Genomic DNA, 112,924 nt, shown 5'->3' with positions numbered 1-112,924 from the left:
GGATGTGTCATTCTGCCCGACCGGCGGGATTGGTGCAGAGACCTATGGCGATTATCTCGAATTAAACAATGTTTTCGCGGTCGGGGGCAGCTGGCTCACGCCCGAGAAGCTGATGTCGGCACGGAATTGGCAAGGAATTAAGGACATCGCAGACGCCGTCCGGTCATAATTCACCGGCTTGGCTGCACTGAAATTCATCAGGCGTCAGAGGACAATCAATGACTGAGGCAGCATTGCAACAGTTCACTCACCGGGTAAAAAATATTTACGGTGATATGCAGGATGCAGGGCTGGTCGCCCGCGAAATACACACCATCTGCCAACACTTCTGCGAAAAAACCGGTCGCACTCACCGGGAGGAGGCCGTGCCAGCGGGCGCTGAACGCTGGAGTCAGGAAGACGTAATTCTGATTACTTACGGCAACAGCGTGCAGAAAGCGGATGAAATGCCGATGGCAACGCTGACACATTTTCTGAAAGAGCGGCTCGCCGAAGTCGTAAACTCGGTCCATATTCTGCCATTTTTTCCGTATAGCTCAGACGATGGTTTTTCGGTGATCGACTATTACATGGTGAATCCAGAGTGGGGTGACTGGAACCATGTAGCCGATATTGCCGCAGATTTTGATCTGATGATCGATCTTGTGATTAACCACTGCTCCCGTGAGAACCTCTGGTTCGTCGATTATATTGCCAACCGTGAGCCGTACAGCGACTATTTTATTGAAGTCGATCCGGCGACGGATGTATCCCTGGTGACCCGACCGCGCAATACACCTTTGTTAACCCCTGTGCATACCCACCGTGGCGTCAGACATGTCTGGGCGACATTTTCAGAAGATCAGATTGATCTGAATTTTGCCAATCCACAGGTGCTGTTCGAATTTATAAAAATTTACCTGATGTACATCGAACAGGGGGCCCGGTTTATCCGACTGGATGCGGTGGCGTTTCTCTGGAAGCAGATCGGGACGACCTGTCTTCACCTGAGTCAGACGCACGAGGCCGTTAAACTTCTTCGTGATGTCGTGAATTTTGTGGCGCCAGAAGTCGTCGTGATCACAGAAACTAATGTCCCGGTCAAAGAGAACCTCAGCTACTTCGGTCAGTCTGACGAAGCTCATATGGTGTATCAGTTCGGTCTGCCGCCTCTGGTATTACACGCGCTGAATCGTGGAAATGCCTCTTTTCTGAGTGACTGGGCAGATGCGATTCCTCCGTTACCAGAGGGGTGCTCGTATCTTAATTTCACCGCCTCCCATGACGGTATTGGTGTTCGTCCGGTTGAAGGTCTGCTGCCAGAGCGGGAAGTCCAGGATCTGATTGACTGCATGCACCGCTTCGGTGGCTTTGTCAGCATGAAGGCAAACAGTGATGGGACAGAGAGCCCCTACGAAATTAATATTACATTGTTCGATGCCTGTATGGGCACACGCCGGGGGGTTGATCACCATCAGGTTCAGCGTTTCCTCTGTTCGCAGGCTATTATGCTGGCCATGCAGGGAATCCCGGCAGTGTATATTCACAGCCTTACGGCGTCGCCGAATGATCTTGCCCGGGTTGAGCAGACCGGGCGTACGCGTTCTATTAACCGCAGGATCTGGGAAAAGAATGAGTTGGACTACCTGTTAGGTAATCCGGTAACGCACCAGGCCGAGGTGTTTACTGCGTTATCCCGTATGATAAAAATACGTCGTAAGCAACCGGCATTTCATCCTGATGCACGCCAGGATGTGGTGAAGATCAATACCGACCTCTTTATTCTGATAAGAAGCTGTGGTGAATCCGGACAACGCGTATTTGCGATCTCCAATGTCACAGAGCGAATTCTGAATCTGCCTCTCGCCAGTCTCGGATTTATGGAAAGTGGTTTGACGGATCTGTTGTCACTTGAGGAATCGGTGGTGGGAGACGAGCTGACTCTCTATCCGTATCAGACGGTCTGGCTCTGTCGCGACAGTGATGCAGTAAGATAAGAAAAGGAAAGCGACCCGCCGTTGGCGGGTCGCGCAGAGCAATCAGCCCGCGTTATCTTCTTCAACCGCCTCGTACAGGCGATCAAGAATATCAGGCACTGCTGAAATAACCCGGTTCCAGCTTGGAATGAACGGCGTTTCCATCGGGTTAGCCAGAAAGTATTCGCCAGCATTCATGATATTTTCTGCAAACATCTCCACTGCGCGTTCTTCGGCATGACGATCCAGATTCAGACCATTCATACGTGCATCGTTGTAATAGGTTTCAATAAAGTCGAGCGCGATGCGGAAGTAGGTCGCCTTGATGGTACGGAAGGTTTCGTTCGAGAAAACTTCGCCCTGGGTGGCGAGTTTACGGAAAATTGCCTTACAGATATCCATGCTCATTTTTGACAAGCCCGCGTTTGCATCTTCCTGAGACAGCGGCTGATGCTTGTGGTCATAAACATCGGCAATATCGACCTGACAAATGCGGTTTGTAGAATAATTCCGCTTCATTTCAGACAGGACGCCAATTTCCAGCCCCCAGTCGCTTGGGATGCGGATGTCGTTAAGTGCATCTGTGCGCATGGAGAATTCGCCGGATAGCGGATAGCGGAAACTGTCGAGGTACTCGAGGAAGTCCAGCCCACCATAGATTTTTTTCAGAGCCCGTAACAGCGGGGTGACAAGGAGGCGGCTGACGCGGCCATTCATTTTCTGGTCAGCAATACGGGTGTAATAGCCTTTGGCAAATACATAGTTGAAACCAGGGTTCGCGACCGGGTATACCAGACGCGCAAGCAGGCTACGGTCGTAGGTCACGATATCGCAATCGTGCAGCGCTACCGACTCTGCCCGCCCTGAAGCCAGAACATAGCCATAGCAGTACCAGACGTTCCGTCCTTTACCCAGCTCAGTGGGTGCCAGTCCTTTCTCCTGCAGCATGGCATCAATTTTCTGAAGACGCGGGCCGTCGTTCCAGAGAATACGGTGATGTTGAGGGAGTCGTGAGAAAAAATGCTTGGCGTGTTCGTATTGCTTTTCGTCAGCCCGGTCGAGGCCGATGACAATCTCATTCAGGTAAGGCACCTGAGCAACTTCCTTGATGATGTTGTCGAGGGCAGGGCCTTCAAGTTCAGAATAAAGTGAGGGCAGTACCAGTGACATAGGGCGAAGACGCGAAAAGCTCATCAGCTCTTTTTCCATGTCCTCCAGTGGGCGGTCCACCAGGTTGTGCAGAGTTGTTACTATCCCGTTCTGATAAAAATCAGCCACTTAAATCTCCTTAATCAGTCTTCAGACTGTGTATTATTTTCAGAGTCAGCGCTTATTGCGCCAGCAGTTTATTCAGCAGAGGGCCCATGACCTGTTGCCAGCCTTTGGGGCCCTCGGACGGCGCAGTAACGGCCGCAGAGTTCTTTATCGTCAGTGTCGTTTTTTTGCCCGGAATCACAACCGGAAAATCAGCCGCTTCGAGCATACCCACGTCGTTACCGCCATCTCCAAGAGCAATTGTGATGACATCCCGGCCAGTACTCTGGCGGTAATAATCGGCGACCTTTTTCATACCATCCGCTTTATCTGTCTGATTCATAACATGGTAGAAACGCCCACCCTGAACCAGACGCAAACCGTGGTGTTCAATCGCCGTGGTAAATTGAAGAAGTTCTTCTTCACTGCCTTGCCAGAGCAGGGGCTCTGTTGCTTCGCGCTGTTTTGCCAGAGTCGCGTCGTCGGTATTCAGTCCTGTCACTGCAGACACTTCACTGGCAGGCATATCGTTAAATCCACGGAAACGGAAGCCGTCTTTACGCAGCTGGCTGAGGACAGACAGTATTCCGTCGTAGCCACTGCCACTGACATGCGCAACAAAGTCTCCGTCACTGTCCGGAAGATAGACGGCGCTGCCGTTTTCACAGATAAACGGGAAGGTATTCTCCATGCGTCGGCGTAACAATTTTACTTCGGCGCGTGTTTTACTGGTGTTAAGAACGAGTGGGATATGCTGCTTTTTCAGAGTCTGCAGCGCTTTTTCTGCGGGCGCGTAGGAGTAGCTGGTGTGATCCAGCAGAGTACCGTCGAGATCGGTAAAAACCAGTATCTGTTTTTCTGTTGTCATTGCGATCTACCTCCGCACGTGACTGCATCTACTTCGTGCGACTGGTTGATGTTCAGTACCAGGCTGGCGTTCGCCGGAAGCGAATCCAGTGCCTGGCGTGTCAATCGTTCATAGTGCTGAATAAAGCGTACCAGAGCCTGATCACTAAAGCTTCTGTCTGTAGTTCCCTGTGCATTGGCACGATTTTCAGTTTCCTGTTGGGAGCGCCAACGGAGAACCGCATCCATATCAGGTACTTTCAGCATAATCAGTTCATCGATCAGGTCAAACCAGTCCCGATACAGAGTGGCGAGTTGCCGGTTGACCCATTCACGCCAGCGGCCGTCGCTGTCTTCGGTGGCCTCAAGGGGGTTTAACGGCGTGGATAGCGCCTCTGCAGAGACAGGGGTGCACCCTACACACCATCCTTCAAAGATAATCAGGTCGACCGGGCCCGACACTGTGTGCCAGTCAGTGGGGGGCAGACGATCATCACTGGCTTTGTCGAACGCCGGGAATTTCAGGGTTTCCCCGCTTTTCAGTGATTTCAGTTGTTGAAACAGGCGAATCCCCAGATGAGCGTCGTGGGTTCCGGGCACCCCCCGGGTACGCAGTAACGGATGTGTCGTTTCGCCCAATGCGGCCCGCTCCGCGTGGCTGAGATACAGGTCATCGATTGAGATAACGACAACGTTCCAGTCGAATGCCTCTTTATAAATCCCTTTCAGGGCGTTGCTGAGGGTACTCTTACCCGACCCCTGACCGCCGTGGATACCAAGAATCAGAGGCGTCTGTGAGGCGGTTACCTTCTCAGCCAGCCAGGCAGCGACAGGGCACCAGAGGTCGTCCCATTGACTCAGCCAGGTCGGGGGCAGTTGACCATCAGCGGGCTTTGCCTGCTTCAGCTGCGCAACCAGTGTTTCAGACACCTTGAGTGTTCCGGGCCATAGCGACATGCTGGTTTACCTCTGCTCTGCGCCTGACAGGTGTCCGGCGTGGGTTCTGGTGATAAGGATTTCTGAATACTTATGTAGCAGGCAGTGTGCCATCTTTGCAGCCATGCCATTTCGCGCGATACTGCGCCTGTGCGTGACACCACGTGCTTCAAAATGGGGCGCAAACGTTATCTTTGTCAGTTGTGCATCATAATGGTGCTTAGAGGAACCAGAAATGAACAGGGTCGCATATCAGGGAACCGGCGGGGCATACTCCCATATGGCCTGCACGCAGGTCTTTCCAGACTGGGAACACCTCGCCTGTGAAGATTTTCTCAGTGCCTTTGATCTGGTGCAGAAGGGATTTGCAGAGCGGGCAATGATTCCTCTGGAAAACTCTACGGCAGGGCGGGTCGAAGAAATTTACCGCCTGATTCCCCGTACACAACTGTTTATTACGCGCGAGCATTTTGAGCCGGTTAATCATTGTCTTCTGGCGCGGCCTGGCGCCCGTCTCGAAGATATCCGGTCGGTAAGTTCACATCCACAGGCGCTGGCGCAATGTCATCAGCGTCTGGTCAATCTTGGTATCAAAGCCGTAGCGGCGGTAGATACTGCGGGGGCAGCCAAAGCACTGGCCGCGAGCCAGAGTAACGACAGCGGTGCCATTGCCTCACGTCTGGCTGCTGAGCTGTACGGGCTGGAGATCCTGCAGGAAAACTTTCAGGACGTGATGGGGAATACCACCCGTTTTCTCGTATTTTCCCGTGAACAGGAGCACGAACAACCGCAGCCTCAGGTGCGCTATATCACCAGCCTGATTTTTGCAGTACGTAATATCCCTGCGGCGCTGTATAAAGCGCTCGGTGGTTTTGCGACCAACGGTGTCAATATGATCAAGCTGGAGAGCTACATGGATGGCGGAACCATGGAGGCCAGCCATTTTCACCTGGATATACACGGGCATCCGGCAGATATTCCGGTGGCCAATGCGATAGAAGAACTGAGTTATTTTGCCCGCGAAGTACGCTTACTGGGCAGTTACCCGGCCCATGGTTATCGCACCCGCACGGCCTTCGTCTGACTTATCCTGTCGTGGTGGGGGCTTTGCGCGACTCTTTATCGTTCGGCAGCCACATTTCAAATAACCGCCGCAGGTTCTGCTTGCGGATCGGTTTATTCAGTAGCTCATCCATGCCGGCATCACGTGAGTATTTCTCGAACTCAATGCCAAGGTGTGCCGTTAATGCAATCACCGGGATGGGGGGTAAGGCGTTGGTTATCTGCAGCTTACGTATCTGCCGGCTTGCTTCATAGCCGTCCATAACGGGCATTTCGCAGTCCATCAGTATCAGGTCGGGCTGATCAGGATTTGCCTCATAGGCCGATAATATCTGTGCCCCGTTATCGAAGATCTGAAACTCCATTCCCATATGTTTCAGCATACCCGCAATGACTTTCTGATTAACGAGGTTGTCTTCAGCCACCCAGATCACGCCGTTGCGGAAATCATTGTCGCCTTGTATTGGCGAAGCGTTTTGCAGATCAAGCAGGTTGCACAGCTGGTGGATCAGCACATGTGAACGTAGCGGTCGCTCAAGCTGGCGCTCGCTCCCCAGACGGGGCACCTGGCTGTTGACCACATAAAGGAAGCCCGGGGCGGGATCACTCTGCGGTGGAGGTACATCGGTGATGATGCAGGCCGGGTTTTCAAAATGACCATGTGCCGCTGTCATCCCCATTCCCGTCAGCGTCCGTACGACAAGGTCCTGTTCGTAGGGGTCGGAAAGCTCAGCGTAAAAACTGCGGTTGCTCAGATCCGGGTAGGTTATTAATCCCGAGGGTTCCGGATGATTCAGGGTGACAGTAAATCGCGAACCGGCTCCGGGTTTACTGCTGACATCGATGCTGCCCCCGAGAAGTTCCGCCAGCTTCTGACAGATGGTCAGGCCCAGGCCCGTGCCACCGTACTGGCGTTGTGTTGAGTCATCGGCCTGAGAGAATGACTGAAAGAGTCTGTCCTGCTGAGACAGGTGAATCCCGATTCCAGAGTCTTCCACCTGTATTACCAGTGCATCCTCTTTCCACTCAACGCGCAGAAGTACCCGGCCGTGCTCGGTAAATTTCACCGCGTTATTAAGGAGATTGTTGAGTATCTGTCTCAGGCGGATTTCATCCGTATGAATAAACTGGTGGTAGGGGGGCAGCATTTCCGCAATCAGTGTCAGATTCTTTTCTGCGGCCTGGCGGGTGTACAGGAGTATCGAATCATTAATCAGCGGAGCCAGGGCAACTTCGCGCTTTTCCATGGTCATTTTGCCGGATTCAATTTTCGACAGGTCGAGGATGTCATTTAACAGTGAGAGCAGGGTTTCACCGGATGAAGATATTGTTCCGACGTAGCGCTTCTGCTGGGAGTCGAGACGGGTGTGCTCCAGCAGCTCAACCATCCCAAGGACACCATTCAGCGGGGTGCGGATCTCATGACTCATCATCGCCAGGAAGGCAGATTTGGCTTTCGCTTCCTCTTCTGTGCGCTGAAGTGAACGTTCCGACTGCCGCAGTTTTTCTTCCGATTTACGCGATTCTTTCCGCGCTTTAATCATTGCCTTGCGGGTACGGACCTGTTCAAGGCGTTGCTCATAGAGTTTGAGTACGATCGCCAGACTGTGAATGGCGATCATGCTGCCAGCGCCCAGATGCGTCGCGTACTGAGAAATTTCGGTCGTAGCGATAAACCCCTGTCGGGACAGGCTATGAATAATGATGGCGATAGCCAGAGAGTAAATGCCGACGCTGTAAACGGCGACAGAAGGGCTTCGCAGAACGCCGCTCAGCGTTGCCATGGCAATCAGGCACACAGGAATCAACAGTGTGGTGACGCGCATGGTATTCAGGGCAATCTGATAGTCAGGAATCAATGTACAGGCGAGTCCCGTGACCGCGGCAACGATGGCCAGATGTTTTACATGAATTGCAGGTTTGCGGTGTCGTTTTGGCGTTGGCAGAAACGTGGCAGCGAAAAGCACCGCCATGAACATGGGCAAAGCCCCGAGAACAATACTTGCACGCTGTTCAAAGCCGTAGGCACTCGTCCACAGGTAGCTGAATCCCAGACCGGAATGAGCCAGAAAAAACAGCAGATAGGTCCCGACAAAACCACAGAACCACAGCATGTAGCGTTCGCGGATAACCACAAATACCGCGAGGTTGTAGAGAAACACGGCGACCAGAAACCCCGCATACAGACCGAAACTCAGATGGCGGTTCTGATTCGACGTTTTCAGCGTTTCCTGATCGAGTATTTTCAGCGGGAAATTAAGCAGACCACGGTTCTCGACGCGGAAGTAGATGTCATATTCTCCAGAGGTCGGCAGTACCAGTGGGAGCTCAAAGCACAGGTTTGGCCGGATGCCCGGCTCCCGCAGAACACTATTGCCGACCAGCGACTGCGACAGGAGATTCCTGCCCTGAAAAACGAACATTTCGAGGCGCTCGATCAGCGGATAACTGATCACGGCATAATGATCTGAATCGGGTTCCGGTGTGCTTATGCTCAGCCGGTACCAGGTGACATTATTTCCTACTCCGGGGTTCGGTATGTCGCTGTGACTGGGGTGCCACGTTTTTGTGCTCGCCAGAATGTCGTAGGGGGACTCCAGCGGTGCATCCTCTTCCCAGACCATCAGTTGTTTTCCGAGCAGGGCTCCGGGCGCAACCCCGGTGTCCAGGGCCATGCAGTGAAAAGAGGCAAGTAACAGCAGCAGTGTCCACAGAGGCCTTAACAAGAGGGGAATCCGTTCATGATCAAAACATGCGGGAGTGTACGATGAGCTGCCCCTGCCTGTCATGACATGCTCCTGTTTCTGGCCCGATACTGGCCCGGTGTCTGTCCCGTCCATTTACGGAATGCCCGCTGAAACGTACTGGTTTCTGTATAACCCAGCCGGGAGGCTATATCCGCAATGCGGATCGGTGATTCGGCAAGGAGACGCGTCGCTTCGTCCCGTCGTATTTCGTCTTTCAGCTGTTGAAACGACGTCTGTTCTTCCTTCAGGCGCCGGCGCAGGGTTGGTGACGATGTGCTCAGAGTGCGGGCCATATCATCCAGATCGGGCAGTGCCGCACAATCGTGTTGACGCAGGTAGTTGCGGATTCGGCCGGTCATGCTCTGATGTGGGTTAGGTCTGGCAAGCACATCAGCAGGGGAGTGCTTCAGAAACTGTCGCAGGCTGGCCGGTGTCTGCGTCACAGGGGAAGACAGCTCCCGGGCGGGCAGTATCAGAGAGAGCTCAGAGCTGCTGAATTCGACCGGGGTCGCAAATACCACTGAGTACAGATCCCGGTGCACGGGGATGGCATAGGGGCAGCGCACCTGCAATAAGGGAATGCCGTGGCCTACCAGCCAGCTGCTGAAGCGGTGCCAGATGGCCAGCAGCGACTCGCTGAGGAAGTGATCGGGGTCAGATGTCATGTCCTGAGTGACGACAATACGCGCGAGGTGTTCGTCCTGTTCCAGATGCAGCTGAGGGGCGTGTGGAATCAGGCGATAGAAGGCTGATGCCCGGCGCAGGGCATGCTCAAGTGTTGTGCAATGTATGACGGCCCTGCACATCATAGCGAATGTACCAAAGAGCACAGGCTCAGGGCTGAGTCCCATGACTTCATCATCGCTGGCCTGCCAGATACTGAACATCAGGCGGGCGTATTCCTGCTGACCGAGCGAGCCGTCTGCCGCAAAATCACTCTCAGCAATTCCGGCACGTTGCAGTAACGCTTCCCTGGTCAGCCCATGTTTGCGAGCCCCGGAGAGAGGTGCGCGTACAAAAGGCTCGGGTATCCTGAACCCTGCCATGTCATGTCCCCGTTAAACGTTATTCCTGTGTTTTGTACTGGTATAACGTAGTTTTGTTCTTTCCGCTTTCCTTGGCATGATACAGGGCTTTGTCGGCGCAGTTCAGCCAATCCTGCGCATCAGTGAGGGCATCATGTGACATTGCTACCCCGACGCTCGCGCTGATGTCGGTCCCGGCACTTTTTGTCAGGCCTGCAATTCCCCGTCGCAGACGCTCTGCGGTGGCAATGGCTTGCTCAGACTCTGTATTTTTCAGCAGAAGAGCAAACAGCTCACCACCAATACGTGCCGTGCAGTTTTCCTGAGCAAGCGTCGACAGGGCGGTGGCTATGCGTTTGAGTATTTCATCTGAGCGGACATGCCCCAGAACGCGGTTAACATCCCGGAAGTGGTCAAGGTCAACGACCAGCAGGGCCGATGACTGCTGGTGGTTGCGGTGCTCAGCGATCGCATGATCCAGCGTGGGTAACCAGCTGTCGCGGTTGAGCAGGCCGGTCAGGCTGTCTTTTGAGGTCACTGCCGACAGTGATTCATTGGCCTTGCTGACTTCGCCACGGCTGATTGCGGTATCTGTGACATCGTAAACAATCAGGCAGATGTGGTTGACCGTTCTGTCCAGTGATTCCAGCGGGATAATGGTCGTATTCTGGAACATAAGTTCCGATTGCCCGGTGATGGGACGGGAATTGTAAAACCGGAAAAGAAATGGCCGCTGTTCCCAGATCGTAAAGGTCCGGGTTCGTAGTTGAAATACGGGCTCGGCCTTCTGGCGGAACCAGGCCTCCGGGATCTCATCGAACAGGGAAAACAGAATCTGATCTTTCGCTTTCTGTGGACTGATGCCGCTGTGGCTCTCCATAAAACCGTTCCACAGATGGATCCGGTAGTCGCGATCGAGCACGACAAGACCAACGTCTATGTTCTGAAGAATATCCATCAGCCAATGGATATCTGTGATTTCGATTTGACCCTGTGTCATACGTCAGTCCAGCAGAAAATCAATTTTTTTGTTAAGCGTCTTAACGGATTCCTCCGTAAACAGCAGAAGCAGTTCACAGTCGATGTTCATGTGCTCAATGGTGTAGTGAATTTCGATCGCCAGGGTCCGTTGCCATGCCTGATTTCCGGAACGCAGAATGTCATCGGTCTGGCAGTGCTGACCGAGCACGACCGGATGGCTCTGGTTGAAATGGATCTCCAGCTGATCGCCAAGGCCCTGGACGCACGCACCGATAAGAACAGAAGCGGTGTCCATCAGCAGCTCAAGCTCGGCCTGATGATTCAGGGGACCAGCGTACTTCATCAGTGAGGCCAGACTCGCGAAGCTGGTGTCGTTGAACAGGAGCAGGGCTTCTCCGGCGATTCCGGCGCCGATGAAGCCCTGGCAGACAGCAGACACACTGTCGTCTGAACCAGCCTCATGGAGCGCCATATTCAACTCAGAGCATTCGATAATACTTACCCGTGGAATCGGCAGCACGACGTAGGCACCCAGAAGCCGGGCGAGACTGTCAGCGGCCTGACCCATGGCGACGTTTGTTATCTCCTGATAACAGTCGCGTTGGTCTTCGGTAAGAATTGCGGGCACTGAAGTCATGCTATACCCCCGTCAGGATGCCGTATTCGGTGAGCACGTCCCTGGCTTTGCCTGCATCGATGGGTTTCTTGATAAACGCCATGGCTCCCAGCGCTTTCACACGCTCCTGAGCATCAGGTTGAATATCACCGGATACCACAATGACCATAGCGGGCAGGTCATCTCTGCGGATGGTTTCGAGCACGCCGTAACCGTCGAGGTTGGGCATGGTCAGATCGAGGAAAACAACGTCTCCCTTGCCTTCGCGGATTGCGCTGACGCCCTCGACGCCATCGCCGGCAAAGTGGACTTCAACATTCCACTCCGGGGGCAGTGCGCGGGCCATCTGCTTGCGGGCAAAGCTTGAGTCGTCACAGATCAGTACATTGAGGTTCATAGAAAAGATAATTCATCGGTCCCTGGTCCTATAAGTAATAGTCGCCAGGAGCCCGGGGGGCAAATGCCGGCCAGTGTGTTTTAGTAACTGACCGGCACCTGGAAGGTTAACGCTTGTCGTAGACAGTCACCAGTTGGCGTGACAGAGCCAGTAGCAGGCCGTCGGCGCGATAGATTCTCGCTGTAGTGTGGGCATAGCCGCCGTGCGCCTCTTCAATCTGAGCTTCATACCAGAGCCACTCATCGCCCCCGAGAGGTGTGTCGAGTGATTCGGGAGAGGCGACCAGTTCAAGGCTCCAGGTGACGCTGGCGCAGGGCGCGACTTTGCGAAGCTTTTGCAGCGTGGTAGGGGGCCATGCGTCGATCAGGGCGACGAGGTGAACGGAAGTGAGATCGCTGGTGCAGTCGCTGAAGCGCATCCAGCCATGAATATGGTTGTCTTTGCTGCCACTGAAGGGCAGTCCACCACTGACGTAGCTGAAATCGATGTGGCGGACAAATTCCGGTGTCATTCCGGCGATGTAAGGTAAGCGTTGTCCGGCGCCGGGTTCTCCGGGGGCGACGTCTGCTGCCAGCACCTGAACGTCGGATTCGCGTGGGGTGCCGTAGCAGGCAGTGATGCTGGTGGCGCAGGCGTCGTTCTGATGAATTTCGGCGCTGATGTGACTGATCGACCGGCCGGCTCGCAGAACCCGGGTTGACGTGGTGAACTCGGCGTCCGTTGCCAGAGGGCCGCAGAAATGCACACTGATGGAGCGCAGAGGCGCGTCCTGTGGGTGATCCCGCTCAATCGCCGCCAGGGCGAGTGCGGCAGACATACCACCAAAGGTTGTCTTTCCCTGTCCCCAGCTGGCATCCAGAGCAACCGGCTCGCCAGTTCGTACGAGTTCATTGTAATGATTAAAGGGCTTCATAGAGTGTCCTGAAAATTCATGCCTAAAATGATCATATCTTTTGTTGTGGTGAGCATTTTTGCTAATCATGCAGGGCAGTTTTAGCATTGAGCGGCTAACCTGAGAATAGTAACTTCTGCCCAGTTCACCGCGAAGGCGGTGCTGATGCTTCACTATAGCTACGTGACACACAACAGCGGTTCGCCGCGGAGTATTTATGTCTGACACCCTGACGGTGAAAGCCAGTCGCTTTGTCTCAGTTCTGCCGCACTGCACAGTGCTGGGCATGACTGTACTTCATGGCGACGAAAATGGCGTGCAAATGTCTCTTCCATATTCGGAACAAATCATCGGAAATCCAGCCAGTGGCGTAGTTGCAGGTGGCAGCCTGACGACTCTGATGGATACCGCGTGCGGCACCGCGGTGTTTGTTGCCCTGCCAGGCAATGAGCTGTGTCCGACGCTCGATCTGAGGGTGGATTATATGCGTGCGGCCCGTCCGGGAAGTGACCTGATCGCTCAGGCGACAGTCGTGCGCGTGACGACAAGTGTGGTGTTTACCCGCTGTGACGTGTACCAGGAAATCAATGGCGAGCGCAAAGAAGTCGCGCGCTGCACTGCGAATTTTATGCGCATTGGTAAACAGATAGGAGGAGCTGCATGACGACCGAAGATTATCTGGCACTACTGCAGCAGGCCCGGGCAGATGGTGATTATTCTGCAGTTATCCGGGCGATTCCCTACGCAAATACCATTGGCGTTCAGTTATTTGAAATGGGATCGCAGCCAACCTTTCTGCTGCCGAAAAATAAAGACAATATTGGAAATCCTATGTTGCCGGCGATACACGGGGGCGTGATTGGTGGCTTTATGGAAATGTCGGCATCACTGCATCTGCTGTTGATGAATGAGACCGCCGCATTGCCAAAAATCATCGACTTTTCTCTGGATTATCTGCGTGCGGGCCGGCACACGGATACCTATGCGTCGTGCCAGGTCTGGCGTCAGGGAAACCGGGTCGCCAACGTGGCGATCAATGCCTGGCAGACGGATATTGATCAACCAATTGCCACTGCCCGTGCACATTTTCTGATGGTGTAACTGACTACTTCAGTGATTGCCGCCGTCAGGCGGAGAGATTACACTGCAAGCTCATCTGTCGGGGTGCCTGACCGCTGGTTCTGAAGAACTGGCAAACAGGCTGAGATCGCGAATGCGGGTCCCGTTGAACCTGATCTGGTTAGTGCCAGCGTAGGAAACAGAAGTCTCCAGCCAGTTTATGGCTGTCACCGCCGCTGGGTATCTCACCCGCGTGCGCGGATTTCCGTACCGCCGCTGCCTGCCCGATCCTGACACCAGGAGAAGAGCATGGCTGAATCCAAAAAACATCAGACAGAAGGCATCAACAGTCTTCTTACCCTTGAACCCTTTCCCGCCTCTGAAAAGATATATGTCTCTGGCGAGCGTAATGATGTACGCGTCGGCATGCGGCAGATCCATCTCAGTGACACCCGTTACGCCGATGGACGTAGTGAAGCGAATGCCCCTCTGCCGGTCTACGATACTTCCGGCCCTTATACCGACCCCGGTCAGACGCTGAATATTCTGGAAGGCCTGCCCGCGTTACGTGCGTCCTGGATTGAGGAGCGAGCAGACACTGAGTTGCTTGCGGAGCCGTCGTCCCGCGCGGCGCGCGCATCAGCGATTCCAGTGCGTCAGTCTGATTTCCGTCGTCGGGCACAGGTGCGTCGTGCGCTTCCGGGGCGGAATGTCAGTCAGCTCTGGTATGCGCGTCAGGGCATTATCACCCCAGAAATGGAATACATTGCGATCCGGGAAAATCTTGGGCTGTCGCAACAGCAACTCGAACAGGCAACGGCGACACAGCATCCGGGCGAGTCTTTCGGGGCTGCAATTCCGGCAGTCATTACACCCGAGTTTGTCCGTTCTGAGGTGGCGCGTGGACGCGCCGTTATTCCATCGAATATTAACCACCCGGAAGCAGAGCCGATGATTATTGGCCGGAATTTCCGGGTCAAGGTTAATGCGAACATCGGTAATTCTGCCGTGACGTCGTCAATCGCGGAAGAAGTTGAAAAGATGGTGTGGGCAACCCGCTGGGGAGCAGACACCATTATGGATCTCTCAACCGGCAATGATATTCATGAGACCCGGGAATGGATTCTGCGCAATTCACCAGTGCCTGTCGGTACCGTTCCCCTGTATCAGGCGCTCGAAAAGGTCGACGGTGTGGCCGAAGATCTGAGTTGGGAAGTGTACCGGGATACCCTGATCGAACAGGCGGAGCAGGGGGTCGATTACTTCACCATTCATGCCGGTGTACTGCTCGAATACATTCCTCTCACAGCCAACCGGGTGACCGGCATTGTCAGCCGGGGCGGTTCAATCATGGCCAAGTGGTGCCTCGCACATCACCAGGAAAACTTCCTCTACACCCATTTCCGCGAAATTTGCGAAATCATGCAGGCCTATGATGTCTGCTTCTCCCTGGGCGATGGTCTGCGTCCTGGCTCTGTCGCAGATGCAAATGATGCTGCTCAGTTCTCGGAACTCCGAACACTGGGGGAGCTGACAAAAATTGCCTGGGAGTACGACGTTCAGACCTTTATCGAGGGGCCGGGACATGTGCCGATGCATATGATTAAAGCCAATATGGACGAGCAGCTGGCGCATTGTGGAGAGGCGCCGTTTTATACACTGGGGCCGCTGACGACCGATATTGCGCCAGGATATGACCATTTTACCTCTGGAATCGGAGCGGCAATGATCGGATGGTACGGCTGCGCCATGTTGTGCTACGTCACCCCGAAAGAACACCTTGGGTTGCCCGATCGTGACGACGTGAAGCAGGGGCTGATTGCTTATCGTATTGCCGCCCACGCCGCAGATCTGGCCAAGGGACACCCCGGTGCTCAGATGCACGATGATGCTATGTCCCGGGCACGGTTTGAATTCCGCTGGCAGGATCAGTTTAACCTCGCTCTGGATCCGGAGACGGCACGCGCCTATCACGACGAAACTATGCCGAAGGAAGGTCACAAAACCGCACACTTCTGCTCTATGTGTGGGCCGAAATTCTGCTCGATGAAGCTGTCGCAGGATATTAGAGACAGTGCTGCAGGTAACGGCATGGCTGATATGGCCCAAAGTTTCCGCGATCAGGGGAGCGAGCTTTATCATCCGGCGGAGGCTGCCGATGTCAGCTGACATCATAGTGATTGGCGGTGGGCTGCTTGGCAGCCTCATCGCCTGGCGGCTGTCGCGACGTGGCGACAGAGTCAGAGTGTATGAGCAGGGTCAGCCCGGAACGCCCGTCAGTGCAGCTTATACCGCCGCGGCTATGGTCGCGCCTTTCAGTGAGCGGCCACTGTGCGGAAACCGGGTGTTTTCGTACGGTTGCCGGTCACTTGATCTCTGGCCACAGCTGTTGGATGACCTGCAATACGACACGGGAATCCGTATTCCCTACAACACGATGGGAAGCCTTCTTGTGGCACATCCCTCGGATCAGGCAGAGCTGACTCAGTTTGAAGCCGAGATGAGGCGCCATGGATTACTGGGCGCAGACTCGGCGCGCCGTCTGAGTGATGCGGATATCCAGACTCTGGAGCCCGATCTCGCCGGACACTTCAGCCAGGGATTCTGGTTGCCCCGTGAAGCGCAGATCGACAACCGGCAATTGCTGCAGGTGCTGCGCAGCGCGGCAATTGAAGCCGGCGCCGACTGGTTTTATGACTCTCCGGTGCATCGTCATGGTGATGCCTGGCTTCTTGGCGACACGTCACTGAGCTCTGATCGCGTTATTGATACCCGCGGAACAGGGGCGCGCAGAAGTGTGCCCGGGCTGCGGGGCGTTCGCGGCGAAACGGTCTGGGTGGAGTGTCCCGAGGTGAGGCTGCAGCGGCCCGTGCGCCTTCTGCATCCGCGCTATCACCTGTATCTGGTCCCGCGTGGTGAAGGGAAGTATCAGTTGGGCGCAACAGAAATCGAAAGCGAAGACCGATCTCCGGTCAGTGTCCGCTCTGCGATGGAGATGCTGTCTGCTCTCTGGGCGATCGCACCTCAGATGGCCGAGGCAAGAATTCTGTCGCTCGAAACTAACCTGCGTCCGGCGCTCCCCGATCATCTGCCCATGATTGATACGACCGGCGATACCATTACCGTCAATGGGCTGTTCCGGCATGGATATCTGCTCGCACCGGCATTACTGGAAAAACTGGCTCCCCATCTGGGTAATGGTTTTATGCCAGACAACATGATTACCGACGGGAGAGATGCATGGATGGTCTGCTGATCAACGGCGAAGCAACGACACTGAAGCCGGGTCTGACGATGCAGCAGTTGCTGGAGGAGCTTGGCTACGACCTCCGGGAAGGCAGGTTTATTGTCGCAGTGAATGGTTCACTGGTGCCTGTCGGAGAATGGGCTGAACATCGGCTGAATCCGGGTGATCAGATCGATATCCTGGGTGCAATCACTGGAGGTTGATGATGAAAGACAATAGCGATGCACTGGTCATCAACCGTGAAAAAATCGGTGGGCGACTCTGGTTGGGAACATCCCACTACCCGTCACCTGAGGTGATGCTTCGTGCTCTCGATGCGGCACAGCCGGGTTTTGTGACTGTGTCTCTGCGGCGTCAGACGGCTCTTGAGGTAGCTGACAACGGCTATTGGGCCGGATTGCAGGACTGGATGACGGCTTCGGACGCCCGGCTTCTGCCCAATACCGCTGGCTGTCAGAGTGCCAGCGAAGCTATCCGTCTGGCCGTTATGGCGCGGGAGTTGTTCGGTACCTCCTGGATTAAGCTGGAGGTCATTGGCGACGATTACACGCTGCAGCCGCACACACTGGAACTGGTCGATGCGGCGACTGAGCTTTGTCGTCAGGGGTTTGATGTTCTTCCGTACTGTACCGACGACCTGGTCGTCTGTGAGGCACTGCTCAGAGCGGGTTGCCATGGGGTAATGCCATGGGCTGCGCCGATAGGAACCGGAAAAGGTCTGTTGAATCCCTACCAGCTACGGACTCTGCGTGAGCGCCTTCCTGAGGCCGTTATCGTCGTTGATGCTGGCATTGGCCGGCCTTCTCAGGCAATGCAGGCGATGGAACTTGGTGTTGATGCTGTGTTGTTGAATACCGCTGTGGCCCGCGCTCATGATCCGGTGGCGATGGCTGCTGCCTTTTCTGCCGCCGTCGTCGGAGGCCGCCGGGCCTGGGCGGCGGGGCTGATGGCCGAGCGCGATATAGCCAGCCCGTCGACGGCGGTGGCCGGATTGCCGTTCTGGCATCAGCCGATGGGGAGAGACGCATGACCTCTCCTGTGATCTGGGCGGTCTGTGCGTCCGACAGCCGAGGCGGGGCAGGTCTGCAGGCGGCGTTGGCGCAGGCGGCTCTGCCGGATGAGAACGGCCAGGTCTGTCAGTGTCGCAGTATTGTGACAGCGGTGACTGCTCAGTCGAGTCACGGCGTGCGCTCAGTGCAGGCACTGCCCGTCAGCGTTGTCGAAGCTCAGTGGCAGGCGGCGATGGAAGATGGCCAACCCGATGCCATCCTGGTGGGATGGTTACCGCCCGACAGCGAACTCATAGAGTGGCTGGTGAACCAGTTACGCTGGATGTCGGCGCCAGTTATCTGGGACCCGGTAATCCAGGCGACCGGCGCCGGGTTACCTCAGGCACAGGCGTCACTGCGGTCTCTGATTGCCTGTGCGCGGGTTATCACGCCAACGCGGGAGGAGGCTTGTTGGCTGACGGGCATGAACTACGCAACAGACGCCGATCTGGCGCGGGGACTGCAGAACGCCGGGGCGCATACGGTTCTGATTAGCGGCGGCGACTCGGACCCTATGAGTGAGTGGGTCACTGACCGGGTGTATTCCCGGGTTCACCCCGGCGAGCCTGAAACTGCGGTGCTCAGTGACTTTGCCGTACATCAGAAGCGACTGAGCGGGTCGGCACATGGCACCGGAAGTCATCATTCAGCGGCCATTGCCGTAGCACTGGCACGCGGAGAACGTCTGTATGACGCTTTGTTGCGAGGCTCGGTGATGGCCCGCGCCGCTCTGAAGGCGGGGCGTGACGCAGGTTTTCCTGCAGATCACAGGCAGCCTTATCCGAACTGTATCGCGGCCATGCCTCCGGCGACGGGGGACGACTGGCCACTTGTGACCCCGCTGGATCAGTTACCCGTGGCGAGAGTTCGTCGCCCGCCACCCTTGAAAGACAATGAACTGGGGCTGTACGCACTCACTGATAACCTGGAGCATCTCGAATCTCTGCTGGCGCTTCCGGTTGATGCGATTCAGTGGCGTGTAAAAGATCGTGATTCAGAATATCGTCGACAGACGCTGGCCGCGCTTAATCTCTGCCGGAAAGCGGGGGTTCCGTTCTGGTTGAACGACGACTGGCGTCTGGCACTGGAGATATTTCCGGATGGTGTACACCTTGGCCAGGAAGATCTCTGCCGGGCCGATCTTGATGCACTCCGGCATGCGGGAATTGCCTTCGGAACCAGCAATCACACGGAATGGGAAATTGCCCGGTCACGAGCAATGACTCCGGCCTACCTGGCATTCGGGCCGGTGTATCCTCCCTTATCAAAGACACTGAAATACCCTCCTCTGGGGACAAGCAGACTCGCTGTATGGAGTCGCCGCTACCGCTCATGGAAGCAGACCTGCATCGGTGGAATTGTTCCGGGTAATGCCAGACAGACGGCCGCCTGTGGTACGGGGTCATTGGCCGTGGTGACCTGCCTTCAGCCGGGGGCTGATCAGAAAAACAATGCAGATGCCTTAATTTCAGCCCTTGAAAACCTTCGGAGCACCCCTATATCTGAAAGCAGTTGATGAAGTGGCCATTCCGAAGGAGAAGATAATGAACGCCGCCAGCAAAGAAACCCTGGGTTTCAAGACTGAAGTGAAGCAGTTGCTGCATCTGATGATTCATTCCTTGTATTCAAACAAGGAAATTTTCCTGCGAGAGCTGGTGTCGAACGCGTCCGACGCCTGCGACAAACTGCGTTTTGAAGCGTTGCAGAACGATGCTCTGTTTGAAGGGCAAAGTGAGCTTCGGGTAGATATCAGTTTCGATAAGTCAGCCCGTACCCTGACGATTGCTGATAACGGCATTGGTATGAACCGGGATGATGTCATTAATCATCTGGGTACCATTGCGAAATCAGGCACCGCGGATTTTCTCAGCAAGCTCAGTGGCGATCAGAAAAAAGACTCGCAGCTGATTGGTCAGTTCGGGGTAGGTTTTTATTCTGCCTTTATCGTCGCTGACCGCGTGACCGTAGAAACCCGCAGAGCGGGCGAAGCGTCTGATGCTGGCGTACGCTGGGAATCAGAGGGCGAAGGTGAGTTCAGTCTTGAACAGATTACGCAGGCAGAACGCGGTACACGAATCACTCTCCATCTGAAGGAAGACTGTGACGAATTTGCAGACACTTTCCGCCTTGAAAATCTGATCCGTAAATATTCAGACCATATTGCGATTCCTGTCTTCGTTCAGAAAGACGCTGAAGACGAGAGCGAAGACGCGTCTGTGCCAGAGGCCGTTAATCAGGCGAAGGCCATGTGGACCCGCCCGCGCAATGAACTGAAAGACGAAGACTACAAAGAATTTTATAAGCATGTGTCTCATGACTGGAATGAGCCACTGACCTGGATGCATAACCGTGTCGAAGGAAAGCTGGACTACACCAGCCTGCTGTATATTCCCTCGAAAGCGCCGTATGACATCTGGAATCGTGAAGCGACCCGTGGACTTAAATTATACGTCCAGCGCGTATTTATCATGGACGATGCCGAGCAGTTCCTGCCGCTGTACCTGCGTTTCGTAAAAGGCGTGCTGGATTCCAATGATCTGTCTCTGAACGTGTCCCGTGAAATTCTTCAACAGGACAAACAGGTCGACAGCCTGCGCTCAGCGCTGATTAAACGGGTGCTGGATACGCTGACAAAACTCGCGAAAAACGATCCGGAAAAATACCAGACGTTCTGGGATCAGTTCGGTGAAGTCCTTAAAGAAGGGCCTGCCGAAGATTTCTCTAACCGCGAAAAAATCGCTGGCCTGTTCCGTTTTGCGACGACCCGAAGTGAAGGCGAGACACAGAATGTCTCACTGGCGGACTACGTTGGTCGCATGCGCGAAGGTCAGAAAAAGATTTACTTCATTACCGGCGATAACTACGCAGCGGTTGCAGCCAGCCCCCACCTTGAGTACTTCCGTCGTAAAGGCGTTGAGGTGCTGTTGCTGACCGATCGGGTGGATGAATGGATGGTTGGCCATCTCAATGATTTCGATGGCAAAGCGTTCCAGGACGTCACCAAAGGCGAACTTGATCTTGAGGAACTGGCAGACGAGGCTGAAAAAGAGCAGCAGAAAGCTCTGGAAGAAAGCCACAAAGCCCTGATTGAACGCCTGACGGAAGCGCTTAAATCTGAGGTTAAGGAAGTACGGGTCAGCTCCCGCCTGACGGATTCCCCGGCGTGTCTGGTCGTCGGCCAGTACGACATGGGTGGGCACATGCGTCGCATGATGGAAGCTGCGGGTCAGGCTGTCCCGGACCCTGAAATGGCGCTGGAAGTTAATCCGGAGCACCCGCTGATCGCACGTCTCGATCAGGAAACGGACGAAGAGCGCTTTGCCGATCTGGCCAGCGTTATTCATGCCCAGGCGAAACTTGCTGAAGGCAGCCAGCTCAAACAACCAGCGCAGTATGTCAGTCGCCTGAACAAGCTGCTGCTCGATCTGATGAAGTAAGCAAGCCTCTGTTGCCGGAGCAGCGTGTCTGCTCCGGTATCCCTCCTTCTGTTACTGTCTGTTCCGACCTGTTCCGCTGCAGAACACGCTGGTATTATGCAACTTAGTTTCAAGCGGCTGGTCTCAGCGCAGCTACACCAGAAAAAGAATCACAACAGGACACTGTATGACCTTTAAGTTTTCAGCGGTTGCCCGCCTCGTTTCACTGTCTGCAATGCTTGCCAGCCCGGCTGCTCTGGCTGGAGGATCACTGGATATCAGTCTGGCGGATGATTCCGCTCGCATCGGTTGGGATGCTGCCCGTATGGACACCGGACTGCACCTGAATGCAGCGCTGCTCCACGAAACCGACGAAGGCGATATGCTTAACGCAGGTGTACACGTCGTCGACGTACGTAACCGTCAGTCAGACCTGTACATCGGTGCTGGTGCTAACCTTTACGGCTTCACCAATGACGATTACAACGGCGGTGCGATCGGTGTAGGCGGCTTCTTCCGCTACAACTTCCCGTTTAACCGCAACTTCGGCATGAGTGGTCACGCTTACTACGCTCCTCCGGTGGTTTCATTTGCCGAAATTGAAAATATGTTCGATGCTGATATCAGGCTTCAGTACAACCTGATCCCGAGTGCTCACCTGTACACAGGATTCCGGATGGCGTCTCTGAAGCTGGAAGAGCGTGGTGGACGCTTCAAACTGGGTGAAGGCCTGCACTTCGGTCTGCGACTGGATTTCTGATGAGTCAGTGGCTCGGATTCACCAATCAGAAGCTCTATCAGGCGCGTCTCCTGCTCGATCAGGCAGACCAGTCCAGAGGGAAAGCGCTGGTCGATGCTTTGAACGAAAGCGCTTTATACCAGATGTACGATGCCTGGGTGTCTTACCTCAATGAACTGGCGGGCATGGCGGGGTATCGCAAACCTGTGGCTACCCTCGAAAACCTGCTGGAAGTCACACCGCTCGTCACCGGTGAGATGACCGAGCTGCGGGTTCTTCGCGCAGACAGTTACTCATGGCTGGTGGGATTTCTCAGTCAGGTCTCAGCTCAGGCGCAGCCTGAGCCCGTGGGGCAGGGTGGTGTTGTTCAGTCCGGCAACCTGATCGCGGTTGCTGAAACGTCAAAGCCTGACGTCAGGGAATGGTGGCAGGCATTATCTGAACTGATTGATAGTCAGCGACAGAATCGCCAGGAAAGCTGATCCTTCAAAAAGAAGTGTTCAGAGGCTTCGGGGCCTGTGATAAACTCCCGCGCCCACTTGAGAGAGGCGGATATGGCTCGATTTTTTGAAATAGTAGAACTGTCTAATGGCGATATCGCTCTGCGTCGGGCCGACGAACAAGAGGGCGATGCCCTCGTGCGTATTCATTTCTCCGATGACGCGAAAGCCAGCCTGCAGGAGCACCACCTTGATGTTGCCCGTGTCATGCTGGAGGCGGGTGTTCGTCTGGTGGGTGAACTCTCTGGTATGGAAGTAGAGAGTGACGACTTCGACGTTCCTGAGCAGGATAAACGTCTGCATTGATAGGCGTTTGCGCCACTTTATTTGAGAATCCGGCCAGAGGCCGGATTTTTTTTGCCCGAAAGGAATCAGAATAAAGCGAAAGTGGTGCCCCAGCGAACGGGTTACCCTATGATGGCACGGGGGTTCTGCCCCGGATTGTTTTTATCGTTATTAAGGAAAGATTATGAAAACGTTGAATATTTTTGCTGTTTCTGTGGTTTCCGTCCTGCTCCTCAGCGGGTGTAGTGACGACGTAGAGCGTACTGAACTTCAGAAGGCGTACGCAGAGGCGCGGGCTGAAACAAAAGCGGCGATTGAGCAGACGAAAGATGCCATCGATTCAATGGAAGACAACCAGGCAGCGCTGGAAAAAGTGCTGAAGAAGCTGGATGCTGCGATGGAAAAGCTGGGTGAAGAAAACTCAGCAGCAGAAGCGCCCGCCGCTGCTGAATAAGAATGACGGTCGGGATTGGGCTTACAGCCCTTCCCGACGTATCAGAAACAGATGGGTACCATGCTGTTCGGCTAACTGACGCAAAGCTTTGCGTTCTTCCACTTCAAGTTCGCCTTCCCACTCCAGAATGATATGGCTCTTGGCTGAACTCAGGGCTTTGATCACCAGTTCCCGCTGTGTTGCGTAGCGTGTTGCCATATGGATCACTGGACAATCTTTTAATCCTGCACTGATCAACCATTGTTTGTTCATGGCCTGATCCGGACTCAACCAGAGTAACCAACGTTGATGAGCATTGCAGTGCGCCAGCACAGGAAGCAGCTGGAATGGCTGTAACGCACTGCCTTCGCTGACAATCACTTCGGTGTAGCTGCCTTTCGCCACTGCACCGGGAGCGGAGCTGAACGGAATAACATCGGCAGACATTTCAAAGGTTAGCTGGCGCATAGTTTTGCTCCTGACATCAGTGGCGGCGGATGACGCCGACGTAAAGGCCTTCGATAGCGAATTCCTGGTGCTTAAGATCGACTTCGATCGGCTCGTAGTCGTCATTTTCAGGGAAGAGCAACACCTGAGAACGGCTTTTCTGGTAGCGCTTAACGGTCACTTCGTTTTCGACTCTGGCAACGACCACCTGGCCATTACGCGCGCTCTCTGTTTTGTGGACGGCGATGTAGTCTCCATCAAAAATTCCGATTTTCTTCATGCTGTCGCCGTGTACCTCTAAAAGGAAATCGGCTTCGGGTTTGAAGAAGGACGGAGGGATCTCGCAGTATTCTTCAATGTGCTCTTCAGCAAGGATAGGCTCACCTGCCGCCACGCGACCAATGACCGGGAGTCCTGGGTTTTCCTCGCCGACAATCCGGATTCCGCGGCTGGCACCGGGCATCATTTCAATCGCCCCTTTACGTGCCAGTGCTTTCAGGTGTTCTTCTGCGGCGTTCGGAGAGCGGAATCCGAGCTCTTCGGCGATTTCCGCACGGGTCGGTGGGAACCCGGTCGCTTCGATAGCGCTGCGGATCAGGTCGAGTACCTGTTGCTGGCGAGCGGTGAGCTTTTCCATGATGTTTATCCAGTCTGTTAATTTATACAGTGGTTGTAAATATATACAGTAAATTTACCTGTGTAAACACCCAGTATCAGACAGATTGTCGCCAATGGTGTGAAGCCTGTCGCTTTATAGTGGGTTGCGCTACAAGTGTTTTAAACGTATGTTTGAAACACTTGTTAGTTGGATGGCTACTATGGCCCAGAAAGATACTGCGCGCTGCATTCTTGATGCTGCAGAAGAACTGTTTGCCGAAAGGGGATTTGCGGAGACCTCTCTGCGTAATATTACTGCGAAAGCGGGAGTGAACCTGGCGGCGGTGAATTATCACTTTGGCTCCAAGAAATCCCTGATACAGGCAGTATTTGCACGCTTTCTCAATCCGTTTGTGGTTGAGCTGGACAAAGCCCTGAATGAGTATGAAGCCTCAAGACAGAACAGCGAGCCTGACCTGATGTCTCTGCTTCATCTGCTGTCCATGACGTCACTACGTTCAGGGGCCGATAAACCTGGCCGGCTGAATATTTTTATGCGCCTGCTCGGCCTGGCATACAGTCAGGGACAGGGACACCTGCGTCGTTTCCTGCGACTTGAGTACGGTCACGTATTCCGTCGCTACTCTGAGCTTCTGTCACGGGCAACCCCGGAGCTGTCTGATGAAGACAGGTTCTGGCGTGTCCACTTTATGCTGGGTGCGACCATGTTTACGTTGAGCGGTGTCGATTCGCTGACGGCGATGGCTCAGCACGACCTCGGTAAAAGCACCAGCACGTCAGAAGTCATTGATCTGTTGTTGCCATTCCTTGCCAGAGGGATGCAGGCACCGGCACAATCACAGGATTCATGATCTGCCGGGGCGTGCATGTCCACTCTTGTTGAGATTTCCATCGACGACCAGATTCTTCGGGTTAAACAGAAAGACAGCTGTACTCTGTTTCAGGTGTCTACTGCGCTCAATGGCGCGGGTGAGAAAAATGGCAGTGGCTGTACTCCCCGTGGCTGGCATCGTGTTGTTGCCATGATCGGAAAAGATCTGCCGGTTAATTCAGTGTTTGTCGGCCGACGCCCTACGGGGGAAATCTACTCTCCCGAGCTCGCCAGTCAGTTCCCGGCGCGGGACTGGATTCTTACCCGTATTTTCTGGTTGCAGGGGCTCGAGGCCGGCGTTAACCGGTTTGGCAACGTAGATTCGATGAGACGTTTCATCTACATCCACGGTACTCCCGATTCAGAGCCTATGGGAATTGCCCGTTCGCACGGTTGTATCCGTATGCGGAATTCCGATCTGCTGGCATTGGAAAAAATGCTCACGCCGGGCTGTGAAGTCTGGATTCAGCAAGACAGTTTCAGGAGAATCCATTGCGTAAATCTGTGACCGACCTTGGTGTCATCAGCAACATTGAAGGGACGGTGCTGACGCCTGAAGACCGGGAGTTTATCTTCGCTCCTGAGCTTAGTGGCCTTATTTTCTTCGCCCGTAATTATCAGTCACCTGAGCAACTCCGCGCACTGACTGACGATATATCCTCTTTACGTCCGGATCTGCTCCTGACCGTTGACCAGGAAGGGGGAAGGGTACAGCGGTTTCGTGATGGTTTTACCCGCTTTGCACCTATGATGGCATTTGAGGGCTGTTATCAGCACGATCGTGCGGCGGCACTCAGCCTTGCCCGTCACGGGGGCTGGCTACTGGCGTATGAACTTGCCCGGCAGGGTGTCGATCTGACGTTTGCTCCAGTACTTGATATTGAACGGGATTGCTCCCGGGTAATCGGTGATCGGGCTTTCGGACACGATGCTGAGGCCGTTACCGAACTGGCGGGCGCCTGGTGTCAGGGATTAAGAGATGCCGGGATGAAAGCGGTGGGTAAACATTTTCCGGGACACGGTGCGGTTGTCGCCGATTCTCATCTGGAGTTGCCCGTTGATCCGCGGGCCAGAGAGGCCCTTGATTACGATATCCGTCCGTTTGCTTCCCTGATCAGGGACGGGATGCTCGCCGGAATCATGCCGGCCCATGTCGTGTATCCGGACGTAGACTCAGATAACACGGCGGGGTTCTCGCCAATATGGTTGCAACAGATTCTGCGTCAGCAGCTTGAGTTTGAAGGTGTCATTTTCAGTGATGATCTGTCGATGGCCGGTGCTGCCAGTGGCGGGGATTTCTATCAACGCTCTCTGGCGGCTGCTCATGCAGGTGCGAACGCGCTGGTAGTCTGTAATAATCGCGCCGCTGCGACAGAGGTGCTGCGTGCTGTGCGTGATCTGCGAGCCCGGGGGGCCGCAAGCCTTTCACTGCAGGACTGGAAAGTAGCTCGTCCTGAGCCGCAGGAATCAAAGAAACAACAGGCGCTCGGATTGCTCCGTGAAGCCGGACTGGTAATTGAATGACGACAGAAACAGTGCAGAAAGAGACTCCGGCGATTGCGATAATCGGCGGGACGGGGCTGACTCAGTTAGAAGGCCCTGAAATTCAACAGACTCATACGCCAGAGACACGCCTTGGGCAGCCTTCGTCTGCGGTCGAAGAAGGGCAGTGGAATGGACGTCGGGTACTTTTTCTCGCCCGTCACGGACACCCTCATGCGGTGCCTCCTCACAAGATTAATTACCGGGCTAACCTGCTGGCGTTGAAAGAACTCGGGGCCACGCACGTGATTGCTGTAAATGCTGTTGGCGGGATTCGCAGCGATATGGTCTCGGGCCGTATCGCGATACCCCATCAGGTTGTTGATTACACCTGGGGTCGGGAAGGCACGTTCTTTGACGGTGACTTTATGCCCCTTGATCATATTGATCTGACGCACCCGTACGACGAAGAGCTGCGTCAGCAGATTATTGCCGCGGCTGACCGTCGTGAGATGGCGGTCAGTGACGATGGTGTTTACGCCGCGACGCAGGGCCCAAGGCTCGAAACTGTGGCTGAGATCGTCCGGCTTGAACGTGATGGTTGCGACCTGGTGGGCATGACCGGCATGCCAGAAGCGGCATTAGCCCGGGAGCTGGGTCTGGCGTACGCCAGTATTTGTCTGGTTGTGAATCCAGCTGCCGGGAAAAGCGACGGGGAAATCACTATGGCCGAAATTAAGGCTGTGATTGACTCCGGGATGGGGCAGGTCAGGGATCTGATCGCTGAAACTCTCAAGGGGATGTGAGTTTCAGCGCTTCTGTATTCAGTGCCGTTGATCAGAACCCTGTCAGTTCAGGTCTGCCTCAGGCGCCGCACTCTCCTCAGAGGTTTCCTCTTCTGGCGGTGCTTCGTAAGGGGTAACTTTGACCACCATGCCCAGCAGCGGGTGGTCGAGGTAGTGCACCTCGTCACTGCGCATACGGCGACTGCGGTCGATGTGCGCAGCACGCAGCGGCATCCAGACAGGTTCTTCGGGTGCCAGCTCCAGCTCTGTTACTTCTGTTTCCTGTATCAGTTCAGGCTCCATACGGAATGCTGCAAATGGATGATCCTGTGGCGCAGCTGGCTCTGTGATTTCCGTCTCTGAGGTTTCTTCCGGGATGTCGGTTTCGTCCAGAGGAAAGCCCAGTACATATTGCTGAACCGAGAGGTCCGGTGTGATGTGGATGTAGCGGCTGCGATGCAGCCGCACTGAGCCCGAGACCTGAACTTTCAGCTCGCCTTCGAGCACAGTGTCGACATCGTGCAGGATCGCATTGTCTGCGTCCTGAATCTCTTCTACCCATGCCTGGTGCCATATAATGGCGATGTCATTGCGATACGCAAATCGCGCTGCCGCGTCGGCAAACTCGAGCTCTTCAAGTGGCTGATAGGGAAGCTCCGGCTCGGGAGTTTCTTCAGTCATGTCGTCAACAGGCAGAGACTCTCCGGCATACCCGTCATCTTCGGGCAGATCTTCTACCTCGGCATCCGGGATGATCTGTTCTTCTTCGGTTTCCAGAGTCTCCTGCCAATGTTCCTTCTGGGCGCTCTGTTCATCGAGATAGGCAAACATCATGACTTCAACACGGTACAGATCGGCGGCCTGAGCCACTGTCCCGGTTAATAGAAGCATCATTACAGCGAGTGAAGCTTTCACAGGTTGGGGTCCTTCTGCAGATCGGTCAGGACCTGCTCAATAGTGGTAAAGCGTTTGTCGACAGAGTCCATTGCGGCGTAGAACCGCAGTGAGCTGCCATCGTCGAGTTTAAAGGCATCGGGGCGAGTCTGCACCAGTTTGATCAGGGTGAAAGGATTGACGCCGGTCTCACCTGAAAATTCAATCCGGCCGGTGCTGTCGTTGGCGTCCAGTCGTGAAATTCCCAGTGGTTGCAGTCGCAGCTTCAGAGAGGTGACCCGGAACAGGTTCTTCACGGGATCAGGTAACAGGCCGAAACGGTCAATCATCTCTACCTGCAGCTCTTTCAGGGCATGGTCATCTTTCGCACTGGCAATCCGTTTATAGAGCGTCAGGCGGCTGTTAACGTCAGGGAGATAGTCATCCGGAATGCGTGCAGGAATGTGCAGGTTGACTTCGGCACCATGGCTGGCGCTCAGGTCGACTGAAGGCTCTTTGCCTGAACGGATGGCATTGACGGCCTGTTCCAGCATTTCCATGTACAGGGTGAAGCCAATGGTCTCAATCTGACCAGACTGCTCGTCACCTAACAGCTCGCCCGCGCCACGGATCTCAAGGTCGTGGGTTGCGAGCATAAAGCCCGCGCCGAGATCCTGCGCTGCCGAAATTGCCTCCAGGCGCTTCTCGGCATCTTTGGTTAACTGCTTCGGTGGTGGCGTCAGCAGGTAGGCGTAGGCCTGGTGGTGTGAGCGACCAACGCGACCACGCAGCTGGTGCAGCTGAGCAAGACCAAACTTGTCGGCGCGCTCAATAATGATGGTATTGGCTGAGGGGATATCGATACCGGTTTCGATGATGGTGGTACACACCAGCATATTGAAACGTTTGTGGTAGAAATCGCTCATCACGCTTTCCAGTTCGCGCTCTGACATCTGGCCATGGGCCACACCAATCCGTGCTTCAGGAATGGCCTCGCTCAGTTCGCGGGCGGTCTTCTCAATACTTTTTACTTCGTTGTGCAGGTAATACACCTGACCGCCACGAAGAATCTCACGCAGCACGGCCTCTTTGGTGGTGGCATCGTCCTGCTGGCGTACAAAGGTTTTCACACTCAGGCGTTTCGCCGGAGGTGTGGCAATGATCGACAGGTCGCGGATGCTCGCCATTGCCATATTGAGTGTCCGTGGGATCGGGGTGGCGGTCAGCGTAAGGATATCGACCTCGGAGCGCAGCGCTTTGATTTTTTCTTTCTGTGCGACACCGAAACGGTGCTCTTCGTCGATGATCAGCAGCCCGAGGTGGTCAAACTGCACGTCTTTCTGCAGCAGTTTGTGCGTGCCCACGACGATGTCAGTCTTACCTTCCAGCATGCGATCCAGCGCGGCCTGGGTCTCTTTCGCAGATTTAAAGCGCGACAGTACATCCACTTTGACCGGCCATTCGGCAAAGCGGTCGGCAAAGTTCTGATAATGCTGTTGAGCAAGCAGGGTCGTCGGTACCAGTACGGCAACCTGTTTACCGCTCTGCACTGCCATAAATGCGGCGCGCATGGCCACTTCGGTTTTGCCGAAACCAACGTCCCCGCACACCAGGCGATCCATAGGGCGCGGCGAACACATGTCACCGATCACGGCTTCGATCGCGGCCTGCTGATCAGGAGTTTCTTCGTACGGGAAGCCAGCCGCAAACCGCTCATAGTCTGTATCTGGCTCATCAAACGCAAAGCCCTTACGAGCCTGGCGGCGTGCATAGATATCCAGCAGCTCGGCAGCTGTGTCGCGGATTTTTTCTGCTGCCTTGCGCTTGGCATTTGACCATTTATCGGTCCCCAGTTTGTTGATGGGCGCCATTTCCTGTTCGGCGCCACCGTAGCGCGAAATCAGGTGGAGGTTAGACACAGGCACATAAAGTTTGTCGTTGCCGGAGTACTCGAGCACCACAAACTCATTGACCTGGCCGCCGGCTTCGAGAGTCTGCAGGCCAAGGTAGCGACCGACCCCATGATCAAGATGGACGACGGGGGCGCCTTCTTTCAACTCTGAGAGGTCGCGGATGACCATGTCGCTGTCGGTCTTCTGCTTCTGGCGGCGACGGGTCTGACGGATCCGTTGTCCGAACAGATCGTTTTCAGTCACCAGATGGAGCTGATGTCCGAGCGAGACGCCTTTTTCAAGCGGGGCAATGATGATCAGGTGATTGTTGTCTGAGGCGCAGGCTTCTGGCCATGAGTCTGCCTCCGGCGGCGTGAGGCTGATACGACGCAGGAGGTCTTTCAGTGCTTCCCGGCGTCCGGCAGATTCAACGCAGAAAATGACTTTGCCGTCGACTCCGGCCAGCCAGTTCTGTAGTCGCTGCAATGGCTGATCAAGCCGTGAATCGACGGACAGGTCAGGCAGGGCCTGAGTATCGTAAGCAACGGCACCGGCACGTTCCGGAAGATCGCTCTGATACCACTGCACACGGGGATAGTTATTAAGGTTCTGAAACAGATCCTCGACACCCAGAAACAGATGCGCGGGTGCAACCAGCGGACGCTGAATATCGTAACGGCGGCTTTCATAGCGGTTTTCGACATCATTGCGGAAATGACGCGCCGCATCTTCCAGTCGTGCATCCTGAATGATCAGTGTCTGGTCCGGAAGGTGGTCAAAAATATTGCCCAGATCATCGCTGAAGAACAGGGGCAGGTAATACTCAACTCCGGCGGGAGCTATGCCGCCAGCCACATCGGTATATACACTGCAGGCTTTCGGATCCTGTTCGAAGAAATCAAACCAGCGGGTCTTAAAGGTCCGGATTGCCCCTGTATCTAATGGAAATTCCCGGGCAGGAAGAATTCTGACCTGTTCAGTTTTATCCAGAGTTCTCTGGTTGTCGGGATCGAAAGTCCGCAGGGATTCGATCTCATCATCGAACAGTTCGATCCGGAAGGGCAGAGCCTGCCCCATTGGGAAAATATCCATGATAGAACCGCGCACCGCGTATTCACCATGTTCATAGACCGTGTCGACGCAATGGTAGCCCGCGTTCTCCAGCTGCCGGCGGGTATTGTCGACATTGAACGTCTGACCGACATCCAGAGCAAATGTCTGGCCCTGATAAAAGCTGGCAGGGGGCAGGCGATGAAGCAGGGTCGTGACGGGAACGATAAGTACACCCTGGCGGATGTCGTGCAACTGACTCAGGGTCGCGATGCGCTGAGAGACGATATCCTGGTGAGGTGAGAAAACGTCGTAAGCCAGGATTTCCCAATCCGGAAAGTGCAGGACTGGCAGGTCTGGCGCAAAGAAACGGATCTCTTCTTCCAGCCTGAGTGCGCTGCCGGTATCGGTGGTGGTCACCAGGGTCAGCCCTGTGTGGGTACTAGCTGCCGTACTGATTGCGAGTGCCTGGCTGGCACCTTCAAGTTGGCCCCAGAAACGGCGCTCGCCTGCGCGCTCAGGGGTGTCCGGCTGCATAGGGCTGACCATGCCTGCTCCGTAAGTCTTCTGATAAAGGGCGCTAAGTGTACCGGAAGGGCTGAGGGCTGTTAACACTCGTGCAAGGCCTCTTCTGCCACAGGCGCTGTCAGGCTGGCGGGATGAAACATTTGTCCCGGGGGTGCAAAATCGGCATAATACGGCACCGATTTTTCCCCTTTAATTATTAACTTCTTTGTAAGGTGACCCCGTGAGCAAAGATATGCGCGACGCCTGCCTGCAGGACTGGATGGACCGTGAAACCATCGCTGAATCTATGATCCCACTGATCGGTGGCCTCTACCGTAAGAAGAGCATTGTTTCTTCTATCTACGGCCGCCCGGTTATCAACCGCTCTGTGATCGACCTGCTGAAAGCACACCGTTTCGTCCGTCACATGGAAAACGAAGAGCTTTCTGTACACGATACCTACCCACTGCTTCAGGCTCTGACTGAGATGGATGTTGCGCGTGCGCACATCGATCTGGGTAAGCTGGCGGTTAAATTCCGCAATGAAGGCAACGGCAAGGACATCAAAGAATTCCTGGCTGAAGAGCTGAATGACCTGGCTGGTAACAGCGCTGATCAGGGCGAGAACCGCGACGTTGTTCTTTACGGTTTTGGCCGTATCGGTCGTCTGCTGGCCCGTATCCTGATCGAGAAAGAGGGTGGCGGTAACGGTCTGCGTCTGCGTGCTATCGTCGTTCGTCGTGGTAAAGGCGATGACCTGGTTAAGCGTGCATCACTGCTGCGTCGTGACTCTGTACATGGCACTTTCCGTGGTTCTATCTCTATCGACCACGAAAAAGAAGCGATCGTTGCGAACGGTACTTACATCAAGATTATCTACGCAAATAACCCTGCTGAAATCGACTACACCCAGTATGGTATCAACAATGCGCTGGTGATCGACAACACAGGTGTTTGGCGTGATGAAGCTGGCCTGGCTCAGCACCTCGAAGCCAAAGGTACTGCTCGTGTGCTGCTGACTGCACCGGGTAAAGGTGATCTGAAAAACATCGTGTACGGTATCAATAACGGTGACATCGAAGCGTCTGACAAAATTCTGTCTGCGGCTTCCTGTACTACTAACGCCATCACGCCAGTACTGAAAGTGATGAACGATAAGTACGGCATCGACAATGGTCACGTTGAAACTGTTCACTCTTACACGAACGATCAGAACCTGATCGACAACTACCACAAGGGTGATCGTCGTGGCCGTTCTGCGCCTCTGAATATGGTTATCACCGAAACAGGTGCGGCTAAGGCTGTCGCGAAGGCACTGCCCGAGCTTAAAGGTCTGCTGACCGGTAACGCGATCCGCGTTCCTACGCCAAACGTTTCTATGGCTATTCTGTCTCTGAACCTCAAGCAGGACGTTACTGCTGAAGAAGTGAATGAGTACCTGCGTGATCAGGCTCTGCACTCTTCTGTACAGAAGCAGATCGATTGGGTGAACTCTCCAGAAGTCGTTTCTACTGACTTCGTTGGTAATGCGCACGCTGGCATCGTTGATGCGAAAGCAACCATTGCTAACGGCAACCGTGTGAATCTGTATGTCTGGTACGACAACGAGTACGGCTACAGCCGTCAGGTTGTCCGCATCGCTCAGCAGGTCTGCGGTGTTGAATATCCGACTTATCCGGCCCGCGGATAATCAGAAAAAAAGCCGTTACCTTGGTAACGGCTTTTTTTTGTCTAAGCTTTATACAATTTGCAAAAAAGATGTACTGCCTTAGTCGATTGATGGCCTCAATGGCCCTGCAGTCAGTGGATAAAAGTCAGTTGCGTCATTATACTTAGCGCGAAATTTTACTTGGGATATGGGGTATTCCCATTCCGGTGCTACAGATAAGTATTGCGTGCGGCGGTCTGAGCCTGACTTCCGTGCGCTTATCTGTATGTGTCAGAAGCAGGATGACCCCAACGTGATTAGGCGAGGCGTATGATCAATATTAAAAAAGGTCTCGACTTACCAATCACCGGTAGTCCTGAACAGAAAATCTCGGACGGTGCAAAAGTCACTCAGGTGGCGGTTGTCGGTCCGGATTATGTTGGTATGAAACCAACAATGGCTGTTCAGGTCGGTGATCGAGTCAAGAAAGGCCAGGTGGTATTCACCGACAAGAAAACCGAGGGTGTGCAGTACACCGCGCCGGCTTCCGGTGTCGTGAAGGCTGTAAACCGAGGTGATCGCCGTAAGTTTCTCTCTCTTGTTATTGAAATAGACGGTAATGAAGAAGAAACTTTCACCAGTTACTCCGCAGACAAGCTCAGCTCGCTGACGGCTGAACAGGTTGAAGAAAACCTGGTGGCTTCAGGTCTCTGGACTGCTCTGCGTACACGACCTTATTCTAAGGTACCTGCTCCTGGCAGTCGCCCACAGGCAGTATTCATCAACGCGATGGATACCAACCCGCTGGCGGCCAACCCGGAAGTTGTCATCGCTGCTCAGGCTGACGCCTTCAAGCAGGGTGTTCAGGTGCTCAGCCGTCTGACTGACGGTAAAACCTACGTCTGTAAAGCACCCGGTGCCTCGGTACCGACGGCCGGTGTTGAGCAGACTGAAGAGTTCGGTGGTCCGCACCCTGCAGGCCTGACCGGAACTCATGTTCACTTTCTGCATCCTGTCAGCGAAAAGCGCACTGTGTGGTCGATTGGCTACCAGGACGTCATTGCTGTCGGGCAGCTGTTTACCACGGGTAAACTTAACAGCGAGCGCGTAGTTGCCTTGGCTGGTCCGCAGGTAAACAATCCACGCCTTGTGCGTACTCTGCTGGGTGCTTCACTGACAGATCTGACCGCTGGCGAACTGAAAGCCGGTGAGAATCGTCTGATTTCTGGTTCTGTTTTCGGTGGCCGCACTGGCGCTGATGATCTGGCATTCCTGGGTCGTTACCACGTGCAGGTTTCTGTGCTGCTGGAAGGGCGCGAGCGTCCGATGCTGCATTACCTCCGTCCGGGAGCGGACCGCTTCTCTGTGATGCCTATCTACATCACCAAATTGATGAGCAAGCTGTTCGACTTCACGACGTCAACAAACGGTTCTGAACGAGCCATGGTCCCGGTGGGCGCTTACGAGCGCATCATGCCACTTGATGTACTTCCGACTCAGCTGCTGCGCGCGCTGATTGTGGAAGATATGGAAAGTGCGATTGCACTGGGGGCGCTGGAAATGGACGAAGAAGACCTGGCTCTGTGTAGCTTTGTCTGTCCGGGCAAGTACGAGTACGGCCCAATCCTGCGTCAGAACCTTACCCGAATTGAAGCGGAGGGTTAATCATGGGTCTGCGTAGTATTCTTGATAATCTCGAACCGCACTTTGTAAAAGGTGGCAAGTTCGAAAAGATGTACCCACTTTATGAGGCGATCGACACAGGTCTGTATTCACCTCCTAATGTGACGAATAACACCGCACACGTGCGCGACGGTATCGACCTGAAGCGTATTATGATCACTGTGTGGTTGTGTACTTTCCCAGCGATGTTCTTCGGTATGTACAACATTGGTCTGCAGGCGAATGAAGCCATTGCAGCCGGTGGTGGTACTGCGATTGAAGGCTGGCGTGAATGGCTGATCGCGCTTCTTGGTGGTGCGGGACATGATGCCTCCAGCATCTGGGATAACATAGTCTTTGGTGCAGCTTACTTCCTGCCGGTCTATGCGGTGACTTTCATCGTCGGTGGTTTCTGGGAAGTGCTGTTCGCAACTATCCGTCGACATGAGGTCAATGAAGGCTTCTTCGTCACCTCTGTTCTGTTTGCTCTGACACTTCCTCCTACGATTCCTCTGTGGCAGGTGGCTCTGGGTATTACCTTTGGTGTGGTGATTGGTAAGGAAATCTTCGGTGGTACCGGCAAGAACTTCCTGAATCCAGCACTGACTGGTCGTGCATTCCTGTTCTTCGCATACCCGGCTCAGATGTCTGGTAACGCTGTCTGGACAGCCGCTGATGGTTACACCGGTGCGACTGCACTGGGTCTGGCTGCTGAAGGCGGCGTAGAGCAGGTAGTTGATTCTGGTATCACCTGGATGGATGCCTTCCTGGGCTTCGTACCTGGCTCTATGGGTGAGGTCAGCACGCTGGCGATCATGATTGGTGGCTGTGTGCTGCTGATGATGAATATTGCGGCATGGCGTATCGTAGCTGGCGTGATGATTGGCATGGTCGGTATGACGCTGCTGCTCAATGCTGTCGGCTCCGATACGAACCCGATGTTCGACATGCCCTGGTACTGGCACCTGGTTGTCGGTGGTTTTGCCTTTGGTATGTTCTTTATGGCGACTGATCCGGTATCAGCATCCATGACGAATAAAGGTAAGTGGTTCTTTGGTGCACTGATTGGTGTGATGGTCGTGATGATCCGGGTAATTAACCCTGCTTATCCAGAGGGCATGATGCTGGCGATTCTGTTTGCCAACCTGTTCTCGCCACTGATTGATCACTTCGTGGTTCAGGCTAACGTAAACCGGAGGGTGACACGTGTCAGCGAATAACGACAGCATCCAGAAAACCCTTATTGTTGCAGTACTCCTGTGTCTGGTGTGTGCAATTATCGTTGCCGGTGCAGCGGTATCACTCAAGCCTCTGCAGGTTGCCAATAAGGTAGAAGACAAGAAAAAGAACGTGCTTGCTGCTGCGGGTCTGTTACAGGACGGCGTCAGTATTGAAGAGCAGTTCAAACAGATCACGACCCGCATCGTTAATCTCGAAGCAGGCCGTTTTGCGACCGACGCTGAGCTGGCTGAAATCAAAGCTGCTGGTCTGGATCCGAACAATTACGATCAGCGTAAGGCTTCTAAGATGCCTGAGCTTTCCAGCGCTCTGGCAGGTGAAAACGATCCTGCCAGCATCAAGCGCCTGGAGAAGTACGCGGCGGTCTACATGATCGAGAAGGATGACAAAATCGACAAGATCATTCTGCCGATTCACGGTTACGGACTCTGGTCAACGCTCTATGGATTTATCGCTCTCAAGGGTGATATGGATACCATCGTAGGTCTGGGTTTCTACTCTCACGCAGAAACTCCGGGGTTGGGTGGCGAAGTTGATAATCCTAAGTGGAAATCACTCTGGGAAGGCAAAGAAGTCTACGATGCCAACGGTGATATCGCGATCACGGTTGTAAAAGGGCCAGCCGAAATGGGCAACCCTCATCAGGTAGACGGCTTGTCCGGTGCTACCCTTACCAGCCGCGGTGTCGACAGCCTGGTGCGTTTCTGGGTGGGCGACAAGGCCTTTGGCAGTCTGTTAACCAAACTTAAAGAGCAGGGGGCCTGAGATGTCACAGATTAAATCTGTTCTGACCGAACCGCTTTTCAGTCAAAACCCGATTGCGGTACAGATCCTCGGCATCTGTTCTGCACTGGCGGTGACTACCAGTCTGCAGGTGACTCTGGTTATGTGTCTGGCACTGACCTCAGTAACTGCATTTTCTAACGTAGGTATCGCACTTATCCGGAATCACATTCCGAATAACATCCGTATTATTGTTCAGATGACCATCATTGCGTCGCTGGTAATCGTGGTAGACCAGGTGTTGAAAGCTTACGCCTATGAAATCAGTAAGCAGCTTTCGGTATTCGTGGGTCTGATTATTACCAACTGTATCGTGATGGGGCGTGCAGAAGCGTTTGCCATGAAAAATGGCCCGGTTCTGAGTTTCTTCGATGGTATTGGCAACGGTCTGGGTTACTCAGTGGTGCTGATCACTGTTGCTGTGATCCGTGAGCTGTTCGGTGCCGGCAAGCTGCTTGGCTTCGAAATTCTGCCACTGATTACTGAAGGTGGTTGGTATCAGTCGAACGGTCTGCTGCTGCTTCCACCTTCTGCCTTCTTCATTATTGGTGGTTTCATCTGGGTGCTGCGTACCTGGAAGAAGGAGCAGGTTGAAGAAGCGGACTTCAAAATTCAGCCAAATACTGAACACAGCGGAGGTCACTGATGGAACACTATATCAGCCTGCTGGTTAAGGCGATTTTTGTTGAGAACATGGCTCTGGCCTTCTTCCTCGGGATGTGTACCTTTCTGGCAATCTCGAAGAAAATTCAGACGTCTCTGGGCCTGGGGATTGCGGTTGTCGTGGTACTCGCCATTACGGTACCGGTGAATAATCTGATTTATGTTTACCTGCTGAAAGAAGGCGCCCTGAGCTGGGTGAGCCCGGATTTCTCTACGGTTGACCTCAGCTTCCTCGGTCTGCTGACTTACATCGGCGTCATCGCCGCTATGGTTCAGATTCTGGAAATGGTACTCGATAAGTACTTCCCGTCACTGTACAACGCGTTGGGTGTATTCCTGCCACTGATCACGGTGAACTGTGCCATCATGGGTGCGTCTCTGTTCATGGTTGAGCGCGATTACGACTTTGCTGAGTCTACTGTGTACGGTATCGGTGCCGGTATTGGTTGGGCACTCGCAATCACTGCTCTGGCAGGTATCCGTGAGAAGCTTAAGTACAGCGACGTACCTGCAGGTCTTCAGGGTCTGGGTATCACCTTTATGACGGTTGGCCTGATGTCTCTGGGCTTTATGTCATTCTCTGGCGTATCACTGTAAGGAGTCGATTGTGGATATAGAAATCATACTCGGCGTCGTGATGTTCACCGTGATTGTATTGTCACTGGTGTTCATCATCCTCGGTGCCCGAAGCAAACTGGTTAACTCTGGTAAAGTAAAAATTCTGGTCAACGGTGAGCGCACCGTTGAAACAGAAGCTGGCGGTAAGCTGCTGACGACGTTGGCAGCCAACAATATCTTCCTGTCTTCTGCCTGTGGCGGTGGCGGTACCTGTGCCCAGTGTAAGTGTGTTGTGACTAGCGGCGGCGGCGAAATGCTGCCTACCGAAGCTTCTCACTTCACTAAAGGCGAGGCCCGTGAAGGCTGGCGTCTGTCTTGCCAGACCCCCGTTAAGCAGGATATGGAGGTTGAAGTTCCTGAAGAAGTCTTCGGCGTTAAGAAATGGGAAACCACTGTGGTTTCTAACCCGAATATGGCGACCTTCATTAAAGAACTGACTCTGCAGCTTCCTGAAGGTGAGAGCGTTGACTTCCGCGCTGGCGGTTACGTGCAGCTTGAGTGTCCTCCGTTCGAAATCAACTTCTCAGACTTCGATATCGAAGAAGAATATCGCGGTGACTGGGAGCGTTTCGGATTCTTCGATCTGAAGACAGTCAACAAGGAAAACGTTATCCGTGCGTATTCCATGGCTAACTACCCGGAAGAAAAGGGTGTTGTTAAGTTCAATATCCGTATTGCTACGCCGCCTCCGGGCAGCAAAGGCATCAACCCGGGTATCATGTCTTCGTACGTGTTTAACCTGAAGCCTGGCGATAAAGTAACTGTGTACGGTCCATTCGGTGAGTTCTTCGCGAAGGATACCGATGCCGAGATGGTATTTATCGGTGGTGGTGCAGGTATGGCACCGATGCGTTCGCACATCTTTGATCAGCTTAAGCGTCTGAACTCCAAGCGTAAGATCAGCTTCTGGTACGGTGCGCGCTCACTGCGCGAGCTGTTCTATCAGGACGAATATGATCAGCTGGCAGCGGAGAACGACAACTTCGTATGGCACGTTGCTATGTCAGATCCTCAGCCTGAAGATAACTGGGACGGACTGACCGGCTTTATTCACAATGTTCTGTACGAGCAGTACCTCAGAGACCATCCGGCTCCTGAAGACTGTGAGTACTACATGTGTGGGCCGCCGATCATGAACGAATCTGTGATCAATATGCTTCTGAGCCTTGGTGTAGAGCCAGAGAACATCCTGCTGGATGACTTTGGTGGCTGACAGGTACAGGCAGAAAGAACCGCGCTCCGGCGCGGTTTTTTTATGTCTGATTGTTGAATCAAGGGAAATAGTCATTTGATATGACCCGTTCGGCCACCGAATTTACAAGAAACATTGATGCATAACCGGTTTTGGCCCGGTCTTTCAGGACATAATCCGGTATCATGTCACTTGATGTAACAAAGACTGGCTAGACTCCCCCTGTCTGATATACGTACAGAGAGAATTATGAGTAAACCTGAACAAAAAGAGCATGCCCCGATTAACTGGGTGGCATCCATCATGTTTCTGATCACCACCCTCGCGGCGGTGACTGTGGTGCCTTGGTACGGCTTCACTTATGGCTACGAAACCTCCGCCTGGGTCGCCTATCTGGTGATCACCTGGCTGACAGGTATGGCCATCACTGGCGGTTACCACCGTCTGTGGTCTCACAACGCTTATGATGCGCACCCACTGCTGCGCGTCTGGTATGCCCTCTGGGGGGCAGCTGCACTCGAGAACACGATCCTGCACTGGTGCTCCGGGCATCGCGTGCATCACCGTCATTGCGACGACGTTGATAAAGACCCTTACTCTGCGAAACGTGGATTCTGGTTTTCTCACATGGGTTGGATGCTGCGCGAATACCCTAGCGGCCGCGTAGACTTCTCTAATGTGAAAAACATCATGAAAGACCCTGTGGTGATGTGGCAATACAAGTACTACGTACCGATTGTGGTCGCCATGAACCTGGGCGTGCCTCTGGCGCTTGGTCTGATTTTCGGTGATGTCCTGGGAATGCTTCTTCTGGCTGGATTCCTGCGTATCGTGACAACGCATCACGTTACTTTCTTTATTAACTCGATTGCACACATGTGGGGTTCTCAACCTTATACCGACGAAAACACCGCACGTGACAACGCGTTCTTTGCGTTTCTGACGCACGGTGAGGGGTATCACAACTACCACCACATCTTCCAGAACGACTATCGCAACGGCATCCGCTGGTATCAGTGGGATCCGACCAAGTGGTTTATTAAAGCCTGCTCCTGGGTTGGCCTGACAAGCAATCTGCGCACGGTGCCTGACTTCAAGATCCGTCGTGCCATGGTCAAAATGCAGTTCAAACGCGCTCAGGAGAAACTCGCTAAGGCTGAGAACAGTGAGAAGTGGACCGAATTGCTCGAAAAAGAATACGAGAAATATCATCAGATGCTGAATGAGTGGGCGGAAGCTCAGTCAGAAAAGCTGGATGAAACCCGTAAGCAGCTGAAAGAGAAGTGGGAACACAACGCCATCCGTCAGCAGTACCATGAGTTGGAAGAGCAGCTGAAAGAACAGAGCCTGCGTCTGAAACAACTGATGGCTGAATATAAAGCCTCAATGGCTTAAGCAATCGTCTGCTTACAAGAGCCGCGCATCGCGCGGCTTTTTTATGGGTTATTATTATACCGTTATCTATTTCGGTTTTCTGGGCCATCGGTAGGGACGATCTACCGTTATCCAGAACGCTGTTGCTGAGCCTGCAAAGAAGGCGTTACTTATTTTCCGTTCCGATTTTTCCTGAAACGCAGAAAGAAATGATCAGAGCCTGCCCGGAATTTTTCAGGGGAGCCTGAATTCTCTGACGTAGAAAGAAGGTACCCAGGGTAGCGACAGGCAGGGGATTCCCGTTAGACTTGCCGCATACTGAGATAAACAGGGCGAAGGTATGGCTAACATCGTAATTACAGGTGCCAATCGTGGCATCGGACTGGCACTGGCGAAGCTCTATGAGGCTCGTGGTGACTCAGTAACGGCGGTTTGCCGGGAGTCCAGTGACGAGATTGAAGAGATTGCTGATCAGGTGCTGTCAGATATTGATGTGACCAATGAAGAACAGCTGCCAGGTATTGCGGTAGTACTCGACAAAATTCTCGATGAACCGATTGATGTTCTGATTAATAACGCTGGTCTGTTTACCAATGAAACTCTGCACGACCTCGACAGTGATCGCATCCGTGCACAGTTTGAAGTCAACGCTATCGCGCCTCTTATGGTCACCCGCGAATTATTACCTCTGATGGCAGAAGGCACAAAAATCGCCAATATCACCAGCCGCATGGGCTCTATCGAAGACAATACCTCTGGTGCTTATTATGGCTACCGGGCGTCAAAGGCAGCGCTGAATGCCATCGGCAAGAGCCTTGCCAATGACCTGAAAGAGCACGGTGTTATGGTTGCTCAGATTCATCCGGGCTTCGTGCAGACGCGCATGGTCGGGTTCAATGGCGATATCTCACCCGAACAGGCTGCCGCAGGTATAGCTGCGCGAATTGATGAGCTGACACTCGAAACCAGTGGCGGCTTCTGGCACTCTAACGGCCAGCAACTTCCCTGGTAAAAGGACTGGGCATGAAACCTCGTATTCTCAAAAAACATCACACCCGTTATCTCGCAGAATTTCTTGTTGAGTGCAGTCAGAATCCTCAGTGGAATTCAAAGCTGCAGCAACTGAATGACGAGAACAAGCTCGATACCGCGATCGACGGTTTTCCCGCAGAGCTGATCGAAGATTTTCCTGAAATTGAGTCGTTGAATCTGCAGTATTGCATTGAGCGCGTTTCACTCGATGAGGTGCCACGTGCAGCAGCCTGTTGGTGGCCGATAGAACAGGATACCCATTTCTATGTGGCGTATCCGGCGGCCTTTCCTGAGACGTCTCTCTATATGGCTGTCGACTTTGACGATCACTCCGGATGTTGTCACTGAGTGATGGCATGGGATTTCCAGCAGCGGCTGCGCGATCAGCGGGACCTGTTTAATCAGGAGCATTCGACGCGGCTTCATCGTGCAATCAGTTGGTGGCGGGCAGCAAATGAGCAGGGCGGCTCTGCCGACCTGCAGTTTATTACGGCCTGGATCAGCCTGAGTTGCTGCTGCCTGACGTCTGATGATGGTGACGACGATTTTCTGCCGTTGATGGAAACACTGGTTCAGCTGGATGAACAACAACAGATCTATCACCTGCTCTGGCATACCTATTCCGGGCCGGTGAAAGCACTTATCAAAAACCCCTTTGTTTACCGTCCTTTCTGGCAGGCCCAGCGGGGGCAGCTGGCAGACTGGCGGGGCAGTTTTGAGCGCTCTTCCGTGGAGGCGCTTAATTGTCTCAGTCGTCGTAAGGTGCCAGAGCTACTGGCCATCACTCTCGACAGGTTGAGTGTGCTCCGCAATCAGGTGATGGGTGGTGGTGCGACCTATGGCAGCTCGGTCAATCGCGATCAGGTTGTTACCGGGGCCGAGCTGCTGATGTCACTGTTGCCTGTTATTTTCGATCTTATGCTGTCACACCCGGAACAGGAGTGGGGTGCGCTCGCTTATCCTGTGATATCTGCGTCAGAACCAAATCGACAAGTACCTGTCTCAGAGGAGTAAGTCACAAACGCGGGAGGCAATGATGGGACGTTCACATAACCGTGACGATCACACTGAACAGCGCCTGCGTCGAATTGAAGCTCAACTCCATGACATTTTACTCTGGCTGGATACCCAGTCTCAGGAAGAACGGGAGCAGATTGCTTTGCGGGAAGTGTTCCGCGAGCTCGAAGCAGAGAAGGAAGAGCTGGCACTGGAGCTTTTTAACGCCGATGCAGCGAATGACAGTGACTGGTGAGTGCTGCTCCGTGAGGAGCAGCACATTTGGGGCTGATCAGGCGGCCTCACCTTTATCGTTATCCCGGGCGGTCATATCTTCAAAGGTCATGCTGGCATTGTTCTGAAGCCGGTCCATAAACACCTCCCCAAATAACGCGCCGGGTGTCCAGAAACCGCCTTTCCCCCAGCGTTTTTTGCCACGGTTGTGGTAGTCCTTGGCCAGACATACGGCCGCTTCCCCGAGCATCTTTGCAGTAAAGCCGTAACCTGGGTCTTTATCACCGGTGACGCGGGTGGAGATGACAGGAGTGCGACCGCCGTCGTAGCCGTAGAAGCGGATATCAAAATAGCCGGCTTCCTGCTCTTTTTCGGAAGGGCCCTGGCCAGGCTTTGGCAGAACGTATTTTTCCAGTAACCAGCGCGTGGGTTTCAGCGCCGCTGCGACGATGAATGCCCCCAGGCCGAAGGTCATGAGTTTCGCCATGCGACGGCCTTTGCTGCCTTTCCCTGTCAGCATGGCTTCGTTGTATTCAAAGCGGTCGCCGTACGATTTATCCAGCAGTGCGTTGGTGCGGTGAACAACGCGCGTATTGATGGCAGCCATAATAAAGGGCATTCCCCAGGCCTGACTGGCGCGGTCATAAAAGGCACCACGGATATCGGGTTGCTGTGCGCGGAAGCCATGGTCTGGAGGGCAGATTGAATAGGGATTGGCCAATTCTTTTTTCAGAGAAGGATTTGCCATGACCTCTTTCGTCAGTTGCAACATGCTGGCGATGGTGCCGCCTGACATTCCGCCTTTCGCTGCTTTTACTCTCATCTCTACACGGTTGACGGGGTGGCCAAGTTTTTCCTGTGCCAACGTCTGCAGAAACTTAACGCCCATGTCGGAAGGAATGGAATCGAAGCCACAGCAATGGACGATTCTGGCTCCTGTTTCCACGGCCCTTGCTTCGTATTTATCCAGCATACGCTTAATCCACTGAGGCTCGCCGGTCAGGTCGCAGTAGTCGATTCCGGCTTCGACGCAGGCTTTTACCATAGGTTCGCCATACAGAGCGTAGGGGCCTACCGTTGAGACGATGACCCGGGTCTGTTCGCACAGGCCTGCAAGGCTGCCCGGATCGCTGGCATCCGCGATGAGAATATCGACATCACCGGCGTGGCGTCCAAGCGCCTTCGCCAACGTACCACGCACCTGTTGCAGTTTACGCTCAGAGCGTCCCGCAATAGCCCATTTGAGATCGTCGTTATAGCCATACTGACTGGCGATGTAGCGGGTCAGAATTCCACCGACAAACGAACTGGCCCCAAAGATGATGACGTCGTACTTTCCACGCGGCATGGTTGCCTCTCCTGAAATTATCAAACCTGCTTACCCTAGCAGTGTTTTATGTCGGTGTTAAAGGGGGGAAGCTGCCGATTAAGATGCATTGTATATATGAAAAAACATATATAAGATGCCTGCATCTACGGAGAGCCTTATGACCCCACTTAATCTGATGAAGTTGCTCGCAGATGACACGCGCCTGAGCTCGGTCATGCTCCTTTTAAATGGCCCCCTGTGCGTTTGTGATCTGATGGAAGCATTGCAGGAGAGCCAACCCAAAGTATCCCGTCATCTGGCACTGCTTCGGGAAGGCGGTCTGGTCGAAAGCGAAAAGCGTGGGCAATGGGTGTATTACTCCCTCGCCCGTGAATTACCCGCATGGGTAATAAAAACCCTGACTCAGCTTCTGCCGGAATGGCGTGCCCAGGCCGGAGCCGCCGCAGAATTACGTAAAGGAGGGCAGCTGAACTGCTGCTGATGTATGTTGAAAATACTGTTTATATGTACTCACAACCGCTGTCGCAGCATTCTCGCCGAAGCCATTGCCCGGCACGTATCAGAAGGTGCGCTGGAGGTACGCAGTGCCGGTAGCCAGCCTGCTGGTCAGGTGTTTCCCGGCACGCTCAGGTACCTTGAGTCGCAGGGGATGTCTGTTGACGGTCTGCAGAGCCAGAGCTGGGATGAACTGGAAAGCTTTGCCCCGGATATCGTAATTACCGTCTGTGATAGCGCTGCTGGTGAAGCCTGCCCGCTGTGGATGGGTGACACCGCACGTGTTCATTGGGGACTGCCGGATCCTTCAAAGCAGCCCGATGAAGCCCTGCAGCAGGAAATGTTCGGGCAACTCGGACAGATGATGCAGCAGCGGCTGACACTGCTTGCAGAAGCGCCTCTTGAGACCTTGCAGGATCGTGATTCACTGGAATCAGCCGTCGGACAATTACTTACCTCCGGGAGGACCTCGTAATGGGGATTTTTGAGCGTTATCTTTCTGTCTGGGTCGGGCTGGCGATTGTCGTTGGACTGGTATCGGGCCTGTTCTTGCCTGATGCATTTTCGTGGATAGCGGGGGCAGAAATTGCCAACGTTAACCTGCCGATTGCGATACTGATCTGGTTGATGATTTATCCGATGATGATGCAGGTCGATTTTTCATCGATCCGTGACGTCACCCGTCAACCGCAGGGGCTGTTTCTTACGCTGGTGATTAACTGGCTGGTGAAGCCCTTTACCATGGCTGCGCTCGGCTGGTTATTTTTCCATTATATTTTTGCCGGTCTTGTTGACCCCCAGACTGCTCAGGAATACATCGCCGGTATGATTCTTCTGGGCGTTGCTCCCTGTACGGCCATGGTGTTCGTATGGAGTCACCTGACCCGGGGGGATGCAAACTATACTTTGCTGCAGGTGTCGGTAAATGATCTGATCATGATCTTTGCCTTCGCGCCGATTGCTGCGCTTCTGCTTGGCGTCTCTGATATTGAAGTTCCCTGGGAAACTCTGCTGATCTCCGTTGTTCTGTATGTGGTTCTGCCACTGATTGCAGGCGTGGTTACCCGCAGTATTCTGGGGGCAAACGGGGTAGAGCAGTTGTCCGCACGGCTGAAGCCATTTTCGATTCTGGGTTTGTTGGCAACGGTGGGGATTCTGTTTGCATTACAGGCCCCGGTTATCGCTCAGAAACCTCAAGACATGCTGCTGATTGCTATTCCTCTGCTGATTCAGACGTATGGGATTTTTGCTATTACTTATTTCATCGCTCTTAAAATGAAACTGCGCCACGACGTTGCAGCTCCCGCCTGTATGATCGGTACCAGTAATTTCTTTGAGCTCGCGGTTGCCGTCGCCATTGCGTTGTTTGGTCTTAATTCAGGTGCGGCGCTGGCCACGGTTGTCGGTGTGCTGGTTGAGGTGCCCGTCATGCTGTCATTGGTGGCTTTTGCTAACCGTACCCGCCACTGGTTTGATCATGCCTGAGACCGGACTGGGAGATCCGCAGGCGATGCTGCGGATCTACCTGAATAACCGGCCTGCCGCGGGCCATTTTTCGTCTCCGGAGACCATCCTCCCATTGGCTGTGGGGGATATTGCGTTTATTGTCGCTGAGACAGGCAATCACTGGCGCAAGATATTTAATGTATTCGCTAAGCTTATGTGGGAGCTGACGCCGCAGCTGGCCGAAGATTATGCCTCCTGGCAGGCATACAGAGACCAGGCTTTGTTGCAGAAAAATTCGCAGGTTGCTCTCTGCTTTGGTTCTCCCGGAGAGGAAAGGGCATCCGGCCAGCGTATTTTTATGGGAAAGCAGTTCGCGACCGACAGCGGATTTTTCTCGACGCCTGGTGCACAATGGCTGGATAATTCGTTCGCAATCAATGACGTGGGCGATATTGTGTCCCCATATTTCGATTACCGTCAGTTATCGGATGAAAAAATCCGGCGGCTGACAGGTATTCTCAACCGGAGCTAAACCCCGATGGAAGAACTGGCAGAGATCGGCTCTCTGAATTTTATCAGCCTCGGCTGGCTGCTTTTCTGTTGGTATGGTTACGCTTCTTTTGCTCATTACCGGGCCAGGCGCTCAGCATCATTGTCGTCGGTGTTGCATGTGCACCGGGTGAACTGGATGCGCCGTATGCTGCAGCGCGAAGTGCGGGTAGGGGATGCGGCCCTGCTCGCCAATATCGAGCGCAATGTTAATTTCTTTGCGTCTTCCTGTGTGCTGATTATCGCGGGTTTACTGACCGCGCTGACAGCGACGGATAAGATCAGTGAAATGCTCAGGACAATTTCGTTTATCGAAGGCGATAACCTGCTTGAACTGGAATTTAAAGTGCTGGTTCTGATCGCTATTTTTATCTATGCGTATTTTACGTTTACCTGGTCAATGCGTCAGTTTGGTTTTGCCTCTGTGCTCGTCGGCGCCGCACCTATGCCGGGCGACGAAACGGTTACCGCCAATGACCGTCGCAGTATGGCGATCTACAGCGCCAAAGTAATTGATCAGGCAAGTCACAGTTATAACAATGGACTGCGGGCGTTCTATTTTTCTATGGCGGTACTCAGTTGGTTTATTTCGCCCTGGGTATTTATGTTTGGCGCAGCCCTGGTAACTGCGGTGCTGTATCACCGCGAATTCAGATCTGGTGCTCTGAAGTCTATGAAAAGAGCAGAAAATGTCGCCGCAAAAATCTTTACGGACGATAAAGACCTGTATCGCTGAGGCGTCAGCCTTTGTTGTCCTGTGAAGCCTTCCTGAGCAGGTCAGCATTGCCGCCAGAGGCGGTCGTATTGACGGTCAGTGTGCGTTCTACGGCAAATCTGCGGACATAATCCGGGCCACCTGCTTTCGGGCCACTGCCTGATTTTCCCATCCCTCCGAATGGCTGAACACCGACAACAGCGCCTATCTGATCGCGATTAACGTAGACATTCCCGACTCTGGCATGGCGCCAGATAAAATCGATGGTCTGAGGGTTGCGGGAGTGAATGCTCAGCGTCAGGCCATAGCCTGTCTCATTGATCTCCTCAATTAACCTTCCGAGCTGAGACGCCTTGTATCGTACGACGTGCATCACTGGACCAAAGTGTTCCTCCTTGAGGTCAGCGATGCTGTCGATGCTGTAGATCACAGGGGTGACAAAGGTCCCTTCCTGAGAGGCAGGCGTTGCCCGGGCGATCAGCGTGCCATGATTCTGTAACCAGCGCAGGTGCGCCTGCAGTCGGTGCTGAGCACGATCCGAAATAACTGGCCCCAGGTCTGTGCTGATGTCCAGTGGGTTGCCTGTCTGAACTTCGTGCATTGCCCCTTTGAGAAGACTGATGACCTTGTCGGCAATATCTTCCTGCAGGCACAGCACCCGGAGTGCAGAGCACCGTTGTCCGGCGCTGGTAAAGGCTGAGCGTATTGCATCCTGTACCAGTTGTTCGGGTAGGGCGGATGAATCTGCGATCATCGCATTCTGCCCCCCGGTTTCAGCAATCAGAGGGATCAGTGGCCCGCCTCTGTGTGCAAGGGTAATCGCAATCTGGCGCGCAGCGTGTTCAGAACCGGTAAAGGCAACGCCTGCAATCCGGCGGTCATTCAGAAAGGCCTCGCCTAATACTGGCCCACGGCCCGGCACACACTGCAGAACATCACGTGGAATGCCCGCTTCCCAGGCCAGCTCAACTACCCGGGCGGCGATCAGAGAGGTGGGTTCAGCCGGTTTGGCAATCACAGTATTACCCGCCGCTATAGCAGCGCTGATCTGACCGAGAAATATCGCGATCGGGAAGTTCCACGGGCTGATACAGAACCAGACGCCCCGGCCCTCGTACAGATAGCTGTTCGCCTCTCCGGTCGGACCGGGAAGAGGGAGCGGAGTCTCGAAACCTTCTTTCGTCTGAGCGCTGTAGTAACGGCAGAAATCGACGGCTTCACGCACTTCGTCGACACCGTCCTGAAGCGTCTTTCCGGCCTCCAGGGCACACAACGCAATCAGTTCAGGTCTGTGATCCTCCAGCAGGTCGGCGAGTGCTTCCAGCCAGCGGCGACGCAAGGGCACAGTTTCAGCGGCGGGACGGATGCGCCAGCGCTCAAAAGCGGCCTGTGCTGCAGAAATGACCGCCCCGGCGTCATCCGGGTTCAGCCACTGCACACTGCCGATTTCCTGACGGATGCTGCACGGTGACACGCAGGTCTGATCGGCCTGCAACGGAGTGATACTGGCAATACTGACCTGGGGGCGTGCCTGCCAGCGACGATGAAGAAACGGACTCATGGAATGAATCAGTGCGTCTCTTTCCTGCGGAATACTGAGGTTGATCCCGCTGGAATTTTTCCGCGGGGCCAGTATGTCCGCCGGTAAGGGAGTGGCCGGATTCATTGAAAAAGCCTTTTCCTGTGCTGAAATCAACGGTGATTTCGTCAGGACGTGCGCCGCTACATTTTCATCCCAGAGATGATGTACAAAGGAGCTGTTGGCCCCGTTCTCAAGCAGGCGGCGCACCAGGTAGGGGAGCAGATCCTGATGCTCGCCGACCGGAGCGTAAACGCGCAGTGGCACCGGCCGTTGTGTCTGACATGCCCGGTACAGCGCCTCTCCCATCCCCTGAAGCCTCTGGAATTCATAGCCATCATCGCGCCCCACGGCATCCGCAAGTTTGATTACCGTACTGATGGTCTGAGCGTTGTGGGTGGCAAACTGAGGGCGTATCCAGTCGCTTTGCAGCATGATCTGAGCACAGACAAGGTATGACAGGTCCGTATGGGCCTTGCGGGTAAATACCGGGTAGGTCTGCTGGCCTTTCTGCTGAGCGCGTTTGATCTCAGTGTCCCAGTAGGCGCCTTTAACCAGTCTCACCGGGATGGCCGTCCCTTCGCTGGTGGCGAGCTGATGTACCCAGGCCAGAACCCCCGTCGCCCGCTTGGAATAAGCCTGAACAGCCAGACCCAGTCCGCCCCAGCCCTGAGCAGCTCCGCGGAAGGCTTTTTCGAACAGGGCCAGCGACAGTTCGAGCCGGTCGGCCTCTTCGGCGTCGATGGTGACCGGGATATCCCTCTCTCTGGCAGCGCTGATAAGCGTGTTAAGGCGCTCGCCCAGCTCTTCAATGACGTGGAGACGACGATTTTCTTCGTATCTGGGGTGAAGTGCCGACAGTTTGATCGACAGGGAGTTCGCGGGCCGCTCGGGATCGTGGTAACGATCAATTTCATCGAGTGCCCGGCGGTAGGCTCTGAGATAACGCTCAGCATCCGATTCTGTGACTGCCGCTTCGCCAAGCATATCGAAGGAATACGACGTCATTGGCTGTGCACTTTTATTGGCGCGGATGACGGCCTGCTCGATGTTTTCCCCGAGTACAAACTGATTACCCATCAGCTGCATCGCCTGTTTCAGTGCCTGGCGGACGAGGGGTTGGCCCGGACGGGTAAGCAGCTGCATTACGTTACTTTTGAGGCGGGCAATGCGACTGCCGACGCTCAGTCCACGGGTGGCGGCATTCACCCATGCCGACGTACTGTGATCAATGTGCTTCTCCCAGTCAGCCAGGCTCATTTCAGCACGGATAAAGGCGTCTCTGGTGGCCGTGTCGGGAATTCGCAACAGCGCTTCGGCCATCACCATCAGCGTCAGCCCTTCTTCGTTATCAAGGCTGTATTCCTGCATAAATTCATCAAACAGAGAAAGCTTCTCGGGGGAATCCCGCAGCTCGCAGATCAGCAGAGCGGCGTCTTTTGAGGCATGTTTGAGCAAGTGAGGTGGCAGGCGTGCAGCAAGCTCCCGTGCCAGTGCGGTTTCGTCGGCGTGATACAGATTCTGTATATGCCTGATCCACTGTCCGCAGTCCCAGTCAGGATGCTCTGCAATCAGAGGGCTCCCTGTCGGGTGAGATAAGAGTTCGGCCATAACCACCTCCTTATCCGTTAATTATGCGCAGACTATGAGGTTTTCGCCTGTCTCTTTACGCCGTTCTGACGGCGTTTGCCCGGATTGACGCTCAGGCTGACGTTGGTTTCTGTCGCAGATCCTCTGAGTCTCAGTCACCCGGGTACTCGCAGAGGGGCGCACTGACTGCCATAATAAGCGCCTGAATTAAGGAGCCTGTATGTTTAATATTATTCTGGTTGCGCTCATTGTGGTGCTGGTTATTTACGCGCTGAAACGCGCGGGAGTAGGGAGCAAAGGCGCGGAAGCGAATATCGCAGAGGGGCGCGCGTTTCTTGAAACAAACCGCGACCGCGAGGAAGTGACCGAAACCTCGACTGGCCTGCAGTATGAGATCATTACCGAGGGCACTGGAGACAAGCATCCTGCGGCGTCATCGCGGGTGACAGTGCATTATCACGGTACGTTGTTGAATGGCAGTGTATTTGATAGTTCGGTACAGCGTAATGAGCCGATTGCGTTTGGTCTGAATCAGGTGATCCCGGGTTGGACGGAGGGCGTTCAGCTGATGACGGAAGGGGCGAAGTACCGCTTCTGGATCCCTGCTGACCTGGGGTATGGCAATCGTAAAGTCGGCACGATTCCGGCGGGTTCTGTGCTGGTATTCGAGGTCGAACTGCTGGGAATCGCCTGATTCCCAGCCCACGTGTGACGGTCAGTCGATCGAACGTCGGGTGACCGGTTTTTTGCGCGAGAACATACTGCCGCCCCGGCCAGCCGGTTCTTTCGTCTGCGCAGGTTTTTCTGACTTTTTCTTTTTGCTGATCGCGCCATTTACCTTGGGTGCGCGTTCCGGCGTCGCATTTTTTTTGCCTTTTGACGGGTGTTTCCGGCTTCGTCCCGGCGTCTTACCCGGTCCGGTTTCCGGCACCCGGTGGTTCGGCACATGACCAATCAGATCTTCACGGGGCAGAACGCGGCCGATCAGGGTTTCGATATCTGTCAGTGTGTCGACCTCATGGGCGGCGATCAGAGAAATCGCAATGCCTTTTTCTCCGGCCCGGCCCGTACGACCGATGCGGTGAATATAGTCCTGCGCAACCGGAGGCAAGTCGTGATTAATGACGGCAGGCAGGTGTTCGATGTCGATGCCACGAGCCGCGACATCGGTTGAAACAAGAATACGCAGTTTTTTCTCGCGGAATGCATCCAGAATACGGTTCCGTTCGGCCTGCGATTTATCCCCGTGCAACACTTCGGCCTGGAGTCCTTCCTGCTGCAGTTGTTCTGTCAGAGCATCCGCACCTTTCTTGGTCTTGGTAAAGACCATGACCTGGGGCCATTTGTTCTCTTTCAGCAGAGTGACGGTGGCGTCTCCTTTGTCCTGGTGATCCACCGGTACCAGCCACTGGCGTACAGCTGTACTGGCGCGGTTGGCATCTTTCTGGCCAAGTTCAATGGCGCCGGGCATCAGCTCAGTGGCGAGTTCCCGGACGGCTTTATCAAACGTGGCAGAGAAAAGCAGGTTCTGGCGGGCGTCCGGCAAGCGCGCCACGATGCGCTTCAGGTCGTCGGCGAAGCCCAGGTCGAGAAGACGATCAGCTTCATCAAGAATCAGACACTGGAGGTAATCAAGCTCAATTCTGTCCTGGGTCATCAGTTCGTACAGACGCCCGGGGGTTGCCACGACAATGTCGGCTCCCTGCTGAAGTTTTTCGTTCACTTCGCGTGGGTTCTGTCCGCCGCAGGCGAGCAGGCAGCGCTGGCCTGTGTTTCTGCCGTAGTCACGGAATACCCCAATCAGCTGTTGCGCGAGTTCGCGGGTGGGGGCAATCAGCAGTACCCGAGGGAATATATATCCTTCTTCGTCTTCCGGGCGGGGGTGGTAGCCGAGCAGCTCCAGCACAGGCAGCATAAATGCCGCGGTTTTCCCGGTACCGGTCGGCGCAGCCGCCATCAGGTTTTTGCCTTCCAGAATATGCGGAATGGCCGCTTCCTGAATGGGGGTGGGTGTGCGGTAGCCCAGTTTTTCAATGCGTTGCAGAATCGCAGAGTCCTGCAGCAGATGTCTGAATCCACTCATGTGCTTATGCCTCCGGCAGCAGTTCGGGGGTTATTTCGATGCTGCTCTCTTCATTACCCAGCCAGAGAGTACCATCCTGAATTGTTGCCTGCAGGCGCATTGTTCTGGCAGCCATGTCTGTCAGTTGGGCGACCAGCTTTTCATCCAGCCGGAATACGCGGAGCCCGGAGAGCTGACGGCAGCGCTGAGCATTCTGCTGCCACCAGATATCGAATGCGTGACCGTGATAACCGTACAGGATGACCGCACCTGCACGACCGCAGGCTTTCCTCAGGCGCTTCTCGTCGGGATTACCCAGCTCGATCCAGAGGTCAATATCACCGTTGTAATTGTGTTCCCAGAGATCAGGTTCGTCATCCGTACTGAGACCTTTACTGAATTCCAGACGCTTAGTGGCATTCAATGCAAACACAGCAATGCGCAGCATCATACGTTCAAGGGTTTCTGAAGGGTGCTGTGCAATGGTGAGGGCATGGGTGTGGTAGTAGCCCCGGTCCATGTCTGAAATGGTCAGCTCTGCCTTATAAATCGTGGCTTTCAGTGCCATGTCCGGTCTCCGGCGAAAACAGGGTACTGTACTGGTTTCTTAGACCATCGCAAGAATAATTTTCACGATAATAAAATATCGTTTATGATATTTGTTGTGGTTTTTAATTGTTAATTGATCTCAGGTGATCTTTTATGAGTTTTCATCTCCTCTCCGATCAGAAGATTCTTGAAGCCTTGGCCCATCGTTTCCGGGCGCTACGCCTGGAGCGGAATATCACCCAGAGCCAGCTCGCCGCAGATGCGGGGATAGGCGTTGCGACCCTGCGACGCTTCGAGCGGGGAGAGGGAAACCTGAGTCTCCTCAATATGATTGCGCTGATGAAGGCGCTCGACTGTATTGCACAGCTTGAACATTTTCTGGAACAGCCGGGCGACAGTCCGATGCAGACTCTGCGAAGTCAGGGCAGCGGCTATCTGGCAGAGCCACAGCAGCGTCAGCGGGCGTCCGGAGAGCGTTCCAGAACCGATGAAACCGGTTGGGAGTGGGGGGATGACGCGTGATTTCTCTTGCCGAAGTAAGGCTGTGGGGAAAGCTGATTGGCGCAGTTCAGTGGAATGCGGAGCGGCGGCTCGGTGTCTTCGAATACGAACCCGGTTTTCTACGCTCCGGAATACAGCTGGCGCCGCTTCAGATGCCCCTGCGCCCGGGGACATTTGCCTTTCCCGAGCTTAACTATCAGTCATTTCATGGGTTGCCCGGCATGCTGGCAGATGCACTGCCGGATAAGTTCGGCAACCTCCTGATCGACCAGTGGCTGGTGGCCAATGGCCGCTCACCAGAAGATTTTAATCCCGTTGAACGCCTCCTCTATATGGGGCAGAGGGGGATGGGAGCGCTGGAGTTTGCACCGGCCTCGAGGCGCGCCGCTCCCGTCAGTGAGTCACTGGAACTGGCAGAGCTTGTCAGCCTTGCAAACCGGGCACTGGCTCAGAAAAAGAACCTGGCGACGGCCATTCACAGCGGTGCCGAAGATCAACATGCTTTGCAGCAGATTATTTCGGTTGGCACATCGGCGGGTGGCGCGCGGGCCAAAGCCGTGGTGGCCTGGAACCCGGAGACAGGGGAAGTCCGCTCCGGTCAGCTGGATGCCAGTGAAGGGTTTCGCCATTATCTGCTGAAGTTTGATGGTGTGGATGGTAACTCAGACAAAGAGCTGGCCGACCCCCAGGGATTTACGCGGATTGAATACGCCTACTATCTGATGGCAACCGCCGCAGGCATTACCATGATGCCGTCTCATTTACTGGAAGAAAATGGCCGTGCGCACTTTATGACTGAGCGCTTCGACAGAGAGGGCGGGGCGGGTCGTCTGCACATGCAGACGCTGTGTGGACTGGCGCACTACGATTTTAATCAGGCGGGTGGCTATTCATACGAGCAGTGTTTTCGTGTGATCCGGCAGCTGGAGCCCGATAACGTGAGGGCGACCCTGGAGCAGCAGTATTTACGGATGCTGTTTAACCTGATGAGTCGCAATCAGGATGATCATACGAAGAATATCGCGTTTTTGATGGATAAACGTGGCCTGTGGCGCTTATCCCCCGCTTACGATGTGACATTTGCCTGGAATCCAGAGGGGTTGTGGACGTCACAGCATCAGATGTCGGTGAACGGCAGACGTGATCATTTTACGATGTCGGATCTCCTTGCGGCGGCAGCAGCGGCGGATGTGCGTGAACACCGGGCGTATGAGTTAGTCGCGCAGGTCAGAGGGGCGCTGGAGCGCTGGTCTGAGTACGCCGATGCTGCGGGTGTGCCCTCCGACTGGGCACAACGGATTGAAGCGGGCTTCAGATTATTTAAGTAATCTTATCTGATCTCTTATTATTAGTTTTTTCTTTTTAGTGATCATTTATTGTCTTCAGCCCAGGCGGTCAGCATCAGTCGGACGCGTTCGTCGCAGGGCAGGTGTTGGAAGCCGGTATCCATCAGCCATTCATTCAGGTCTCTCTGACTGGACAGCTCATCACCAAAATGACCGGTTTCAAGGGTGACGTCCCGGCCGCAGGCCTCATAGAGGCGTTCGAACAGAAGATCGGTCCGGCTTGTGTCTTCGCAGAAAAGGAAAGGCTGCTCCAGGTCGTTTTCCAGTTCGCGGATGACAGACCAGCTGGTTTCTCCCCGCTGATACAGGGTGTCCTGATTGATCCCGTGAATGTCTTCCAGAGCGTAGTCCCAGTCTTCCCAGTCATCTTCGGGCTGAATCAGCGTCGTTTTGATGGTTCCGTCGGCCAGAGACCACGCAATAGCCACAGGGTGAGCAGTATCTTCGTAGGAACTGGCGTCAACGGCGACGAAATGAGGGTACATAGATCGATGGCTCCGGCATCTGACTGAGTAAACTGGCTGGCAATTTACTCAGGAGTCAGGCTGTTGGCAATTGTTGAAGGGATCATATCGTCCGGATGCAGATACAGAGTCGCCTGTTCGGCATTAACGGGATGGCCGTAGTAATAGCCCTGAGCCAGATCACAGCCGTTACGGATGAGAAAATCTGCCTGTTCGGCATTTTCGATGCCTTCGGCGACAATCAGCATATCCAGGTTTTTGCCCAGGGTAATGATGGAGGCAGCGATCGCCTGATCGGCACTGCTCCAGCTCAGATCTTTGACAAAGGTGCGATCAATTTTGATGGCGTTGACCGGCAGGTTTTTCAGGTAATTCAGTGAAGAAAAACCGGTACCGAAGTCGTCGAGGTAAATAAATATCCCCTGATCACGGAAATACTCAAGAACGTGCCGCGCGTGAGTCAGGTCCTGCATCAGCAGACTTTCAGTAATTTCGATGGAAATCAGCGATTCCGGGACCTTCAGTTCCCGGATGATATGCATGATTTCATGATGAAAGTTGGGAATCAGAAACTGACGCGGCGAGATATTCACGCTGATGTTGGCGTGGTATCCCTGATCGTACCAGGCCTTGGCCTGCAGACACGCCTGCTCAAGAATCCAGTAACCGATACGTCCGATCATTCCGGTGTCTTCGGCGATATGAATAAAGCTCTCAGGCGAGACAAATTCACCGTTGGATTTGGGCCAGCGTAGAAGCGCTTCAAAACTGTGCAGGTGGCCGGTTTTCAGGTTGCCTGAAATATCATGCAGACAGACCTTAGGCTGGTAATAAAGCTCGAGATGGTTTTTCTCAAGGGCGCGGCGCAGGTTTGTCTCCAGCGACATACGCTGCACTGCCATACGCTCCATGGCGGGCGTAAAAAAGTGGAAACAGTTTTTGCCGTTGGCTTTCGCCCGGTACATCGCAATATCTGCATCACGCATAAGAATGCCGACTTCTTCGCCGTCTGTCGGGTACATGGCAATGCCGATTGAGGCGCCAATCACAAACTCGCGTCGTTCCAGTCGAATAGGATCGGCGAGGGTTTTCAGCAGGTCTTCAGCCAGTCCGAGAATTTCCTGATGGTCGTGAATGTGGTTAAAAATAACGACAAATTCGTCTCCGCCCACGCGGGCGAGCGTATCTTCAGGGCGCATTACGTCTTTCAGGCGTTTCGCTACCTGAATCAGCAGGTCATCGCCACTGTTGTGCCCGAGGCTGTCGTTGATGGTTTTGAATCCATCCAGATCAAGGTAGCAGAGGGCGAAACGGTGATGTCCCTGCTGGGCGTTATCAATGGCATTCAGGAGACGCTCCTGAAGCTGAACCCGGTTAGGCAGTCCCGTCAGGCTATCGTGAAATGCCTGAAAACTGATGGTCGCTTCTTTCTGGCGGACTTCGGTAATGTCACGGAGCATCCAGATATAGCCCGCAGCTTCATGGTGTGTCGCGTAGATTTCGACCCAGGTGCCATCATGGTACTCGAATACCTCAAACGCGCTGCTTCCGGGCTCTTTCAGGGCTTTTAGCTGAGCACTCAGTCTGGCTCTGTCTTTGACCAGCGATTTGCTGTTTTTCATCAGGCTGACGGCGTCCATTTCAGCAATCCGCTGCTGAGTCAGCCTCATCAGTTCAAGGTAGCGGTGGTTATAGGCAATAGGAATATCGTCGTGACCCACCACCAGAACGCCCTCATTTGACGAATTAAGGGTGGCGTTGAGTACTTCGTATGATTGCGCCAGACGCTGCTGCGCTGTGCGCTGCGCTTCCAGATTACGACTGAGTACGACGTTTCTCTCCATCAGGGTTTTTGCCCCCAGCTCGAGAGATCGCTTCAGATCATGGCGCTCCATGTCATAAGCGCGGTAGCTCAGGTCGACTGCCTGAATAAAGTGCTCGAGAGCTTCGCGAAGCTCCGGGGTGTCACTCAGATAGAGTGATAATTGCTGTTCCAGCCGTGGGTGCATAACCGATTGCGCGTCCTGTCTTATAAACAACCGCTCTCTGGTATTACAGATGCACTTCGCAGATGTCAGTGAAACCTGATATCTACGTCGTGTTCAGCATACTGTTGAACGTATCTATGACGGGTGCCCAGTCGGCGTCTTCTGTTATCGCTTCCTGCAGAAAAGACTTCTGGGCATCCGAAAAATTTCAGCTCTGCATAAAGTCGCGATATCCGGGTCGCCGGATGGCGGGCTGAGCCGATGAAACAGATAGTTGAGGCGAGGTGCTGCGTTTTCTGCAGCCCACCTCATGTATCGTTTTAAGCCAGTTTAACAGGTCTGTTGATCATTAGGCGACCCGATAAGTTCCTCTTCTGGTCGTGCCATGGCCCGCATATGTCGGTAATGTCCACGAATTGCAGCCCAGAGCGTCGGGTAGCTACGAATCTGATAGCCCATGGCTTCTGCGCGCGCAGACACCAGAGGGTGCAGATCCGGGTAATGCACATGACTGATCCTGGGAAACAGGTGATGCTCTGCCTGAAAGTTCAGGCCGCCCAACGCCCAGGTGAGAAAGCGGTTATCTGTGGCAAAGTCTACGGTCGTACGCATCTGGTGAACGGCCCATTCATCTTCCATGGTGCCGTGTTCATCAGGGCGCGGGAACTCCGCTTTATCCACGACATGCGCCAGCTGGAAGACCACAGCAAACAGGAAGCCCAGGAAGGCATGCATGATCAGAAAGCCGGTGAGGGCGGCTTCACCACCCAGTACCGTGGCAGGCAGTAACAGATAAATGATCAGATACACCGCTTTGGATGCCCAGAACTCTACGTGGTCTGCCAGACGCATACGGTGGCTGTATTTACGGTGCGCTATCTTCTGGCTGTGATAGGCCTTGAAGTCGAGGGCGAAAAACCAGAACAGGCTGGTGATCAGGTACAGGCCCCAGACATAGAAGTGTTGATAGCGATGAAAGAATCTGTGTTTCTGGTGTGGGCTCATACGGAACAGCCCCAGCGCATCAATATCTTCGTCCGCTTCATCGACATTCGTGAATGCGTGGTGATTGCGGTTGTGCTTCTGCGCCCAGTAGTAGCGGTTGCTGCCGATGAGGTTAAAAGTCAGTGCCATCAGACGGTTCAGGCGGCGGGAACGGCTGAAGGACTCGTGCGCACCATCGTGCATGATATTAAAGCCCACAAGAGCCGTCGCAATACCGTGGAGCGCCCACGCCAGCAGTTGCCAGCCCTCAGGAAGAGCATACACCGCGAGGTAGGTGCCAACGTAGAGGAGGCCGATAATAAGGGCCTTACGGAAAAGCGTATGGTTTCCGGATTTTTTCTGACCACTGTCACGGAAGTGCTGGTTAACTGCCGCTGACAGCTCCTGATACACGGGGCGTTTCCCGCTCTGGAAATGAATATTCGTCATTGTCTTTATTCTGTTCTTATTATCGTGTCACGGTGAGAGGTGACATCTGGTTATATTAGACAAAAAGCGTCCTGAGTATAGCGTTGTTATACAGGTGTTTGGCAACTCGCGCACCCGCTAATGTGAATCAGACCACAGATTTTGTCATTTTCCGGAACGCCAGTGGCGTGACTCCGACCCAGCGCCGGAAGGCGCGGACGAAGTTAGAAGTGTCCGTATAAGAGAGTTCCCCTGCGATCTCTTCAATCTTAAGTTGTGTGGCGGATAACAGGTGGCAGGCATACTCTTTTCTGACTTCGTCTGTGAGTTGGCGCAGACTGGTGTTTAACTGGGCCAGTTGACGGTTAAGCGTGCGTGGGCTGACCTCCAGGCGCCGGGCGATGTCCTGCAAAGACAGCGTGTGCCCATATTGCTGAAGCTGATGGCGTACACGTGAGGCCAGGTCCAGGGCTTCGGGAGTGGTGGCGGCAAGCAGTCGTTCACACTCCTGTTCAGCGATCAGACGGGCGACGCCGTTGGCGGTAGATACCGGGATCGTCAGCAGGTCGTCTGACAGCACCAGCTGATAGTGCTCCTGATGAAAGTGCACCTCGCAGTCGAGCAGGTTACGGTAATAGTGTTCCGGTTGCTGCGGCGCTTCCTGAAGGCAGATACTGACGTCATCACTCAGCTCTTCCCGGGTAAGAAATCGGGCAATTGTCAGGAAGGTGACCAGAATGTTGTGCGCAATATAAGGAAAGCTGCGGGGCAGGGCTTTTCGTCGCAGAACCTGGATGATGGCCTTGCCGTCCTGGTGCACGAACCGGATATCAGCCAGGCCCGTGCGGGTGGCAGCGTAACGGATGGCCAGGGAGAGACCATGTCCGAGACTGTCACTGGCCATCACCGCAAATCCCAGAAAACCGTGAGTCGCAATGCTCATCCGCCGACCGTGTTCAAACCCCAGCAGAGGGTCTGCTGTCAATGTCACAGCATTGTGGAAAATCTGGTCGTACTGGGTTGCCGAAATGGCCCGTCCAGGGGTGCTGAGTGCGCGTGGCATAAGCCCTGTACCTTGTACTAGTTGCGCACTGCTGATACCTTGTTGCGCCAGAAATTCCAGCAGAGGGCCGAGGTACTCGTGAGAGATGGCCGCAGAAGTCCCGTCTGCCGTGGTGTGAGGCTGCATATTCTCTCCTGTTTATACCGGATACCCGGATAAATAGTGTGGCGATAAATGACCAGAATCATGTCACGAATTCCACTTCCGCTCAAACACCCTTTCAGGGATAGTTCGGGCGGTCAGAAAAAGAACATTTGTTAGGGGGTTTTTAATATGGATGCGTCATTCTGGGACGGTAAACGTGCACCCGGTATTGCCGACACGATCAACACCAATGAGTACGACTCAGTAGTTGAAGTTATCGACAGCGCGTTTGAGCGTTATGCCGACCGCAAAGCGTTTACCAGCGTAGGTTACACTCTGACTTATCGCGAAATTGATGAGTACAGCGCGGCGTTCGCTTCCTACCTCCAGAATCACACCACCCTGAAGCCGGGTGACCGTGTGGCTGTCCAGATGCCTAACATCATGCAGTGCCCGATTGCGGTATATGGTGTTCTGCGTGCGGGTATGATCCTGGTTAACACCAACCCTCTCTACACCGAGCGTGAGATGTTGCATCAGTTCAATGACTCGGGTGCGAAGGCGCTGGTGTGCATGGACATGTTTGCCAAGTCAGTGCAGAACATCCTGCCGGAAACCGGTCTGAAGCACGTGATCGTGACCAGCCTGGCCGACATGCTGCCATTCCCTAAGCGTCAGCTGATCAACGCTGCGGCTAAGTACATTAAAAAGATGATTCCGGATTACTCGCTGCCGACCGCAGTGCGTTTCCGTAAGGCACTGAGCCTGGGGAAATCATCCGGTGCGTACGCTAAGAACCACATCACTGGCCACAACAGCACTATCGTACTGCAGTACACTGGTGGTACCACCGGTGTTGCTAAAGGCGCCGAGCTGACCAACCTCAACCTGATTGCTAACATGCTTCAGGCACGTACCAACATGGCTCAGGTGGACGACAGCGGTAAGCCACTGAAGCCTGTAGATGGCGCAACTGTGGTTGCTCCGCTGCCGCTTTACCACATCTACTCCTTTACTGTTCACCTGATGGCCATGCTGGATTCGGGCGACCACAGTATCCTGATCGCGAACCCACGTGATCCTGGTATGTTCATTAAGATGATCTCTGGTCATCAGCTGGACGGTTTTGTCGGTCTGAACACTCTCTTTGTGGGCCTGCTGAATCACCCTAAATTCAAAGAGCTGGATTTCTCTCACCTGAACCTGACGCTGTCTGGCGGTACCGCTCTGATGGAAGACACTGCTAAGCGCTGGAAAGATCTTACCGGTTGTGGCATCTCCGAAGGCTATGGTCTGACTGAGTGCTCACCTATCGTTGCGGTTAACCCAGCTGGTGGCCTGGAGCGTCTGGGTACTGTGGGTCAGGCAGTACCGGGTACTGCACTGAAGTGTATCGACGATCAGGGCAACGAAGTGCCGCAGGGCGATCGTGGAGAGCTGTGTGTGAAAGGCCCTCAGGTCATGAAAGGTTACTGGAACCGTCCGGAAGCCACTGCCGATTCCTTCACGGCTGATGGCGAGTGGTTGAAGACCGGTGACGTTGCCGTCATTGATGACGATGGTTTCGTCAAGATCGTTGACCGTATCAAAGATATGATTCTGGTTTCTGGTTTTAACGTGTACCCGAACGAAATTGAAGAAGTAGTCGCAAACCACCCTGCAGTTGAAAACTGTGCAGCGATCGGTGTACCGGACGCGAAGAGCGGTGAAGCAGTGAAGCTCTTCATTATTTCATCGGATCCGAATCTGACGGTTGAAGACATCAAGGCACACTGCCGTGAAAACCTGACCGGTTATAAGCAGCCTAAGTACATTGAATTCCGTACTGAGCTGCCGATGACTCCAGTCGGCAAGATCCTGCGTCGTGAACTGAAAGACGAAGAAGCAGCAAAGCGCAAAGAAGCTGAGCCTGCCTGATTGATCTGAGTCAGTAGTTAACCCTGTTTTCTGCGGGGTTAACTCTGCTGACGCCCGCTGTGGTCTTACAGGCCAATGGCGGGCATCCCTCCTGCTGAAAGAATCCTGAGTGTCTGTATTTTAAACAACGAGACATTTTCATGATTCAGTACAAAGCACCACTGCGCGACATCAATTTCCTGATTAACGACGTTTTCGACTATCAGAAGCACTATCAGAATATTCCAGGCGGTGAAGAAGCCACCCCTGATATGGTCGATGCCATCATTGGCGAGGCCGCCCGTTTCAGCGAAGAAGTACTGTCACCTCTGTATCAGGTAGGTGATGAAGGCTGTAAATTCGAAGACGGTAAAGTCACCACACCTCCAGGCTTTAAAGAAGCTTACCAGCAGTATATGGAAGGCGGCTGGCAGGGTATGTCTGCGCCGGTTGAATACGGCGGCCAGGGCCTGCCTCTGTCACTGGGCGTGATCAAATCTGAGCTGATCGGTACGGCAAACTGGGTGTGGGGTATGTACCCGGGCCTGTCACTGGGCGCCATGAATACTATTTATCTGCACGGTACCGAAGAGCAGAAACAGACCTTTCTCGTACCGCTGACTGAAGGTCACTGGACCGGCACTATGTGTCTGACTGAGCCTCAGTGTGGTACTGACCTTGGTCAGGTAAAAACCAAGGCTGAGCCAAATCCGGACGGCAGCTACAACATCACCGGTACCAAGATTTTTATTTCTTCTGGTGAACACGATTTTACCGACAACATCGTTCACATCGTGCTGGCGCGTCTGCCTGATGCACCGGCCGGTACCAAAGGTATTTCTCTGTTTATTGTGCCCAAGCTGAATGTGAACGAAGACGGCAGCAACGGCGACGCGAACAATGTGACCTGTGGTTCTATCGAACACAAAATGGGTATTCACGGTTCGTCTACCTGTGTGATGAACTTCGATGGTTCGAAAGGTTTCCTGATCGGCCCTGAAAATAAAGGTCTGCATTGTATGTTCACCTTTATGAATACCGCCCGTCTGGGAACCTCTATTCAGGGGATTGGTGCCGCAGAGCTGTCCTTCCAGGGCGCATTGCCTTACGCCAAAGAGCGTCGTTCTATGCGTTCGCTGAGTGGTAAAAAGAGCCCGGATAAAGTCGCTGATGCACTGATCGTTCACCCGGATGTCCGTCGCATGCTTCTGACTCAGAAAGCCATCGCTGAGGGTGGTCGTGCCATGCTGTATTACGCAGCAACGCTGGCAGACAAAATGATGGCGTCGCACGCTGCAGGCGATATGGAAGCGTACGAAGACTGGGATGACAAACTCGGTTTCCTGACGCCTATCATGAAAGCGGGTCTGACAGAGCTGGGTTATGAAGCGGCAAACCACGGTGTTCAGGTTTACGGTGGTCATGGCTTTATCAAGGAGTGGGGCATGGAGCAGATCATCCGTGACACCCAGATTGCCAAGCTATATGAAGGTACCACCGGGGTTCAGGCGCTTGACCTTCTTGGCCGTAAGATCCTGTTGGGTCGACTGAAGTCTTTCAATGAATTCCGTGAAGTGGTGAGTGCGTTTATCAAATCACACGAAAACAAGAAAGAAATGAAGCCATTTATCCGCCGTCTGAAGCGCGCGATGCTGGCGTGGCGAATTGATACCTACCGGATTGCGTTTAAAGCAAACAAAGACCGGGACATGGTTGGTTCTGCTTCTGTCGATTACCTGATGTATTCCTGCTACGTTGTGATGGCATTCTTCTGGGCGAAAATGGCTGATGCTGCCATGACAAATATTAACGCCGGTAAGGATGTCGATTTCCACAAAGCGAAAATTCAGACAGCTGAGTTTTACTACGACCGGATTCTGCCTCGTTACAAAGCTCATGGAAAAATGATGCTGAAAGATCCAAAGACTCTGATGCAGATGGACGAAGATCACTTCATCATTTCGTGATAAGCCAATAAAAAAAGCCCCGGACTGCTTAGCAGTCCGGGGCTTTTTTATGCTTGGGTGTCAGTCCGGAAGATCATCCATCATCAGGTTCAGCCCAAAGCTCACAACCACTGTCGAGGCGTCCTTCAGTTCGCGCTTCAGCTCGTTACGGAAGCGGCTGGATACGATGTACGACAGCAGGTCACCATTCGGATGGTCTGGCAGGTTCTCCAGAGCCTTGGTCAGGTGGAAGGTCAGGCTGATATCTGCCACCTCAGTACCAACACGGATATCTATGTCGAGCATCTCCGTTGCTTTGATAAAGCTTTCACTTTCACACAGCTCCGCGAGCACAAACCGGATCAGAGCCGGTGACTCGGAAATAATCAGAGAGAAGGGCAGTCGTGTCGTGGTTTTGATGTCGTGCAGTGTTGAAGACGCATCAATGACTTCCCGGATTGTTCCGGTGATATCGACAGGCTCGGGCTCATCTGCCAGGCAGATGTCCAGATACTGGCGGAAAACGGGCAGGCGCCCCGGCAGATCTTTGTCTGCAAAATTACGGCTAAGCTCTTCGGTCAGCAGCTTTTTAAACTGATTCGACGACGTTGAACGCGCACTGTTTATAGAGCGCTCAAGACGCGCCTGTAATTTACGGATGGTGTTATTGGCCCGCTGTTGTTCCTCGTACAGCTCTTCCGTCCGCTGGGTCACTTTGTTTTCCAGAGAGATCGCAAGTTCCTGCGCCTGGCGTCCGGCAGCCTGTTCTTTTGTCTTGTCGACGATGCAGATCAGAATTTCTTTCGGGCGCGACTCATTAAACTGCAGAATCTGCAGGGTAATATCGAAATAACATTTGTCGTTGCGGAAGTTCACCATAGTGAACTCACCGTGAATTCGGGAAATACGTCCGTAAAGCAGCTGATTTATCCGCTCACGCTGTTCCGGCCCCTTGATGCCACGGATCAGATCGCGGATATGTTCCATCGGGCGCACCATCGCCTCCAGCTCATGCTGGGTTGTCGCCAGCTGACGGGCAAAGTGATTGTTGCACTCCAGGCGGTCAAGCTCTGGGAAATATCGGGCGAAGCCGAGCGATGCATTATCAATGGCGACCGACAGCTGCTCTTTGGTCTGGATCAGCTGTTGTTTCGACTGCTCCCGTTCGTGCGCGTCCTGTTTGAGGGTATCGCGCATCCGGTTAATTGCATCGGCCACCATATCGAGTTCGTCGTAGCGCGTTTTACCGCCATCAAACTCAAGCGCCTGATCGAGATTGTTCAGACTGAAGCCGCGCGCCCATTCCGCCATCGTATTGAGGCGATGCGTAATCAGAGAGCGAACAAGAAACAGTACAAAAATAGAAACAGAAAAGGTTTTGACGAACTGACTCAGGATAATAGTAACGGCTTTGTGCTTGAGGTCGTCGTAGAGCCCTGTGTAATCAACATTGATATACAGGTTGCCCAGGTGGTAGTTCTGAGAAGCACTCTGGTGAGTCAGTTCAAATGAGTATTGCTGGTCGGTACGGGCATAGATGTCGCCAGCACTCTGTACCAGCTTATTACGGCTTTCAATGTATACGTAGACAACCCCGGGAAAGTTCAGAATACCGTTCAGCTGGCTTTCAATCTGACGGTTGTCGAAGTTCCAGAGGCTGTAACTGACGCTTTGTTGATAGCTGCTCTGAATCTGGCTGAGGTGATTCTGAAACTGCGAAATTCCGCGATCGTAGTCGGAATAGAGGACATAGACTGACGCCGCCAGTGTGACAAAGAAACTGAATGCCAGAAGGTAAGACAGCAGGCGCACACCCACATGGCTTTTCTGTTGAAAGTCGTCGTGCTTCGATATGGTCAAGGCCGTAATCCTGTTGGCAAATCATTCTGTGCGCTGATGACACGGCTGACCGTAATTCACCTGCAATCAGCCTTCTATGTACTATAGGCCACAATTCGCACCTTTTCGACTCGGATAGAAAAAGTCATGCCAAGGTGGCTTAAGTAGTGGTGTATTTCTACGCCAATTGACCTGGATCGTGATTTTGCTCGCTAAGTGTCTGTCCCCACAAGGGTTTTTGATCTGAATCAACGGTGAGATACCGCGCTGATTTACTCTTGCATTGTCTTTTGATTGCACAGTGTAAGGAGTGCGAAATGATTAAATTTGTAACCACAGTGATTGCATCTGCCGTAGCGTTTGCGTCTGTGCCAGCGATGGCCTACGAGGCAGGAGATATTCAGATAAAAGCTGGTGTAATCAGTGTGATGCCGAAAGACGACAACGCCGATACCAGCGCTCTGGTCGCGGATTCGAACCTGACCATCACATCTGATACGCAACTCGGACTGACGGCGACCTATATGGTGACGCCTAATATTGGCCTTGAGTTACTGGCGGCAACACCTTTCACTCACACTGTCGAAGGTGACGGGGCGCTGGATGGCGTTGATGTGATGGAGGTCAGCCACCTGCCGCCGACCGTATCTGCTCAGTTTTACCCTATGTCTGCTGACTCTAAGATCCAGCCGTACGTTGGCCTGGGCGTGAACTATACCTTCTTCTTCGACGAGTCCGATGAGGCTGACCTGGGCAGCCGCAGCCTGAAGCCGAGTTTCGGACTGGCGTACAGCGCCGGTGTTGATTACATGGTTGATGACAAATGGCTGGTCAACGCTTCGGTCTGGAAGGTAGATATCGATACAGAAGTACGCGGGGGCGCCGCTGACGGTCTTGAGGTAGAGATTGATCCGCTGGCTGTCATGATCGCCTGCGGTTACCGCTTCTGACGGATACTTCAGAGAGACAAGCCGGGCCATGCCCGGCTTTTTTATTTGCCGCGCTTTTACCCTGAGCGCTCCGGGTCAGAGGACGGGTGCCAGCAATCTCAACAGCCGCGCCAGAAGCTGCTTCCACCAGCGCTCGTCTACGTGAGTAGGCTCGCATTTGCTGAGATCGTATTCCAGCATGGCTTCAATTTCCCGCGCGAACCCCGCGTCTCTGACCAGGGCTGCGATCTCAAAATTGATGCGCAGAGAACGGTTGTCGAGATTGGCGCTGCCAACGCTGGCCCATTCGTCGTCGATCAGCATTATCTTCTGATGGAGAAAGCCGGGGGTATAGGTATAGAACTGCACCTGTGCGCGCGACAGGGAAGCGACATAACTGCGGTTTGCCTGCGCGACCATCCAGTTATCGGAGATACCCGGAAGAATAATCCGTACGTCGACACCGCGTAATCCGGCGAGCTGCAGAGCAGAATAGACTGTCTGATCGGGGACAAAGTAGGGGCTGACCAGCCAGCAACGGCGTTTTGCACTGTTGATCATATGCGTGAAATAGAGACTCGCCGATTCGTAATAATCTGCAGGACCTGCATTGATACACATGATTTCCCGCGGGCCTGCGGGAGCGGGGGCATCCCAACAGAGGTCCGGTTCCTGTCCGGTGGCCCAGTACCAGTCTTCGGCAAATGACAGCTGGAAAGCCAGAGTGGCAGGACCGGATATGCGCATATGCGTGTCCCGCCAGTGGCCGAAGTCCGGATCGAGTCCAAGATATTCAACCCCGACGTTGTGACCACCCACAAACGCAGTATGATTATCGACGATGACGAGCTTGCGATGATTGCGGAAATTCAGGTTGGTACGGTTGCGCAGCCTGATCGGATTAAAGCGTGATACCTGAACACCGGCGTCGGTCATCTCCTGCAGGAAGTCATCATCCAGACCCCCGGAGCCGATTTCGTCGTATATCAGATACACCCGCACGCCCTCGGCGGCCTTATTGCAGAGTATGTCTGAAAAGTGCTGCCCCAGAGCATCGTCCCTGAAGGTATAGAACTGCACGCACAGGGTATGTCTCGCCGTTTGCGCGCAGTTGAGAATGGCATTGAACGTGTCTTTACCATTAATCAGCAGTTCGGTTTCATTGCCGCTGATCAGGGGGAGTCGGAAAAGTCGCTGAAGAGGCGTGCTCACCTCATCAGGACTGACCAGATAGTCACTAATCGACTGGCGGACGTGCCGCTCGATGGCACCGAGGCGATTGTCCTTGCGGCGGCGGCTGGCGCGGTAGGCACGGAATCGCCGGCTACCGAAAAAGGCATAGAAGGGAAGGGCAAGCGCGGGCATCAGCAGTAATGCCAGTACCCAGGCGACAGTGCCTTGTGCAGTGCGCCCCTGCCAGAGCGCATCAGTGGCCGCGAGAAGCCCTGCACTGTAGAGAATCAGTGGCCAGATCCACCATTCGACCGAGGCCATAGCCCTCCCGGATTATCAGAGACCAGCGAGTTGCATGAATTCCTGGCGGGTCGCCTGGTTCTCACGGAACACGCCTTTCATAACAGACGTACGCATCATGGAGTTCTGCTTCTGCACACCACGCATCATCATGCACATGTGCTGCGCTTCGATAACCACGCCGACACCGCGACAGCCCGTGACTTCTTCTACGGCATCCGCGATCTGCTTGGTCAGGTTTTCCTGAATCTGCAGACGGCGGGCGAACAGGTCAACAATGCGCGCGAACTTAGAGAGCCCAAGCACCTGACCATCGGGCAGATAACCAATATGGCAGCGTCCGATGAACGGCAGAACGTGATGTTCACATAATGAGTAGAACTCAATGCCCTGTACGACGACCATTTCGTCGTTCTCACTGGTGAAAACTGCGCCGTTGATCACTTCCTTGATGTCAGTGGTGTAACCACTGGTCAGGAACTGCATCGCTTTCGCGGCGCGCTTTGGGGTGTCCAGCAGGCCTTCACGGCTGGTGTCCTCGCCCAGTTCTGCCAGTACTTCTTGGTACAGAGACTCTAATTTCGACATGTAATTTCCGTTAATGGTTTCTATCGTCGGGGATATTGCCCGGTCATTCTACTCAATTATTTAAAACTTATACAAAGTTTTTGGTGTGTATAAGAATTTACACCAGCAACCGACCCGCGTCTTTTAATGGCCCGAGCTGACTGAGGAAGCGCTTAACCGCTTCGGGTTCCTGTGTTCCGGTCCAGTTACAGCTCAGGCTGGTGTCTTCATCCGCGATACCCCGGAACACCCGCGCAGACTGCCTTGCCACGGCGGCGCCTGAATCAATCCAGTGAATCTCTGGCCAGAGCAGCTCAAGTTCGTCCCGTAACAGGGGAAAGTGGGTACAGCCAAGCACCACATGACGCATATCCGGATGCTGAGCCAGCCAGTTGCCGATCAGGCCATGAAGTGCCGCACGGGTATCAACCCCCGCGATGTGCTGCTCTGCCAGGTCGACAAGTTCACTGCAACCAAAACGTTCGATCCGGCAGTCGGATGCAAAATCGTCAATCAGAGCCTGCGTGTAGGATCGACTGACGGTGGCAGGCGTTGCCAGCAGACCGAAGCAGAGGTTGTCCGTCCTGCGACATTGCTCACCTGCGACCCGGATGGCCGGTACGACGCCTACCACGGGTAGCTCCAGCGCTTCCCGTAACTGCGATAACGCCAGAGTACTGGCTGTATTGCACGCTAGAACCAGCATAGAAGGGGAGAAACTGCTCACTGCCGCTTTGCAGACGCTGACAATGCGCTCGGCCAGCAGGCCGTCGGCACGGATACCATAGGGGAACATCTCTGAATCCATCAGGTAACGGATATGAACTCCGGGAAGTGCCTTACGTACTTCAGTAAGAATACTGAGCCCGCCGACACCGGAGTCAAATATCAGAATGGAATCAGACATAGTTCAGAGATACAGGTAAAGCGCGCAGTATATCAAATAAAAATTCGACTCACCCGGGCGAAAATCCAAATAGTGACTACACTTGTGTCGGGAACCTTTTTTCTGGTGTCGGACCAGAGAAATGTCAGGACCACTGGGAGCTGTAACTGTTTGGAACTGCAGGAATTACTTGAGAATGCCCGGCGCAATGAAGCGCTGCTGAAACGACTTCAGGCATTCGAACTTCAATTATTGTCAGCACAGAACTGGCAGGACTTTCTGACCCTGCTGCTTGAAGCACTTCCTTCTCAATTCGAACTGGACGCCGTCAGCCTCCGGGTGTGTGATCCGGACGGGGATCTGAAAGCCTCGATGCTGCAGTCGCTCGATATCGACCAGGGCGTGATGCTTAATCAGATCGAATTTAAAAGTTCGATGCCAGTGATCAAGGCTGGCGCGATTTCTCCGCCGCCCCCCTGGCGCAGTGGACTGGGGCTGCCGCTGATGCGCAACGGCGAATACCTCGGTGTACTGAATCTGTATTCATCAAACTCTGAGCGCTTCCAGAGCGGTATGGCGACTGATTTCATGCAGCATCTGGCGGCGGTGATTGCTGCCTGTCTGGTCATGGTGAAGCAATCAGAGCAACAGGCGCTTCTTGCCCTGACTGATCCGCTGACCGGCGCCGAAAACCGTCGTGGTTTTGAGCGTGTTTACTCCCGTGAGTGGGCCAGAGGTCAGCGCCAGTATCACGTATTTTCTATGATCCTGATGGACGTCGACTTCTTTAAAAAGGTCAATGATGTTCATGGGCATGGTACCGGCGACAGGGTACTTAAGATGCTATGCAAAACTCTGCGCAACACGATACGACCGACGGATCACATCGGACGACTCGGTGGGGAAGAATTTGCACTGCTGCTGCCGGGCTGTCAGCCAGATCAACTCTTGTCTGTCGCGGGCCGTGTTCAGCAGGCAATCCGCGATATGGTGGTTCTGAATGATGAACAGAAGCGGGTTCCGGTGACGGCGTCCGGAAGTTTTATGTCCGTCACCCCGCGCCCCCATCAGAACCTGGAGCTATCGCAGATTATTGATCACCTGGATGGCTTTCTTTATCAGGCAAAGGCGCAGGGGCGGGACCGCTTCCTGGACGCCTCTGCCTGACTCAGCTCAGCGGCTGAACAGCAGATTAAATGAGACGGGAACAGTCGCTGAAATTTCTTTCAGGCCTGCAACGTTACGCAGGGCTTCGATACCGGCAGCAACGCCGAAATCTTCTGCCTTAAGAAGAACCGGGCGGGTGCTCACGACAGCCACGGTTTTATCCATCGCGGGCATAACCAGTACCTCAGTTTCGAGTGTTTTGGTCACGCCGTGGAAGTTCAGCTGCACGGGCAGAGACACTGACGATGTTTTACCTGCCAGGGCAGCGTTGAGGATATGCTCCGGAATCACGGCACTGATCTCAGCCTTGGGAAACTCAGTCACTTCGAACAGCATCTTCAGCAGGCGTTCATCACGGATCGGAATACCGGTATCGGCACTGCTGAGATCAATCGAAACAGTGGCTTTGCCTTTGTCTGTCACCTTGCCCGTCAGGCTGCGGAAGTGATGAACTTCAGTAATATTGGTATTTTTGGTGGACAGAAAAGTAACGTCTGATTCGTCCGTCAGCGTCCAGTTTGCCAGGGCGAGTGGGCTGCAGATCAGCAGGCCGGTGGCCAGTAATTTTTTCATGTGGGCTCCGTATATCGTTATATAAGTTTCAGTGCGACCACACCGGAGCAGAAATTACTGCAACAAAGTTACCTGTGGGAAACTGTATGCCGCCAGCCAGCGGAATTCGCGTGTGACTGAGGCTTTGTTCTGGTCTTCCAGACGCAGGCGCTCTCTATCAATAGCAAATTGTTGTTTCGGTGTCAGCGCTTTATACGCTTCGAGTATCGGCATAGTGCGTGTGGCTTCATAGTGATCGCGGACAGTTTTCAGTTCCTGCATCTCCCACACGGCCGGGTCGAGCCCGTTCAGCAGGTACTGAATACGCAGGACGCCTTCGGTAATGTCACACTGTTCCTGCACCACCGAGCTGGCGATAAAGCGGATATCCTGCACCAGTCCTTCCTGATATTTGCGCAGTTGCAGTTCGGCTTCCGCTTCTTCTGCACGCTGCTCTGCCTGCATTTTCTTCACCTGTCGGGTCAGGTGCAGCGCATAGCCTGAAAGCACCAGAATGACGATCGCTGCAGCAATCAGAAGTATCAGATGTAATGTCGGCACAAGCGGTCTCCGTGGTTGTTGGCCTACATTTTAACGGCCCGGCGGGCAGGACTTAAACCTTAAATTGTATAATGTTCTTCGCTTTCTTCTTCCTGCCGCTGCAGGTAGCGGATTGCGTCGGCGGTGGTAAAGAACACTCTGCCGGGATACAGGTCATCAATCAGACTGCTGTTCTCCAGCTGGTCCATTACCGGGCCTTTAAATTCCGCAAGATGTAATTGCACGGATTCTTCGCGCAGACGTTCATTAAGCAGTTCCAGTGCTTCCAGACCACAGAAATCCACATGGTTAATCGCGGTGCCTACAATAATCACCTGGTGAATAGTACGGTCGTCTGTGATCCGCCTGAGAACATAGTCGATAAGATAGTCGCTGTTGGCGAAATAGAGATTCTCATCCACGCGGATCAGCAGCACCCCCGGGACCGTCCGTACTTTATGGCGCAGCACGTTACGGAATTGCTCGGACCCCTGAAGCTGTCCGATTTCGGCAATATGAGGTTGGCTTGTGCGACGGAGATAGATAACAAGTGACAGCGCCGCGCCCGCGAGGATGCCGGTTTCTGCATTGATGATCAGTACCGTTGCGAAAGTGACCAGCCAGACAATGCCGTCGGAGCGCTGGAAACGCCAGGCTTTAATGCCGTCATGCCAGCGGAACAAAGGCCAGGTGGCGACGACGATCAGTGCCCCCAGCGCCGCTTTCGGCAGATATTCAAACCAGTCAGTCGCCATCAGGGCGACGCTGGCCATCAGAATAAACGTCACCACGCCAGACCATTGGCTGCGTGCGCCACTGTTTACCATGACCATACTGCGGCCAAAGCCGCCGGCAACGGGCATGGCCTGACTGACGCCTGCAGCGATATTGGCAGCGCTCAGCGCGAGCAGTTCGTTATTCGGGAGAATTCGGCGCCGCTGATCCCGTGCCATGGTGTTTGCAATCGACAGGCTCTCAAGAAAAATAATCAACGACAGGGCCGCCGAGGGCACCAGCAGAGCTTCCCAGTTAAGCGCCATAATGTCGGGAATCACCATGTCCGGCCAGCCCTGGGGGACGGTGCCCACCGTGTCCGTCTCCAGCGACAGAAACCAAACCGCAGCCGCCCCCGACAGAATCAGAACCAGCGCACCCAGACGGTTTATCAGGGTACGGATACTGTCTGCCAGCGGCAGGCGGTGAGTAATACGGGGAGCGACCTTCTGCCACAACAGCAACAGAAAAATGCCACTGATTCCAAGAATGACCGGTACGGCCTGAATATTCTGCCAATGCGCCGACAGATACGTCAGCGGCTCCCAGCCCGGGCCACCTTTAGGGATATCCAGCCCGGTAAAATATTTAAGCTGACTGAGAATAATGACGATGGCCGCAGCGCTGGTAAAACCGGACACCACCGAGTGACTGATGAAGGAGGTCCAGCTGCCAAGCCCGATGGCGTAAAACACCAGCAGCCAGGCTCCGGTGAGCAGAGCAAGCAGCGCCGCGTACGCAGGATAGTCGGCCGCCCCCGGACTGACGACCCCACTCAGTGAACTTAACGTCAGCAGAGAAATAATCGCCACAGGCCCAACCGCGAGCGTTGGGCTGGTGCCCAGAATGGCGTACGCAATCAGAGGAAGCAGGGCAGAAAAAAGCCCGGCCTGAGGTGGAAGCCCTGCAAGAAACGCATAAGCGATGGCCTGAGGGACGAGCATGATGGTGACTATCAGGCCTGAAGTAATGTCTGGCAGAAGCCAGTTTTTGTCCCATGGAACCAGGGTATTAGTTATTTTCATCGACCGATCCATACAGGCGGTTCAGCAGGGTTATCATCTCGGCGGCCCGCGTATCGCTGAGGCGATACAACACAGACTGAGACGCACGCCGACTGCTGACCAGGCGTTCGTTTCTGAGCCACGCCAGGTGTTGAGACATGGCTGACTGGCTGAGGTCTATCCGGTTGCACAGGGCAGAAACAGACAGCTCGCCGTGTTTCAGAGTGCAGAGAATATCCAGGCGGTGCTCATTTCCCATGGCCTTCAACAGCCTGACGGCTGCCGCACGATTCTTACTGGCTGACTGTGTCATTTTAGCTCCGCTGCCTCGCCTGATTGGTTGAATTGTATATTGCTAAATAAGAATATTCTAATACAATAATCAAAGTTCAGGGCGAGACAGAGGACTACCCCGATGACGCATCAGGTTCGTAGCTACCTTCATAAAGATACATCGACTTTCACTCATCTGCTTATTGATGAGGCCAGAAAACGCTGCGCGATTGTTGATCCTGTGATGGATTACGATGCAAAGTCTGGCCGGACGTCAGTCGCGTCGGCGGAAGACATTCTGGATACCATCCGCGCAGAAGGTCTGGCGTGTGATTTCATTCTTGAAACGCATGCCCATGCGGATCACCTGTCTGCCGCTGACTGGCTGCGCCAACAGACCGGTGCACAGATCGTCATCGGGGGAGGTATTGTCGGAGTGCAGAGCATCTTCGCCGGTATTTTTAATGAAGACAGCCGTTTCGCCACCGACGGCTCGCAATTTGATCTGTTGCTGCAGGACGGCGAACTCCTGATGCTGGGCGAGACAGAAATCCGTGTGATGGCGACACCCGGGCATACGCCGGCCTGCGTGAGTTATCTTGTGGGCGATACCGACGTGTTTGTGGGAGACACGTTGTTTATGCCGGATGTGGGAACTGCGCGATGTGATTTCCCCGGCGGTGATGCCGGGACGCTGTTTGATTCTATACAGAAGCTGCTTGCGCTCGGAGATGACGTGCAGTTGCACCTGTGTCATGACTACCCGCCATCCGATCGTGAGCTGAGCAGTGTCGTAACGGTGGCAGAGCAGAAAAAAGATAACATTCATGTTGGTGCCGGCCACACCCGCGAAGAGTTTATCCGGATGCGCGCAGAGCGCGATGCCAGTCTTGAAGCACCGCGTCTGATTCTTCCGTCGCTGCAGGTAAATATCCGCGCAGGCGCATTTCCTGAACCGGAAGAAAATGGTGTCAGCTACCTGAAGATCCCATTAAACCGGCTGTGATTGGCAATTCAGCGGTTATCCGTTAGTCTGGTATAAACAGATGGAATAAGAAGGAAAGCCACCATGCTGGTTAACAATCGTTGGGTACGGGCATCCGGGACCTTGCAGGAGAAACCCATCAGCATTCAGTACCGTGAAGACTGGACGCTGGCGCGGGATTCCGGCAAATACCCTTTATGTGTTCAGATTGCCTGGCATGCACAGTCGCTGGACGACAGCACTGGTTTTCCTGCAGTGGCCGAGCAGGCCCGCATCGTTGCCTTCACCGAGCATCTGCAGACCCGGCTGGAGCCGGATGAAACGTCGGTTGTGGCGATGATGATCACCCATGACGGTATCAATCAGTGGATTATCTATACCAGTGATCTTGAAAAGCTGAAAGCAGGGCTGGACAGCGTACCGACAGACGAAGGCCTGTATCCGATTGAGGTCGTAGCCGACCCGGACGAAGAATGGCAGACCTTTATTCAGGTACATGAGCGGATTGATACCACCGAAGCCTGAGGGTAACGATGGCGACTGAAGAGGCTGAGTATTTACTCAGCCTTTTTTATTGGCGCTTTCTTCTTCTGCCGCTTCTGCTTCAAGGCGCAGGCGTTCTATTTCAGCCAGTTCTGTAGCAACCATATCGGGAGTTTCCAGCGAAATACGCCCGATTTTCCCAGCGCGCATTTCGTGCAATACCAGTTCTGATGCTTTGTGCAGGTCGGCAATGCCACCGGCACGCAGGCACCCGCGCTTGGCTGCAATGGTATTCAGCAGCTTCTCAGCAGTCTCCGGCATCTCCTTCAGCTTGAAGCGGGCCGACAGTTCGTCCGCATACGCGGTACGCAGATAGCCCAGCGCAAACAGAGCGACATCTGTGTACTCAATCGCGGTATCTTTCACGGCACCACTGGCTGCGAGCCGGTAGCCACTGAGTTCATTCTCAAACTTTGGCCAGAGAATTCCGGGGGTGTCGGACAGAACGATGCCATTTTTGAGATCAATCATCTGATTCGCTTTGGTCACTGCAGGCTCATTACCGGTGCGGGCAATGTAGCGTCCCGCCAGCGCATTGATCAGGGTCGACTTCCCGACGTTAGGGATGCCCATGATCATGACCCGGACCACGAGGTTCTTCTCCAGACGCGCTGCTCCGACTTTCCTGGCCATATTGATCAGCTGTTTGACCTGCTTCCTGTCTTCCGCGACCAGAGGCAATGCTGTGGTGTTGTCCTGTGCATTAAAGTGGTCAGCCCAGGCCCTGGTGATGGCCGGGTCGGCGAGGTCGGCCTTGTTCAGTACCTTGATACAGGGCTTGTCACGGCGGAGTTCATCGACCATCGGGTTGGTACTGGAGAAGGGCAGGCGGGAATCCAGCACTTCAATCACCAGATCAATGTCGGGCATCGCCTCACTGATCTTCTTCCGGGCCTTGTTCATGTGCCCGGGGAACCACTGAATTGCCATAGCGTATATTCTCAATTGACGAACTGCTTTCGGGGCGGCACATTGTAATGCATGGGCGAGGGAGAGCAACCGCAGAGCTGACACGTGATTGTCACCAGGTTGCGGTACTCATAGCACAGAGTACGGCCCCCGGCCGGATACCATTGGGATTGGAGAGAATTATGGATCTCTTGCCTGATAACTATGTGGAGACTGCCAAGAAACAGGGGCGGCAGGCGTCAGCGACTGTCTCCGGGCGTCGCCGGGAAGGGTTTCTGATGGGGAACCGGTTTATCTTCTCGGATCAACACGAGTTACTCTGGATGGAAGCAGGTCCCGGCGAATTCCGGGAACTGCGGATCTGGCGCAAATAACAGTGGCCAGATACAGGCTCTGACTGAGGCGATCAGTCAGCAAATACTGAGGCAGGCGTTTCTTCAGCGTTTTCCTGCCCGGGGCCGTTCGCTGCTTCAATCTGCGTCTCAAGTGCTGCGGGTGCTTTCTCAATCGCGCCGGTTTCAGGGTACTGAACAGCTTCTTCGGCGGATTCATTGCTCGCCGCTGGTGTTGGCTCAGCGGGCGCTACTTCTTTTGCCGCTTTCTTTTCCAGCTTCTCACGTTGTTTTTCCAACTTAGTGATCTGGCGTTCCTGCTGCGCCCAGTAGCCGCTGCGGAAATCTACATCACGGATGCCGTTTTCTTCCGCAATACTGGTGGCAATGGCCTTTGCTGATTCATCGGCATCGCGCGCCATCAGTTTGCGTTCACCACTTTCTATCCGGGCGAACAGATCGATCAGCGCGTGGGACAATACTTCCTGTGCGACATCATCACGACCCTTACGGAAACGGCGCGCAACCATGCCCAGCATGGCAAGGTCATTCGCGTCCAGACGCAGTGTTACCTCCGCCAGAGAGAGTTCTTTCTCCTGGAGTTCACGTTCTTCTTCGTAGTAGCGATCAATCAGAGAGTGGGTACGTGGGGTTTCAGTATCCTGCATTGTCCTGCTTCCGTCGGTGAATAAAAATAAGCCTGATACTGTAGCGATAAGACTGACCGGTGTGCAACCGCGTTGGTCTTGTTTATAGTAGGGATGTCCTGTCAGGATACGCCAGCAAATCAATTACGGAAGTTCTAATGTCCAGCGTACAGCAGAGCATAGAAACACGGCTGTCGGCTCTCAGCCCGCTACATCTTCAGATAGACAACGAAAGCCACATGCACTCCGGCCCGGCGAGTGACTCCCATTTTAAGATTACCCTGGTGTCTGATGCTTTCTCTGGCCTGCGTGCCGTCGCTCGTCACCAGAAAGTGTACGGTCTGCTACAGGAAGAACTTCAGGGGCCGGTTCACGCGCTGGCTCTGCACCTGTATGCACCGGATGAGTGGCAGGACCCTGCACAGGTACCTGTATCCCCGAACTGCATGGGGGGCAGCAAGCATGATCATTAAACGCAGTCTCATCTTCTGCCTGATGTGGGCAACAGCGTCTGTCAGCTGGGCGGGCGACTGGAAGGAAGCAACCTACGACAAAGACGATGACATCCGTGTATACACCCGTTCGGTCAAAGACTCTGATATGAACGCCTTCCGGGCCGTCACTCACGTCAGAAGTACGCTGACGGCGCCCATTGCGCTGCTGCAGGATACGGATCGCACTCACGATTGGGTGTTCAACTGCAAAGCCATGGCGTTGATTGAAGAACTTAACGACAAAGAAGCCGTGTATTACATGGTGACTGAAATGCCCTGGCCGGTGAAAAACCGTGACAGCATTTCTCAGACAACGATTTCGCAGGACCCGTCAACTGGCGTCGTCCGCGTTGACGTCACCGCTCGCAACGACGTGTTTCCTGAAAACGACGATCATATCCGTATCCGCCGCATGGACGGTTACTGGCAGTTCGCGCCTCAGGGTGATGGTGTGATTGAGGTCACTTACGAGGCTCATGCTGATCCGGGCGGCGGCCTGCCGTCCTGGCTGGTGAACAGCTTTGTGGTGGATGCACCGCTGAATACCCTGCGGGGTTTCCGCAAGCTTATTTCTGATGAGGCTTATCAGACGGCTCAGCGGCCATATATAACCGATTGATTTAAAAGCGAAAAACCGCTTTGTCATAAAAATGTCATAAAAGTCAGGTAGTGTGTCGCGCGGTGAATAAGGCAGTACCCGCTAATGAAAAAAATACTCCGCCCGGCTTTTCTGACACTTCTCTTGGTTTCTGGCGCTGTACAGGCGCAGGAACTCTTCTCGGAGCTTTCTGCTGGTTATTACGAGAAGCTTTTCCGGATTGATGGCTCCAACACCATCGGGGCCGAGCTTGCTCCGGCACTGGTTAAGTCCTGGATGGTCAGTCGTGGGGCTGAGCAGGTTCAGAGCGTCAGTAACGGTGGTGGAAACGAAGTCCGTATCAGTGGATATGTGCCGGTAGTGTCGGCTCATATTTATGTGGATATCGCCGCTCATGGCTCGGGCACGGGCTTTAAGGCGCTTGCTCAGGGCGCCACAGATATCGCAGCGGCTTCGCGCCCGGTCAAAGACAAAGAGCAGGCTGCCATGCCTGCCGTCAATCTGTCTTCGGCGGAGAGTGAGCATGTAGTAGGTATTGATGGTCTGGCGATCATCGTTCATCCGGAAAACCCGCTGCAGCAGCTACAGGTGACGCAGATCCGCGATCTGTTCACCGGCAGAATTTCAAACTGGAAAGAACTGGGTGGTCTGGATGAACCCGTCTCGGTGTTTGCGCGTGATGAAAATTCCGGCACCTGGGACAGCTTCCGCCACATGGTGCTGGGCAGTGCAGCACTGCGTGAGGGGACTCCACGCTTTGAGTCAAACAATGATCTGTCCGACCGGGTATCAGTGACGCCCGGAGCCGTGGGCTTTGTCGGCCTGGCGTCAGTGCGTAATGCCCGCGCGATTGCGGTTTCCGCGGGGCAGGCAGCAGGGCTCTTCCCTGAGAAGCTGACCGTGGCCACCGAAGACTATGCGCTTTCACGTCGCCTGTATCTGTACACGGCGGGACGCCCGGCGAACGCGTATGTCAGAGACTTCCTTGAGTTTGCTGCGCACGAGGGGCAGGAGCAGGTTGCAGAAGTAGGGTTTGTATCTCAGTCGGTGACGGCAGTAAAACCAGCCTATCAGGCTCAGTTACCGGATCAGATCCGCAAAACCACCGAAGGGGCGTACCGGCTGACAGTGAACTTCCGTTTTGAAGAAGGCAGCGCCCGCCTTGATAACAAGGCTCAGCGTGATGTGGACCGCCTGCTGGAGTTTGTTTCCGACTATCCTGAAGCTGAAGTCATCCTGCTTGGATTCGGTGATAGCCGCGGTAATGAGACTATGACTCAGTTGCTGTCTAAGCACAGAGCCATGGCAGTCAGTCGGGCACTGCGGCAGGCAGCGGTTTATCCGAAACTGGTTACCGGCTACGGTTCTGAACTTCCGGTTGCGGATGTGGAAGGCAATGACGGCCGTCAGAAAAACAGCCGGGTCGAAGTCTGGGTGAGGCAGCCACACGATGTGGCTAACCTGTTCTGAGGCGGATCAGTTGCCGCCGTTGAGCATCAGATAGAGTTCTACGACGGCCGCAGGGATGTTGCCGCACATCTGATCTGAAAGCTCGACATCTTCATCAATGTCCGCCATTTCCGGCTCGTCCATAAACAGGCCTGAAGCATACATAATCGGGAAGAGGTGCTGTGCTACAGTCTCTTCCCGTTCTGCATACCAGCTGGCTTCGTTCAGCAATACTGCAGACATAAAGCCCATCGCCCAGCTTTCCAGTGGTGGTTCGCCATCGTCATCGAGCAGCGTCAGGTCACACGGAACAGGAAAATCCTGACCGGAATCGAGCCACGCCTGAATTTCTTTTGCCAGGCCGTTCATCAGGTAGCTCAGGGTCTCTTTCTGATCCTTTTTGAATCCCGTCTGTTCATCGAATGCACCTTCCCACACGGCTGTCAGCTCGAACTCGGTCGGGCCGGCGAGCAGGCCAGTGATAAAGCCGTGTACGGCAAAAAAGTCGAAACTGTCGCTACGCTCTGCTTCGTCTTCAAGCAGGGTACCTAAGGTTTCCAGTTCTTCTTCAGACAGTGCTGGGATACTATTCAGGTCGGTCATATCATTCTCCAGAATTTGGGCAATCCTAACAGGCTTATGGGGCAGCGAAAATCCTACCAGCAGGAAATATGGGTCGATGTCGATGGTGAATCCGTCCGTGTTGTCATGTCAGCCTCGCGACGGCGGACTATGCGTCTGCAGGTCACCAGTGACGGTGACATAGATCTGCGTATTCCTCTGCACACCGACAGAGACTCTGTTATGGCATTTGTGCACTCGAACCAGGCCTGGGTAAAAGAACGCCGTGATGCAGTCCGGGAGCGGGCACAGCGCCAGGCCCGGGGTGTGGTGCTGTACGGGTCAGAGCGTCCCTTTACCGAAAGTGCGCTGGGCGAATTTCTGGTCACCCGGGAGCAGGTATGGGTGCCCGCAGAATGGAGCGACGAGCAGCGCAGCAAAGCCTGGGATAAATGGCTGCGCAGTGAGGCGCGTCTGCAGTTTGAGCAGCTGATTGATCGCTGGTGGCCATTCTTTGAAAAATTCGGCAAGCCCCGTCCAGTCCTCAGAGTGAAACAGATGCGCACCCGCTGGGGGAGTCTGTCAAGCAAAGGCTATATCAATCTTAATCTTGCGCTGATGTCGTTAACGCCCGACCTGATCGAGCTGGTGGTCGTTCATGAGTTGTGTCATCTGCGCCATTTTGATCATGGCCCGGGGTTCCGTGCACTGATGTCCGAGTGCCTGCCTGATTGGCGTGAGCGGGACAAGCGCATAAACCAGTCTGGACTGGAGCTTCTGTGATCAGCGGTTTTTAATGTCCGTGTTGATCCACAACTGAGAATACCAGTAATACCTGCCCGGCTGGCTGAGGCTGGGGGCGGTACAGTTGTAGCGGCTGCGCCCGGACCTCACCGGACTGTCTTGTTGCATGGATACTTCGACAATGCCGTTGTCTTCTTCTGTTTGCAGCGCCAGTTTACCAACCCCGGCGGCATAGCAGGCGAGCTGTCTGGGCAGAAAATCCTGAACGGGAATATGTAAGGTCAGGCCCGGAGCTTTGCCGGTCAGAATGGGGTCGGCACTGTCCTCTGGTTGTATGGCAAAGGGCAGGCTGTGGAGTTTGGTTTTCAGAGTATTAGTATCCGCGTAGGCCCCTGATGCCGGAAAACGCGGAATGACCTGCGGGTGACTGGTCGCGCCTACGGCACCGCTTTGCTGACCGAATGCTATGTATCCCTCGCTTTTGAGCCAGTTGACCAGTTCCGGGGTATATTCACCATAAGGGTAGGCAAATATTTTCGGGCTTCGTCCTGTTTCTTCCTCTATGCGCTTTTCGGCGCCGTTGATTTCGTTCTCCCACCACTCCCTGGTCGTTGTGCCAGTTGGAACCTCAAGCAGGTAAGGGTGGCTGCGGGTATGGTTGGCGATCAGTGCACCGTGTTTCTGCAATGTTCGCAGAGCGTCCCAGTCCATCATGTCGCTGTAACGGCCGTCGACGGCATCGGTATTCACGAAGACAGTGAATGGCCAGTCTCTGGCGTTCAGCTCGGGCCAGGCATGGTCAAAAATTGACTGATAGGCGTCGTCGAAGGTGATCGCAACGGCGCGCTCTGGCAGCGGCTCGCCTGCTAAGAGGTTGAGCATCGCATCTTCGAGATCGACGACGGTCATGCCTTCGTCTTCCAGCAGTTGCATGTGTGAACGGAATACCTCAGGGCTGACACTGGTGATCGCAGGGGTGGATTCATCGACATGGTGATACTGGAGAATCACCAGGCCGGCCTGTGCCTGCAGACCGACAAACAGACAGGAGAAAAACAAGAATAATCGCATCAGGCGTGATTCCTTAATCGTTGGTATGCAGCGGTAATTTCCCGGAATTTTTCGTGATTCCCGCCCCGGTCGGGATGATGTTCCATCGCCAGTCTGCGGTACTGCATACGGATACTCTGCTTATCAGCAGGCGCTGACAGACCGAGGCAGGCCAGGTCGTCATTGTAGCTTTCTGGTATGACCATGCGCTTCCAGAAATCGTTCAGTAACTGGTCGATGTCTTCTTCTGAGGTACTCAGTTCGTTGAGGTCAAGATAATAGTCTGCAAGCGGGTCCTGTTCAGAAATTTCCTGGCCGCCACGCTGGTCCGGGGGCAGAAGTACGATCCGCAGGGCGGTAATACTCAGGAAGCCCCGGCCTTTCTCAAGCCATTCGTTGCGCAGCCGATACAGACAGTGCATCACCAGAAAATGGGTGCGGAACATCGTTGTGGTATCGGCGAGGGCGTCTTCGCGGAAGATCGCCTGCTCTGGTGCCTGAAGCCAGCGGATGAGGTCGTACTCTGAGTGCTCTGAACCATCGGCAAGACAGCTGGCGAGCAGGCTGCTCAGCAGTCCGACGGTTTCGCTGAGTTCTTCGGTGTGGGGTGTTTCGATGTCCATGCGGACAAGGTAGCACAGATCACCCCGGCGGGTGGTTATCTTTGTGGTCGGGGTCGGTGTGGTCCAGAAGGCGGCGGGCGAACCCGGGCAGCTTCGGGCTCAGTCTGCGCAGCTTCAGCGAAATAGCCGGATAGCGGCAGCGCAGACGCGTCAGGCTGAAGCGCAGCGAGGGCAGAACCGTGACGAGCACAGACAGTCCCAGCACCACCAGAATCAGGCCAAGCGGAATAGGCAAGGGGGTAATGATCAGGCCTGTGAGTACCAGAAGAATGCCGGTCAGCAGATTTACGCTGCGCTTGATCATTGGGTATGCTTCAGTGCTGGAAAACCACATGCTTGATTGGCTGTGTTGCAAACAGATGAAACTATGGTCCGCAATGACAGAAAATAAAAAACCGTTACCAAGACGCAGTCACCTGATTACACCGGAAGGGCTGCAGGCGTTAAAAGACGAGCACGATTTTCTCTGGCGTCGCGAACGCCCGAGAGTGACACAGGAAGTATCGGATGCGGCTAAACTTGGCGACCGCTCGGAAAATGCTGAATATATTTACGGAAAGAAACGCCTGCGCCAGATCGACGGTCGTCTGCGCTTTCTGATGAAGCGTATGGAAGAGGTCACTGTTGTCGAACGCCAGCCAGCCGACCCGGAGAAAATCTTTTTTGGTGCCTGGATAGAGCTTGAAGATGAAGAGGGTGAGATTCTCCGCTACCGGATTGTTGGCGAAGACGAGATAGATCTGCCCCACGGTTATATCAGTATTGATGCCCCCCTTGCGCGCGGACTCATGGGCAAGCGGGTCGATGAAGATGTCACGGTACGTCTGCCCAAGGGCGACACCGAATATTACATCAGTGCGGTCATGTACCAACGCCCGGACTGGGATCAACGCGTGCCGACCAACGCTTATAGTTAAAACTGCTAAGCTGGAGGCAGGAGGCCCTGAATGAAAAAGCTTTTATCTGCAGTGTGTCTGTGTGCTCTGGCGCAGGGAGTGGCAGCACAACCCCCACAGGCGACGGGTGAGCTTGCGGAAGCTTACGTCATGCCCGTCTGGGTGGATGCCGTCACCGAGGTCTGCCCATGGAAGTCTCCATCGGCAGAGGGCTATATACGTCTCATCCGTCGCGAGCACGACGATGGCAGTCATGGATTGTACGTACAGTGGATTCGCAAAGGCATCGCCGGTGAACCGGCAGAGGCCGTCTCTACGCTTGCCGTTGAAGAATTGGATCAGCAGTTAATGCTGCGACTGGAAATGCCGCAACCAACCCTTGCCCGGGATGCCTGTCGCCTGAAATCTTTTGGTGAAGATATGGTGAATGAGCGTCGTTATGAGCTGGATATGCTGGTGCGGGGGCCGGGTGAATTGCAGGTCAATATCACCCGGAAGCTGGACGGCGGTGTCTGAAACTCAGTCGACCTGTACGACGTCGAGGCGGGTAAACAGGTGGCTTTTGTCCTGCTGATTCTGCAGGTCATTAAAATCCCACAATTCGCGGTCGCCCAATTGCGATGGCGCCACATTACAGACTGCGGCAAAGATGTTCTCACTGCGCCCTGGCTGCTCTTTTTCCCACTGTTGTAGCATCATCTTAATGTTCTGACGTTGCAGGTTTTCCTGTGAGCCACACAGGTTACACGGAATGATCGGAAACTCTTTTGCCTGCGCAAAAGCTTCGATGTCTTTTTCTTTGCAGTAAGACAGGGGGCGGATCAGAACGTGCTTTTTATCGTCGCTGAGCAGCTTCGGTGGCATGGCTTTCAGTTTGCCGCCGTGGAACATATTCAGAAACAGCGTTTCGATGATGTCATCGCGGTGATGACCCAGGGCGATTTTGTTAGCACCGATGGATTCGGCGTAGCCGTAGAGGGTTCCACGACGCAGGCGCGAACACAGACCGCAGGTGGTTTTGCCTTCCGGAATAATTTCTTTAACGACGCTGTAGGTGTCTTTCTCGATAATATGGAAAGGAACCCCAAGCTCTTCCAGGTATGCTGGCAGAATATGCTCCGGGAACCCCGGCTGCTTCTGATCCATGTTGACGGCGATGATCTCAAACCTGATCGGCGCGCTTTTCTGCAGACCAAGCAGGATATCCAGCATAGTGTAGGAATCTTTGCCGCCGGACAGGCACACCATGACCTTATCGCCATCCTCAATCATGCTGTAGTCTTCGATCGCTTTGCCGACGTTGCGACGCAGACGCTTCTGCAGCTTGTTGAATTCTGTTTTGGCTTTGCGCTCGGCCACATTCATGGCGGCGCCGGTATTGGCTTCAGACATAGTACACCCCGTAATTCCGGGCTGCTTTATATCAGAATGGCGGCCTGAGAGAAACCGTCATGACAGGGGAGTCGCTCAGTCTCAGGCAGCTGCGTTGCTGGGTTCTATCAGGCTATCGAAGCGCTCAACGAAGTCTTCAACACTCAGATCATCACGGGGGTGATAGCAATGCTTCCAGAGCTGAGCGAGCTGACGCGGCGTTGGTGCGTCTGGCAAAGTGAACTCAGGGTGGCGGACATACGCGAGCCAGGCCACCGCCGTTGCGTAGCTCAGATTGGTCGTCAGTTCGGCATGCGGGTTAGAAAGAAACTCATGCTGGCTGGCGATCCCCCGTACCGTACTGGCAAGTTCTGGCCGGCTGGCAAGATAGTCATCCCAGATGTGTCGGTGCGTCAGGCCATGCATGCGATAGATGCCTGATGTCCGTTGCCCCTCGGATTTAAAGAACGCACCCAGGGACGATTCTGCGGCAGCCGTGCCAAGCAACAGAAGTTCTGCTGCGGTTCCAGACACACCCAGTTTCTGCAGGGTGGGGCGGATGACGAACATCCGGAAGTCTTCAGCATCGATACCCATAACAACCTCTGTGACGACACTCTGACGCGTTAACTCTATAGAGGCAAAATACATACCTCTTGCATTAATGTTAGTGACAGAGTTCGCGACTTTCCCGATTTATTTGCCAGGATTGACCGACTTCTCATTTCTGAGGCCAGTACAGGAAGAAAATACGATGGGGTATGCGAGGTAAGGAGGTGAGAGAGGCAGGCAGAGCGCTGGCTCTGCCTGAAAGCGGCTTACTCGCTGAAGCACTTGTCGTGTGCGCGGGCCAGACCTGCAAGTTCATAGAGTGAATCGAGGTCCGTCAGGATGATTTCTTTGCCCTGAGTTTCGATCAGTTCATTCTTCTGGAAGCGGGTAAACACGCGACTGATGGTCTCAACGGCAAGGCCGAGGTAGTTACTGATGTCTACCCGTGACATCGGCAGGCGGAAATGCGTCGATGAGAACCCGCGGCGCTGATACCGCTGTGAGATATCAAGAAGAAAAGAGGCAACGCGCTCTTCTGCATTCTTTTTGCTCAGCAACAGCATCATATTCTGGTCGTGGCGGATTTCTGTGCCCATGGTACGCATCAGCTGCTTGCGCAGATCCGGCAGTTCATCGGCCAGATGATCGAGCTGCTGCAGCGGAATTTCGCACACCGTCGTAGTTTCGAGCGCCTTGGCCGTCAGCGGATACGCTCCGGCGTCATAGCCAGACAGGCCGATCAGCTCACTGGCCAGATGAAAGCCGGTAATCTGCTCTTCACCATTACTTGCCAGTGTGTAGGTCTTCAGTGCCCCGGTACGGACTGCGAATACCGACTGAAATTCTTCACCCTGCTGAAAAAGCAGCTGACCTTTCTGGATCGGACGTCCGCGACGGATAATATCGTCGAGTCGTTCCATATCGTTTTCGCTGAGAGATAACGGCAGACACAGAGCGTTCAGAGAACAGGTCTGACAGTGAGGCTGGGCGCCACGCAGGGGCGTTGCAGCAGTTGTCTTCATAACTACTCCACAGAAAAGGAAGGCAGTATCAGAACGCCAGGAGCTGAGGCTGCCAGACAGAAATCAGAGTGACGACACCATAACCGATCAGTAATGCGCCGGCAATAACCCTGATAACAGAACGGTTAATAAGCCCCATGATAAACGCGGATGCCAGGCTGGCAGAAAAGATGGCGGGCAGTGTCCCCAGACCAAAGCCGAACATTGCCAGAGCCCCACTGGCAGGATCGCCTATCGCGGCAACCCAACTGAGTGTGCTGTAGATCAGGCCACAGGGCAGCCAGCCCCAAAGCGCCCCCAACGTCAGCTGACTGACGGGATCGGAGCGACCGAGGCGTTTCTGAGCATGGGGTTGAACGACCGACCAGATCCCTTTGCCAATTTGTTCAATGCGGGTCAGCCACATGGCCCAGCGGGCAATGTATAACCCCATAAGTATCAGCATCAGCCCGGCAAGTGTGCGGAGGAAAAGCCCCATCTGGGTATGCAGTTCAGAGAGCCAGAGACCGAGCGTGCCGACGATTCCACCGGCCAGTGTATAACTGAAAATGCGCCCCAGATTGAACATAAGGGCGCCCCGGACCCGATGAGCAGTGTCTGCCTGGCCGGCGGCAGCAGCAATGCCTCCGCACATCACCAGACAATGGCTGGCACCGAATAGCCCGAGAAAAATGGCGGTGACAAACGACAGCGGTTCGGTCATGCGTCTTTATCAGAGGTGTCTGTTGGGGCGTCTTTCCGTTGGATCAGATGCTCATCATCATCGAACAGAATTTTATGGGCGGGCGAGTCAAGATCGTCATACTGGCCGCCTTTTACTGCCCAGAAGAAGATCGCAACAGCGACCGTCAGCAACAGAATAGATAGCGGAACCAGTACGTAAATAATATCCATGCTCAGGTCTCAATGGTGTGATGCTTCGGGCGTCGCGTCAGGCGCAGTGCATTCAGAACCACCAGAAGTGAACTGAATGACATGCCGATGGCTGCAGCCCAGGGCGGCACAAGGCCCGCGGCTGCCAGCGGTAACGCAATCAGGTTATATAGTAACGCCCAGCCGATGTTCTGGCGAATAACACTGCGGGTTCTGCCTGAGACGTTCAGGGCATCGGCGATGACTTCCAGCCGGCCATTGGTCAGCAGAGTATCGGCATTAGTTTTCGCCAGATCAGTGGCATCATTGACGGCCAGCGAGACATCGGCGCCAGCAAGTACCGGCACGTCGTTAATTCCATCCCCGACCATCAGGACGGTTTCGCCCTCTGACTGCCACTGACGGACAATCGCGAGCTTGTCTTCCGGGCTGAGACCCAGCCGGACGTCCTCGATATTAAGATCTTTGCCCACCTGATCTGCCGAGCGGGAAGGGTCGCCGGTCAGCAAAGCGACACGGATTCCCTGAGACTGCAGGTGAGCAACCAGCGGGGCTGCACTGTGCCTGACTGAATCATTTAACAGAAACCAGCCGAGAGGCTGATCATCGCTGGCGAGCAGTAACCATTGTCCGGTATCAGACGGTGGAATTGCGGGTGGATTCTGGCAGGCGAAATCTGCCCGGCCGAAGCGATAGTGCCGGCCAGCGACCTGTCCGCTGACACCCTGACTCGGGTGATGCTGGATATCATCGGCAGGCAGGCGGCTGAATTGCCGGAAAGCCCGTGCGATGGGGTGGCTGGCATGTTCTTCCAGTGAGGCAATCACGCGGGTCAGCTCATCTGTACTCAGCTCGCCAAGTGGCCGCACTTCTGACAATGACAGGTGGCCCAGGGTCAGGGTACCTGTTTTATCGAAGACCACGCGATCAACGCGCTGCAGGGTCTCGAGCACGTGTCCTTTGCTGATCAACAGCCCCTGTTCACGCAGTGCGGTGGTGGCCGCGGTCAGCGCTGTCGGCGTGGCCAGAGAGAGCGCACAGGGGCAGGTGACAACCAGTACGGAGAGCGCGATGAAAAACGCGTGGTCGTTCCCCTGAAACGCCCAGTAGCCAAACACCGAGCCAGAAATGATCAATACCGCAGCAACAAAGCGGCTGGCGATACTGTCGGCAATCAGAGCGACTTTGGGCTTTTCCTGCTGTGCCCGGTCCATCAGGCGTACAATGGTCGACAACTGTGCGTCTGCCCCTGTGTCGGTGACTTCCATAGTTAAGGGGCTTTCAACGTTCATGGTGCCGCCGATCAGGCGATCGCCGGGGGCTTTTGTGACGGGCATATATTCGCCGGTCAGGGCAGATTCATCGACCGTGCTATGGCCGCTGATCACTATGCCATCGGCAGGCACCGGGTAGCCTGGCTTGAGTAACAGGCGGTCTCCGCGACAGATATCTTCCGCGGCGATAACAGTCTCTCCGTCGCTGCCGGTTTTAAGCGCCACATTAGGCAGCAGGGTCATCAGGTTATTGCCGGCCTTGCCCATCCGGTGGCGCGCCCGCATTTCCAGAAAGCGGCCAAGAAGCAGCAGGAAGGTAAACATGCAGACGGAGTCAAAGTACACCTCGACTCCCTGATTGAATGTACTCCAGATACTGGCTCCAAACGCGAGAATAATGGCCAGAGAAACCGGGACATCCATCGTCAGGTGGCGGGACTTCAGGTCGCGGATAGCGGCATCGAAAAACGGACGTGCGCTGAAAAGTACAACCGGAAGGGTCAGTATCATCGAGGCGAAGCGCATAAAAATTTCATACTGCTGTGCCATGCCAGCATAGAGAGGCACCGCCAGCATCATTACCTGCATCATGCCAATGCCGGCGACTGCCAGGCGACGCACCGCCTGTTTGCCCTCGCGGTCACGGCGGGCGTCGTCTTCTGTGGCAGAGAAGGGGGCCGCTTTGTAACCCAGCCGGTAGATGGCCTCAAACACCTGAGAGAGCGCAATGTCGTCGGCCTGCCATCGTATCACCAGGCGGTGATTCGACAGGTTCAGCGTGGCGCGCTCGACGCCATTGAGCTGGTTAACCCTGTGCTCAATCAGCCAGCCACAGGCTGCGCAACTGATGCCATCAATGACCAGAGTCGCTTCCCGGGCGGTACCTTCGGAGGCGACAAACTGCCGTTGCAGGGCTGCGCTGTCATACAGTGCGAGAGATTCCCGTGCGGTAAGCACTTCGTCGTCTTCAGTGGCGGGAGAAAGCTGGGGGAGTTCTGTACGGTGTCGGTAGTAGTCTTTGAGCCCGGAAGCAACGATGGTCTCGGCCACGGCTTTGCAGCCGGGGCAGCACATAGGTTCGTCGTTGCCATTGATGGTTGCTGTCCAGCGTTGTCCGGCCTTCAGTGCCTCTCCACAATGGAAGCAGGATTCGGCTGAGGTCATGGAATAACGGTCTGAATCTTCTTACCAGCTTCAATCATGCTGAGGGCTGTGACACGCCATTCCTGATCCGGGCTGGTCAGCCAGATGTTCCGCTTCTGCGGTAACGTCATATCATTCGCTGTCACGTAGTGGCCGTCAGGCGTCTGTTGCAGGAAGAGTGTGGTGTCACGTTCTTCAAGCGTCGGGTGAATCAGCTGCAGCTGCAGCGACGAAGGCAGCTCAGGCATGTCACCACTGATATCTACAATGATTTCGCTTTCAGTAAAGACGATTTCACCACGTACGTTCAGGCGACGGGCTTCTTCATGAAAGCGCTTGTCCTGGGTGTAGCTCATGCCGTCTTTGTAGTAGCTGTTGCTGACCAGAGAATCTTTGCTGTCGAGTGCCAGAGAGAGCATAACTCCACCCCAGATCACCGCTGCGAAGGGCACGCCTGCGACAATCAACATCATGGGTTCTTTGTACCAGGGAGTGTGCTTTTCGCTCGTCATGCTCAGTATCCGGAAAAGTAAAAAAATTGCGCCCAAGTTTAACGACTCAGGCGCAACAGCTCCAGCTGCAAAGTGTCAGGAAGTACGTTATGCCCGTGGGGCAATAAAGCGGCTTTCTTCCCGGGTCACTTCTTCGCCGGTTTCTTTATTGGTGATCACGAATTCGATATTGGCTTTACTGGCAGACATCCGGGTTTCTTCCGGGTCAATCTCCAGGTTAATCGTTGTTTCGTGAAGCTGGTTAACGTCCAGGGAATACTCGGTATTACCGAGCAGGCGAAGTCCATCCAGTCCTTCGACGCTCAGAATATAGGTGTGCGCCTCCTGGGACATATTCATTAATTTCAGTGTATAGGCGTTCTGGATCGTGTCGTTCACCGTGAGCTGATACAGGCGGCCGCGGTCGCGTTCAATATCAAGTTCAAAAGGCGTACGGCTGACAATCGAATAACCCAGACCACCAATCATAATGATCAGCGCCGCTGCGTAACCAAACAGGCGGGGGCGCAGAATATGGGTTTTCTTGCCTTCGAGTTCATTTTCAGTGGTGTAGCGGATCAGGCCCTTCGGTTTATCGAGCTTTTCCATGATCGAATCGCAGGCGTCAATACAGAGCGCACAGCCAATACACTGGTACTGCAGGCCGTCGCGGATATCAATACCGGTCGGACAGACCTGAACACACAGAGAGCAATCAACACAGTCACCGAGCTGGTTGGTATCACCTTCGGCCTTTGCTTTTTTGGAACGCTTGCCGCGTGGCTCACCACGATTGAAGTCATACGAGACGGCCAGTGTATCGGTGTCATACATCACCGACTGGAAGCGTGCGTATGGGCACATGTAGATGCACACCTGTTCGCGCATCCAACCTGCGTTTACGTAGGTCGCCACGGTGAAGAAGCCAATCCAGAACAGGCCCCAACTACCGATGTCGCCGAAGGTGAAAATATCCGGCACTAATTCGCGGATCGGCGTGAAGTAGCCCACAAACGTCACACCCGTCCAGAACGCGACAATCAACCAGCCGATATGTTTGATTGCCTTCTTGCGTACTTTGGTTGCGCTCAGGGGCTCTTTATCGAGCTTGATGCGTGCATTGCGGGAGCCCTCGGCACGCTCTTCAATCCACATGAAAATAAACGACCACGCTGACTGAGGACAGGTGTAGCCACACCAGACCCGGCCGGCAAAGTTGGTGATAGTGAACAGGCCGAAGGCACAGATAATCAGCGCCCAAGACAGCAGCATAAAATCCTGCGGCCAGAAGGTAACGTTGAATATATGAAACTGACGGGCAGGCAGGTCGAAGAGAACCGCCTGACGGTCTCCCCAGTCAAGCCAGGCCGTACCAAAGTAGCCCAGCATCAGAGCCCACAGGGACCAGGTACGGATTTTCTGAAAAAGTCCCTCAATTTCGCGCACATAAATCTTTTCGCGCTTCTGATACATATTGACCGTTTCGGAAGACTTTTCAGGTTTTGGAGTGACGTCTTTGACCGGGATCTCGCTCATAACTACCTATCACCATGTGGCTGCGACCGGAATGTTGCCAGACAGAGCAGGGCAACGATTTATATAACGATCTGATTATATAGTTTTTGCTGACTTGCCGGGACAAAAAAAGCGGCCCGTGGGCCGCTTTTTCTGTGTTTATTGCTCTGGCTCAAGTAATCCAGATCAGGCGGGGTGCGGAGCCCCCGACCGATTATTTGTCCTGAGACAGAGAATAAACGTATGCCGAAAGCACGTGGACTTTTTCTTCGCCCAGGATCTCAGCCTGTGCAGGCATCTTACCGGCACGACCGTAACGAAGAGTCGTTTCGATCTGCTTGGTAGAACCACCATACAGCCAGATTTCGTCGGTCAGGTTAGGTGCACCAACCAGCTGCATACCTTTACCTTCTGCACCGTGACAGGCAACACACAGCTGCTGGTACTTAGGTGCTGCTTTTTCAGCGGCTTCAGCATCGTGCTCCAGACCAGACAGGCTGCGAACGTACTGAGCCATGTCTTTCACACCTTCATCACCCAGTGCAGCGCCCCAGGCAGGCATTGCGCCCTGGCGACCGTACATGATGGTCTGTTTGATGGTGTCCGCTTCGCCGCCGTACAGCCAGTCGTGGTCGGTCAGGTTCGGGAAGCCCTGAGCACCCATAGCATTGGAGCCATGACATACAGCACAGTAGCTTTTAAACAGACGCTGACCTGTCTGCAGAGCAGCTTCGTTCTTAGCCAGTTCAGCAACCGGAGTTGCCAGGTATTCTGCATACAGAGGTGCAACTTTCTCGTCGAACGCCTGTACTTCTGCTTTCCACTGGTTAGTTGCTGTCCAGGTTACTTCTTCGCCATCGACAGTGACTTTGCCGATACCGTCAAAGTTTGCCAGGCCGTAAACCAGCAGGTAACCAAAACCATAAACGATGGTGCCCCAGAACATGAATACCCACCAGCGTGGCAGCGGGTTGTCCAGTTCTTCAATACCGTCGTACGAGTGACCAGTCGTCTGGTCGGTAGTTTCATCTTTGCGCTGACCCTTAGAGGTATAAAGGATCAGAAGGCCGCAGCCAATCATGGATCCGATAACAATCGCCTGGACCCAGAAACTCCAAAATGAGCTCAACATAATTATTTACTCCGATCTTTATCGTCGCGCGCAGGCATTTCACTGTTATCCCGGAAGGGGATATCACCATCATCTTTAAACCGCTTGCGGCGGCTTGGGCCATACGCCCACCAGATGACTGAGAGAAATGCGATCAGTGCAAATACTGATCCGAGGCCGCGCACGTCGTTAATGTCCATGGGATTACCGTTTAGTGACTACAGTGCCCAGCTGCTGCAGGTAAGCAACCAGAGCTTCGATTTCAGTCACACCGTCAACCGCTTCTTTCGCGCCTTCGATGTCTGCATCGGTGTAAGGCACACCAACCATACGCAGAGCTTCGAGTTTGCGAGGTGTAGTACGACCATCAACCTTGTTTTCGAACAGCCATGGGTAAGATGGCATCACAGATTCAGGGACTACGTCACGTGGGTTGTACAGGTGTGCACGGTGCCACTCGTCAGAGTAACGGCCACCAACACGGGCCAGGTCAGGACCAGTACGCTTGGAACCCCACAGGAATGGGTGCTCATAAACGTGCTCGCCTGAAGTAGATGGAGGACCATAACGCTCAGTCTCTGCGCGGAACGGACGAACCATCTGGGTGTGACATACCGCGCAACCTTCACGCATGTAGATGTCACGGCCTTCCAGCTGCAGTGCAGTCAGAGGCTTAAGGCCTTCTGCCGGAGTGATAGTGTGCTTGTCGGTGAACAGCGGAACGATTTCCGCCAGGCCACCCCAGCTCAGGGCGATGACAATCATCACCACCATAAGCGGCAAGTTCTTTTCAATAGTTTCGTGCTTCATTTACCAGACTCCTTATGCTGCAGCTACCGCGGCTTCTTTCTTAGCGTCGCGGGTAGTCATGTAAACGTTAAACAGCATGATCAGCATACCGGTCAGGAAGAACGCACCGCCCAGTACACGTACAACATAACCACCGTGAGACGCTTCAACAGACTCAACGAAGCTGTACTTCAGGCTGCCGTCTTCGTTTACTGCACGCCACATCAGGCCCTGCATGATGCCGTTGACCCACATCGCAGCGATGTACAGAACGGTACCGATGGTTGCCAGCCAGAAGTGAAGGTTGATCAGACCGATCGACCACATTTCGCCAGCTTTACGGCCAAACATGATAGGAATCAGGTGATACAGAGCACCGATAGACACCATAGCAACCCAGCCCAGAGCGCCTGAGTGTACGTGGCCGATAGTCCAGTCAGTGTTGTGAGACAGCGCGTTTACCGTCTTGATCGACATCATCGGGCCTTCGAAGGTAGACATACCGTAGAAAGACAGAGATACCACCAGGAAACGCAGGATAGGGTCAGTACGCAGTTTGTGCCAAGCGCCTGACAGAGTCATCATACCGTTGATCATACCACCCCATGATGGAGCCAGCAGGATCAGAGACATAACCATACCTGAGGTCTGCGCCCAGTCTGGCAGAGCAGAGTAGTGCAGGTGGTGAGCACCGGCCCATACGTAGATGGAGATCAGAGCCCAGAAGTGAACGATCGACAGACGGTAAGAGTAAACCGGACGACCCGCCTGCTTAGGCACGAAGTAGTACATGATACCCAGGAAGCCTGCAGTCAGGAAGAAACCTACCGCGTTGTGGCCCCACCACCATTGAATCATGGCGTCTACGGTACCCGCCCATACAGAGTAAGACTTGGTCAGTGACACAGGCACTGCCAGGTTGTTACCCACGTACAGGATAGCAATCATGATCATGAAGGCTGCGAAGAACCAGTTGGCAACGTAGATGTGGCTTTCTTTACGGATAGCCAGCGTGCCCAGGAAGTTCACAACGTAAGAAACCCATACCAGAGTCACGAGAATGTCGATTGGCCATTCCAGTTCCGCGTACTCTTTAGTAGAGGTCATACCCATTGGCAGAGTGATGGCTGCTGCCACGATCACTGCCTGCCAGCCCCAGAATGTGAAGCTTGCCAGTGTGTCTGAGAACAGACGCGTGTGGCAGGTGCGCTGAACGATGTAGTAGGAGGTTGCGAAGAGGGCGCAGCCGCCGAAGGCGAAAATTACCGCGTTGGTATGCAGAGGACGCAGACGTCCGAATGAGAACCAAGGGGTGTCAAAGTTCAGTTGAGGCCATGCCAGCTGTGCAGCGATGAGGACACCGACTGCCATACCGACAACACCCCAGACAACAGTCATGATGGCAAACTGTCTTACCACCTTGTAGTTGTATTCTGGATGGTCAAATGCTGTGCTCATGATCAGATTCCATTAAACAGCGAGGGTTTGAGGGTTAAAAAATCGGCGCAATTATCGGCCCTGGCATCCTCATTTGCAAATAATCCACGTAAAAAAAGTGCCATAAATACAGCGGGTTAGCGCATATTTTATGTGAATGATAATCAAATAAGAATATATCTCATTTATATCCGGTGAATTTATGCCACCGCATATACAGGTCCTCTACTAACACCTGGACCATTTTACCGCCGTCTGACGGCTGAATGGCAGCAGTTGCATAGTAGTACTGTCATAAACAGGAGTATTGACCCAGCTCAATAACCTTGACGTACGTTGACAGAACGCCAGAATACCCCGGTAAATCAAAGGATAAGCCTATGACACTCACTGTTCTGACTGACGGAAATTCCGGTAACCCGGTCTTCGTACTGGCCCACGGCGCTGGCGCAGACTGTCGCAGTGATTTCATGACAGAGATGGCTGGTATGCTCTCCGCACAGGGGCTGTATGTGGTCAGATTTAACTTCCCATACATGCTCAAACGCGAACAGGATGGCAAGAAACGCCCCCCGGACCGGGCTCCGGTGTTACTTCAGTATTACGCAGACCTGATCCGGGAGCTTGATCGCCCCTGTGTGATCGGCGGAAAGAGCATGGGAGGACGGATGGCCTCGTTGCTGGCAAATGACGAAGAGCAGCGATCGTTGTTCAGTCCACTGATCAGGGGCTGTGCCTGTCTTGGCTACCCGTTTCACCCGCCCGGCAAACCCGACAGGCTGAGAACCGAACATCTCAAAGCCCTCAATGTTCCGACCCTGATTGCACAGGGTACTCGCGACACTATGGGTACGCGGGAAGAGATCGAAGGCTACGGACTTGATGGGGCATTACAGCTGCATTGGCTCGAAGACGGAAATCACGACCTGAAACCGCGCAAGGCATCCGGGTTTACTCATCAACAGCACATGGAAAGCACAGCGGTCGCCGTTGCAGAGTTTGTAAAAGACATTGTGGGGTGAGAAGCCGGGCGCTGGATTGCCACTTTCGTGGAAATGACACAGTGTCAGTCATCCCCGCGCAGGGGCAGGGTGATTATGCCGACGGTGTTGTCATCCCCGCGCACGCGGGGATCCAGCGCCGTACAGAAATAATTACGCCGTCAGAATGGTAATCTTTTCCTGCTCCTGCAGAATCGGCTGAATCGCAGCAATCACATTGGCACGTGACTCCGACGACGCCCAACGCTGCCAGGCTTCGACACTGCTCCAGTTCGTAATGATCAGGCGGTGGCTCTCATCCTTCACATCCTTATACGATGCACCAGACACATATCCTGGGGCTTCCAGAATCGCACGCAGAGTGTTCTTGATTGCCGCCTCATAAGTAGAATCCATATCCGCAGCAATCTTGCGCTCGATGATTACCTTAATCATTCCTGAGATTTCCTTCTGTTCAATGGTCTTAATGGTTGGTTAAAGTATGGCCCGGTGCCGAACTTTGCAACATACAGACACCCAAAAACTCACGAAAATCCCGGAGAACGGAATGGTTGCCCCCGATCTTGTTCAACAATTGCACAGGATGCTCAAAAAACAGCCCGACGGCCTGAGCATAATGGACCTGGCAACGAGTCTGGCCGCGAGCCCTGACCAACTGCGTTCGGCACTGTCAGAACTCACCGGTACTCAAGGGGTTCAGATCAGCTACGATGCGTCTACACGTCGCTACAGCTATCAGAGCGAGGGCGCAGAGGCGTCGGACGGAATCTCCATGACCTCCGCCGAAATGCGCGGCATGGTCACCATACTGGATCTGCTGAACGACATTCTGCCCGGCCAGGAAGACAGCGACGTCACCGCGATCCGCCAGCAGATAGAACAGATGCTCAGACATCGGGGGATTAATGCTACCGAACTCAGCCGCCGGATACGCATACTCAGCAGCACACGTCGACCGACCAGCACCCATATCTACGAGCAGGTGAGCGACGCCCTGTTTAACCGCAAACAGCTACATATCCACTATGTTGCCAGCGACCAGAGCATCAGCGAACGAGATATCAGCCCCCAGACACTGGTTTACTACCGTGACAACTGGTACCTCGACGCGTGGTGCCACAAACGCAACGAACTGCGCACCTTTATGCTCAGCCGTATCCGGAGCGCTTACCAAACCAACGCCGCCGCCGACGAACTCAGTCGCGATCTGAATGAAGCGCACCTACACAACAGTTATGGCATCTTTTCAGGGGACGAGAAACATCTCGCTGAACTGGTCTTCCTGCCCGGGGCAGCCCACCTTGTCGCCCAGCAGCAATGGCACCCCAAAGCCAAAGGGCAGTGGCAGGACGATAACTATCACCTCGAATTACCTTACAATGACGACCGCGAACTGCTTCGCGACCTGCTGTCGTATGCGCCCAATGTCATAGTGACAGCCCCAGACAAACTGAAAGCTGAGTATACGAAAAGACTGCAGGATGCCCTGAACCGGAATATATGAAGTGTGTCATTCCCGCGCAGGCCCGTTGTCCCGTAGGGTGGTACTGCCCACCTTGTAAGCAATACACTGGCTCGTCAAAGTCATGTATAGTCCTGGTCATAATATCGAACAAAAGGATTTGTACGTGTATCTGGCTCAAGAACCAATCGAATATTTTGAATACCGGGTCAAGCCTGGCGATTCCCTCTCTCTGATTCTCGCGAAATTATTCAACGTCGGATTCGGAACCAATGAGTACAACAGACGTGTCGCCGATATCATGGAATTGAATCCACATATATCCAATCCAGATCGAATCACTGCGGGTGATCTATTGGTATTGAAAGTAGAAACTGGCCCTGAAATTTGTAAGGTACCTGAAGACAAGCGTTCCCCGTTGTTCTCTATGCCAAAGCCGCAAATACTTCAATCAGTACCGCGTGAAAGTGACCCCGATTTCTATGTTTTGAGTTGGTTGGCGAGTAATGCAAATTATCTGACTCTTCCCGGTAGTGTTGCTGTGGGTAGCCAGGGCAACCTTCTTAGCGGGGGGAATATAGCCCTGCTCGAAAAAGTGAGTGAGCTTTATGCTGATTATCGATCAGGAAAACTTACAAAGAACCAGTATGACTATCAGCGTAAGCTGACACTTGATCAGTTTCGTAAAAACATCGGTCCATTTGAAAAACTACTTTATGGAGATAAAACTCCTCACGAAGTGGTTCGTATAGCCAGAGGTGGTGCGGTGCCAGCAACGGCGAATATCGTAGAGCATACGGATCGGTTGAAGAAGTTAGCAACGATGGCAAATCGAGGGGGCATAGTTTTGACTGGGGTCGGTGTAGCGGCGTCGTGTATGCAGATCGCCGATGCTGATACAAGCAAAGAAAAGAATGAGATCTTCATTGAAACCCTTGCAAGTACCACTATTGGGTTCGCCGGAAGTTACGCAGTAGGTTTGTTTCTTGTATCAAATCCAGTCGGCTGGGGTACAGCAATTGTATTGGCGGCAGGCACTGTTGCTGCAGGTTACCTGGCTGGTAAAAGCGCAAGAGCAGCATATGATCTCACGGGTGCAAAAGTCGATTTTGTATCGGGTACAGGAGTTGGATCTGTATGTCGCAGGTGATGTTGGAGCAAGCATTTCTGCTTATGATGTACTCGTTTGCGGCCTTCTGGATGTGGACACTGATTTCTGTCGGTTTCTTGTTGGCCACGCCAAAAACATTCCTGCAAAAATACTTTTGCCCCCCATATTTCCGATCAGGAGAGGTGGTTGTATTTTCGGCTTTTCCCGCTAACCTCATCCGCAATGTAATGTTTATCCGTTTACTGGCGTCGCCGTCATCAGGGAAAGTTCGTGGCCTGAACGAAGCATATCTGGACGTTCCTTCGTGGCTTATTGCTTATGCAAAAGTGCTTTATGTCAGCCTCATCGCCGTGTTGATATGGATGTTCGGCATACTGGTGTTCTGGGGCTGCTATTTTGCATACGATCGTTGGCTTGCCTGAAGAACTGTCATCCGACAATGCAGGGGTTCAAGAAGCTAGTGCCTCCGTGCCCCTGACGCTTTAGATAACCCTCCACACGCGAATCCATTCAAATATCCCCAACTCCCGGTATACTCGACACCAAACGGCTGGGAGGCCATTGTCACCGAATCACGCCTCTCAGCTCATCACCCAACCGAACACGTGGTAAAACATGAGCGCAACCAAGCAAGAACTCATCAATCAGGATCAGATCAACAAAGCCCTCTGGAACGCCTGCGATACCTTCCGCGGCACCATCAGCGCCGACACCTACAAAGACTTCATCCTGACCATGCTGTTCCTCAAGTACATCTCAGACGTATGGCAGGATCACTACGACGGCTACAAGGCAGAATACGGCGACGAGCCAGAACTGATCGAAGAGATGATGAAAAACGAACGCTTCGTACTGCCCAGCTCAGCCAGCTTTTATGTTCTGTACGATCGCCGTCACGAACCCGGCAACGGCGAGCGCATTGATCAGGCGCTGCACGCCATCGAAGAAGCCAACGGCACCAAACTCAAAGACGCCGGTAAAAGCGTGTTTCAGGACATCTCCTTCAACACCGACCGCCTCGGTGAAGAAAAACAGAAGAACACCATCCTACGACACCTGATGGAAGACTTCGCCAAAGACGAACTCAACCTCAAGCCCAGCCGCGTCGGCACGCTCGATGTCATCGGTAACGCCTACGAATACCTGATCAAAAACTTCGCCGCCAGCGGTGGCCAGAAAGCCGGTGAGTTCTATACACCACCGGAAGTTTCAGACCTCATGGCCGAACTGCTCGACCCGCAACCCGGCGACAGCATCTGCGACCCGGCCTGTGGCTCTGGCTCACTGTTAATGAAATGTGGCCGCAAAGTCGTCGCCAATCACGGCAGTAAGGAATACGCCCTCTACGGGCAAGAAGCCATCGGTTCGACCTGGTCGCTGGCAAAAATGAACATGTTCCTGCACGGCGAAGACAACCACAAAATAGAATGGGGCGACACCATCCGTAACCCCAAACTCCTCGACAAAAACGGCGACCTGATACTGTTTGATATCGTGACCGCTAACCCGCCGTTCAGCCTCGATAAGTGGGGCCACGACGAAGTCGAGCACGACAAATTCAGCCGCTTCCGCCGGGGCGTACCGCCAAAAACCAAAGGTGACTACGCCTTTATTCTGCACATGATCGAAACCCTCAAGCCTGCATCTAAGGGCAAGAAGGGCGGACGTATGGGCGTGGTCGTACCACATGGCGTACTGTTTCGTGGTTCCAGTGAAGGCAAAATCCGCAAACAACTGATCGACGAAAACCTGCTCGATGCCGTGATCGGCCTGCCAGAAAAGCTGTTCTACGGCACCGGAATCCCAGCCGCGATCCTGATCTTTAAAACGAACAAAACCGAAGAAGCCGTCACCTTTATCGACGCCAGCCGCGAGTTCAAAGCCGGCAAAAATCAGAACCTGCTCACTCAAGAGAATATCGCCAAAATCGTCGAGACCTACCACGCAGGCACCGACGTTGATAAATACGCCTATGTTGCCAGCCTCGAAGAGATCAAAGAAAACGACTACAACCTCAACATCCCGCGCTACGTCGATACCTTTGAAGAAGAGGAAGAAATCGATCTGATGGCCGTGCGTGCAGAGCGTGAGCAGCTAAAAGCGCAATTGACCGAACTGGAAACCGAGATGGCCACGTATCTGGAGGAGTTGGGTTATGGTGCCTAATCATAAAACAACAGCTTTAGACTCGTTTGTCGAGCCTCGTGCTCCAATTTGCTATGGCATTCTTAAGCCGGGTGAACATGTTTCTGATGGAATTCCGGTGATTAAAGTTAAGAACATTATCGGAGGTAGGATTTTGGAGGATGATCTACTTCGAACATCCTTGAAAATCCACAATCAATACAAGCGAGCAGAGGTAAATCAAGGTGATTTACTCTTAACAATACGAGGGACTACGGGACGAGTTGCAATTGTTCCACCGTCACTCTCTGGCGCTAATATCACTCAGGATACAGCAAGGATTAGAGTGTGTGGCGATGATGACCCATTGTACGTTTTTTACGCTTTGCAATCGCCAAGCGTTCAACAGCAAATCGATCTGAACACAGTTGGACAGGCCGTCAAAGGGATCAATATAGCTGAAGTAAAAAAGTTAAGAATCTTTCATCCAGAATATTCCGAACAAAAAAAAATCGCCCAAATCCTTTCCACCTGGGACAAGGCCATCACCACCACCGAACAACTGCTTGCCAACAGCCAGCAGCAGAAAAAATCCCTGATGCAACAGCTGCTCACAGGCAAGAAGCGCCTGCTGGATGAGAGTGGGGTTAGGTTTGAGGGGGAGTGGGCCGAGATTAAGCTGTCATCAGTTTTTGAACGGGTTACCGAGAAGAACAATGGTCAAAGTACAAATGTTGTAACCATCTCAGGGGTTCACGGATTGATTCGACAAGAAGACTTTTTCAAGAAAACTGTTGCTTCAGAAACACTCGACGGATACTTCTTGCTGAAGAAGGGGCAGTTCGCTTACAACAAAAGCTACTCAAATGGTTACCCGATGGGTGCCATCAAACGATTGAACCGTTACCGCGATGGCGTCGTTACCACCTTATACATTTGCTTTGAACTGTCGGACGTCAACAATGCTGACAGTGACTACTGGGAGCATTATTTTGAGTCTGGCCTTATGAATAAAGGGCTCAGCCAAGTAGCTCATGAAGGTGGACGTGCTCACGGTTTGTTGAATGTTAAACCTGCAGACTTCTTCTCGTTGAAAGTGCCGCTTCCTTCGAAAGAAGAGCAACAAAAAATCGCTACCGTACTTTCCAGTGCCGATCAAGAAATCTCGGCTTTGCAACAGAAACTTGATGCTTTAAAGCAAGAGAAAAAAGCCCTAATGCAGCAGTTGTTGACGGGTAAGCGAAGAGTTAAGGCTAATTAAAGGACTAAAGATGTCTAAAAAAGTATTTATCAGTTACTCCCACAAAGATGAAGGTTTTAAAGATAGTCTGACTGAGCACCTGTCTGGACTTCGAAGATCGGGAATTATTAGCGAATGGAATGATAGGAAGATCATACCAGGTACAGATTGGAGCGACCAAATCGATGAGAACTTGAAAGGATCAGAGATTATTCTTTTCCTGATAAGTTCTTCTTTTTTGAGTTCCGACTATTGTGTGAATGTAGAGGTGGAAACGGCGCTTAGAATGCACAAAGCCTCGGAAGCTCAACTGATACCGATTGTGGTTCGCTCTGTTGAATGGTCGGATTCTCCTTTGTCGGCGCTACAGGGGCTGCCAAAGGATGCTCGACCTGTCTCGTTGTGGGATGATCAAGATGAAGCTTGGGTTGATGTAATTAGAGGAATAAAAAACCTCATACAAGAGTTTGAGCCGGTCAAACCAAAGGCCCCAGCTATAGTTGAAAGTGAAGGTGTATGCCCTAGCGCATCAATACTAGATTGGTTGGAAGACACTGAAATTGCCCTAACTCATCGCATGGTCGATAGAGTTCAGCTTTCAGACATTTATACTGTACCGGATGTTGAAGTTGAAGACGACTCGGCTTCGGAGCTACGGAGTTATCGAAGTGCATGCAGATTACCGAAGGAATTCAATCGTTTTCTGGTGTTTGGTGAAGAGCAGCAGGGTAAGACATCTTTATTGAAGTACTACTATCGAGAGTTTCTAAAGGAGTCAATGATTCCTTTGATAATCAATGGTAGTGATATTAAAAATGCGAATCCTGAAGCTATATTGCGAAAAGAAGTGGCGCGACAATATGATGGCTTGAATTTTGAGGAATTTAAGAATTCAGATGATATCGTTGTTATGGTAGACAATATCGACGACATTGCATTGAATAGTAAGTATCGGGATCGATTTATAAGTGAAATTTGTGATTTTTCCGAGCGATGCGTATTTACGCACCAGTTGGCATTTTCTCTTCTAATAGATGAAGTACCAGGATTGGACGAGTTCGCGCGAGCTGAGTTGCTTGGTCTGGGTAATAAAAAGCGCGAGGAAGTCATTCAGAAGTGGATATCATTGGGAGTTGAGCAAACTATCTCCGATGAAGATCTCTACACAAAGTGTGACGAGATGAAGGAAACAATAAACTCTGTCGTTAAGAAAAATATTGTCCCCCCTAAACCAATCTATATATTGATGCTTCTTCAGATGCACGAGGCTCAATCTAAGCTAAATTTAGAGCTTTCATCTCATGGTCATTGCTATCAGCAATTGATATATCAGGCTTTCGAGAGTGCCAAAATTAACGAGCGTGAATTTGATAAGTATCTGAATATATTGACCGAGCTAGCTTGGTGGATATTTTCAAATGAAGAGAATCCTAATACTGTCCAACTGGATAATTTTTTTGAGGAATACTGTAGTGTGTATCTCAATGTTGATAAGGAAGTGGTGCTATCTAAGTTGTCTAGCCAGTCAATATTGAACGTCAAGGATTTTAGGACAGGTTTTAAGTATCCATACATATATTACTTTTTTGTTGGGAAGAAGATCTCTGAATCGTATTTGGAGAATAAAGAGGTTCGGAGCAAGGTTACTGTTCTCTTGGAAAATCTGCACCGTGAAGATTACGCAAATATATTAATTTTCGTTGCCCATCACACTCGAGATGGTTGGGTGATTAATGAAATTCAGTCCGTATTATCAGATCTTTTTGATGAACATCCCGCCGCTACTCTTGAAAAAGATCAGTTGTTGTTCATGAGCGATTTCATGAAGCAAATTCCAGAACTAATTATTGAACAACGTGAAATACAACGGGAGCGGGATGATTATAACCATAAGCTTGATGAGAATGAGAGAGCTAGGTCGAATAATGAAGAGTTGGAATCTACGGAGATCCTAGCTGATATAAACAAGACTTTAAAAGGTATGGAAATATCTGGTCAGATTATAAAAAACCGGCATGCCTCTTTGAAAAGAGAGTCGCTGCACGTTCTAGCTGAAAATGGGATTAATGCCGGTCTTCGATTTCTGAAATATTTTATAGCAATGTCGGATATTGCAAAGAACGAAATTGTTAAAGTTATTTCAAGTCACCTTTTAGAGAACCCTGAGTTATCTAATGATGAGGTGGAAAGGCATGCTGAGAATGCATATCTCCATTTGACATACGGTGTAATCAATAACGTAGTCAGAAAGATAGCAACTTCGGTAGGTTCGAAGGAGGCGATGGAAATATATAGATCCATCGAAGAAAAGGAATCAACACCAGCGATGTTGCTACTTAAACAATCGATCGAATTACACTTTTTGAAGCGTATTGATATGAAAAGTATTGAGCTCAGCATGGCGAGACTCAAAGGCAATCACGTATGTACTCGAATTCTCAAAGAGTTGGTGGTGCAGCACATATATATGTTCCCAGTGGGGTACAAAGAGAAACAGCAACTTTCAAAGTTACTGGGGCTCTCTGTCAAAGGGCAGCAACTGATCGAGAGAGAGCAAAAGCGTATAGGATGATTTCTGGCTAAAGCGTTAAAGTGACGTAAGTGCTGAAAAATTTATTCATGTCGATGAAACTACAGAGGAGTGTTGGAGAACTGACCTTCAGCGATATTTTAAGCATCATCAAGTTCCGGATGATGTCTGGAAGCCAATTAAAGACGCTTTCTCGGTGTTAAGTCTTTCTGGTCAGCGTCGGTAATATAATGGTTATCAACGTAAGGAGAAGCCGCACATGACCAATCAACCATCGACACCACCAGCTGGCGAGTTCGTGGTGTTTACGACAGACGACGGCCGGGCGCGGGTCGAATGTCGGTTTGAGTCGGATACCCTATGGTTGTCTCAGGCCGCTATGGCTGACCTGTATCAAGTGACTCCGCAAGCGATTACCCAACACATACGTGCGGTGTATGAAGAGGGTGAACTTGATCAAAACTCAACCTGTAAGGATTACTTACAAGTTCAGATTGAGGGCGCGCGTAAGGTCAGTCGCAAGCGGTTGCATTATAGCCTGTCGGTTATTCTAGCCGTCGGCTACCGCGTCCGTTCCACCCGCGGAACCCAGTTCCGTCAGTGGGCGACGCGGACACTTCAGGAGTATCTGGTTAAGGGCTTTGTTATTGATGATGAACGCCTGAAGAACCCTCCGGTCGGCGCATCCGTAGCACCAGACTACTTTGATGAGCTGCTCGAACGTATCCGCGATATTCGCGCCAGCGAACGCCGGATGTACCTGCGCGTACGCGAGATATTTGCCCTCGCTGCAGACTACGAGCCGTCTCTGAAAGAGACCACGCAGTTCTTTAAAACAATTCAGAACAAGCTGCACTATGCGTGCTCTGGTCATACCGCCGCTGAACTGATTCATAGCCGTGCTGATGCGTCTCAGCCAAATATGGGGCTGAACACGTTTAAAGGCACAGAAGTGCGTAAGGGCGATATTGTCACGGCTAAGAACTACCTCACCGAGCCAGAAATCAAAGAACTTAACCGTATCGTCACCATGTGGTTAGACTTTGCCGAAGATCAGGCTGAGCGACGTCAGCAGGTGTTCTTACAGGACTGGCAGAGTAAGCTGGATCAGTTTCTTCAGTTTAATGACAGAGATGTCCTGGTTGGGGCTGGCTCTATCAGTAAAAAAGACGCTGATGCCAAAGCAACTGCCGAATATGAACGCTTTGCAGAACATCGTCGGCGGCTGAAAGAGCAGGCCGGAGAGAACGATATAGAAGAGCTGTTACACTGGAAGCCGCCACAGCAGTAAGGATAACGAATGGAACACCACGCTCCCAAATTTCAGGAAGAATACAGTGCCAAGCTACCGGCGCTGACGTTGTTGGCCAATCTTGGGTGGTCGTTTCTCTCGCCTGAACAGGCGCTTGCTGCCCGTGGCGGCAAAACCGATGAGGTCGTCTTGCGCTCAGTGTTACGCAGCGAGCTTCAGAAGCGTACCTTTACCTTTGCTGGCAAGAGCTATCCGTTGTCAGAGAAGGCCATTGATAACCTGATTGCGGAGATCTGCAGCCCAGCTCTGAACGAAGGCCTGCTGCGTGCTAACGAGCGACTCTATAATCATCTGCTGTATGGCATTTCAGTCACTGAATTTGTCGATGGCCGTAAGGCCAACCCGACCATTGCCATTATCGACTGGCAGAATCTTGCCAATAACAGCTTTACCTTTACCGAAGAGTTTATTGTTACCTGCTCGGGTGGTGCGGGGTCGTCGGCGCAGGATACCCGTCGCCCCGACATCGTTTGCTTTGTGAATGGTATTCCTTTAGTTGTTATCGAGGCCAAGCGCCCGGATGGCAGTAGCCGCAAAGGCCCGACCATTGAAGCCGGTATTTCGCAGTCGTTGCGTAATCAGCGCCATGATGAAATCCCACAGTTATTTGCGTATAGCCAGCTACTGTTCTCGATTAACGGTATTGATGGCCGCTATGGCACCTGTGACACGCCTCTGAAATTCTGGGCGGCCTGGCGTGAAGAAGACATCTCGGATGCTGAGATGTTCGCCATCAAAAATCGTCGTTTGGATGACGCCACAAAAGCAGGGCTGTTTGGCCATCGTAATCCGGACGATCTGGACTGGTATGACCACTTGATCAGCAGTGGCGAGCTAGCGGTATCTGAGCAGGATAAGATTCTGATCAGTCTGCTCAGCCCTGAGCGCTTGCTCGAAATGACCCGCTATTTCACTTTGTTTGATAAGAAGGTCGGTAAAATCGTTGCCCGTTATCAACAAGTGTTTGGCATCAAGTGCTTAATTGACCGGATCAATACCCGCAATTCTGCTGGCGGTCGTGAGGGCGGTGTTATCTGGCATACCACGGGGTCGGGTAAGTCGTTCACTATGGTGTTTCTGAGTAAGGCGCTGATCCTTCACGACAGTCTGAAACAATGCCGGATTCTGGTCGTTACTGACCGGGTCGACCTTGAAACTCAGCTCAGCAAAACATTCGCCAGCGGTGGTGAACTGGCAACGTCGAAAGACAAAGACGCGGCGATGGCGACCTCAGGCGCTCGCCTTGCAGAGCAGATCGGCAAAGGCAATGAGCGCATTATGTTCTCGCTGATTCAGAAGTTTAACTCGGCCACCAAGCTGCCCGAGTGTCATAACGACAGTGCTGATCTGATCGTACTGATTGACGAAGGCCATCGCAGTCAGGGTGGCGAAAACCATATTCGCATGAAGCTGGCCTTGCCCAACGCATCTTTCGTGGCCTTTACCGGCACGCCACTGTTAAAAGACGATAAAACCACCAATAAATTCGGCCCGATCGTGCATGCCTACACCATGCAGCGCGCGGTGGAAGATAAAACCGTAACGCCTTTGCTGTACGAAGAGCGCATCCCCGATATTGATGTAAACGACCGGGCGATTGACCGTTGGTTTGAGCGCATTACTGAAGGCCTGACGGATCAGCAGAAGGCCGACCTTAAACGTAAGTTCTCCAAAAAAGGGCAGGTGTACGGCGCGGAGGAACGCATTCACCTGATTGCGCTGGATATCGCTAACCATTTTGTGAAGAACGTCGACGATGGTTTGAAAGCCCAGCTCGCCTGTGACAGCAAAGCATCGGCGATTCGCTACAAGAAATACCTGGATGAAGCAGGCTTATTTGAGTCGGCGGTCGTGATGAGTTCACCGGATACCCGCGAGGGTAATACGGCGGTGGACGAATCCGGTACACCCGAAGTGACGCAGTGGTGGAAAGAGCACGTTGGCACACAAGACGAACAGACGTACACCAAGCATCTGATTGAACGTTTTGATAAAGACGATTCACTTAAGCTTTTGATCGTGGTGGATAAACTGCTGACGGGCTTTGATGAGCCGAAGAACGCCGTTTTGTATATCGACAAGCCATTAAAAGAGCACAACCTGATTCAGGCCATTGCGCGTGTTAACCGCCTGCATCCGAAGAAAGAGTTTGGCTATCTGATTGACTATCGCGGGATACTTTCTGAGCTGGATACCACGATACAGAAATATCAGGATTTAGCCTCGCGTACTCAAGGCGGCTACGATATTGACGATATTGCTGGCCTCTACAACCAGATGAGCACGGAATACAAACGCTTACCGCAGTTGTATAAGCAGCTCTGGGCTATCTTCGATGGGGTGAAAAACACAGCTGACACCGAATCTATGCGACAGGCATTGGTGCCCAAAATAGAAGAGCGAGAATCGTCAGTTCCAGGTGAGCAAAGCGAGCTGGTCGATGTGAACTTGAAGAAACGTGAAGACTTCTATCAGGCGCTGACGGCCTTTGCCAGTTGCCTCAAGGTCGCGTTGCAGTCGGTGATCTTCTTTGAAGACAAAAGCTTCACCGATGAAGATCGCCACCATTATAAAGAAACCCTGAAAGCCATGACGTCATTGCGTCAGACCATTCAGCGCGATACGGGCGAGCGGATTGATTACGACGAGTATGCAGAAAAAGTAAAACAACTCATCGACAAACATGTGGTGGGAGTTGAAGTTCGTGAGCCCGGTGGCCAGTACGACGTCGGCAATATGGGTAAAAGCCAGAAACCTGAAAACTGGACTGACAATAAGACCCGCAACGAAACCGATATCATCAAAACCCGTGTTACCAAGATGATTGAGCAGGATCTTCAGGATGACCCTTACGCGCAGGAGGAGTTCTCAAAGCTTTTGCGTCAGGCGATTGAAGAGGCCGAGGCGCTGTTCGATCATCCGTTGAAGCAGTACATGTTGTTCCGTGACTTTGAAGAGCAAGTTCAGGAACGGCGCCTGGATGATCTGCCGGATGCTTTCTCGGGCAATCGTCATGCACAGGCATACTTTGGTATCTTCAAGAAGGTATTACCAGAGGCGCTGGCAGTGATGGATGAGCAGGTTCAGAACCGTTGGGTCGAACTGGCGTTTGAGGTAGACCGCCAGGTAGAAACCGCCGTCGCAGAGAACTCAATTAATCCACAGAATATTGAGGCTGATATCCGTACTAAGTTGCTGCCGATGTTGTTTAAGTATTGCAAAGACGTTGGCGCCGGGTTGGATAAAGTGAAAAAGATGGTTGAGCTGATCGTGCAGATTACTCGTGTTGGCCTGAGCAATAAGTAACCTATGAACGTGCCAGTTCGCCCCAAGGGCGAGTTAATGAGCTTTTATTACGGGGACGAAAAAATCTCGTTCACCCGATTGGCTCGAAAGTCCGAAAGCTCAAAAGTATTGATCAAAGTACACCCGGATTGCCGGGTAGTTGCACTGGCATCAGAAGCCGCCAGCCGGGATTCGGTGTTATCTGCTGTTAAAAAGCGTGGCCGGTGGATTTATCAGCAGCTTTCAGAATTTAAAACACAGTTGGCAGACTATCAGCCACGCCAGTTCGTTAGTGGCGAGAGTCATTACTATCTGGGTAAGCAATATCTGCTCAAAGTGATTGAAGATCCTGAAGTGAAGCAGTCAGTAAAACTGCTGCGCGGTTCGATAGAAGTAACCGTCAGAAATAAATCGCAGGAGAAAGTCGCTGAGCTGTTAAAAGACTGGTATCGGCTGCGGGCAAAAGAAACCTTCGCCAAGCGCCTTGATGCCGTATTGGAGCAAGCGCTTTGGGTTGAAGAACGGCCACCGATCAGAGTGCTTACTATGCAGACCCAATGGGGGAGCTGTTCGCCTAATGGCAGAATCACTCTGAACCCTCATTTGGTTAAAGCGCCACGAGACTGTATTGATTACGTGATTCTGCACGAGCTGTGTCACATTGCTGAACATAACCATAGCGAGCGGTTCTATCGCTTGATGGGGCAGGTGATGCCTAAGTGGGAGACTACGAAAGAGCGTTTGGATCGTATGGCAGGGAAGTTGTTTTTTTGAGTGCGGTATTCAAGGCTTGGGAATTAAAGATATTCGGAGAGAAGTACTAATGGCCGTCCAGCAAGGAATATGGAAGATCAGTCAAAGCGCAGATACCAAACCTCAGGCGTTGCGTGAGATCAAGCTTGAGAACGAAGCTTTGCTCGAACAACAGATTGTTAAGGATATTTCGATTCTGAATGCGCATTGGTTGCTGATCGGCCAGCAGGTCACGACCGACTTTGGTAAAAAGATTGATCTTCTGGCGGTCGATGCCCGCGGTTCGGTCATTGTGATTGAGTTGAAAAAAGACCGCACCCCGAGAGATGTAGTCGCTCAGGCGATTGATTATGCCTCGTGGGTCGAAACACTGAGCAGTGACCGCCTGTCGCGTATCTATTCAGACTTTGCCGTTAAGCAGGGCTTGAGTAGTCAATCGCTCGATGAAGCATTCCGTCAGAAGTTTTCTTCAGTGTTGTCTGAAGATGAATTAAACAGCTCGCACCAGATGGTGATTGTTGCCGCAGAACTGGACGCCAGTACCGAACGGATTATTACCTACTTGAACGACAAAGCCAGCGTCGCGGTGAACGCGGTATTCTTCTCTGTCTTTGAAGATAACGGCCACCAATACCTCAGCCGTGCCTGGATGATTGACCCGTTAGAAACCGAAGAACACGCCGTAAACACCTCGGCCAAAGGCCATTGGAATGGCGAGTTTTATTGCAGCTTTGGCGCTGGGCCGGGCAGTAGAAACTGGGAAGATGCGATTGAATACGGTTTTGTTTCGGGAGGCGGTGGTCGCTGGTACAGCAAGACCTTATTGGGTGTTTCACCGGGTGATCGTTTATGGGTGAATATTCCCGGTACCGGCTATGTCGGCGTAGCTGAAGTTACCGCTAGTGCCGTTATGGCCGATGAATTCATCACAGAAGGCATGACCCTGAAAGGGAGTTACGCCCGTGCAGAAGACGTTGGCGAAGACAACGCTGAGTTTTTTGTGGGCGTAAAGTGGCTACATACGGAAACGCAGAGTACAGCATTCAGTGAAGTGGGCCTGTTCGGCAATCAGAACACCATCGCCCGGCCACGCGATAAAAAATGGGATCATACGGTGGAGCGTTTGAAACAGGTGTGGATGATTAGTTAGTGGCAATGAGCGACTGTAACAAGCGACTGTGCCTGCTACACGTTGTATGGCTCTGAGGCATTCAGGGCAGCTTACGACTCAAATAAACTCAAGGGGCTGTATGTCTTTTCAACCTACTAATTAATGTCGTTTTTGCGCGTGCTTTTCCGGCGACTCGTCATCTTCTTCTCACATGACTCACAGGCCACAATGTCCTGTCTGAACATGCTCTTCCGGGACAACCGCTATAGGCTGTCTACACTCAAGAGGATATGAGTTTCTCTTTTGTTGAGTATCTATGCTCATTTCTGCCCGAATCCGTATTCTTGCCGGCGCGCTACTGGTGTCGTCAGTCGTAGGTATCTATCTCGTGACGTCATTAGTGGCTTAGCCGCTGATACGCGAGGATGCACGCGCCTATATGATCAGCAGCCTGGCGGAGCGTATCCGCAAGCTGTCTGACCAGAGTAATCAGGACGCCAGTGCGCTCAATACTATGAGTCAGAACTCTATCCAGTTAGCGCAGCGTCTGCAGGAGATCAGTGGCTGAGTGCCGGCGCGGTTGTACCCATCGGTCAGCCCCCCTACAATGGCTCCATTATTTTTAAGGAGCTGACCATGGCCAAAGGTTTTGAAGTACAGGGTGTGATTCACACCATCGGTGACACGCAGTCGTTCGGGCAGAACGGGTTCACTAAGCGTGAGTTTGTGATCAAACTGACTGGTGAAGGCGAGAAGCCAGAGTACCCTAACTATGTGGCGCTGGAGCTGATTAAGGACAAGTGTGCGTTGATGGATACGTTTCAGCCGGGCGATGAAGTGCAGGTGCAGTTCAACCTGAACGGCCGTCTCTGGAATGCTCCGGGTAAGCCTGAGAAGTGCTTTACCAGCCTGCAGGCCTGGCGTGTTGAGCGCATGGGTGATGCGCCGCAGTTTGCGCAGCAGCCGGCGCCGTCGCAGGCGTATAACGATTTTGACGATGATGTACCTTTCTGATCGTTACATAATACAGTCGTTTTGTGGGGAGAGACCTCCTTACAATGAAGAGGCGCGATTCGCGCCTTTTTTGTGGGCACTGGAATGACCAGCCTCTGTCATCTTCACGAACGTAGAGATCCATTTATCAGATGAAGGAGCGGCGAT

The 112,924-nt window shown here is 53.4% G+C and carries 114 protein-coding genes, 1 pseudogene and 1 riboswitch (2 of these 116 only partly in view); of the genes and pseudogenes, 66 read left to right on the top strand and 49 right to left on the bottom strand.

The genetic code is table 11. The features are described from left to right. Both eda and Q1L85_RS06480 read left to right on the top strand, forming a co-directional pair. Positions 1 to 169, top strand: the 3' end of a protein-coding gene (gene eda / locus Q1L85_RS06485) for a bifunctional 4-hydroxy-2-oxoglutarate aldolase/2-dehydro-3-deoxy-phosphogluconate aldolase (protein WP_300424909.1). It extends 446 nt beyond the left edge of the window; 169 of the gene's 615 nt are visible here — the last part of the coding sequence; its start codon lies beyond the left edge, outside the window; its stop codon occupies positions 167 to 169. A 49-nt stretch (positions 170 to 218) separates the two neighbouring features. Beyond that, a complete protein-coding gene (locus tag Q1L85_RS06480; protein ID WP_300424910.1) occupies positions 219 to 1,976 on the top strand; it encodes a sugar phosphorylase in 1,758 nt (585 codons plus the stop codon). Positions 1,977 to 2,018: 42 nt separating this feature from the next. Here the strand turns inward: Q1L85_RS06480 and Q1L85_RS06475 are convergent, their stop codons facing one another. The 3 genes from Q1L85_RS06475 to Q1L85_RS06465 are packed head-to-tail and all read right to left on the bottom strand — an operon-like array spanning position 2,019 to position 5,012. Then, the gene (locus tag Q1L85_RS06475; RefSeq protein WP_300424911.1) at positions 2,019 to 3,233 is read right to left on the bottom strand and encodes a glycosyl transferase; all 1,215 of its coding nucleotides are present in this window, start codon (positions 3,231 to 3,233) and stop codon (positions 2,019 to 2,021) included. A gap of 52 nt (positions 3,234 to 3,285) precedes the next feature. After that, positions 3,286 to 4,077 (bottom strand): HAD-IIB family hydrolase, encoded by a 792-nt coding sequence (locus Q1L85_RS06470; protein WP_300424912.1) that lies wholly within the window; start codon positions 4,075 to 4,077, stop codon positions 3,286 to 3,288. Continuing rightward, complete coding sequence (locus Q1L85_RS06465) at positions 4,074 to 5,012, bottom strand: hypothetical protein (protein WP_300424913.1); 939 nt, start codon at positions 5,010 to 5,012, stop codon at positions 4,074 to 4,076. Before Q1L85_RS06465 ends, Q1L85_RS06470 begins: the two co-directional genes overlap by 4 nt. 214 nt (positions 5,013 to 5,226) lie before the next feature. On the opposite strand from Q1L85_RS06465, the gene Q1L85_RS06460 reads away from it, so the two are divergent. Further along, positions 5,227 to 6,075, top strand: coding sequence for a prephenate dehydratase (locus tag Q1L85_RS06460; protein ID WP_300424914.1), 849 nt, complete (start codon positions 5,227 to 5,229; stop codon positions 6,073 to 6,075). Between the two features lies 1 nt (position 6,076). On the opposite strand, the gene Q1L85_RS06455 is transcribed toward Q1L85_RS06460, so the two are convergent. From Q1L85_RS06455 to Q1L85_RS06430, 6 genes are all read right to left on the bottom strand, one after another. Next, entirely contained in the window at positions 6,077 to 8,779 is a 2,703-nt protein-coding gene (locus Q1L85_RS06455; RefSeq protein ID WP_300424915.1) for an ATP-binding protein, read from the bottom strand. A 59-nt stretch (positions 8,780 to 8,838) separates the two neighbouring features. After that, on the bottom strand, positions 8,839 to 9,846 hold the full coding sequence (locus Q1L85_RS06450) for an AraC family transcriptional regulator (RefSeq protein WP_300424916.1): 1,008 nt from the start codon (positions 9,844 to 9,846) through the stop codon (positions 8,839 to 8,841). Between the two features lie 19 nt (positions 9,847 to 9,865). Next, a complete protein-coding gene (locus tag Q1L85_RS06445) occupies positions 9,866 to 10,825 on the bottom strand; it encodes a diguanylate cyclase (protein ID WP_300424917.1) in 960 nt (319 codons plus the stop codon). Positions 10,826 to 10,828: 3 nt separating this feature from the next. Then, positions 10,829 to 11,443 (bottom strand): histidine kinase, encoded by a 615-nt coding sequence (locus tag Q1L85_RS06440; protein WP_300424918.1) that lies wholly within the window; start codon positions 11,441 to 11,443, stop codon positions 10,829 to 10,831. A gap of 1 nt (position 11,444) precedes the next feature. Further along, positions 11,445 to 11,819: a response regulator gene (locus tag Q1L85_RS06435; RefSeq protein WP_300424919.1), complete on the bottom strand. Its 375-nt coding sequence runs from the start codon at positions 11,817 to 11,819 to the stop codon at positions 11,445 to 11,447. Positions 11,820 to 11,925: 106 nt separating this feature from the next. Next, positions 11,926 to 12,732: a thioesterase family protein gene (locus Q1L85_RS06430; RefSeq protein WP_300424920.1), complete on the bottom strand. Its 807-nt coding sequence runs from the start codon at positions 12,730 to 12,732 to the stop codon at positions 11,926 to 11,928. A gap of 196 nt (positions 12,733 to 12,928) precedes the next feature. Here Q1L85_RS06430 and Q1L85_RS06425 point away from each other — a divergent pair, with 196 nt between their 5' ends. From Q1L85_RS06425 to Q1L85_RS06370, 12 genes are all read left to right on the top strand, one after another. Then, positions 12,929 to 13,375 (top strand): PaaI family thioesterase, encoded by a 447-nt coding sequence (locus tag Q1L85_RS06425; RefSeq protein ID WP_300424921.1) that lies wholly within the window; start codon positions 12,929 to 12,931, stop codon positions 13,373 to 13,375. After that, a complete protein-coding gene (locus Q1L85_RS06420; protein ID WP_300424922.1) occupies positions 13,372 to 13,812 on the top strand; it encodes a PaaI family thioesterase in 441 nt (146 codons plus the stop codon). The genes Q1L85_RS06425 and Q1L85_RS06420 overlap by 4 nt, the downstream gene beginning before the upstream one ends. Before the next feature lie 49 nt (positions 13,813 to 13,861). After that, positions 13,862 to 13,986, top strand: a riboswitch (TPP riboswitch). Between the two features lie 93 nt (positions 13,987 to 14,079). Further along, positions 14,080 to 15,939, top strand: coding sequence for a phosphomethylpyrimidine synthase ThiC (gene thiC / locus Q1L85_RS06415; RefSeq protein ID WP_300424923.1), 1,860 nt, complete (start codon positions 14,080 to 14,082; stop codon positions 15,937 to 15,939). Then, positions 15,929 to 17,026 (top strand): glycine oxidase ThiO, encoded by a 1,098-nt coding sequence (thiO, locus tag Q1L85_RS06410; RefSeq protein ID WP_300424924.1) that lies wholly within the window; start codon positions 15,929 to 15,931, stop codon positions 17,024 to 17,026. Before thiC ends, thiO begins: the two co-directional genes overlap by 11 nt. Continuing rightward, on the top strand, positions 17,011 to 17,220 hold the full coding sequence (thiS, locus tag Q1L85_RS06405) for a sulfur carrier protein ThiS (RefSeq protein ID WP_300424925.1): 210 nt from the start codon (positions 17,011 to 17,013) through the stop codon (positions 17,218 to 17,220). The genes thiO and thiS overlap by 16 nt, the downstream gene beginning before the upstream one ends. Beyond that, positions 17,220 to 18,047 carry a thiazole synthase gene (locus Q1L85_RS06400; protein ID WP_307726801.1) on the top strand — a complete coding sequence of 276 codons (828 nt, stop codon included), beginning with the start codon at positions 17,220 to 17,222 and terminating at the stop codon, positions 18,045 to 18,047. Before thiS ends, Q1L85_RS06400 begins: the two co-directional genes overlap by 1 nt. Next, positions 18,044 to 19,582 (top strand): bifunctional hydroxymethylpyrimidine kinase/phosphomethylpyrimidine kinase, encoded by a 1,539-nt coding sequence (locus Q1L85_RS06395; RefSeq protein WP_300432631.1) that lies wholly within the window; start codon positions 18,044 to 18,046, stop codon positions 19,580 to 19,582. The genes Q1L85_RS06400 and Q1L85_RS06395 overlap by 4 nt, the downstream gene beginning before the upstream one ends. 28 nt (positions 19,583 to 19,610) lie before the next feature. Continuing rightward, positions 19,611 to 21,503 (top strand): molecular chaperone HtpG, encoded by a 1,893-nt coding sequence (gene htpG / locus Q1L85_RS06390; RefSeq protein WP_300424927.1) that lies wholly within the window; start codon positions 19,611 to 19,613, stop codon positions 21,501 to 21,503. A gap of 166 nt (positions 21,504 to 21,669) precedes the next feature. Continuing rightward, on the top strand, positions 21,670 to 22,242 hold the full coding sequence (locus Q1L85_RS06385) for a YfaZ family outer membrane protein (protein ID WP_300424929.1): 573 nt from the start codon (positions 21,670 to 21,672) through the stop codon (positions 22,240 to 22,242). Continuing rightward, the gene (locus Q1L85_RS06380; protein ID WP_300424930.1) at positions 22,242 to 22,703 is read left to right on the top strand and encodes a DUF6586 family protein; all 462 of its coding nucleotides are present in this window, start codon (positions 22,242 to 22,244) and stop codon (positions 22,701 to 22,703) included. The genes Q1L85_RS06385 and Q1L85_RS06380 overlap by 1 nt, the downstream gene beginning before the upstream one ends. Before the next feature lie 72 nt (positions 22,704 to 22,775). Continuing rightward, a complete protein-coding gene (locus Q1L85_RS06375; RefSeq protein WP_300424931.1) occupies positions 22,776 to 23,027 on the top strand; it encodes a hypothetical protein in 252 nt (83 codons plus the stop codon). Positions 23,028 to 23,190: 163 nt separating this feature from the next. Continuing rightward, entirely contained in the window at positions 23,191 to 23,460 is a 270-nt protein-coding gene (locus tag Q1L85_RS06370; protein ID WP_300424932.1) for a hypothetical protein, read from the top strand. A gap of 21 nt (positions 23,461 to 23,481) precedes the next feature. On the opposite strand, the gene Q1L85_RS06365 is transcribed toward Q1L85_RS06370, so the two are convergent. Together Q1L85_RS06365 and lexA are read right to left on the bottom strand one after the other, a co-directional pair. After that, positions 23,482 to 23,907 (bottom strand): SulA-like leucine-rich domain-containing protein, encoded by a 426-nt coding sequence (locus Q1L85_RS06365; protein ID WP_300424934.1) that lies wholly within the window; start codon positions 23,905 to 23,907, stop codon positions 23,482 to 23,484. Between the two features lie 16 nt (positions 23,908 to 23,923). After that, complete coding sequence (gene lexA, locus Q1L85_RS06360) at positions 23,924 to 24,523, bottom strand: transcriptional repressor LexA (protein ID WP_300424935.1); 600 nt, start codon at positions 24,521 to 24,523, stop codon at positions 23,924 to 23,926. A 181-nt stretch (positions 24,524 to 24,704) separates the two neighbouring features. Between lexA and Q1L85_RS06355 the strand changes: the two genes are divergently transcribed. From Q1L85_RS06355 to Q1L85_RS06340, 4 genes are read left to right on the top strand one after another with little or no spacing between them, the layout of a single operon-like run. Then, the gene (locus tag Q1L85_RS06355) at positions 24,705 to 25,355 is read left to right on the top strand and encodes a TetR/AcrR family transcriptional regulator (protein ID WP_300424936.1); all 651 of its coding nucleotides are present in this window, start codon (positions 24,705 to 24,707) and stop codon (positions 25,353 to 25,355) included. A 15-nt stretch (positions 25,356 to 25,370) separates the two neighbouring features. Next, positions 25,371 to 25,883 (top strand): L,D-transpeptidase, encoded by a 513-nt coding sequence (locus Q1L85_RS06350; RefSeq protein ID WP_300424938.1) that lies wholly within the window; start codon positions 25,371 to 25,373, stop codon positions 25,881 to 25,883. Then, on the top strand, positions 25,868 to 26,899 hold the full coding sequence (gene nagZ, locus Q1L85_RS06345; protein ID WP_300424939.1) for a beta-N-acetylhexosaminidase: 1,032 nt from the start codon (positions 25,868 to 25,870) through the stop codon (positions 26,897 to 26,899). Before Q1L85_RS06350 ends, nagZ begins: the two co-directional genes overlap by 16 nt. Beyond that, a complete protein-coding gene (locus Q1L85_RS06340) occupies positions 26,896 to 27,663 on the top strand; it encodes an S-methyl-5'-thioinosine phosphorylase (RefSeq protein WP_300424940.1) in 768 nt (255 codons plus the stop codon). The genes nagZ and Q1L85_RS06340 overlap by 4 nt, the downstream gene beginning before the upstream one ends. A 42-nt stretch (positions 27,664 to 27,705) precedes the next feature. On the opposite strand, the gene Q1L85_RS06335 is transcribed toward Q1L85_RS06340, so the two are convergent. Both Q1L85_RS06335 and mfd read right to left on the bottom strand, forming a co-directional pair. After that, entirely contained in the window at positions 27,706 to 28,557 is an 852-nt protein-coding gene (locus Q1L85_RS06335) for a CsiV family protein (protein WP_300424942.1), read from the bottom strand. After that, positions 28,554 to 32,006, bottom strand: a complete 3,453-nt coding sequence (gene mfd, locus Q1L85_RS06330; RefSeq protein WP_300424944.1) for a transcription-repair coupling factor — start codon at positions 32,004 to 32,006, stop codon at positions 28,554 to 28,556. Before mfd ends, Q1L85_RS06335 begins: the two co-directional genes overlap by 4 nt. A 199-nt stretch (positions 32,007 to 32,205) precedes the next feature. On the opposite strand from mfd, the gene Q1L85_RS06325 reads away from it, so the two are divergent. From Q1L85_RS06325 to Q1L85_RS06270, 12 genes are all read left to right on the top strand, one after another. Further along, complete coding sequence (locus Q1L85_RS06325; RefSeq protein ID WP_300424946.1) at positions 32,206 to 33,654, top strand: glyceraldehyde-3-phosphate dehydrogenase; 1,449 nt, start codon at positions 32,206 to 32,208, stop codon at positions 33,652 to 33,654. A gap of 288 nt (positions 33,655 to 33,942) precedes the next feature. Next, on the top strand, positions 33,943 to 35,277 hold the full coding sequence (locus tag Q1L85_RS06320) for a Na(+)-translocating NADH-quinone reductase subunit A (RefSeq protein ID WP_300424948.1): 1,335 nt from the start codon (positions 33,943 to 33,945) through the stop codon (positions 35,275 to 35,277). A gap of 2 nt (positions 35,278 to 35,279) precedes the next feature. Continuing rightward, positions 35,280 to 36,494, top strand: coding sequence for an NADH:ubiquinone reductase (Na(+)-transporting) subunit B (locus Q1L85_RS06315; RefSeq protein ID WP_300424950.1), 1,215 nt, complete (start codon positions 35,280 to 35,282; stop codon positions 36,492 to 36,494). Next, a complete protein-coding gene (locus Q1L85_RS06310; protein WP_300424952.1) occupies positions 36,481 to 37,278 on the top strand; it encodes a Na(+)-translocating NADH-quinone reductase subunit C in 798 nt (265 codons plus the stop codon). Before Q1L85_RS06315 ends, Q1L85_RS06310 begins: the two co-directional genes overlap by 14 nt. 1 nt (position 37,279) lies before the next feature. After that, entirely contained in the window at positions 37,280 to 37,942 is a 663-nt protein-coding gene (locus Q1L85_RS06305) for an NADH:ubiquinone reductase (Na(+)-transporting) subunit D (RefSeq protein ID WP_300424953.1), read from the top strand. Beyond that, positions 37,939 to 38,556: an NADH:ubiquinone reductase (Na(+)-transporting) subunit E gene (nqrE, locus tag Q1L85_RS06300; RefSeq protein WP_300424978.1), complete on the top strand. Its 618-nt coding sequence runs from the start codon at positions 37,939 to 37,941 to the stop codon at positions 38,554 to 38,556. The genes Q1L85_RS06305 and nqrE overlap by 4 nt, the downstream gene beginning before the upstream one ends. Positions 38,557 to 38,563: 7 nt before the next feature. Then, positions 38,564 to 39,790, top strand: coding sequence for an NADH:ubiquinone reductase (Na(+)-transporting) subunit F (gene nqrF, locus Q1L85_RS06295; RefSeq protein ID WP_300424980.1), 1,227 nt, complete (start codon positions 38,564 to 38,566; stop codon positions 39,788 to 39,790). Between the two features lie 228 nt (positions 39,791 to 40,018). Continuing rightward, entirely contained in the window at positions 40,019 to 41,164 is a 1,146-nt protein-coding gene (locus Q1L85_RS06290; protein WP_300424955.1) for a fatty acid desaturase, read from the top strand. 319 nt (positions 41,165 to 41,483) lie between these two features. Continuing rightward, positions 41,484 to 42,155 (top strand): SDR family oxidoreductase, encoded by a 672-nt coding sequence (locus tag Q1L85_RS06285; RefSeq protein WP_300424957.1) that lies wholly within the window; start codon positions 41,484 to 41,486, stop codon positions 42,153 to 42,155. Positions 42,156 to 42,166: 11 nt separating this feature from the next. After that, a complete protein-coding gene (locus Q1L85_RS06280; protein WP_300424958.1) occupies positions 42,167 to 42,523 on the top strand; it encodes a hypothetical protein in 357 nt (118 codons plus the stop codon). A gap of 3 nt (positions 42,524 to 42,526) precedes the next feature. Continuing rightward, positions 42,527 to 43,189, top strand: a complete 663-nt coding sequence (locus Q1L85_RS06275) for a hypothetical protein (protein WP_300424959.1) — start codon at positions 42,527 to 42,529, stop codon at positions 43,187 to 43,189. A 22-nt stretch (positions 43,190 to 43,211) separates the two neighbouring features. After that, positions 43,212 to 43,427 (top strand): hypothetical protein, encoded by a 216-nt coding sequence (locus tag Q1L85_RS06270; protein WP_300432622.1) that lies wholly within the window; start codon positions 43,212 to 43,214, stop codon positions 43,425 to 43,427. Between the two features lie 36 nt (positions 43,428 to 43,463). Here Q1L85_RS06270 and Q1L85_RS06265 read toward each other — a convergent pair whose 3' ends face one another. After that, the gene (locus Q1L85_RS06265; RefSeq protein WP_300424962.1) at positions 43,464 to 44,753 is read right to left on the bottom strand and encodes a trans-acting enoyl reductase family protein; all 1,290 of its coding nucleotides are present in this window, start codon (positions 44,751 to 44,753) and stop codon (positions 43,464 to 43,466) included. A gap of 139 nt (positions 44,754 to 44,892) precedes the next feature. On the opposite strand from Q1L85_RS06265, the gene Q1L85_RS06260 reads away from it, so the two are divergent. From Q1L85_RS06260 to Q1L85_RS06240, 5 genes are read left to right on the top strand one after another with little or no spacing between them, the layout of a single operon-like run. Continuing rightward, complete coding sequence (locus tag Q1L85_RS06260) at positions 44,893 to 45,216, top strand: metalloregulator ArsR/SmtB family transcription factor (protein ID WP_300424964.1); 324 nt, start codon at positions 44,893 to 44,895, stop codon at positions 45,214 to 45,216. Between the two features lie 3 nt (positions 45,217 to 45,219). Next, positions 45,220 to 45,705, top strand: a complete 486-nt coding sequence (locus tag Q1L85_RS06255) for an arsenate reductase ArsC (RefSeq protein WP_300424966.1) — start codon at positions 45,220 to 45,222, stop codon at positions 45,703 to 45,705. Then, positions 45,705 to 46,715, top strand: coding sequence for an ACR3 family arsenite efflux transporter (arsB, locus tag Q1L85_RS06250; RefSeq protein WP_300424968.1), 1,011 nt, complete (start codon positions 45,705 to 45,707; stop codon positions 46,713 to 46,715). Before Q1L85_RS06255 ends, arsB begins: the two co-directional genes overlap by 1 nt. Continuing rightward, positions 46,708 to 47,208: a hypothetical protein gene (locus Q1L85_RS06245; RefSeq protein WP_300424970.1), complete on the top strand. Its 501-nt coding sequence runs from the start codon at positions 46,708 to 46,710 to the stop codon at positions 47,206 to 47,208. Before arsB ends, Q1L85_RS06245 begins: the two co-directional genes overlap by 8 nt. A gap of 6 nt (positions 47,209 to 47,214) precedes the next feature. Then, on the top strand, positions 47,215 to 47,961 hold the full coding sequence (locus tag Q1L85_RS06240) for a DUF599 domain-containing protein (protein WP_300424971.1): 747 nt from the start codon (positions 47,215 to 47,217) through the stop codon (positions 47,959 to 47,961). Between the two features lie 4 nt (positions 47,962 to 47,965). On the opposite strand, the gene putA is transcribed toward Q1L85_RS06240, so the two are convergent. Beyond that, positions 47,966 to 51,130, bottom strand: a complete 3,165-nt coding sequence (putA, locus tag Q1L85_RS06235; RefSeq protein ID WP_300424972.1) for a bifunctional proline dehydrogenase/L-glutamate gamma-semialdehyde dehydrogenase PutA — start codon at positions 51,128 to 51,130, stop codon at positions 47,966 to 47,968. Between the two features lie 199 nt (positions 51,131 to 51,329). On the opposite strand from putA, the gene Q1L85_RS06230 reads away from it, so the two are divergent. After that, complete coding sequence (locus Q1L85_RS06230) at positions 51,330 to 51,803, top strand: FKBP-type peptidyl-prolyl cis-trans isomerase (RefSeq protein WP_300424974.1); 474 nt, start codon at positions 51,330 to 51,332, stop codon at positions 51,801 to 51,803. Positions 51,804 to 51,824: 21 nt separating this feature from the next. Here the strand turns inward: Q1L85_RS06230 and Q1L85_RS06225 are convergent, their stop codons facing one another. Both Q1L85_RS06225 and Q1L85_RS06220 read right to left on the bottom strand, forming a co-directional pair. After that, the gene (locus Q1L85_RS06225) at positions 51,825 to 53,192 is read right to left on the bottom strand and encodes a DEAD/DEAH box helicase (protein WP_300432617.1); all 1,368 of its coding nucleotides are present in this window, start codon (positions 53,190 to 53,192) and stop codon (positions 51,825 to 51,827) included. Between the two features lie 4 nt (positions 53,193 to 53,196). Beyond that, entirely contained in the window at positions 53,197 to 53,739 is a 543-nt protein-coding gene (locus tag Q1L85_RS06220) for a YaeQ family protein (protein WP_300428170.1), read from the bottom strand. Positions 53,740 to 53,873: 134 nt separating this feature from the next. Here Q1L85_RS06220 and Q1L85_RS06215 point away from each other — a divergent pair, with 134 nt between their 5' ends. Next, the gene (locus Q1L85_RS06215; protein ID WP_300428171.1) at positions 53,874 to 54,242 is read left to right on the top strand and encodes a helix-turn-helix transcriptional regulator; all 369 of its coding nucleotides are present in this window, start codon (positions 53,874 to 53,876) and stop codon (positions 54,240 to 54,242) included. Next, complete coding sequence (locus tag Q1L85_RS06210; protein ID WP_300428172.1) at positions 54,239 to 55,549, top strand: type II toxin-antitoxin system HipA family toxin; 1,311 nt, start codon at positions 54,239 to 54,241, stop codon at positions 55,547 to 55,549. Before Q1L85_RS06215 ends, Q1L85_RS06210 begins: the two co-directional genes overlap by 4 nt. Positions 55,550 to 55,590: 41 nt before the next feature. Here the strand turns inward: Q1L85_RS06210 and Q1L85_RS06205 are convergent, their stop codons facing one another. From Q1L85_RS06205 to Q1L85_RS06190, 5 genes and pseudogenes are all read right to left on the bottom strand, one after another. Further along, complete coding sequence (locus Q1L85_RS06205; RefSeq protein WP_300428173.1) at positions 55,591 to 56,052, bottom strand: hypothetical protein; 462 nt, start codon at positions 56,050 to 56,052, stop codon at positions 55,591 to 55,593. 44 nt (positions 56,053 to 56,096) lie between these two features. Continuing rightward, positions 56,097 to 58,040, bottom strand: a complete 1,944-nt coding sequence (locus Q1L85_RS06200) for a bifunctional diguanylate cyclase/phosphodiesterase (RefSeq protein WP_300428174.1) — start codon at positions 58,038 to 58,040, stop codon at positions 56,097 to 56,099. A gap of 82 nt (positions 58,041 to 58,122) precedes the next feature. After that, positions 58,123 to 58,209 (bottom strand): annotated as a pseudogene (locus Q1L85_RS16730) (DUF2789 family protein); the annotation flags it as partial. Positions 58,210 to 58,349: 140 nt separating this feature from the next. Then, complete coding sequence (locus Q1L85_RS06195; protein WP_300428175.1) at positions 58,350 to 59,453, bottom strand: acyl-CoA desaturase; 1,104 nt, start codon at positions 59,451 to 59,453, stop codon at positions 58,350 to 58,352. Positions 59,454 to 59,580: 127 nt separating this feature from the next. Then, the gene (locus Q1L85_RS06190) at positions 59,581 to 60,621 is read right to left on the bottom strand and encodes an AraC family transcriptional regulator (RefSeq protein ID WP_300428176.1); all 1,041 of its coding nucleotides are present in this window, start codon (positions 60,619 to 60,621) and stop codon (positions 59,581 to 59,583) included. Between the two features lie 147 nt (positions 60,622 to 60,768). On the opposite strand from Q1L85_RS06190, the gene Q1L85_RS06185 reads away from it, so the two are divergent. Beyond that, positions 60,769 to 62,496: an AMP-binding protein gene (locus tag Q1L85_RS06185; RefSeq protein ID WP_300432613.1), complete on the top strand. Its 1,728-nt coding sequence runs from the start codon at positions 60,769 to 60,771 to the stop codon at positions 62,494 to 62,496. Between the two features lie 140 nt (positions 62,497 to 62,636). After that, entirely contained in the window at positions 62,637 to 64,442 is a 1,806-nt protein-coding gene (locus Q1L85_RS06180; protein ID WP_300428352.1) for an acyl-CoA dehydrogenase C-terminal domain-containing protein, read from the top strand. A gap of 60 nt (positions 64,443 to 64,502) precedes the next feature. Here Q1L85_RS06180 and Q1L85_RS06175 read toward each other — a convergent pair whose 3' ends face one another. Further along, on the bottom strand, positions 64,503 to 66,281 hold the full coding sequence (locus Q1L85_RS06175) for a hypothetical protein (RefSeq protein WP_300428353.1): 1,779 nt from the start codon (positions 66,279 to 66,281) through the stop codon (positions 64,503 to 64,505). 296 nt (positions 66,282 to 66,577) lie between these two features. On the opposite strand from Q1L85_RS06175, the gene Q1L85_RS06170 reads away from it, so the two are divergent. Beyond that, entirely contained in the window at positions 66,578 to 67,210 is a 633-nt protein-coding gene (locus tag Q1L85_RS06170; protein WP_300428355.1) for an OmpW family protein, read from the top strand. Between the two features lie 75 nt (positions 67,211 to 67,285). Here the strand turns inward: Q1L85_RS06170 and cls are convergent, their stop codons facing one another. The 3 genes from cls to murI all read right to left on the bottom strand — a co-directional run bounded on the left by cls (position 67,286) and on the right by murI (position 70,136). Continuing rightward, positions 67,286 to 68,683 (bottom strand): cardiolipin synthase, encoded by a 1,398-nt coding sequence (gene cls / locus Q1L85_RS06165; protein WP_300428357.1) that lies wholly within the window; start codon positions 68,681 to 68,683, stop codon positions 67,286 to 67,288. A 15-nt stretch (positions 68,684 to 68,698) separates the two neighbouring features. After that, a complete protein-coding gene (gene folE, locus Q1L85_RS06160) occupies positions 68,699 to 69,250 on the bottom strand; it encodes a GTP cyclohydrolase I FolE (protein WP_300432610.1) in 552 nt (183 codons plus the stop codon). A 97-nt stretch (positions 69,251 to 69,347) separates the two neighbouring features. Next, positions 69,348 to 70,136, bottom strand: a complete 789-nt coding sequence (murI, locus tag Q1L85_RS06155; RefSeq protein WP_300426940.1) for a glutamate racemase — start codon at positions 70,134 to 70,136, stop codon at positions 69,348 to 69,350. Between the two features lie 150 nt (positions 70,137 to 70,286). Here murI and Q1L85_RS06150 point away from each other — a divergent pair, with 150 nt between their 5' ends. Further along, positions 70,287 to 71,282, top strand: a complete 996-nt coding sequence (locus Q1L85_RS06150; protein ID WP_300426938.1) for a DUF484 family protein — start codon at positions 70,287 to 70,289, stop codon at positions 71,280 to 71,282. A gap of 6 nt (positions 71,283 to 71,288) precedes the next feature. On the opposite strand, the gene Q1L85_RS06145 is transcribed toward Q1L85_RS06150, so the two are convergent. Genes Q1L85_RS06145 through Q1L85_RS06130 form a run of 4 tightly spaced genes read right to left on the bottom strand, consistent with a single transcriptional unit; the run spans position 71,289 to position 74,465 of the window. Continuing rightward, positions 71,289 to 71,855, bottom strand: coding sequence for a YceI family protein (locus Q1L85_RS06145; protein WP_300426937.1), 567 nt, complete (start codon positions 71,853 to 71,855; stop codon positions 71,289 to 71,291). A gap of 54 nt (positions 71,856 to 71,909) precedes the next feature. Beyond that, entirely contained in the window at positions 71,910 to 72,395 is a 486-nt protein-coding gene (locus Q1L85_RS06140; RefSeq protein WP_300426936.1) for a DUF2489 domain-containing protein, read from the bottom strand. A gap of 59 nt (positions 72,396 to 72,454) precedes the next feature. Continuing rightward, a complete protein-coding gene (locus tag Q1L85_RS06135) occupies positions 72,455 to 74,173 on the bottom strand; it encodes a SulP family inorganic anion transporter (protein WP_300426935.1) in 1,719 nt (572 codons plus the stop codon). Continuing rightward, positions 74,160 to 74,465, bottom strand: coding sequence for a metalloregulator ArsR/SmtB family transcription factor (locus Q1L85_RS06130; protein ID WP_300426933.1), 306 nt, complete (start codon positions 74,463 to 74,465; stop codon positions 74,160 to 74,162). The genes Q1L85_RS06135 and Q1L85_RS06130 overlap by 14 nt, the downstream gene beginning before the upstream one ends. Positions 74,466 to 74,567: 102 nt before the next feature. Here Q1L85_RS06130 and Q1L85_RS06125 point away from each other — a divergent pair, with 102 nt between their 5' ends. Continuing rightward, positions 74,568 to 75,431, top strand: coding sequence for an MBL fold metallo-hydrolase (locus tag Q1L85_RS06125; protein WP_300426932.1), 864 nt, complete (start codon positions 74,568 to 74,570; stop codon positions 75,429 to 75,431). 63 nt (positions 75,432 to 75,494) lie between these two features. Then, the gene (locus Q1L85_RS06120) at positions 75,495 to 75,935 is read left to right on the top strand and encodes a DUF695 domain-containing protein (protein ID WP_300426931.1); all 441 of its coding nucleotides are present in this window, start codon (positions 75,495 to 75,497) and stop codon (positions 75,933 to 75,935) included. A 36-nt stretch (positions 75,936 to 75,971) separates the two neighbouring features. On the opposite strand, the gene ylqF is transcribed toward Q1L85_RS06120, so the two are convergent. Next, on the bottom strand, positions 75,972 to 76,883 hold the full coding sequence (gene ylqF / locus Q1L85_RS06115) for a ribosome biogenesis GTPase YlqF (protein WP_300426930.1): 912 nt from the start codon (positions 76,881 to 76,883) through the stop codon (positions 75,972 to 75,974). Positions 76,884 to 77,044: 161 nt separating this feature from the next. Between ylqF and Q1L85_RS06110 the strand changes: the two genes are divergently transcribed. Continuing rightward, on the top strand, positions 77,045 to 77,236 hold the full coding sequence (locus Q1L85_RS06110) for a hypothetical protein (RefSeq protein WP_300426929.1): 192 nt from the start codon (positions 77,045 to 77,047) through the stop codon (positions 77,234 to 77,236). A 32-nt stretch (positions 77,237 to 77,268) separates the two neighbouring features. Here the strand turns inward: Q1L85_RS06110 and Q1L85_RS06105 are convergent, their stop codons facing one another. Next, on the bottom strand, positions 77,269 to 77,862 hold the full coding sequence (locus Q1L85_RS06105) for a hypothetical protein (protein WP_300426927.1): 594 nt from the start codon (positions 77,860 to 77,862) through the stop codon (positions 77,269 to 77,271). Positions 77,863 to 77,999: 137 nt separating this feature from the next. Here Q1L85_RS06105 and Q1L85_RS06100 point away from each other — a divergent pair, with 137 nt between their 5' ends. The 3 genes from Q1L85_RS06100 (at position 78,000) to Q1L85_RS06090 (ending at position 80,403) form a co-directional block, all read left to right on the top strand. Beyond that, complete coding sequence (locus tag Q1L85_RS06100) at positions 78,000 to 78,314, top strand: BolA family protein (RefSeq protein WP_300426925.1); 315 nt, start codon at positions 78,000 to 78,002, stop codon at positions 78,312 to 78,314. Continuing rightward, on the top strand, positions 78,304 to 78,954 hold the full coding sequence (locus Q1L85_RS06095) for an START domain-containing protein (protein WP_300426924.1): 651 nt from the start codon (positions 78,304 to 78,306) through the stop codon (positions 78,952 to 78,954). The genes Q1L85_RS06100 and Q1L85_RS06095 overlap by 11 nt, the downstream gene beginning before the upstream one ends. A gap of 84 nt (positions 78,955 to 79,038) precedes the next feature. Beyond that, positions 79,039 to 80,403 carry a phosphate ABC transporter substrate-binding/OmpA family protein gene (locus tag Q1L85_RS06090; protein WP_300432605.1) on the top strand — a complete coding sequence of 455 codons (1,365 nt, stop codon included), beginning with the start codon at positions 79,039 to 79,041 and terminating at the stop codon, positions 80,401 to 80,403. A gap of 6 nt (positions 80,404 to 80,409) precedes the next feature. Here Q1L85_RS06090 and Q1L85_RS06085 read toward each other — a convergent pair whose 3' ends face one another. Further along, positions 80,410 to 80,985, bottom strand: a complete 576-nt coding sequence (locus Q1L85_RS06085) for a YecA family protein (RefSeq protein WP_300426922.1) — start codon at positions 80,983 to 80,985, stop codon at positions 80,410 to 80,412. 36 nt (positions 80,986 to 81,021) lie between these two features. Between Q1L85_RS06085 and Q1L85_RS06080 the strand changes: the two genes are divergently transcribed. Then, entirely contained in the window at positions 81,022 to 81,726 is a 705-nt protein-coding gene (locus tag Q1L85_RS06080; protein WP_300426921.1) for a SprT family zinc-dependent metalloprotease, read from the top strand. Here the strand turns inward: Q1L85_RS06080 and Q1L85_RS06075 are convergent, their stop codons facing one another. The 3 genes from Q1L85_RS06075 to Q1L85_RS06065 are packed head-to-tail and all read right to left on the bottom strand — an operon-like array spanning position 81,727 to position 83,664. Beyond that, complete coding sequence (locus Q1L85_RS06075; RefSeq protein ID WP_300426920.1) at positions 81,727 to 82,758, bottom strand: polysaccharide deacetylase family protein; 1,032 nt, start codon at positions 82,756 to 82,758, stop codon at positions 81,727 to 81,729. It lies immediately after the preceding gene. After that, on the bottom strand, positions 82,758 to 83,360 hold the full coding sequence (locus Q1L85_RS06070; RefSeq protein WP_300426919.1) for a DNA-J related domain-containing protein: 603 nt from the start codon (positions 83,358 to 83,360) through the stop codon (positions 82,758 to 82,760). Before Q1L85_RS06070 ends, Q1L85_RS06075 begins: the two co-directional genes overlap by 1 nt. Positions 83,361 to 83,379: 19 nt before the next feature. Continuing rightward, entirely contained in the window at positions 83,380 to 83,664 is a 285-nt protein-coding gene (locus Q1L85_RS06065; RefSeq protein ID WP_300426917.1) for a PGPGW domain-containing protein, read from the bottom strand. Positions 83,665 to 83,692: 28 nt separating this feature from the next. Here Q1L85_RS06065 and greB point away from each other — a divergent pair, with 28 nt between their 5' ends. Together greB and Q1L85_RS06055 are read left to right on the top strand one after the other, a co-directional pair. After that, entirely contained in the window at positions 83,693 to 84,277 is a 585-nt protein-coding gene (greB, locus tag Q1L85_RS06060; protein ID WP_307726800.1) for a transcription elongation factor GreB, read from the top strand. A gap of 30 nt (positions 84,278 to 84,307) precedes the next feature. Further along, a complete protein-coding gene (locus Q1L85_RS06055) occupies positions 84,308 to 84,772 on the top strand; it encodes a hypothetical protein (protein ID WP_300426915.1) in 465 nt (154 codons plus the stop codon). A gap of 3 nt (positions 84,773 to 84,775) precedes the next feature. On the opposite strand, the gene ttcA is transcribed toward Q1L85_RS06055, so the two are convergent. The 12 genes from ttcA to ccoN form a co-directional block, all read right to left on the bottom strand. Further along, on the bottom strand, positions 84,776 to 85,648 hold the full coding sequence (ttcA, locus tag Q1L85_RS06050; protein ID WP_300426914.1) for a tRNA 2-thiocytidine(32) synthetase TtcA: 873 nt from the start codon (positions 85,646 to 85,648) through the stop codon (positions 84,776 to 84,778). An 81-nt stretch (positions 85,649 to 85,729) separates the two neighbouring features. After that, entirely contained in the window at positions 85,730 to 86,224 is a 495-nt protein-coding gene (locus Q1L85_RS06045) for a hypothetical protein (RefSeq protein ID WP_300426912.1), read from the bottom strand. 221 nt (positions 86,225 to 86,445) lie between these two features. Further along, entirely contained in the window at positions 86,446 to 87,201 is a 756-nt protein-coding gene (gene fnr, locus Q1L85_RS06040; protein ID WP_300426910.1) for a fumarate/nitrate reduction transcriptional regulator Fnr, read from the bottom strand. 28 nt (positions 87,202 to 87,229) lie between these two features. Beyond that, positions 87,230 to 87,904, bottom strand: a complete 675-nt coding sequence (locus Q1L85_RS06035) for a sulfite exporter TauE/SafE family protein (protein WP_300426909.1) — start codon at positions 87,902 to 87,904, stop codon at positions 87,230 to 87,232. Then, complete coding sequence (gene ccoS, locus Q1L85_RS06030; protein WP_300426908.1) at positions 87,901 to 88,095, bottom strand: cbb3-type cytochrome oxidase assembly protein CcoS; 195 nt, start codon at positions 88,093 to 88,095, stop codon at positions 87,901 to 87,903. The genes Q1L85_RS06035 and ccoS overlap by 4 nt, the downstream gene beginning before the upstream one ends. A 2-nt stretch (positions 88,096 to 88,097) precedes the next feature. Further along, entirely contained in the window at positions 88,098 to 90,512 is a 2,415-nt protein-coding gene (locus Q1L85_RS06025) for a heavy metal translocating P-type ATPase (RefSeq protein WP_300432600.1), read from the bottom strand. Continuing rightward, positions 90,509 to 91,003: a FixH family protein gene (locus tag Q1L85_RS06020; RefSeq protein ID WP_300432598.1), complete on the bottom strand. Its 495-nt coding sequence runs from the start codon at positions 91,001 to 91,003 to the stop codon at positions 90,509 to 90,511. Before Q1L85_RS06020 ends, Q1L85_RS06025 begins: the two co-directional genes overlap by 4 nt. A gap of 87 nt (positions 91,004 to 91,090) precedes the next feature. Beyond that, positions 91,091 to 92,518, bottom strand: coding sequence for a cytochrome c oxidase accessory protein CcoG (ccoG, locus tag Q1L85_RS06015; protein ID WP_300432596.1), 1,428 nt, complete (start codon positions 92,516 to 92,518; stop codon positions 91,091 to 91,093). Between the two features lie 193 nt (positions 92,519 to 92,711). After that, the gene (gene ccoP / locus Q1L85_RS06010) at positions 92,712 to 93,629 is read right to left on the bottom strand and encodes a cytochrome-c oxidase, cbb3-type subunit III (RefSeq protein ID WP_300432594.1); all 918 of its coding nucleotides are present in this window, start codon (positions 93,627 to 93,629) and stop codon (positions 92,712 to 92,714) included. 2 nt (positions 93,630 to 93,631) lie between these two features. Next, positions 93,632 to 93,808, bottom strand: a complete 177-nt coding sequence (locus Q1L85_RS06005) for a cbb3-type cytochrome c oxidase subunit 3 (RefSeq protein ID WP_300432592.1) — start codon at positions 93,806 to 93,808, stop codon at positions 93,632 to 93,634. Between the two features lie 4 nt (positions 93,809 to 93,812). After that, on the bottom strand, positions 93,813 to 94,418 hold the full coding sequence (ccoO, locus tag Q1L85_RS06000) for a cytochrome-c oxidase, cbb3-type subunit II (protein WP_300432590.1): 606 nt from the start codon (positions 94,416 to 94,418) through the stop codon (positions 93,813 to 93,815). Positions 94,419 to 94,430: 12 nt separating this feature from the next. Further along, positions 94,431 to 95,855 (bottom strand): cytochrome-c oxidase, cbb3-type subunit I, encoded by a 1,425-nt coding sequence (gene ccoN, locus Q1L85_RS05995; RefSeq protein ID WP_300432588.1) that lies wholly within the window; start codon positions 95,853 to 95,855, stop codon positions 94,431 to 94,433. 359 nt (positions 95,856 to 96,214) lie between these two features. Between ccoN and Q1L85_RS05990 the strand changes: the two genes are divergently transcribed. After that, entirely contained in the window at positions 96,215 to 96,856 is a 642-nt protein-coding gene (locus Q1L85_RS05990) for an alpha/beta fold hydrolase (RefSeq protein WP_300432586.1), read from the top strand. Between the two features lie 132 nt (positions 96,857 to 96,988). Here the strand turns inward: Q1L85_RS05990 and Q1L85_RS05985 are convergent, their stop codons facing one another. Continuing rightward, positions 96,989 to 97,270: an antibiotic biosynthesis monooxygenase family protein gene (locus Q1L85_RS05985; RefSeq protein ID WP_300432584.1), complete on the bottom strand. Its 282-nt coding sequence runs from the start codon at positions 97,268 to 97,270 to the stop codon at positions 96,989 to 96,991. Between the two features lie 112 nt (positions 97,271 to 97,382). Here Q1L85_RS05985 and Q1L85_RS05980 point away from each other — a divergent pair, with 112 nt between their 5' ends. From Q1L85_RS05980 to Q1L85_RS05920, 13 genes are all read left to right on the top strand, one after another. After that, positions 97,383 to 98,339, top strand: coding sequence for a WYL domain-containing protein (locus Q1L85_RS05980; RefSeq protein ID WP_300432582.1), 957 nt, complete (start codon positions 97,383 to 97,385; stop codon positions 98,337 to 98,339). Between the two features lie 124 nt (positions 98,340 to 98,463). Then, entirely contained in the window at positions 98,464 to 99,447 is a 984-nt protein-coding gene (locus Q1L85_RS05975) for a LysM domain-containing protein (protein ID WP_300432580.1), read from the top strand. Beyond that, the gene (locus Q1L85_RS05970; protein WP_300432578.1) at positions 99,435 to 99,830 is read left to right on the top strand and encodes a hypothetical protein; all 396 of its coding nucleotides are present in this window, start codon (positions 99,435 to 99,437) and stop codon (positions 99,828 to 99,830) included. Before Q1L85_RS05975 ends, Q1L85_RS05970 begins: the two co-directional genes overlap by 13 nt. A gap of 193 nt (positions 99,831 to 100,023) precedes the next feature. Beyond that, a complete protein-coding gene (locus Q1L85_RS05965; protein ID WP_300432576.1) occupies positions 100,024 to 101,574 on the top strand; it encodes a type I restriction-modification system subunit M in 1,551 nt (516 codons plus the stop codon). Continuing rightward, positions 101,564 to 102,793 (top strand): restriction endonuclease subunit S, encoded by a 1,230-nt coding sequence (locus tag Q1L85_RS05960; RefSeq protein WP_300432574.1) that lies wholly within the window; start codon positions 101,564 to 101,566, stop codon positions 102,791 to 102,793. The genes Q1L85_RS05965 and Q1L85_RS05960 overlap by 11 nt, the downstream gene beginning before the upstream one ends. A 10-nt stretch (positions 102,794 to 102,803) precedes the next feature. Further along, positions 102,804 to 105,344 carry a toll/interleukin-1 receptor domain-containing protein gene (locus Q1L85_RS05955; protein WP_300432572.1) on the top strand — a complete coding sequence of 847 codons (2,541 nt, stop codon included), beginning with the start codon at positions 102,804 to 102,806 and terminating at the stop codon, positions 105,342 to 105,344. 217 nt (positions 105,345 to 105,561) lie between these two features. Continuing rightward, positions 105,562 to 106,593 carry a virulence RhuM family protein gene (locus tag Q1L85_RS05950; protein ID WP_300432570.1) on the top strand — a complete coding sequence of 344 codons (1,032 nt, stop codon included), beginning with the start codon at positions 105,562 to 105,564 and terminating at the stop codon, positions 106,591 to 106,593. A 9-nt stretch (positions 106,594 to 106,602) separates the two neighbouring features. After that, a complete protein-coding gene (locus tag Q1L85_RS05945) occupies positions 106,603 to 109,920 on the top strand; it encodes a type I restriction endonuclease subunit R (RefSeq protein ID WP_300432568.1) in 3,318 nt (1,105 codons plus the stop codon). A gap of 36 nt (positions 109,921 to 109,956) precedes the next feature. Beyond that, on the top strand, positions 109,957 to 110,673 hold the full coding sequence (locus Q1L85_RS05940) for a SprT family zinc-dependent metalloprotease (protein WP_300432565.1): 717 nt from the start codon (positions 109,957 to 109,959) through the stop codon (positions 110,671 to 110,673). Positions 110,674 to 110,722: 49 nt separating this feature from the next. Beyond that, positions 110,723 to 111,802, top strand: coding sequence for an endonuclease NucS domain-containing protein (locus Q1L85_RS05935; protein ID WP_300426506.1), 1,080 nt, complete (start codon positions 110,723 to 110,725; stop codon positions 111,800 to 111,802). Between the two features lie 400 nt (positions 111,803 to 112,202). Then, positions 112,203 to 112,331, top strand: a complete 129-nt coding sequence (locus tag Q1L85_RS05930; RefSeq protein WP_300426505.1) for a hypothetical protein — start codon at positions 112,203 to 112,205, stop codon at positions 112,329 to 112,331. A gap of 68 nt (positions 112,332 to 112,399) precedes the next feature. After that, a complete protein-coding gene (locus Q1L85_RS05925; RefSeq protein ID WP_300426504.1) occupies positions 112,400 to 112,777 on the top strand; it encodes a DUF3127 domain-containing protein in 378 nt (125 codons plus the stop codon). 145 nt (positions 112,778 to 112,922) lie between these two features. Continuing rightward, positions 112,923 to 112,924, top strand: a 2-nt sliver of a protein-coding gene (locus Q1L85_RS05920) for an SDR family NAD(P)-dependent oxidoreductase (protein ID WP_300426502.1). The gene runs 694 nt beyond the window's last position; only 2 of the gene's 696 nt are visible here; the start codon is cut by the window's right edge — 2 of its three bases fall inside, at positions 112,923 to 112,924; its stop codon lies off the right edge, out of view.

The organism is uncultured Thalassolituus sp. (assembly GCF_950066645.1).
In the GTDB taxonomy this organism is placed as follows: Bacteria; Pseudomonadota; Gammaproteobacteria; order Pseudomonadales; family Oceanobacteraceae; genus Thalassolituus.
The sequence above is the reverse complement of the archived record's forward strand: the minus strand, read 5'-3'. Positions and strand labels throughout refer to the sequence as shown.

What these genes read in the sequence shown, in the direction of transcription:
- Q1L85_RS06480 (WP_300424910.1), top strand. Translation starts at nt 219, where the DNA reads ATGACTGAGGCAGCATTGCAACAGTTCACTCACCGGGTAAAAAATATT.
- Q1L85_RS06470 (WP_300424912.1), bottom strand. Translation starts at nt 4,077, where the DNA reads ATGACAACAGAAAAACAGATACTGGTTTTTACCGATCTCGACGGTACT.
- Q1L85_RS06465 (WP_300424913.1), bottom strand. Translation starts at nt 5,012, where the DNA reads ATGTCGCTATGGCCCGGAACACTCAAGGTGTCTGAAACACTGGTTGCG.
- Q1L85_RS06460 (WP_300424914.1), top strand. Translation starts at nt 5,227, where the DNA reads ATGAACAGGGTCGCATATCAGGGAACCGGCGGGGCATACTCCCATATG.
- Q1L85_RS06450 (WP_300424916.1), bottom strand. Translation starts at nt 9,846, where the DNA reads ATGGCAGGGTTCAGGATACCCGAGCCTTTTGTACGCGCACCTCTCTCC.
- Q1L85_RS06445 (WP_300424917.1), bottom strand. Translation starts at nt 10,825, where the DNA reads ATGACACAGGGTCAAATCGAAATCACAGATATCCATTGGCTGATGGAT.
- Q1L85_RS06440 (WP_300424918.1), bottom strand. Translation starts at nt 11,443, where the DNA reads ATGACTTCAGTGCCCGCAATTCTTACCGAAGACCAACGCGACTGTTAT.
- Q1L85_RS06435 (WP_300424919.1), bottom strand. Translation starts at nt 11,819, where the DNA reads ATGAACCTCAATGTACTGATCTGTGACGACTCAAGCTTTGCCCGCAAG.
- Q1L85_RS06430 (WP_300424920.1), bottom strand. Translation starts at nt 12,732, where the DNA reads ATGAAGCCCTTTAATCATTACAATGAACTCGTACGAACTGGCGAGCCG.
- Q1L85_RS06425 (WP_300424921.1), top strand. Translation starts at nt 12,929, where the DNA reads ATGTCTGACACCCTGACGGTGAAAGCCAGTCGCTTTGTCTCAGTTCTG.
- Q1L85_RS06420 (WP_300424922.1), top strand. Translation starts at nt 13,372, where the DNA reads ATGACGACCGAAGATTATCTGGCACTACTGCAGCAGGCCCGGGCAGAT.
- thiC (WP_300424923.1), top strand. Translation starts at nt 14,080, where the DNA reads ATGGCTGAATCCAAAAAACATCAGACAGAAGGCATCAACAGTCTTCTT.
- thiO (WP_300424924.1), top strand. Translation starts at nt 15,929, where the DNA reads ATGTCAGCTGACATCATAGTGATTGGCGGTGGGCTGCTTGGCAGCCTC.
- thiS (WP_300424925.1), top strand. Translation starts at nt 17,011, where the DNA reads ATGGATGGTCTGCTGATCAACGGCGAAGCAACGACACTGAAGCCGGGT.
- Q1L85_RS06400 (WP_307726801.1), top strand. Translation starts at nt 17,220, where the DNA reads ATGATGAAAGACAATAGCGATGCACTGGTCATCAACCGTGAAAAAATC.
- Q1L85_RS06395 (WP_300432631.1), top strand. Translation starts at nt 18,044, where the DNA reads ATGACCTCTCCTGTGATCTGGGCGGTCTGTGCGTCCGACAGCCGAGGC.
- htpG (WP_300424927.1), top strand. Translation starts at nt 19,611, where the DNA reads ATGAACGCCGCCAGCAAAGAAACCCTGGGTTTCAAGACTGAAGTGAAG.
- Q1L85_RS06385 (WP_300424929.1), top strand. Translation starts at nt 21,670, where the DNA reads ATGACCTTTAAGTTTTCAGCGGTTGCCCGCCTCGTTTCACTGTCTGCA.
- Q1L85_RS06380 (WP_300424930.1), top strand. Translation starts at nt 22,242, where the DNA reads ATGAGTCAGTGGCTCGGATTCACCAATCAGAAGCTCTATCAGGCGCGT.
- Q1L85_RS06375 (WP_300424931.1), top strand. Translation starts at nt 22,776, where the DNA reads ATGGCTCGATTTTTTGAAATAGTAGAACTGTCTAATGGCGATATCGCT.
- Q1L85_RS06370 (WP_300424932.1), top strand. Translation starts at nt 23,191, where the DNA reads ATGAAAACGTTGAATATTTTTGCTGTTTCTGTGGTTTCCGTCCTGCTC.
- Q1L85_RS06365 (WP_300424934.1), bottom strand. Translation starts at nt 23,907, where the DNA reads ATGCGCCAGCTAACCTTTGAAATGTCTGCCGATGTTATTCCGTTCAGC.
- lexA (WP_300424935.1), bottom strand. Translation starts at nt 24,523, where the DNA reads ATGGAAAAGCTCACCGCTCGCCAGCAACAGGTACTCGACCTGATCCGC.
- Q1L85_RS06355 (WP_300424936.1), top strand. Translation starts at nt 24,705, where the DNA reads ATGGCCCAGAAAGATACTGCGCGCTGCATTCTTGATGCTGCAGAAGAA.
- Q1L85_RS06350 (WP_300424938.1), top strand. Translation starts at nt 25,371, where the DNA reads ATGTCCACTCTTGTTGAGATTTCCATCGACGACCAGATTCTTCGGGTT.
- Q1L85_RS06340 (WP_300424940.1), top strand. Translation starts at nt 26,896, where the DNA reads ATGACGACAGAAACAGTGCAGAAAGAGACTCCGGCGATTGCGATAATC.
- mfd (WP_300424944.1), bottom strand. Translation starts at nt 32,006, where the DNA reads ATGGTCAGCCCTATGCAGCCGGACACCCCTGAGCGCGCAGGCGAGCGC.
- Q1L85_RS06320 (WP_300424948.1), top strand. Translation starts at nt 33,943, where the DNA reads ATGATCAATATTAAAAAAGGTCTCGACTTACCAATCACCGGTAGTCCT.
- Q1L85_RS06315 (WP_300424950.1), top strand. Translation starts at nt 35,280, where the DNA reads ATGGGTCTGCGTAGTATTCTTGATAATCTCGAACCGCACTTTGTAAAA.
- Q1L85_RS06305 (WP_300424953.1), top strand. Translation starts at nt 37,280, where the DNA reads ATGTCACAGATTAAATCTGTTCTGACCGAACCGCTTTTCAGTCAAAAC.
- Q1L85_RS06290 (WP_300424955.1), top strand. Translation starts at nt 40,019, where the DNA reads ATGAGTAAACCTGAACAAAAAGAGCATGCCCCGATTAACTGGGTGGCA.
- Q1L85_RS06285 (WP_300424957.1), top strand. Translation starts at nt 41,484, where the DNA reads ATGGCTAACATCGTAATTACAGGTGCCAATCGTGGCATCGGACTGGCA.
- Q1L85_RS06280 (WP_300424958.1), top strand. Translation starts at nt 42,167, where the DNA reads ATGAAACCTCGTATTCTCAAAAAACATCACACCCGTTATCTCGCAGAA.
- Q1L85_RS06275 (WP_300424959.1), top strand. Translation starts at nt 42,527, where the DNA reads ATGGCATGGGATTTCCAGCAGCGGCTGCGCGATCAGCGGGACCTGTTT.
- Q1L85_RS06270 (WP_300432622.1), top strand. Translation starts at nt 43,212, where the DNA reads ATGGGACGTTCACATAACCGTGACGATCACACTGAACAGCGCCTGCGT.
- Q1L85_RS06265 (WP_300424962.1), bottom strand. Translation starts at nt 44,753, where the DNA reads ATGCCGCGTGGAAAGTACGACGTCATCATCTTTGGGGCCAGTTCGTTT.
- Q1L85_RS06260 (WP_300424964.1), top strand. Translation starts at nt 44,893, where the DNA reads ATGACCCCACTTAATCTGATGAAGTTGCTCGCAGATGACACGCGCCTG.
- Q1L85_RS06255 (WP_300424966.1), top strand. Translation starts at nt 45,220, where the DNA reads ATGTTGAAAATACTGTTTATATGTACTCACAACCGCTGTCGCAGCATT.
- arsB (WP_300424968.1), top strand. Translation starts at nt 45,705, where the DNA reads ATGGGGATTTTTGAGCGTTATCTTTCTGTCTGGGTCGGGCTGGCGATT.
- Q1L85_RS06245 (WP_300424970.1), top strand. Translation starts at nt 46,708, where the DNA reads ATGCCTGAGACCGGACTGGGAGATCCGCAGGCGATGCTGCGGATCTAC.
- Q1L85_RS06240 (WP_300424971.1), top strand. Translation starts at nt 47,215, where the DNA reads ATGGAAGAACTGGCAGAGATCGGCTCTCTGAATTTTATCAGCCTCGGC.
- putA (WP_300424972.1), bottom strand. Translation starts at nt 51,130, where the DNA reads ATGGCCGAACTCTTATCTCACCCGACAGGGAGCCCTCTGATTGCAGAG.
- Q1L85_RS06230 (WP_300424974.1), top strand. Translation starts at nt 51,330, where the DNA reads ATGTTTAATATTATTCTGGTTGCGCTCATTGTGGTGCTGGTTATTTAC.
- Q1L85_RS06225 (WP_300432617.1), bottom strand. Translation starts at nt 53,192, where the DNA reads ATGAGTGGATTCAGACATCTGCTGCAGGACTCTGCGATTCTGCAACGC.
- Q1L85_RS06220 (WP_300428170.1), bottom strand. Translation starts at nt 53,739, where the DNA reads ATGGCACTGAAAGCCACGATTTATAAGGCAGAGCTGACCATTTCAGAC.
- Q1L85_RS06215 (WP_300428171.1), top strand. Translation starts at nt 53,874, where the DNA reads ATGAGTTTTCATCTCCTCTCCGATCAGAAGATTCTTGAAGCCTTGGCC.
- Q1L85_RS06205 (WP_300428173.1), bottom strand. Translation starts at nt 56,052, where the DNA reads ATGTACCCTCATTTCGTCGCCGTTGACGCCAGTTCCTACGAAGATACT.
- Q1L85_RS06200 (WP_300428174.1), bottom strand. Translation starts at nt 58,040, where the DNA reads ATGCACCCACGGCTGGAACAGCAATTATCACTCTATCTGAGTGACACC.
- Q1L85_RS06195 (WP_300428175.1), bottom strand. Translation starts at nt 59,453, where the DNA reads ATGACGAATATTCATTTCCAGAGCGGGAAACGCCCCGTGTATCAGGAG.
- Q1L85_RS06190 (WP_300428176.1), bottom strand. Translation starts at nt 60,621, where the DNA reads ATGCAGCCTCACACCACGGCAGACGGGACTTCTGCGGCCATCTCTCAC.
- Q1L85_RS06185 (WP_300432613.1), top strand. Translation starts at nt 60,769, where the DNA reads ATGGATGCGTCATTCTGGGACGGTAAACGTGCACCCGGTATTGCCGAC.
- Q1L85_RS06180 (WP_300428352.1), top strand. Translation starts at nt 62,637, where the DNA reads ATGATTCAGTACAAAGCACCACTGCGCGACATCAATTTCCTGATTAAC.
- Q1L85_RS06170 (WP_300428355.1), top strand. Translation starts at nt 66,578, where the DNA reads ATGATTAAATTTGTAACCACAGTGATTGCATCTGCCGTAGCGTTTGCG.
- cls (WP_300428357.1), bottom strand. Translation starts at nt 68,683, where the DNA reads ATGGCCTCGGTCGAATGGTGGATCTGGCCACTGATTCTCTACAGTGCA.
- folE (WP_300432610.1), bottom strand. Translation starts at nt 69,250, where the DNA reads ATGTCGAAATTAGAGTCTCTGTACCAAGAAGTACTGGCAGAACTGGGC.
- murI (WP_300426940.1), bottom strand. Translation starts at nt 70,136, where the DNA reads ATGTCTGATTCCATTCTGATATTTGACTCCGGTGTCGGCGGGCTCAGT.
- Q1L85_RS06145 (WP_300426937.1), bottom strand. Translation starts at nt 71,855, where the DNA reads ATGAAAAAATTACTGGCCACCGGCCTGCTGATCTGCAGCCCACTCGCC.
- Q1L85_RS06135 (WP_300426935.1), bottom strand. Translation starts at nt 74,173, where the DNA reads ATGAAAATAACTAATACCCTGGTTCCATGGGACAAAAACTGGCTTCTG.
- Q1L85_RS06130 (WP_300426933.1), bottom strand. Translation starts at nt 74,465, where the DNA reads ATGACACAGTCAGCCAGTAAGAATCGTGCGGCAGCCGTCAGGCTGTTG.
- Q1L85_RS06125 (WP_300426932.1), top strand. Translation starts at nt 74,568, where the DNA reads ATGACGCATCAGGTTCGTAGCTACCTTCATAAAGATACATCGACTTTC.
- Q1L85_RS06120 (WP_300426931.1), top strand. Translation starts at nt 75,495, where the DNA reads ATGCTGGTTAACAATCGTTGGGTACGGGCATCCGGGACCTTGCAGGAG.
- ylqF (WP_300426930.1), bottom strand. Translation starts at nt 76,883, where the DNA reads ATGGCAATTCAGTGGTTCCCCGGGCACATGAACAAGGCCCGGAAGAAG.
- Q1L85_RS06110 (WP_300426929.1), top strand. Translation starts at nt 77,045, where the DNA reads ATGGATCTCTTGCCTGATAACTATGTGGAGACTGCCAAGAAACAGGGG.
- Q1L85_RS06105 (WP_300426927.1), bottom strand. Translation starts at nt 77,862, where the DNA reads ATGCAGGATACTGAAACCCCACGTACCCACTCTCTGATTGATCGCTAC.
- Q1L85_RS06100 (WP_300426925.1), top strand. Translation starts at nt 78,000, where the DNA reads ATGTCCAGCGTACAGCAGAGCATAGAAACACGGCTGTCGGCTCTCAGC.
- Q1L85_RS06095 (WP_300426924.1), top strand. Translation starts at nt 78,304, where the DNA reads ATGATCATTAAACGCAGTCTCATCTTCTGCCTGATGTGGGCAACAGCG.
- Q1L85_RS06090 (WP_300432605.1), top strand. Translation starts at nt 79,039, where the DNA reads ATGAAAAAAATACTCCGCCCGGCTTTTCTGACACTTCTCTTGGTTTCT.
- Q1L85_RS06085 (WP_300426922.1), bottom strand. Translation starts at nt 80,985, where the DNA reads ATGACCGACCTGAATAGTATCCCAGCACTGTCTGAAGAAGAACTGGAA.
- Q1L85_RS06080 (WP_300426921.1), top strand. Translation starts at nt 81,022, where the DNA reads ATGGGGCAGCGAAAATCCTACCAGCAGGAAATATGGGTCGATGTCGAT.
- Q1L85_RS06075 (WP_300426920.1), bottom strand. Translation starts at nt 82,758, where the DNA reads ATGCGATTATTCTTGTTTTTCTCCTGTCTGTTTGTCGGTCTGCAGGCA.
- Q1L85_RS06070 (WP_300426919.1), bottom strand. Translation starts at nt 83,360, where the DNA reads ATGGACATCGAAACACCCCACACCGAAGAACTCAGCGAAACCGTCGGA.
- Q1L85_RS06065 (WP_300426917.1), bottom strand. Translation starts at nt 83,664, where the DNA reads ATGATCAAGCGCAGCGTAAATCTGCTGACCGGCATTCTTCTGGTACTC.
- greB (WP_307726800.1), top strand. Translation starts at nt 83,693, where the DNA reads ATGCTTGATTGGCTGTGTTGCAAACAGATGAAACTATGGTCCGCAATG.
- Q1L85_RS06055 (WP_300426915.1), top strand. Translation starts at nt 84,308, where the DNA reads ATGAAAAAGCTTTTATCTGCAGTGTGTCTGTGTGCTCTGGCGCAGGGA.
- ttcA (WP_300426914.1), bottom strand. Translation starts at nt 85,648, where the DNA reads ATGTCTGAAGCCAATACCGGCGCCGCCATGAATGTGGCCGAGCGCAAA.
- Q1L85_RS06045 (WP_300426912.1), bottom strand. Translation starts at nt 86,224, where the DNA reads ATGGGTATCGATGCTGAAGACTTCCGGATGTTCGTCATCCGCCCCACC.
- fnr (WP_300426910.1), bottom strand. Translation starts at nt 87,201, where the DNA reads ATGAAGACAACTGCTGCAACGCCCCTGCGTGGCGCCCAGCCTCACTGT.
- Q1L85_RS06035 (WP_300426909.1), bottom strand. Translation starts at nt 87,904, where the DNA reads ATGACCGAACCGCTGTCGTTTGTCACCGCCATTTTTCTCGGGCTATTC.
- ccoS (WP_300426908.1), bottom strand. Translation starts at nt 88,095, where the DNA reads ATGGATATTATTTACGTACTGGTTCCGCTATCTATTCTGTTGCTGACG.
- Q1L85_RS06025 (WP_300432600.1), bottom strand. Translation starts at nt 90,512, where the DNA reads ATGACCTCAGCCGAATCCTGCTTCCATTGTGGAGAGGCACTGAAGGCC.
- Q1L85_RS06020 (WP_300432598.1), bottom strand. Translation starts at nt 91,003, where the DNA reads ATGACGAGCGAAAAGCACACTCCCTGGTACAAAGAACCCATGATGTTG.
- ccoG (WP_300432596.1), bottom strand. Translation starts at nt 92,518, where the DNA reads ATGAGCGAGATCCCGGTCAAAGACGTCACTCCAAAACCTGAAAAGTCT.
- ccoP (WP_300432594.1), bottom strand. Translation starts at nt 93,629, where the DNA reads ATGTTGAGCTCATTTTGGAGTTTCTGGGTCCAGGCGATTGTTATCGGA.
- Q1L85_RS06005 (WP_300432592.1), bottom strand. Translation starts at nt 93,808, where the DNA reads ATGGACATTAACGACGTGCGCGGCCTCGGATCAGTATTTGCACTGATC.
- ccoO (WP_300432590.1), bottom strand. Translation starts at nt 94,418, where the DNA reads ATGAAGCACGAAACTATTGAAAAGAACTTGCCGCTTATGGTGGTGATG.
- ccoN (WP_300432588.1), bottom strand. Translation starts at nt 95,855, where the DNA reads ATGAGCACAGCATTTGACCATCCAGAATACAACTACAAGGTGGTAAGA.
- Q1L85_RS05990 (WP_300432586.1), top strand. Translation starts at nt 96,215, where the DNA reads ATGACACTCACTGTTCTGACTGACGGAAATTCCGGTAACCCGGTCTTC.
- Q1L85_RS05985 (WP_300432584.1), bottom strand. Translation starts at nt 97,270, where the DNA reads ATGATTAAGGTAATCATCGAGCGCAAGATTGCTGCGGATATGGATTCT.
- Q1L85_RS05980 (WP_300432582.1), top strand. Translation starts at nt 97,383, where the DNA reads ATGGTTGCCCCCGATCTTGTTCAACAATTGCACAGGATGCTCAAAAAA.
- Q1L85_RS05970 (WP_300432578.1), top strand. Translation starts at nt 99,435, where the DNA reads ATGTCGCAGGTGATGTTGGAGCAAGCATTTCTGCTTATGATGTACTCG.
- Q1L85_RS05965 (WP_300432576.1), top strand. Translation starts at nt 100,024, where the DNA reads ATGAGCGCAACCAAGCAAGAACTCATCAATCAGGATCAGATCAACAAA.
- Q1L85_RS05960 (WP_300432574.1), top strand. Translation starts at nt 101,564, where the DNA reads ATGGTGCCTAATCATAAAACAACAGCTTTAGACTCGTTTGTCGAGCCT.
- Q1L85_RS05955 (WP_300432572.1), top strand. Translation starts at nt 102,804, where the DNA reads ATGTCTAAAAAAGTATTTATCAGTTACTCCCACAAAGATGAAGGTTTT.
- Q1L85_RS05950 (WP_300432570.1), top strand. Translation starts at nt 105,562, where the DNA reads ATGACCAATCAACCATCGACACCACCAGCTGGCGAGTTCGTGGTGTTT.
- Q1L85_RS05945 (WP_300432568.1), top strand. Translation starts at nt 106,603, where the DNA reads ATGGAACACCACGCTCCCAAATTTCAGGAAGAATACAGTGCCAAGCTA.
- Q1L85_RS05940 (WP_300432565.1), top strand. Translation starts at nt 109,957, where the DNA reads ATGAGCTTTTATTACGGGGACGAAAAAATCTCGTTCACCCGATTGGCT.
- Q1L85_RS05935 (WP_300426506.1), top strand. Translation starts at nt 110,723, where the DNA reads ATGGCCGTCCAGCAAGGAATATGGAAGATCAGTCAAAGCGCAGATACC.
- Q1L85_RS05930 (WP_300426505.1), top strand. Translation starts at nt 112,203, where the DNA reads ATGATCAGCAGCCTGGCGGAGCGTATCCGCAAGCTGTCTGACCAGAGT.
- Q1L85_RS05925 (WP_300426504.1), top strand. Translation starts at nt 112,400, where the DNA reads ATGGCCAAAGGTTTTGAAGTACAGGGTGTGATTCACACCATCGGTGAC.